Source organism: Nonomuraea sp. NPDC051941, from assembly GCF_044593615.1.
In genome coordinates this window covers 57,421-172,763 of the sequence record NZ_JBIUCF010000002.1, presented here as the reverse complement: position 1 = coordinate 172,763, position 115,343 = coordinate 57,421, and the positions used below count along the sequence as shown (strand labels likewise).

Sequence of the window (115,343 nt, the reverse complement as noted above, 5' to 3'; positions counted from 1 at the left end):
GAGCGTGCCGGTCGGGCTGTGCTGGGCTGGTCAGGACGTCCCAGCGTTCGGGCCACAGCGTGGCCAGCACCAGCACCGGTGCTCGCTGCGGGTCGCGTAACAGTTCTCGCAGTTCGGCCGCGACCTGCTCGCCGCGTGTGTGCTCGTCTCCCGTCTGGTCCTGCAGGTAGAACTGGGCCTCGTTCAGCCACACGACGGTGTGGGGAGCGATGCGGGGAAGGCCGGTCAGGGCGGCCTCGGGGCGAGCAGGGGCGAGTGGATGCCACAGCCGCCACGGCTGGTCCTGCTCGCGCAGCAAGTTCAGGGCCTCCCAGCAGGCGCGGGTCTTACCGGTGGAGGACCCGCCGACCAGCACCGCGATCTGGCTGATCCCGGCGACGGCCTGCTCGGTCACGGCTCGCAGTGCCTGGTCGTGCGCGCGGGGGACGTAGGGGGGAAGATGCGGCAGCACGGCGTTGGGGACGTCGATGGCGCGGTGGACCTCCAGGGAGAAGGGGTCGATCACGTTCTGCAGGGGCCATCCCACTGCTACCCCCGCTCTAGCCCTCGCCAGCGAGGGCTTGGAAGCGCGTAGGTCGGCTTGCAGACGTTTGTCCCAATCCCGCTGCGTGGGGGAAGTCTCGCCCGCCCAGTGGGCAAGCACATCACCGACCCGCGCCAGCTGGTCCACATCACGAGGCAGAGACTTTCCAGTCACCCAGGAGTTGATGGTCTGCTTGGGCACATCGGATTTCTCGGCCAGGCGTTTTTGGGTTCTAGGGGCGAGGTGGGCTGCCTGATCCCACAGCCGGGCCAGCTCGGCCAGGACCTGTGAGGACGTATGGGGGCCGGTCACGGGACGAAACGGCGATCCCAACACACACTCCTCGCGCTCATTGTGGATCCGGCTCGGACGAGGCCGGATCTCGGCCTGTAGCAGGAGCCTAACCACCGGGAGCACCGCCGGATCCGCAATCGGTCGTATCCTGCCGATCCAGCGTCCTTAATCGACATCAGGCCGTCGTGATCGACCACGCGGCCGCTGTCCCTGTCGATGCCAGAAAGGAACCGCTGCTATGCGGGTCTCTCGCTCCACGCTCCGCCGTCTTCGTAAGGCCGTCGTCTTCGCTGCTGCCCGCGGCGCGGCCGCAGCTGCCGGCTCGGCCCTTGTCGGTGTCGTCATCTGGTGGATCACTCACCACAGCTGATCACTGGCCTCTCCCCGCGAAAGGCGGCGCCAGACCTGACCTCCGCCCACCGGTCCAGGTTGGATGGTCGCCGGCCGCACTGCGGTAAGGCTGCTGGCGGCACTGCTGCTGGCCTTTCACGGGTCGGCTCGTGAGACGCTGTCCTCCAGCTCATATAGCTGGTAGGAGCCGGGCACGTTGATCGCGTGCCCGGCCCCGGTGACGTTGCACGGGACCTCACCGACTTGCGCGGTCGGCTCCCATGCGTTGGCGCGAAGATCCAGTGTGCGTTGCCCACGTCAGAGTGACCGGCTCGATGTACAGGCCGTATGGTCCGTCCAGGTAGAGGCTCATCGCGTTGCCGGCCTGCACCCCTGGTCTACAGGCGCCGCCCCGTCCAGGCGGGTCCAGGCCGTCGTCTTCGCCGCCGCTACCGGCATGCTCCAACTCGCCTGGACCGAGTGCGCCCTGGCCGCCCTGCACGCCACCGGGCTCACCGAAGCCGACAAGGCCGAGATCGTGCTGCTCATCGCCACCTACATGCACGCCACCGCGCGGCTGGCCGCCGAGCTGGGCCAGAGCGCCCGCAGAGAGTCGATCGCCGCCTACAGCACACTGCTCGGTGAGCTAGTGGACGGCACGTCGCGGCGCCGGCCCCAAACGCGCCCGTTTCAGGACTCGGCGGATCGTCGCACCGCTGACTCGGTGACCCAGGTGCCGCAGTGCGCCTCGGATACGTTCGTAACCCCAGCGCGGATTCTCCCGCGCCATCTGCTGGATCAACGCCACGACCGCCGGATCGGTTGCAGGCCGTCCCATCCCTCGGTTCGGGTAGGTCCAGTGACGCGCGACCAGACGCCGGTGCCAGCGCAGCAGCGTCCCGGGCGTCACCAGTCGGTGTGCCCGCAGCATCTCCGGCAGTCCGCGGGCCAGCGCGGACAGCACCGCTCGATCCGCCCACGACAGTCTCGGACGGCCAACTTGACGGCGCAGCACGGCGACCTCGTGCCGCAGCACGAGGATCTCCATGTTCTTGGTCGCGTCGCTACCAGTCAGCACCGTCAGCCAGCCCACGATGCGGCAGAAGATCAGATAGAAGAGACGGAGCGCCACGAACTCGAGCATGCCCGACCCAGGCCACCGCTCCGATCTGGAAGCCAAGACAAACCCGCAGTTCACGGCCGTGAACGGAGTATTGACACCCTTCACGTTCGCCGAAGACCCGTCGTCGCAGGTGTGATGAACGAATACGACCACGCCGCTTAACTGCAGCTCAGCTGACGTAACCCAATATTCGACCGGTACACCCTCGCTATACCGAGGTCTCACTCCTTGATCAATAAGGTGCTTAATATGTGCACTCGCAGTTGAGATTCTTATGTTCTTTCTGGCAATGGGTTGCCCAGCGATCTATGCCTATGGTACGGAATATTGCTTCCGACATTGCGTATGCGTGGCAGGCCTCGTCTCTGTGCTTCTGCTCCTTGGCAAGTTGGGCCATAGAAAAAAACACGCTGGCGACCCCGAGTGGGTTGCCGATCTCCTCATACAGGGCGCGGGCTCGCTTAAAGGCACTTCCGGCCTGTTCATACTCTCCGAGTGCTTCGGCGATATTGCCCAAACCGTGCGCTGTATTGGCATGACCGAGGCGGTCGCCGATCTCCTTGTATAAAGTCTGGGCCTGCCGAAAGGCGTTTCCGGCCTTATCGTACTTCTCCTGCATCCGCGCCACCTCCGCCAACCCGTGCCTCGCGTGGGCTTGGCCGAGCCTGTCGTTAGTTTTGTTGTACAGCGTGTGCGCCTGCAGGTAGATGTCTTCAGCTTGGTCGAGCTTTCCTCGCATGCGCGCGAGTTCGCCAAGACCGAGCATCGTGTGGGCTTGGCCGATTTGGTCTCCAATGTCGCTGTATACCGTGTAGGTCTGCAGGTAGATGTCTTCAGCTTGGTCAAACTTTCCTCGCATGCGCGCGAGCCCGCCTATGCTGAGCATCGTGTGGGCTTGGCCGAGTCGATGGCCGGCCTTCTTGAACAAGGTGTCGGCTTGTCGCAGTGAGTTCTCTGCATCTCCATACTCCCCTCGTATCAGTGCCACCTCGCCCGAGCCTTTTAGCGCGTATGCCTGGCCAAGCTGGCTGCCGATGTCTTCGTAGAGAGTGTATGCCTGCCAATAGAAATCCTGGGCCTGGTTCAATTCCCCCTGCATGCGCTTGGCCTCACCTAAGCTGGAAAGTGCATTGGCTTGGCCAAGTCGGCTCTCAATCTGCCGATATGCGGTGTGAATTTGTTGAAAAACGCCCTCGGCCAGTTCGTACTGGCGACGCATAAGCGCGATCTCGCCCATGGCGAGAATCACATCTGACTTATGCGGCTCGTTGCCGAAGAAACTGTAGAAAAAGTGGGCTTCCAAATAGAGTTTTTCGGCCTGCTCGTGCTTGCCCAGCAGTCGCGAGACGTCGCCTAGCCCCTTCAGTATATCGATGTGGCCTAATGGGCTGTCTACCATCGCCTCAAAAAGTGTCTGGGCTTGCAGGTAGCGGCCATTCAGGCATAGCCACGACGTGACCTTCTCTCCGAGGGGCAAAGCGGCTGGCCTGTTGTGGGCCACTGCGATTGCAGTGGCGGTACAGAGTTCGCTCGTGGCTGCCGTCAGCCAAGAATGAGCATATGTAGGCGAGTCGAAGACCGGATTGTCGTGGCCGGGCCGTATGAGTGTGCTGGTTGCAGCGTCTACTAGATGTCGTAGACCCTCATAAAGACGGTCTCGTCCTGCGGCTTGAATCTCTGTCTGATCCTCAGCATCAGCCTGCTGACGCGCGTATTCGAGGAAGACATCATGGAAGCTGTAGCGGCCCTCCGGCAGGCGTATGAGTAAAGCCTGATCGGCCAAGTCGTTCAGGCGCAGCGCGGCCACCGGCCTGGACATCTCGGCCATAACTGCGATGGACCGGGCGTCAAAGTCAGGGCCGGGGTGCCAAGCACAGCAGCGCAGCACCCGCCGCTGCTCGTGGTCTACCGCGCCATAGGAGATAGCGAACGCGGCCTGCACTGCCCGATTGATTTTAGTCGTGTGACGGAACCTTCCTTCTCCCTCCCGCATTGCCCCCATCAGCGCCTCCAGAACCAAAGCAGGGTCCTGGTGGACCAGCAGTCGTCCCAGGGGAACGAGTGTCAGCGGCAACCCGCCGCACAGCCGCGCTAGTTGCTTCAAAGTGCTGTCGACGGTCAGCGGACGGTCAGCGCGCAGCCGCAGCAAATCAACGGCTTTCGACTCCTCCAGGACATCTAGCAAAAGGCGGTCGGCCTGGTCCAGGTCGTCCAGACTAGAGCGGCTCGTGATCAAGGTGAGGCAGTGCGGCGCATCGTGCGGTAGCAGCGGCAATACCTGCTCGACGTCGCGAACATTGTCGAGCAGAAGCAGCACACGTTGCCCGGCCAACCAGCCCCGCCACATCCTGGCTCTCCCATCGAGGCTGTCGGGGACACTCGTCACTTCGAAGCCGGCCCAGACAAGTAACTCGGCCAGCACATCTCGTGGGTCAGCAGGGTTGTTTCCGGGGGTAAACCCATACAGGTCCACCTCCACAAAAGCATGTGGGAACCGGTCTTTCACCCGGGAAGCTACCGCGCGCGCCAGTGCGGTCTTGCCCACGCCAGCCATGCCGTGTATCACTGAGGTCAGCAATGGCCTGGCGGCCTGCAACGCGTCCTCAGCCCTATCCGCCATATCCTGGATGTGCGTCTCGCGGCCCACCATCTCTGGCGGCGGGACCATCTGCAGCAATGTCACTTGCGGCCGCGCCACCCCGTGGTAGTGCACTTCTTGGTTCCCCGACCCCAGCACGGCCTGTTGTGCGTGATGGTGAGCGGAAGCCCTCACTGTGCTGCCATCTGGTGTCGTTTCGTGTGCGGGTAGAGGCTCGTGCATCTCTGGCTCGTTTAGATGCGAGGCTGGCCGAAAGTGACGTTCTGCACGCCCTGTCCTTGCACAGCTTGCTGAGCGTGACCGTACGCTTGGGCGTTGATTTGTGGTGGGCACACCGCTGAGGAGAGCGGCGTCCATTCGGCGATGAACACCATCAACTCGCGCACTTGTTCCTCGCTATCCGGTTGGTCCTCCAGCAACTCTCGTAGGAGCGTCGTCCATACCGCCTGCTGCTCCCGTTGTGTCTGCTCGTGATCCTGGGCGGCGAGAAGTTCCCGACGTGCCAGCTCTAGCCTGGCCACCTGCCGCTTTTCGCCATCGGCATCCCCACGCCCTAGCAGACGGGCACAACGCGTCTTGATCTCTTCCCACGCATCCGTGGTCATGGCGGTGACCACCCCCGTCCCCGCAGCGGCTGCCAACGCAGCTAACGCCTCGGTGAGCATGATTCCTCCTAGGCTGGTTCTGCGGACGACTCCTCAATCCGAGATACCTCATTTTTCCGCGGTTTGCAGGGGCTTCCGCACCACACATCGGCACCTTCTATAACGGATGACCGGCTTAGCCTGTCCCCACTTCGGTTCACTAACTGAGCGTTGGCGCATTCGGTGACTGTCAAACCGTTTGAGACGTTCCAGGTGACTTGTTCTGTATCGGGGCTGGTTTCCTCCTTGACGGGCTCGTTGATCCAGATGGCTGTGGGAAGGCTGGGCGGGGCGGGCCTGCGTCGGAACCGGCCGGGGTTGGCGGCGTAGGCGGCCTGGAGGGTCCGGGCGCGCTCGGCCCGGATCTGGCCCGCGGTGCCCAAATGGACCGAGGCCGAGGTGTGCAGGCCGATGCCGGAATGCCGGTGCTCGTGGTTGTAGTAAGCGAAGAACTCGGCGCAGAAGGCGCGGGCGTGAGCAAGGAAGCCGAAGCGTTCGGGAAAGGCCGGGCAGTACTTCAGCGTCCGGAACTGCGCCTCAGAGTAGGGGTTGTCGTTGGACACCCGCGGCCGGCTGTGGCTTTGCGCGATGTTCAGCTCGGCCAGCAGCGCGGTGACCGGCTTGGAGGGGCATCGAGGTGCCCCGGTCGGCGTGCACATGCGCGGGCGTCTGGCCGCCGTTGGCCTGACAGCCGCGGCGATGAACTGCTCGGCCAGCTCCGCGTTCTCGCGGGTATGGACCTCCCAGTGCACGACATAGCGCGAGTAGATATCGAGCATGACGTAGAGGTCGTAGTAGGCACTCTCGCTGACGTGGGCGTTTGTCGGCAGCTGAGACCGGTTTGGAGCAATTTCATGAATTCGGGCATTATGGACCCCTGTAGATCCCGAACGGCCGGGTGTGACGACATCAAGGTGTCTTCTTAATAAACGATCAGGAAGACGCCCATGAACGGCGGCTCTGGTGAGACAAGGCGCCACACCACGCCAGTGAAATCACGGAACCATCTCTCTTCGAAGTTCTCTATGTTGCCGTACCGTGACTCCACGGGAATCTCTTCGAAGTCCCCGTTCTTGATCGCGGTGCTGAGCCATTTCTGGAAGCGGGCGAACTCTCCAGGGCTACGGAATCCATGGATCTCGTCGTAGTGTTCAGTCATGTTGCCTCTTGGGGAACTCGCCACGGTCGACGATCCAGTTCGGATCTACCTTTTGTGTGATGAGTACTTGACTGCCGCCGCCGGCTAGGCCGCCCTGTTCGGCAGCGATGCCCTCGTAGTAGGTGATGCCAGGAGGTACTCGGATCTCCACCCATTTCGTCGCTGTGTTCCCCCACTTTGTGAACAGGGCGCTGTCGAGGATGGATTGGACGGGGCCGGAGGGCTTGACCGTGGTCCAGTATGCTCCCAGTTCCTTGGAGGTGCCACCGTAGACTCGGTAGAGGGTGACCGGTTTGGTGGTCGTGACCGTCCAATAGCTGCTGCTTCTGAATGTAGTCATGAGATCCGGTTTGTCGGCGAGCGGGCCAGGGTTCAGCGGTCCGTAGCGGGTTCCGGGGTGAGGTGCCGAGCCGGTCCCGCCTGCACCTGCGGATGGCGGTTCCGCGCCGATGCCGTCGGAGCGCTTGGGTCCCTTTCCGACGTCGTCGGCAAGCCTGCCGGGCATCAGGGAGGTAGAGGTAGAGGTGGACGGTTTGCGGCGGAACGTGCTCTTAGCGGCTCTGCCTAGTGTTCCTACAACTCGGGCGCCGGCTGAGGCGGTGCTGCTGGAGCCTGCGGAGGCGACGGCGGCGAGGATGTCGGGGATGAGGCGGCCGAAGGCTCGGTCGGGGTTGGAGGCCCAGGTGTCCCAGTCCAGTAGTGCCTTGCCGAATTCGGCTGGGTTCTGGATGGCGGTCATCAGGGACTGAGTCAGGTCGTTGACGCTGCGTTGCCAGCCCATGAAGTCGATGGCTGCGCGGGTGGGGGAGTAGTCGATGACCAGTTGGCCGAGTCCGGCGACGCTTTCCACGGCTCCTTTGGCCTGCTCGGCCATCGGGTTGGCAGATACCAGGTTCGGGTCGAAGATGTCCTGGAGTTCCTGGCCGATGCGGTCCCATACGTTGCCTGTCGTGGGCAGGGGCGCACCGGGAGCGAGTATGGCCTCGTCGACGGAGATCGGTGGCTTGCCCGCGCCGAACAGTTCCGGCCTGGCCAGTTCCATGCGCTCCAGGAGCACCAGTCGCCTGTTGATCTCGGGGCCCTGGCCGCCGGCCCACGCGGCTGTCTGGCGGATGGTGTCGGCTGAGGCAGTTGGCAGCCAGGCCCCGCGCAGGATGTTCCACAACTCTTCGCCGATGACGTCCAGCGAGACTTCGGCCTGGTGTAAGGCGTCTTTCAACGCGCGGACGCCATCGGGGACCATGCCCTCCAGCTGGCTCATGGCTAGCCCGGGCGGTCGGCTGGCGTGCGGGCTAATAACGCCCGCAGTTCGTCCACGACGCCAGTGCAGCCCCTGCTGATGGCCTGGCGCTGGGCGGCCAGTTCGTCGGCGAAACGCTGTGCGGCTGGGCCTGTCCAGATGTTCTGGCCCATGAGCGCGGCCACGCGGTCGAGTGCGGGCCTGACCTGATCGGTGAGTTGCTCTGCCCGGCGCAGGGCCTGTTCCAGTTGCTCCCGGGTCATAGGTACTCCTTCGGGCGCGTCGACCTAACTCGGGGGTTCAAGATGGGAGTCATTGGACTGTGCAGTATCCGCGGCAGCAACCGAATCGCCCGGATTGGTCTGGAGTGTCAGATGGGACGACGCTGGGCGTAGGCGAGCGCCGCCATGTGGATGGCGCAAGACGTCACGGCTGCATTTAGCTGGGAAAACGCCGGCAAGATCATCCCGTATATCCCGTGATCAAGGGCTTACGGCTGCATGCGGGTGCCCTCGGCGACCTATTCAGGGTCTGGAAAGCAAAAGACTTGCGGCAGGGAAACCGCGGGTCAGAGGGCAAATTGCCTGGTTGAGAAGCGTGCCTTCGGCAGGCTTCGAACCTGCGGCACCCGCTGTCCCACCGATCTGCCCGTGGTGCCGTAGCCGAGAGCGGTGACCACTCCGGCCAGCTCGTGCTCGGGGATCGACGGTGTTCGGTCACGGTCGAGGCGATCGGTCCAGGTCGAGGGCCATGCCATCTCGGTCGGGACGAATCCCGACGCAGGAACCTGAACGACGACGTCGTTCAGCGCTGCCTGCGGCTCGGGCCGTTCCACCAGCGTCATCCCGGCCGTTCCCGCGGCCTCGTCCGTCACCACAATCGCCTTCATCCGGAATCTCCCTATGGCCAGTTCTCGCCTACACGTGTCCGGGTACGACGTCATCTCCCGAGCGAGGTCGTACCCGGACACAAGTGGACCTCCACCGACAGGCGGCGCCCGGGACGGCCCGGCGCCCGCCCGCCGGTCAAGGCACTCAGTTGTGCGGATGGCTCGGGAGAACCCGACCTGGGGGGCATAGGCGGATTCAGGGCGAGTTGGCCCGGCATCCACGCTGCTGGGCGGCGCACCAGACCATCGCCGCCGCCGAGCACGCCCACGCCGCCCGCCGACTGCGCCGCATGCGCAACACCAGGACACGCCCGGGCCCTGCGGCCTTGATGGAAGAGCACGATCTGGGCTACTAGCGGCCGTGCACTCGCTCCGCGGCCGGCCCGCAACTCGGACAGGTAGCCCGGGGTGGCGGTGTGTCCAGATAGTTGTTCTTCTAGTCCTGTACAGATCTTGGGCAGCTAAAAGCGTGATCGAAAAGGGGTGTCGGTGATTGCTGGAATGTTTGCGACTCGCGCGCCCAATGTGAAAAGCACCTCATGTCTGGCTGATGGCGCCTATGGGTAGAAGTTCTATAGAGAGGTCGCGCTCTCACGATCTTCCCGGGTGGTGGCCATGCGGCGGTGGTTTGCTCGCGTCAAGGAACAAGCCGACACCATACTCGCACTCTTGCTCGCGATAGTGGTCAGTGTCCTGGGAGTGGCCGATGTCGTCTCTGCTGAAGTGGTGAACAATGCGATTCTGGTGACTCTGGCTGTCCTTGCCTTCTCGCTGCTGCGAGATCGTTGGCGCAAACAGGAGAGCACGGAGTCGATCACCGCCAAGTTCTCGGAGTTAGTCCATGAGTTGGATGAGACATTGGGCAAGTTGCGGGAACTGCGTGACGTGGGCAGCGAGTTGTCTCCCGTGCGGGAGCTGCTACGGGGCATGACCGAGGTGGAGGTCCTGGTTGGTGCGGCCATCGGACGAGCCTTCGCTGAGGCCCGGCGGTCCTGCGCGTTCTGGGAGTTCAAGGGTGGCACCGGGACGTATCTGCGCGCGAAAACCTTACCTGAACTGGCCCGGCTATCAAGATTGCGCAGCAGGCCTATTCGCGTGCGCGTCGACATCCTGGATCCGACAAATTTTGAGCTCTGTGACTCCTATGCAAGATATCAGCAGCAGATCGCACATGAATTATGGCCGCAGAACAATGGCGAAGGCTCCGGCAGGAATGTTCAGCTCAGCTGTCTGGCGACAATCCTTGCGGCACTCCGATACAATCGAGGATCGCTACTGGAAATCGAGCTCTCGCTGTCATCTGTATGGTCGAATCAGCGTTTTGATCGATGCGAAGAATGCCTGCTCATAACCGTACGCGACAAAAGCTGGCCAGCCTACCGGATTCGAAGTCGTACGAAACTGCACGCAGACTACCTCACCCACCTGTCAGTCAGCTTTCGCCAAGGCCGTGCGATGAACCTGGCTGCAACGGACGCGCCACTGGCCGACGTGCCCGGGATTGACGAGACCAGGTACCTCTTCGACCGAATCGGTCTGTCTCTGAGGCTGTACACGGACGAGGAAGTCGCCTATATCGTCCAGCAGGCGCTCACTCCGTCGAACCCCTACGGAGGGTAGTGGGCATGTAGCTTAATGTTTTGCTTGATGCCGGTGTACCGGACGCGTCTGTCCTCTAAGGTAAGCCTGCGTATCGCGATCTTCGCCTGTGCTGACGCGCAGCACAGTGTGACATCTTAGGGAGACCCGTGTTCCCAACGGGCGGCCAAGCCGACCTTTCGGAGATAGCAGAACTCCTCCGGGCGCAGAAGCTCGGCCCTCTCGAACATGCCTGTGCCAGACTGCTCGACGAGGTCGTGCAAGGGTGCCACGACCTGGAGCCACTCGTGCATCCGCTCGGATTCCTGTACGTTCCGCTCGCTCGCTGGAGGGACGCCACGCTGCGTCTCCATCTGTGGCCGTCTGTCGCTCAGCGTCGGCGTCTAACAGCCAATGAGGTGTCTCCGATGCACGACCATACCTGGGACCTCTTCAGCTACGTTGCTTGCGGCGCTCTTGAGAACGTCGAAATCAAAGTGGCCGAGGTGGCCGACGCAGCCAGTGCGATGTCGCCCGTTTTCAGGATCTTCAACATTCGCGGGGACGGTGCGATGGACCGGGTCACTCCTACCGAGACCTTGGTCACGGTAGAAAAGGAGCGTAAGGAGCGGTACAGCGCGAGAAGTATCTACAAGATGCCCGCAGACGTCGTGCACAGGACCGAGGCGTCCAGCGAACCGACGGTCACTCTCGTGCTCGCTCGACGCACGGGACGGGAGTTCGAGCGGGCGCTGGGCCCTGTGGACTTGCCCGGATATACAACTCGCCGGGAGGCCTTCTCGTGCGATTTGTTCACCGCAGGGCTGCGCGATGCGCTGACCCAACAGGCCTGACATCCTGCCAGTGTCACTGGGTAGACACGCCCTGGGTTGTTCAAGAAGGACGCGAAGCCCTCGGTGCCCGAGGAGCCTCCCGAAGCCGGGCTTTTGGATGTCCGAGGGCATCGTCATCAAGCTGGTGGCGCCTTCCAGCCAGGGCGGCCGCCAGCGGCACACTACTCCTGCAAGCCGAGTCCGCGTTCGAGCTTGGCGATCCGCCGGTCCGCTGGGCGAGCCGCATCTCGCGGTCGGCCAGGCGCTGACGGATCTTTGCGGTCTATCGTGGGTGGGCGGCCGGTGACCTCCACGGCCACCCATACGAGCGGCCACACCGCGTCGGCCGGGAAGCCGACAAAGCGGACCATGGTGCCGTCTACCAAGTCGCTCTGCTCGATCAGGTCGGTGTTGCGCAGGGCCGTAGCCGTCCTCCGCGCAGTGTAGGCGAGTGCTGCTACGTAGAAGAGGGGGATCAGTCAGCCGGTCACTTCACCGCGGCCGCCTTCCGGCCGGCCTGCCACGTGGTCTTGTCCACGGTGCCGGTGACGAGAACCTTGGCCTTGGTCTGGGACTTCTTGGTCGCTGTGGTGGAGCCGGGATCATACAGGCCATCCACGTCGACGTCGTAGCCCAGCTCGTCGAGGAGGGCCTGCCACGCCTCAACTCGGCACCCTTCATCATGGCCTTGCCCTTGGTTTAGATGAGCGTCCGCGACCAGGCGAAGGCGTTCTCGCTCTTCAGACGCGGGTGTGCTTGTAGAAGCCGGGGCCTCCTTAGGGCGGCTGCGGCATAGAACGTTAACGCGATGCTGTGCGTGGTGCGCTCGGGCTGCTCGTGGCGCTATCTGCCCACCGATCTGTCGTCCCTTTCTGCGGAATCTGACTTGTCGAGTTCTACTCGATTGCGGTGTTTGACGGCTCACTCTCGTCGTTGATGAGGTGTATTCCGGCGTGGGGAAGGTGGTTGGTGTCGAAGTTGAGCGGCCAGGCTGTCGTGGCGTCGACCAGTGCGCCGACCAGTGTGGCGTCGGTGAGATCGGCGCCGCGAAGATCAGCCCCGCGCAGGTCAGCCCTACTGAAGTCGGCTCCCCTCAGATTTGCACCCTCCAGATGAGCACCACGGAGGTTGGACTCTACGAAGCTGGCGTTCTCGAGATTCGTCTGCCGGAGGTCAGTCGACTTGAGGTCGCTATGATCCAGCCGTACGCCGCGTAGCCAGGCCCGCGCAAGATTGGCGTGGCGTAGCTGTGTGCCGATCAGGCGCGCCCCGTCCAGTTGGACACTGCGTAGGTCCACGCGAGATAAGTAGAGTCTTCGCGCTTCTGGCGACGTGGGACGATTTCCCAGCACGTCCATGGCAGTCTGAATGTCAGGGGCCCGAACATGCAGCCAGGGCAGATGTTGATCCACCGTGGTGGTCGGATGCTCGGGGCCATCGGGCATGCCGACCGGCCAGGCTGCATGGGTGCGAATGAACGCTCCGAGGATGAACTGGACTGTGTTGCGATCCGACGGGGAGTTGTCAGCGATGCGTCGCAGTGCGTAGATACCGCCGACGCGGACGTCGGTGTTGTCACTCCCGAGTTGGTCGACAGCCCGGGTGAATCGCTCGGTGATCTGTCCTTCGCGGTTGACTTGGACCTGCCGCCAAGTCGCCACCGCACCCGCGACGACCAGCAAGCCAGCGACAGCCTGGAGGAGAGTAGAGCGTGCATTGTTCTGCAGCTGAGACTGTGCCTGTTGCAGCTGAATGCGGGTATCAGCGCCTTTCACTCCGTTGAGCTGGGTATCGGTCAAAGGCGGGTAGAGCAGGTGCGGCAGCAGCGTGAGAGTGCCGAGCACAACGATCAGGAAGCATGCGACACCAGCTGCTATGCGCCAAAAGGCCGCTCCTATCATGGGGTTCTATTATCACGTTGGTCAGCTTCGCGGCTTGCAGTCGGTTGTTTTGTCCCTTCATCGCTCCTTGTCCTGGTTGACAGCGGTGATCGGCAGCAGAGTCGCAGTTGCTGGAACGAGCCCTTTTCATCCTGAGTAGCGGCCTTCTTCCACCAGTTGCAGCACGAGGATCGCCTGCACCAGCGCGGTCGTGCGATGCAGGCAACAGCGCAGCTTGGTCAGCACCTTCCAGGACTTCAAGGTCGCGACGGACCGCTCGCCGATGGCTCGTATACGGGCGTGGGCGCGGTTGACGTCCCGCTGCCAGCGCGACAACCAGGGCCGATGGGGATGCCGCTTGAAGGGTGTGCGGATCGTGCCGCCCGCACCTTGATAGCCCTTGTTGTCCGCAAAGGTCTTTACGTTGGCGCTGGTCAAGGCGTTGATCAGGCCGACCGTCCGAGCGGCGGTCACGTCGTGGGTGGCGCCCGGCAGCGCATGTGAGGCCCACACCAGTCGGCCGACGGGGTCGGCCAGCAGTTGCACGTTCATTCCATGCTGCTTGTGTTTGCCGCTGTAGTACGGTCGCTCGTCGGCGAGGCGGTCGATCGGGATGAGGGTGCCGTCGAGGATGGTGTAGGCCAGCCGAGATGCGCGCTCCACGGCGGCGTGCACGTCGTCGGCCAGGGCGGCCAGGAGATCGACGGCTTCGCGGATGTAACGCCAGGCCGTGGTGGTGCCGATGGCGAAGCCGTCGGCCAAGCGGGCGTAGGTGTCGCCGTTGCGCAGGTGGGCCAGGACCAGCAGGGCTTGCTGGGCCGAGTCTAACTTCCGCCACCGGGAGCGGCGTTCGACCTGCCGGATGCGGATGAGCTCGGCCAGGCGGATCAGGGTGTGGTTGGACAGTGGAATCGAGGCACGGTAAGACAGCAACGAGGCTCCCGGTTGGGGCATCGGATCTTGGTCGACTGCTGTCTTATCGGGAGCTTCCTCTCAGCCGCCACCGCTCTTCGCAGACCCATCCTGACCAGTGCCGTCACGATGGAAAGAGCTCAGAACAGCATCGATGTCGGCGTTGCCCATCCAGGCTTCGTGCGGCACCGGCTGAGCCGGTGCGCGCAGCCTGACTAGGTCGGCCTTCGGTTGATCTCGATGGCCTGCTTGTAGGGTTGCTTGGGCCAGGGGGCCGATTTGCCGGGGCGTGGACCCGGCGGGGGTGGGGACGTCGGCGAGTTGGTCGAGCAGCCGGTCCAGGGCAGCGTGGCCGTTGTCGACGGCGGCCCGTTCGTCGCCGGTGAGCGGGACGGCGGCGAGCATGCGCTGCAGCGTCGTCATCGGTGTGATCGTCGCCGCGCTCTTGGTCGTGCCCGTCGTGGTGTTGCTCCGTCGGCGGTGAGCGTCGCGGCTGGGCGCCGCGTTGCTGGCCTTGTTCGCCGTCGCCGTCGCCGCTGATCGCCAGGGTCGGTGGGCTGAGCGAGGAGGAGCTCTAGCGTTATCTCGCGATCGAGAACGCCAGCGGCGGACCGGCCGACTTCGGTGCCTGGGCCTACCGCGGGGCTCTGCGATTCCTGCCCTGGGATTCCGACGACCTGCTGCTGCTCGCCGTCGCCTGCCTCGCCGCGGCGGCGCTGCTGCTGGCGCTCGGCCGGCCATCCACAAAGAGGGGCGGCGTGAGCTTCCGCTGCGCTGGCGGTGGCCGCTGGTCATGTGGGGACGTCGCCCTGGTGCTGGTGAGCATTCCCCAGGCGATGCTCCTGGTGAACCTCTCCGACGGGACGACCGAGTACTCGATCACGATCATGGATGGCAGCTGTGTCGGCGGCATGGAGGAGACCCTGTTCGGGCCTGTGACGGTCGTCCTGATCCTGATCCTGCAGCCGATCGTGGTAGCGATGGGCTTCGGGCTGTGGGCGCTGCCGGCCCGCAGCGGCCACCGGCTGCTGGCGATGTGTGACGGCTCACGCATCGCACCATCCCGACGCGGAAGGAGCATGCTTGTCGGCTCTTTGGGGCAATATTCACCCCGCCCAGGTTGATCTGATAGCCGCCAACTGATGCAGTGTTATTAAGGAAGCGTGTGGGTTGGCGCGGAGAGCCCGGCTGAAGGGTTTCCTTCGCCGCCGTGCTCGATCTTTACGGCTTGATCCATTCGGACACTGGACGCTCGTCGATATCGCGGATCATGTGGCGTGGCATCTAATCGTCTCTATGGCGAGGGGTGAAGGACAATGCTTCCTCGATTGATCAGATATACCTGGTTGATGATGAGTGTGGCAACGTTCTTTGTTGTCGGCCTGATCGGATTGCATGTAACAGCACAGGCGAATGGCGGCGCGTCGGCAATGTCTGTAGGGGGCGCGACCCTGCCTTCCGTGCATGATCCGGATGATGAGCAGTTCCTCAATGACATCCATAGTGCGGGCATCGTTGCGCCCGATGATCAGGCAATCAAGGTTGGGCATAAGGTGGTCGATCTCGCTTATGGTGTGGTGGGAGATTTTGGTGTTTATGACGATCACGTTCCAGCGTTCGTTCAGGCGGCAATGAGCGCATATCAGCCAGCCAGAGGTTCATCCGGGCCGGCTTCGAGTGATGAGCAGTTCCTCAATGACATCCATAGTGCGGGCATCGTTGCGCCCGATGATCAGGCAATCAAGGTTGGGCATAAGGTGGTCGATCTCGCTTATGGTGTGGTGGGAGATTTTGGTGTTTATGACGATCACGTTCCAGCGTTCGTTCAGGCGGCAATGAGCGCATATCGACCGAACGTGACTTCTTCAAGCGGTACTTTTCCGGCTCCGAGGACTGCAACAGGGTTGTCTGGAGACTGGAGAGGTACCTGCACGAAGGTCGGGACAGGAGCCATTTGGGATCTTGAGATCGTTATTGACGACGATGGTACGTATAAGTGGACGAGCGAATTTCCGGCGACGAGCGATAGCCCGGGTTGGACCGCCAGCGCTAACGGCAGGGTCGACCGTATGTCTGGTCAACTGATTGAAAGTGGACCAAATATGGGTAGGATTGCCGCCTACTACTCGGTAGGCGGCAGGCATATGCGCATTGATACAGGCAATGGAATGGCGCGGTGTTTGCTCACACGATAGTCAGCAGCCCTTCACGGTCACCGTTCGGCTGCATCTTGGGAGGCCGACGCCGCACCCGCTTGGGGGCCAGAGCGTGGGGCGTCCCGGAAACGCGGAGTCGCCCCAACGCTTGGTTTGGCGTGAACTCCTTCACCGACGCGAAATGGGATTATTGCTAGGGAATTCGCGCCTGCCCAGGATCCTCACTCGGGATTCTCGGACGGCGGGGCACAACAGCTCACTGCCACGTCTCGGGAGGCAACCAGGCAGAGCGGTGGTGTGAAGGTTGAGCTACAAGCCGACGATCCTCAGGCCATACCTCACGCGACTCCAACCGCACAACACCAGGGCCCCCTGGCGGCCAGGTTGGCCGCCGACGCCACTCTGTTTGGGGCGCTCGACCTCGATAGCCCCATCGAGAACTTCGATGGCGACTACGCGCGTCCCTGGCCAACTTCGGCCCTACTCTGGTGGCGCTGTGGTGTGCCCGAGTTTGACGGGATCATCGGATTGCCAGCCTGGCACGGTTCACTCGGACTACAGGTGCTAGGCGCCTGGAGAACGATGGAGATCGACTGGACGGACCGCAGCAGGACGATCTTGGAGTTGGCTGTGCAGCTTCGCGCTGAGTTACCGGGACCTCCCCAGGCCGTCAAGCTAGCCTTTCGCCGTCATGACGAGCCTTGGACGGGAGAGTCCGCACTGATCGCTCAGCTGGACCTTCCCCTCAACTTGGATCAGAACCGCCGTCACGATTTTCATCCGTACTTGAGTGGTCTCCGAGCCTCGGCTCGCGCCCATGCCCGTAACCTTCCGATCAGCTCTTGAAAGCTTGCGGCGCCGGTGTCATGCGCGTGCTCATCGTTGCCTACCGAGCCTTGAGAAGGCGTTGCGTGGGCCGATGTCCCCTTTGCCTTTGGTGGGGCAAGGCGGGCTGGTCGGGGCGTTATCTGCTCGGTTAGTGGCGTGGTTGAGCGAGCAATCCCGGCGCTGTTCGGAGACCGTCTTATCACCACGTCTTCCAACTGCTGCCCTGCCCGACACGTCGGCTGCCTCTACTGGCCGCTTGTGAGTGCTTTGTCGACGCGGTGCAGGTAGGAGAACTGGTTGTCACGCCATCCTTCGTGGGTGCGGTTGGTGGCAACGTTGACGCCGATACCGGCGAGCACACCGAGCAGCCACTCCCAGTCTTGGGATGCGTATGCAGCTGCGGCGCCCCCTACAGCGATCATGACGGAGACGGAGCGGCGCACCCACTCCATGCCGACTGCGCGGCCGGCTTTGTCCATGTCCCGCTGCGCCTGGTCGAGCTCGAGTCGCATGCCGAGTAACAGGTCGGCGAGTGCGTCGACATCGCTGCCGCCTTCTGATCGGGCAGGCTGCCGGTAAATTTCGCGGATGAGGCGGTGCAGAGCGACGATGAGACGGACGCGTTCGTCGTTGTAGCGGTTCCGGAAAGCGATCACGGCGTCGGTGGAGGCGTTCGAGCCGGGGGACGGCAGCAGACGTCCTACTTCGAGCAGGAGGGCGTCAGTACGGTTTGATCTGATTGGATACCGAGCTGACATCCTGTCTTCCCTGTCGGCGTCATGAACGAAGCGCCAGACCTCGGCACGGTCAGTGTGGGGGATGAGGTTTCTGACCCTGCCCTGGTCTCTAACGTCGTCCATGCCTGCGTTCGTTTGAGCTGCTATCAGCCCCGCCTGCATGCCAAGGAGACACGTCTGCAACGCCGGAGAAACCACCAGGCGCCGGTATTTGGGTGCATGCCAGCGGGCAAGTCCGTCATCTACGAGCGCATCGACCAGGGCAGTGCGGAATTTCATCGGCCACAGCAGCGAATTATCCCTGTCGGTCACCGTGCGAGGCGGCAGCAGGTCGTCGAGCGGCACGGACCGGCGCAACTCCCGCAAGACCTCAGCAGTGTGCGCTGGCTCGTCGTATGCGTTGTCGTCGCTTTCCAGGTCGCGGGGACGGTCGCTGAACAGGTCCCGGATCATCATCTGATGGGAGCTGAAGGTGACAGGCCGGTACAGGCCCGCGTCGTCGACTTGCCTCAGCGGGCGATGCAGGTAGCGCTCGTAATCCGTCTCAGGAACGATGGTCGCGATCTCGTCCCAGTACAGAATGGCGTGGTGGAGCACGGCCGGCGGCGGGTTGATGAGCGGGTAGTACAGCATTCCAGCCATTGTGGTCCCCCTCAAAACGACTCGATAGTGAGTTTGTTCCGCTTAGGCAGACACCTCGGCGTGGTGGTCACGCCGCTTGGGTGATCTCGTAGTCAGCAGGGCTACGGTAGTCCAGGCTTCAGTGCAAGCGGTACAGGTTGTACCAGCCCCTTATTGGGTGATGGCCAGCGTAATGTCCCGTCGGCTACACAGGTTGAATTCGTAGGGTCGGTCATGGGTTTGCCGGGGTATCGAGGGTGAGCCCGGTCTGGGCCAGGCAGCCGGTGAGCAGATGGGGCCGGTACTGGATCTTCTTCAGTTTGCGTTTGACGATCCTGACGAGTCCAGGCAGGTCGGCGACGGCGAAGTTGGCCAGGGCCCGGCGGAGCAGGGACCAGACACCCTCGACAGGATTCAGTTCGGGAGCGTAGGCGGGTAACTGCACGATGCGCAGCCAGTCGGCGTGCTCGGCGGCGAACTCGGCGAGCTGGCCGGCCAGATGCACGTTCAGGTTGTCCCAGCACCACACCAGTGGTGCGCCCAGGTGCTGGTGGGTGGCCACGATCAGGTCCCGGTAGTCGATCCAGGAGAACGACTTGGGCTCGCCCTTGCGGCCGCGGTAGATGTGCAGGCGGTAGAACAGGTGCGGGCGTTCGCCGTCCCGGTAGGCCACAACGCCGGCCATGTTGACCCGGCCGGAGCCCTTGCCGCGGACCGTCACCACCGGACGGGCGCCGACCGGCGCCCAGGTGCGTCCCTTCGGTGGCCTCAGTCCCTGCCCGGCTTCGTCTTCGAAGCAGAGGTAGGCGCCCAGGTCCGCCGCGGTGCTTTTACCACCGGCCACACCTGCTCCTTCCAGGCGGCGATGGCCTCCTCGTCCCGCTCCAGAGCCCGCCGCACCGGGACCTGGACCGACCAGCCGTGGCGACGCAGCAGTTTGCCCACGCCCTCGATGGTGTAGCCGATGTGGAACAGCCGACCGATCAGCGTCTTGACCCGGGCCAGCGTCCAGCACTGGTTCTCGTCGTATCCCCAGGCCAGCGGCCCGCGCCGTAACTCGGCCTCCAACCGTTGCCACTGCCGGGCCGACAGCTTCTCCTTCGAAACCGGCCCCTTGGAGCGCAGGGCCTGCGTCCCGCCCTCGCGCCAGGCCTTGCGCCAGCGGGTCACCGACCGCTCGTGCACCCGTAACCGTACGGCGACCGTCTTGGTCGATTCACCGGCCTCGAACCACTCGGCCGCTTGCAGCCGTACACGCTCCCGCCGTTCCTGCTCGGCAGGCGTGTACCCACCCCTTTGCCCGTACCGCATACCACGGTCGTATCGCACCGAGCGCTATCCGTCACGACCTTAAGACTCTACGCATTCAACCTGTGTACCTGGGCCCCGCTTGGTCTCGGCGCGCGGCGTAATCAAACCCGGCGAGCAGTGGTGATGGCGTTGCTCACCGACGGTTCTGTTCGGGACAGTCTGCGGGAGGAGATGGTCTACTCGGGCGAGACGTTCTTTTCCTGGGCCCTGAGCGCGGCGAGGCTCTCCCTGGTGGCCGCGGTGTACGGGTGGCCCTCGCCCAGTACGCGAATGCGGCTGCGCAGGACCGCCTCGTACTCGGCTTCAGCCTCGGTGAACCGCTTTTGATCACATAGCGTGGCGGCCAGGTTGTCCCGGCTGACCAGGGTGTTGGGGTGATCGTGACCGAGGAGGCGGGTACGAATCTGCACCACGCATCGGTGCTCCGCCTCGGCCTCCTGCAAGCGCCCGAGCAGGCGCAGGGTGACAGCCCTGTTGTCCCGGCTGAACAAAGTGAACGAATGCTCGGGGCCGAGAACGTCAGTCAGTTCCGCCAACGCGTGCCTGTGCTCAGCCTCGGCCTCGTCCAGACGGCCGAGATCACGTATGACGTTGGCGAGGTTGTCGCGGCTGATCAGTGCGTCCGCATGTCGTGGCCCGAGGATACGAGTGCGCTCAGCAATCACGGCGCGATGCTCGGCCTCCGCCTCGTGTAGCCGCCCTAGTTTACGTAGCGCGCGGGCCAGGTTGTTGCGCCTGTTGAGGGTATCCGCAGCGGTCTCCTGAGGAAGGACGCCGGCGGCTTGCCAACCGGCCACCGCGACTTCGAAACGGCCTTGGTTGTAGGCAGTGGTGGCGATGGCGTCCGCATCGGAAGGAGAGCAGTTGGGCAGCGCGGTGAGCAGGACCTTCGCGGCAACCTCGTGACCCGGACCGGCAGTGCGCTGAACGATGTCGACTAGGTAGTCGAACACCTCGACCCGCTCACGGTCTACAGGCTGCAGAAGCGCGGTGGTGGCACGCCGCGGCTTGGTTGCCCACTCCCAAGCGGCTGGCAGGGGCTCTGGTCGTAACTTCGATCCGCCGTGGGCTGAGAGATAGTGCTCGTGAAACTGCTCAAGCAGGGCGCGAGGAATGGCGGCGGAATGTCCTGCTCGCCGCAGTTCGACCGCCACGCTGATGAGCGCTGCCGCTCGTGGGTGGGTGGGCGCACCGTGTTCTGTGTTCGGGCTCCAGGCGTTCTGCCAGTCGCGGAGTAGCTCGGGTCCCGCTGCTATGTATTCCGCAATCCCGTAGTCATCAGCATGATCGAGTGCTTGAGCGATACGCGGATCCCAGTCCCTCGCGCGGGCGCGTTCCCGCTCCGAGGCACTGAACATCCTGGGCAGGTAGATGCGGTGAGCCTGCGAGAGAGTCTCCTCCACGTCCTTGGCGGCCTGCCGTCCTTCCTCCGCCGAATGCGCTGTCAGCCGTTCTTCCTCGGCCGCTCGCAGCGTGGCCACGATGACGCGGTGATGGTCTTTTCCGCTGACGAGGCGCTGCACGTCATTGCGGCGCAGTCCGCCCTTGCCCAGGTAGCCCTCTGCGTCGTCGAGCCACAGCACGCAGCGACGCCGCTCGGATGCGACGGAGACGGCGGCGCGAACCGCGTCTCGGTCCACAGGCGCGATGATCGTGTGCTCCGGGAGAGTCGCTCGCACTGCCTCCCAGGAAGCACGGGACTTTCCGGCGGTCGAGTCTCCGACGACCAGAACGAATCCCCCTCGTGCCAGCAGTTCCCGCAGGTCGTCGTCAATGTCTCGTGGAATGTAAACGGGTACTGTTCGTGGCTGCTCGTTAGCGTCGCCGGGGGTAACGTTCGATCTGGCACTGTGTTCACGATGCCCGGCTGGGTGAACTCCCAGGGGTACAGGGTCCTCCATGGCACTCACCCGGGGGAGCGATCCGTCCGCCAGAGCAAGGCAGCCGTCCTGAACTTTCAGAACCTGCTCATCGCTGTGCTGAGCGAGCCTCTTTGTCCGTTCCCACCATAGGGCCGAGCCAGAAACGATCATTGCTGAGCCGATCGCCGCGAGCGCGACCGCCCAGGGTTGGGTGAGCTTCAAGGCCAGCAGTACGGCTGGAGCTGCAGCCAGGCCGCTCAACGCCGTCAACGCGAGGGCCAGCCGCCGCCACCGGGAACCTCTACTGAAGCCCATCGAACCCGCTACCCGCCGTCGAAGTCGTCCTGCGCCGCCGCTTCAGTCTCAACCTTCCTCCACGTGAAACACCACAGCCACGCGCCCGTGAGATGGCCACCACACCGCTCAATCTCACCCCGTGAACCGATCACCGCGTCACGAGCTTGGCCGAAGGGCTCTTTATCGGCAGGGCAAGTCCAAGCGCCGCTGAGGCGACGATAGTACGGTGGGCCGGTAGGGCGCCGCCGTGCTCGGTGCGTGCTCGTACGCCCCGCTTCTAATCCGACGGTCGCAGGTTCGAATCCTGCAGGGCGCGCTACTCCACCTGCGCAAACCCATGCCGCGCCCGTGCGCTGGGGCGGCATGGGGCAAATGTGAGGCAAAGCTGAGTCAGCCGCTGAGCGGCCGCCCCAGCGCGGATGCGGCGTTCAGCACCAGCCGGGCCGTTTCCCGGGCCGCCTCGTGGGCCACCTCCGGCAGCACCGAGACATAGGTGTCGGCGGTCAGCACGATGCTGGCATGCCCCAGCATCGCCTGCACCACCTTCAGGTCGGTGCGCGCGGCCAGCGCCAGCGTGGCGGCGCCATGGCGTAGATCGTGCAGCCGGATGGGCGGCTGTCCGGAGGCGGTCACCAGCCGGCGGAACCGGCCGGTGAGGTAGTCCGGCCGCAGAGCCGCACCCGTTGCGGTGGTGAACACGTATCCCGACTCCCGCCAGCGTGTGCCCGCCCTCGCGCTCAGTTCCTCTTGCCGCTCGCGGTGCCGTCTCAGCACCCGCACGGTTTCCGCGTCCAGAGCCACCACCCGGCAGCTGGCGGCGCTCTTCGGCGGCCCGACCACGACCTGGCCGTCGGCGTGCACCCGCTGCTGCGCCACCGTCAGCTCCGCAGCCTGCACGTCGACGTCCGTCCAGCGCAGCCCGGCCAGCTCACCGCGACGCAGACCGCGCAGCGCGGCCAGCCACCAGGCGGCGTACAGGCGGTCCTGCGCGACGCCGGTCAGGAACGCCGCGAGCTGTTGGTCGGTCCAGACCGCCACCGCCGGACGTTCTCCCGCTTGCTGCCAGCGGGCCGTCCGCCCGGCGGTCCAGACGACCGGGTGCGGTCGGCGGGGACGGGGGAGTTCGGCGCCGTTGGCCGGGTTGACCGGGATCAGCCGGGCGCGCACCGCCGCGTTCAGCGCGGTCCGCAAGGTGGCGTGGATCCGCACCACGGTAGCGGGCGACAGCCGGCGACCGGTCGGCGAGGGACGGGACGCCAGCGCCGCGAGCAGTCCGTTGACGTCGCGGGAGCTGAGTCGGTGGAGCAGGATCCGTCCCAACTGTGGGATGAGGTAGAGGCAGATGTGCGTGGCGTAGCCCTGTCGGGTCGACGGACGCAGGGCGTCCTTGCTGGCCGGCCAGCGTGCCAGCCACTCTCCGAGCGTGCATCCGGCCCCCGCGCCGTCGTGGTCGGCGGTGGCCAAGGCGCGGCCTGCCGCTTGTGCTTCCTCGGGGTCGGCGTAACCACCTTGGCGGACGCGCTGCCGCTGCCCGTCCAGGCCGTGTACCTGTACCGCGAAATACCAGCTGCCATGATCGTCGTCCGCTGGCAGACGCGGACAGGTCACGCCTCGCTGACGTCCCGTTTCCGCATCCACACAGCCGCATCGCCCGCTGACCTGCACACGAGTCTTTGTCATCTGTCCCACCTCCGCTCTCAACGGTGCGTGACGACAGACGCGCCAGCTAGGGCTCGCACTCGATCAGGGGTGTCCCCAGGTCAAGTGTCCGGCGAACGGGGAAGCTCACGCGCTGGCCGGCAGGCACACCAGGGGGCAAGACCAACACCTTGCGACGGTCGCAAGCGCAGTCTCGATCGCGCATGGAAGCCCCAGCTCACAGTGCGAAACCGCGTTTTCGAGAGGGACAGGCTGGAGTTCGCGCCGCCACGCGAAACCCTCACATGGTCGTGACCGGGGCGGATGTGATTATCGGTAGGCATCTTTAATGATCATGAAAAGTGGGCGAACACAGTTGAGCCATATACGAGACACACCCGCATCGCTTGGGATGCAATATCGCCATCAACCTGCTCATCCCATGACCTTTCAAGGACTGCCCTCATGCCCTCCTGGCTAGGCCCCCTCGACGTCGCTGATAAGGTCGCGTCCGTCCTCAGCCTGCTGGTCGCAGTGATCGCACTCATCGTCAGCATCCACTTCGCGCGCAAGGCCACTGGAACGCGCGCCCTCAGTGTGCCCCGGCAGCGAAACCGGCAACGACCGCGAGTCGGCAACACGGGCAAGGGCAGCGCGAGATCTCTCTGGCATGGACTGCGCCAGGTACGACGCCCGGCGAGAGAACCCTCGCCCCTTGAAAATGACGAACGCGACTACAGTAAAATCCGCCCTATCCCGGCAGAACTACTCGTGAGATTCGGAATACAACCGAACCCATCACCGCCTCGACCGGCCGAAAGCATTATCGAGTAGCAAACCGCCGCCATTACGGACATTGGCGCCCTCCGCTTCATGAGCAGCAGTTCGTTCCTCGCCGCCGATCTCCGCGTCTCAGACGCCACTGCGCCTGCTGAAATTCCTTCCGTGCAGGTCATGTGGCATGTGGGTACTTGTGAAGGACGCCGCCGAGTCGGCCTCTTCGGCGTATGGTCAGGTTGGTGATTCGCTTGGATCGGTGTTTGGGCCCTGGGCGGGACGCAGCGGGGCGGTTGGGCTCGGTGCTGGTTGTAGAAGTGTTCGTACTCACGTACGGCGTGCCGAAGGGCCCTTATCAGGAACTTTTCCATGATCTCCAGCGAGGCCTTGGTCTTGGTCAGCTCGCGTTCGGCCTTCTCCGCGGCCGCGTCCAAGATCGTGGTGTATGAGATTAGGCCACTCTGCGATCGGAATCCTATTTTAGCAGCAATAGCACTATTGGTCACATTGGTATCAGTGGTGTCTTCTTTTGCCTTTCGCTCGGCGGCTTTGCGGCAGTCGGCGAGGATTTCCAGGCCGAGGTAGCGCCGCCCTTCGGTCCACTCGTCGTGCTGCTCGGCCAGCACCGCGCCGACCAGTCGGATGATGGCATCACGGTTGGGGAAGATCCCGACCACGTCGGTGCGGCGGCGGATCTCCTTGTTCAGCCGCTCCTGCGGGTTGTTGGACCAGATCTGCCGCCACACGGCCTTGGGATAGGCGGCGAAGGCCAGGATGTCCTCGCGTGCCTCGTCCAGATGCTCGGCGGCCTTGGGGTACTTGTCCTCCAGAGCCTGGACGACCTGGCGGTGCTGCGCGCGCACCGAGGCTGCGTCGGGCTGCTCGAAGACGGTGCGCAGCATGGTCGACATCCAGGGCTGGGCGGCCTTCGGGACGCAGGTCGCGAGATTTCGGGCGTAGTGCGCGCGACACCTCTGCCAGGAGGTGCCAGGCAGGGTGGAGCCGATCGCGTCGCGCAGCCCGGCATGACAGTCGGAGATCACCAGACTGACGCCGGACAGGCCACGGGCGACCAGCCCGCGCAGGAACGCCAGCCAGCCCGCCCCGTCCTCGCTGGAGACCACGTCGATACCGAGGATCTCCCGGTGGCCGTCGGCGTTGACGCCGGTCGCCACCAGGGCGTGCACGTTGACCGTCCGCCCGCCCTCACGCACCTTCTGCGTCAGCCCATCGATCCACACGAAGGTGTACGGCCCGGCATCCAACGGCCGGTTGCGGAACTCGCTCACCATCTGATCCAGCTCCCGGGCCATCACGCTGACCTGCGACTTCGACAGCTTGGTCACCCCGAGCTGCTCGGCCAGCCTCTCCACCCGCCGGGTCGAGACGCCCAGCAGATACGAGGTCGCCACTACCGAGGCCAGCGCCCGCTCGGCCCGCCGCTGCCGCTCCAGCAACCACTCGGGGTAGTACGAGCCGGTCCGCAGCCGGGGGATCGCCAGCTCGACGGTCCCTGCACGGGTGTCCCACTCGCGCCGCCGGTAGCCATTACGCGAGTTCGTCCGCGCCTCCGACACCTCGCCGTAGCCGGCGCCGCAGCGCTGTTCGACCTCGGCGTCCATCATCATCTGCGCCATCCGCACGACCATCTCGCGCAGCACGTCGGGCGAGGCCTGCGCCAGAGTCTCGTCGAACCACTCGCCCTCAGCAGGCAGAATGTCCATAGCGGCCACTTCTCGTTCTCCTTCTTATGCCTTCGACAGCTGTGAAGGATCGCGGAGTGGCCGCCCTCATGTCACATCGATCTTCCCTTACGGGCATCAAGGCGACGGACAGGTTCAAACCCGTACACCACTCCCGTGGACGCTAACTTCTCCGCGCCCGCGCCCGCAGTCGCTCGTTCTCCTCGGCTTCGCTCTTGGCCGTCTTCGGGCCGGACGGCTTGGCTGCCAGCGCGTTCAGTGCGCCTGCGTCGGCAGGCCTTGCGCCATTCGATGATGTGGGAGTGATACAGCCCCTCGCGTCGCAGCAGTGCGTCCTTGGCGCCCCGGCTCGGTCGCCGCGTCGTAGGCCTCGACCATCACCAGCTTGTACTCGGGCGCGGGCTAAGCGAATGGCTCTCACTGGGAACCGGACGGCAAGCTCATACCTGGTGCCGAAAGCGATCCGGTCGTGCCAAAGTGATCCACATGATCCCCGCACACATCCCTGACGAGCCGCCGCTCACCTACGCCGACAGCTTCGACATACCGGTCCTCTTCCGTAACGGACCTGCGAGGAAGCCCACGAGGCAGTGGCGGACGGCCAAGCACGAGATGTGGGCGGTGTCGGGCAGGTTCCCGGCGACCGACGGCTGGTACGTTTCGACGACCACCTGGCGGGAGATCATCAAGGCCGCCATTGAAGTCGGACGCGACGTCACGCCGCACTTGCGCAATCAGCCGCGGTATGCGCACGGGGAGCTCGTCGCCCGGGTTGCGCCGCTGTACGCATATCTCGGCATGCACCCCGTCATGCCTAAGTACCCCGTACGAGGCACCAAGGGCTGGCGTCTGACCCTGAACCCGGTGTACGCGTACGGCACCGAGCGCAGCGCGAAGAATGCAGCCGGCTACCGGCTGGGTATGACGATGGCCGAGTGGGCCTGCCGCTCGCTGCTGGGCCTCGGTCAGACCGAGCACCTCGAACTTGGTGGGCCGATCTCCGCCCTGCGCAACACGTTCAGTGATCCGAAGGAGCAGCTGCCTGACCTGTGGGGGCGGCACCAGGCAGAGGGCCTGTACTGGCTGATCGAGGCCAAGGGGGGCGACGTGGGCCTCGGCACGCTCCGCAAGGGGTGGGCGCAACTGACCGCCGGCAGCAAGATTCTCGGCTCGTACACCCACCGCACCGTCCTGGTCGGAGCGTGCGTGCGGCCTGGAGATGACCTCTTCCTTACTATCGACCACGACCTGCACCGAGGACGGGCGCCGCTCGCCTCAGTGGGATTCGACAGCGACGATGAGTCAGCGGTCGGCCCGGGCAACCTCGAAGAACATCTCGACGAGAGCGACGACGCGCTCATTGGCGCGGCCCGCGCACAGATGCTCACTTACCTGGCGTTGCGCTCCGCTCCCGCCTCGCAATTGCGCACGGTGCTCGTTTCCGCTGACCGCGCGTCCCGTCGTCGGCGTTCCGGGCTGATCACGCCCCTGGAAGACGACGACTTCACCCGTGCCATGCGGGCCGAAGCCCGCGGAGTAGCGCCTTACACCGAGCGGCACACGCTGCGCGCCAGGGTCCGTTCCTGGGGCCTTGACGACTTCCTCACCTGCCGCATCCCCGGAACCGAGGTGCACCTCGGTATGTCCCGGAAGCTGTTCGCCGCTTGTGAGCGCCTTCACGAGGAAGACCTTGCCATCGCCCAGCACACCCTGGAGCTGCGTGCCGAGGACCAATCGGCCGATGTCCAGGAACTCAGCGACGATGCTCAGGAAGAACAGCGACTCATCCAGTGGCGGATCTTCCGCGAGCAGCAGGAAGAAGCCCGCCCTCGGCTGCGCTTCCTGCTCCGCAACGCCTACGAGCAGGGAGTGACACGCGATTGGGGTGATCTGCTACGCCGTCCCCAGGGTCCGGAACTCGACCTGGACGACGACGGGGGACTCCTCGAAGCGGCGACGCCGGAGACGTACCTGGCCGTCAGCAGTTCCAGCTTGCCTCCAGCACGCGCCTAGCTATCAGGGCTCGTGTGAGCGATGTTGTTACGCCGCCGCGCTGCTTCAGCGCGGATTCTCCCGTGCCAACTGCTCGATCAACGCCACGATCGCCGGGCGGTTACGGGTTGTCCCACCTTGCGGTTCGGGTGAGTCCAATGACGCGCGGCCAGGCGCCGGTGCCAGCGCAGCAGCGTCCCTGGCGTCACCAGTCGGTGGGCCCGCAGTATCGCGCAGTCTGCGGGCCAGCGCGGACAGCACTCGCTCGCTCCGGCCACAACAGCCTCGCAGTTTTGAACACGCTGTCACGATGATGGTGTACCGCTTCAAAACTCATCACGTAGGGCCTGAGCTGGTTGTTCTCCGGGGCAGCTACGCGGCTCGGTGGTACTCGTTGATCAGTCCGCCGAGCACTCTCCGGCGTTCGATTCGGCCTTCCAGCGGGACGGCGGTCCGCTCGTCGTGATCGGGTGGTCGCTGCGCGCGGAACTGGTGCGGCCGATGCCCGTTGTAGTGATCGACGTACTTACCGAGCACCGAGTGCAGATGCCGTTCGCCGTAGATCAGCATGCGGTCGGTGCACTCGGCCCGTACGGTGCGTACCCACCGCTCGGCGTAGCAGTTCGCCCGCGGTGTGCGCGGCGGGATCTTCAGCACCGTCACGCCCGCGCCGGCGAAGACCGCGTCGAAGGCACCGATGAACTTGGCGTCTCGGTCACGGATGAGGAAGCGAAAGGATCTGACCCGGTCCCCGAGGTCCATGAGCAGGTTGCGGGCCTGCTGAACCGTCCAGGCTCCGGTCGGGTGGGCGGTCACACCCAGGATGTGCACGCGCCGGGTGGCGACTTCCATCACGAACAGCACGTACAGGCGCTTCAAGGGGACCGTGTCGACATGGAAGAAGTCGACGGCCAGCAAACCGTGCGCCTGAGCCCGCAGGAAGGTCCTCCACGAGGTGTCGGTGCTTCGCGGAGCCGGGCCGACCCGCCGGCTGCGAAGGATCCGGCGTACGGTCGCTTCGCTGACCTGGTAGCCGAGCCGGATGAGTTCACCGTGCACCCGGCGATACCCCCAGGCCGGATTCTCCCGCGTCAGGCGCACCACCAACTCTCGGATCTCCTCGCTCGTCCTTGGGCGGCCGGAGCGGCGCGGATACGTCCATCGGCGTCGGATCAGACGCCGATGCCAGGCCAGCAGCGTGCCCGGCGTCACCAGCCGATGAGCCCGCAGCCCGGGCGGCAGGAGTCGTGTCAGCGCGGATAAGAGCGCTCGATCGGCCCAGTCCGGCTTCGGCCGGGTGACTTGTCTTCGCAGTATCGCCACCTCATGCCGTAGCACCATGATCTCGACGTCCTTGGCCGCCTCGCTCCGGCCCCGCAGCGCCAGCCAGCCGAACACCCGGATCATGATCAGATACAGGAGACGGACAGACATAAGAACCAATCTTGCCCACACCGCTGCATCAGCCCGACCTGCAGGTGAAGCACCCTGCGACGACTTTTGAAGCGGTACAGGGTCTGCTGGGACAACGCCATGGCCGAATCGTTCTTCAGCGCGCTCAAGAACGAATGGCTGTACCGCTTCGTCTTCACCACCCGCGCCAAGGCGCGACGGCAGGTCATCCGCTACATCGAAGGGTTCTACAACCACCGGCGCCTGCACTCGGCGCTCGGCTACCGGCCACCCCTGGAAGTACTCAACGAGTCCCTTACAGCCCAAACAGCCGCATAGGCTCTACGACCATAAGACGGCTGTCCGGAATCTTCGAGGCCCCCCAATCCAGCCAAGCTCCCTTCATGTACGCAGCATAAATCGCGTTGCACGCAAGGAAACCCCATCGCAGCTCGCCGTTGAAGCGGAGTTCAAGCCACGTAGCAGCTTCTTACGACGCCGGCCGCTTCATCTTGATCGCCATCATGACTTTGGCGAGCTTGGACCAGTCGAGTGTCTGGTCTGCCGCGAGCTTGATCGTGACCGTTCCGAGTTCCGCTCCCGCTCCGACTGTGAACGCCAGCTTGGGTGTGACGACCGCGCCGCTGGTGAGTACGGCGATCGTAGACGGCAGGATCGAGTCGACCTCGTAGTCCTTCAGGAATCGCGGCACGAGCGCCGAGACCACCAGCGAGGTCGAGTGCGATGTCGTGGCCGACAGTTCGGCCCACGCGTCAGGGGCCATCGATCGCAGATCGATGAAGGTGATCAGCTCTGGAGGGCCACCGAGGACCGGCTGTGCCGCGACGTCAGCGACATACTGGATGTGGAGGATCACGTCGGTGATCGTCGAGTAGTCCACATCGGTCAGGCGACGTGTTGATCCGGCCGATTCCTGCGGGAACCCGAAGGTCCACGACGATTGCACGTCGAGGCTGATGCCCTCGAACGGTGCGTACTGGTCGGGGGCCACCGCCCCGCCGGTGTCGTTCACGCCTGTGCTCAGCGAGATCGCTGTACGAGTGCGGTGAACCCCCTGGTAGCGCAGCGTCGCGTTCATCCCCACGTACGGTCCGGTGACACTGGGCACCGTGACCGCGACGCTCCGGATTCTGCGGTGGGTCAGGTTGGGGTCGAAGCGCTGGAACCACCATGCCGGGATCGAGAAGGCGCACGCGCCGGTCTGGCGTAGATCGATCAGTTGCTGGGGCGCGACGTGACTCAGCGGGACGTGCTGGACGACGACCCGCTCGTAACCCCGCTCGGTGGCATGCACGCGATCTAGGTCGCGGAGGTCACCGGCGAGGCGCTCGCCCGCGAGGAGGCCGTGCTGCAGGCTGTCCCAGTGGGTGGTCCGGATGGGACTCACCGTCGCGTGCGGCAGCTCGAAGGCCAGGCACTCGCGTGCGAGCTTGGCCATGTCCACCGCGTGCTCGTATGCCGTCCGGTAGAGCTCACCGAGGACGTCGATGAGGTACCCGTAACGCTCCTGGTTGCTGAACTTCGCGCTCAGCAGCTCATCCGTCGCCTTCCACGTCTGCTCTTGCACCTCGTGGCCACGTAACTCGGCGCTCGCGATCGCGATCCGCAGGTTCGCGGCGGCGATCTGCTTGTCCATGTGCGCGAGCTCGAGGCTCGCCTGCGCGGCCTGCTGGTCCCACTCCTCCTGACGGCGTGCGAACGAGCCCTGCGCCGAGACCATGGCCGAGGCGCGATCGAGCAGGCCCGCCGCGCGCGACAGGCCCTGCGACGTGCGGCTGACGCTACCGCCGATGTTCTCACCGCTCATCGCGGCCTTGGCCGTGGGCGTGCCACCGAAGCCGCTGATACCGAGATCGATGTTCGGGATCAGGTAGAGCACGCCGCCGAGCACGTCGAACACCAGGCCGGTGGTGTCGAGCACGCCCGCCGCGACGCCGAGGCCGAGCACGGCTTTCTCGAGGTCGTTCATGTAGTCGCGGGACGAGTAGTACGCGCGGCGCTGGTCGATGGTCTTGCGCGCCTCGGTGAGCGACTCGACGTCCGCCGCCGCCAGGTCGCGAGTCAGCTCGCGCGTTCTCCGGGTCTTGTCGAGGAGCTTGCCTTCCCATGTCGAGCGGATCGCGGAGAGCTGTTCACCGTCGCGCTTCTCGAGCGCGGACAGCAAGGCACCACCGAGGCCCTTGACCTCGTTGCAGGCGTCCCATGCCTTCGCCCACATGACGTTGAAGCGATGCGGAGGGATCGGGCTGCCGGCCATGGTCAGCGCCTCCGCGACCGAGACCCCCGCCGCGGCGGCATCGACCAGTGCCTGCGGATCGATCGGTGCGGCGAGCAGGTCGTAGCGCACGGGTGCGCCGTCGATCGTCAGGCAGTGCCGGATGTTGTACAGCCGGCGACCGACATCCTCCCAGTACTTCAGTAGCGTCTTGTTCGGCGGTACGCAGAAGTACAGACCACGAATCAACGGGAGATCGACCAGCGGTACGTCGCCTTCAGCGGGCGGCTCCTCGCCCGCATCCGCGATGAGGTTCTCGAGGTCGACGAGCGCGTTGGCGCCGCCGGACCAGTCGGTGCCCTCGAACGGCCGATCGACACGCCTACCCAGCGGGCGGAGCTGGTCAGGACGCTCGCCCAGGATCTGCTGCGCGAGGAGATAGTGCTGGATCGCCTCGTACACGTCCTCGCGCTGGCCTTTGCGGTACAGCGAGTCGCCCCACGCCATGAGGTTGTCGAGATACCGCATGACGACGAACTTCTGGTACGCCGAGGGCTGGCTCTGCGCGACCAGTTGGGCGTCGAACGGATGGCTCTCGATCGCTGTGTAGGGATTGATGTGGTTGATCGCTCCGTCGAGGATGATGTCGCGAATGTCCTTGCTGGTCCCTGGATCGTGGCGGAAAGGCTTCAACACCCAGAAGCGTGCCCGCGGATGTGCCGGGTCGGCGGGCTCAGAGGTGAACGGCGTGAAAAGGAAGTGGTAGTAGCGGCGCGCCTGCTCGTGACGGCCGGCCGTGCGAAGCTGCTCGGCGACGAACAGCGGCGCGTGGAAGAACACCTCCCAGTTGTAGAGCGCGTACGCGCAGATCGGATCGAAGTCCATTCCCTCGGCAGGGGTGTCGAAGACAGCGAACGGCGAATGATCGCCGTAGGCCGACACGTACGACAGGGGCGCCCGGCCCAGCGTGCCTGGGCTTTCCTGCGTCTGCTTCGTGTATAGCCGGTCGATGCCGTCGTCATACGAGTGCACCACCTCGCGCAATTCGGCGGCGAACGGGTGATACGCGGGAGTGAGCACCATGTCGGAACCGGGATGCGGCACCTGGCCCGCGAGACTCCCGAGCGCCGCCCGGGAAAGGCCGATGAACGAGCGGTACTGGTCGTTCACCGCGAACGCGTCGGACGCCGGAGTGTAGGAGGTCTGCATGACGAAGTAGCTGGTGTAGTCCTTGAACCCGGACTGCGACGTGCTGACGTCCAGCGCGCGCCGCGTCGAGTCGGCGGCGACGACGAAGAAGCCGCTGTCGAGCACCGGACGGTCGACCGAAGAGTTGCCCGTGAGCGGGACACGGATCTTGAGCTGCTTCGCCGTGAGCGCGGAGCGCATCCGGTTGTCGTTGAACACCAGGCCAGGCCACGGCGTATATGTGGAATCCGCCCAGAACACGCAGGTGCAGTCGGCTCCCACGTTGAATCTCACGGGCGCGAGCGTCGCCGTCGTGTCCATCTGGTACTGGTGATCAGCGCCGAGCCACGGGTCGAGGCCGCGGTTCGACTGGTTGACGACGATCGACACCACGTCGCGCTGGAGCTCCATCGTGCCGAGGTACGGGGCGTCGGGTGAGGCGTCCTGGTCAGCTGCCAGCACGGGCGCCGCCGGGCTGTAGACGTCCAGGTTGACCACGTTCGCCGAGACGACCGGCGCGGTGACGAAGCGACCGCGGCCTCGTTTCTGGTGCAGGAGCGCGCGGGTCGAGGTCTGGACCGACGACCACTTGCGGCGATCGCGCACGACCCACCCGTACGTCAGGTACGAGACACCGCGCGGAAGCGGCGCCTCCGGCGAGCTCGTGTTCTCGGTCGCCGGAGGCAGCTTCTGCCGCGGGTCGGGATAGTCGGCGAACATCGGCCACACCAGCGTGGTCCTGCCGCGGCGGTGGAGGAGCGCGAAGTGGTTCCCGGGGGTGCCGATGTCGATCGGCTCCCACGGCGTCCACACCCCGCCGGCCAGCGTCCGATGGAAATGCGCCGGCGGGGTCGCGCGGCTGCGCGCCACGACGTGGAGCTGCGGCTCATAGCCGGCGCCTTCCTCCAGGTTGCTCGACACGGCCAGGTAGTCGAGATTGGAGATGTCTTCCAGGCCCTTCAGGTAGGTGTCGAGCGCCTCCCGGACACTGTCGTCATCCTTGTCGCTCTGACGCACCTCCTTGGCGTACCCGTCGAAAAGCGCGGACGCGTTGGAGCGTCGCGCGACGCTGAGGAAGTTCTCCGGGTACAGGAATACCAGGCGGTTCGCCTCCCACAGACGATAACGCTGCCGCCAGTCCCACTGCCTCCAGTGGTCGGAGTGGAGCAGGTCGCGCGCGATGTCCTCAAGGCCCAGGAAACAGCGTTGGACGAACAGCTGGATCGCCGCGTTGGCCTGGACGATCCGTGAGGTGTCCATGCAGTCGTCCATCTCGACGTCGAGAAGGTATGCCCCGTACAGCTCCGCCGAGCTCTTGGGATCGTCGGGCCCGGCCGTGGCGAGCAGGTAGCGGACCAGCGCGTCTCGCCGGTGCTCGCGTAGCTCGTCCTGCACTTGTGTCGACGTGATCAGCCACTGCTCGCTCGACAGCCGGGAGCGGATCGCGTTGCGGACGCCGACCGCGTCGGCCGCGGTCGGCCACGCGCGCGCCCACCCGTTGAGCGTGGCCGGAGTCGCGCCGAGTAGCGTCGACAGTTCAGCGCAGCGGCGCAGCGCGAGCAGATGGTCACTGGTGATGATCGTCGCACGATCGATTCCACCGGCCCCGAACTGCGTGTCCCAGAATCCCGTGATGACGGAGACGTCGATCGCGAGCGCCTCCGACAGCCGGGCGGCGAGTTGCTCCCGCGTGCTCCCGGTGTCCGGGGCGGCCGACACGAACTGGATCAGGTCGGAGCCGGTCGCCGCCTGGGCGTACATCGACCGTAACTGGCGCGCGTTACGATACGCGGCCCAGCCTGGCGTCCGGATCGCCTTGACGACATCGGGCAACCGCGCGATGTCGGCCGCGTGCTCCGCGTCCGTCTCGAGGGCGCGCGCGAACGCCGGTATCCGCGCGAGCAAGGAGAGCGTGTCTGCGGGGATCGGCGCGGTGTACAGCCTGGTCACGAGCGCGCCTGAGCCCATCGCGTCGTCGATGGCGAGCAGGAGCCGGCCGAGCCGGCTGTCGACGCCGAGCCACGCCATCACCGGTGTGGTCCAGCTCCGGCTGTCGAGGATGTTCTGACGCACCTCCGCATCGGTCGGTGCGGTGACGCCCGACTCGATCAGCTGATCCCGCGTGTTCGCACGCAGCCCGTCGAGCGCGTCGACGAGTTGCTGGGCGGGCGGCACGGTCGCCGCAGCATCGCCGAGGAGGATCGCCAGCTGCCCGTCGTCCTTGACTGCTGTCGTGAGCTGGACCGCCGCGATCAACGTGAGGAGGTCCGAGGGCGTGCCGAACGGGTCGACCGCGCGGCGTAGCAGCAGTTCGAATCGCTCGACTGAGACGCCGAGAGCCGACGCGAGACGGGCGTGCCGGTAGAGGACGCTCAGGTTCGCGAAGGACACGTCGGCGCCGGTGAGCCCGGTCGCGGTGACGATGAGCTGGAGATCGGGCTCGGACACGCCGAGACAGCCCGCGAGCCGCTCATCCACTGCGGCGAGGGTACTGGTGTTCGCTACCGGGTCGCGGAACACCCCGGGCGGCTCGCCCCCATCGGTACGCGAAAGGAAAGTCCGAGCGTAGAGCGTCTCGCGGCCGTCGAACTCCGCCGTCGTGGCCGCGTCGCCAGCGGCGAACGGCAGGTAGAGGAAGGCGAGTTCTTCGGCGGACAGTGGTGTTGTCCGCTGGGCCTCCAGCAGCGCGGCGAGGCTTGTCAGTGTCGCCTCACCGAGCGTCCCGCCGGTGGCGCGGATCACCAGGTCGAGTTCCGCGATCGACAGCGGGACATGGCGTGCCAGCCGGAGAAAGCGATGCTGTCGATCCTGCGCGGTGAGCTCGAGCCGGACGACGTCGCGGTCGGTCGCGCGGCACAGATCGGCCTCGATGCCGGCCCTGAGCTCGATTCCCGCACGCACTCCCGCACCGTCCGGCGGGTTGGCCCAGGGAGCGGCCAGCAGGGCGAGGAGTTGGTCGTAGGACAAGTGGTCACGGTCGGTCGGGCTGGGGGCCGAGTGCAGGAAGTCTTCAAGCGTCACGGTGGGGCCCACAAATCCCCACTGGGCCTGCTGCGGCGCCCCGGACGCGGCCGCGACCGTGATCAGGGTCCGCTCCGTCGGTACGATCGCGAGCTGCTCGGAGGCGCGCTCGATCGCCGTGCCCTTGGCGAAGACGCGCATGAGGTCGAGGCGCGTGATGTTCTGCGTGCCCAGGTACAGCCGCACCTCCTCGGCCGCGAGATCGAACGGCATCACCATGCGGTCGGAGAACGCGGCGAGCGGCCCGGAATACACCTCGAGGTCGATGTGCTCTGGGTAGGCACGGATCTCCTCCGCGGTCAGCGTCGTCTGGCGTTCCCTGCGCCGCTGATCGAGCATCGCCCGCGTGATCGTCGGTACCGGGTTCGCGCGATCGTCCGCCCGGATCGCGACCGCCTCTTCGAGCAGCTCGCAGACCAGGTCGATGTACGGAACCAAGGTCTCGGTGTTCGCACAGTTGAGATTGATTTTGATCAGATCGGGCCGGCGGCCGATCAGGACGTCGTAGGGTTTCGGGACCGGCCCCGGCGCGCGCTGCAGCCACACCAGCAGGTCGACGAGGTACGCCGCGGGACTCGTCACCGACGAGCACTCGTCGCACTCGCAGTAGTCGGGCGAACCGAACAGGAACTCCCAGCTCGGAGCTCCCTGGATCTCGGACCGGCTCGCGACCGTCGCACCGCTGCCCGGGCCAGGATCGAGAACCGTGACCGATGGTCCGGACGCGTTCTGGTTCATACGCAGGAACAGGCTGACGGTCGCGCGGTAGTGAGTGCGCGCGCGCCGGTGGACCCTGGCGAGCTCGTCGGCGCTCAGCTCTTCGTCGGCACGCGCGACGAACGACGCGCGATCGGTCAGGGCGATCTCCGCCGACGATGTGAAGCCCTTCTGGTACAACCCCGCGGCGACCCTGCCGTGACCGGTGAGGCGGGCGACGCGCTGCAGCGCCAGGCTCTCCGCGCGTACTCTGCTCGCGACTCTGGGGTCGTCACCCAGCAGGCGATGCTTGTACGCACCTTCGATGTTGAGAGTCAGCAGGTCCCGTTCCTCGGCCGTGAGGAACGCGCGGGTCTCGGCCGCGACCCTGGGCAGCCGGCGTAACAGGCCCTCGGCGACGAAGTCCCGATCGAGCCGGTCGACCAGGTCGCGGCCGGCCCCGGCGGGGTCCGGGCGCGAAGCGGTCATCGTCCCGACGAGCGCGTCGAGCCGTTTGGTGTCGAGGCGCGCGAGCTGGCGTCCCGTCGTGATCCGGCGTCCGGCGAGCAGCCGCACGGCGGTGGCGTCGTACTCGACCAGCGCCGCAAGACGCAGCCGCTCCAGCATCGCGGACCGGCCCTCGTCGCCGACGACATGCGACAGGTCGGCCAGCAGCGGCTGGGCGACCGGGCGCTGCAGCAGGATGCCCGCGGCCTGCTCCACCTGGGCGCCGGTCATGCCGACCGCGTCGAGCAGCTCTCTCCAGGTCGAGACGCCGGGGCGCGAGTCGAGGGCGCGGACGCTTCGCGCCGTGGCATGCGCGGCCAGTACCTCGTCGAGCGCGCGCACGTTGCGCGAGGAGATCACGCCGTTGTCGACGGCCTGCACGACCGTGTGGCGCAACGCTTCTGGATCGAGGGAGAGGACGTGCGCCGTCGCCATCTCGGCGATGCGGTCGGTCAGTTTGTCGTCGCGGGCGTCGCTCTCGAGCTGCCGGAAGAACGCCTCCGGGTACCCGCCGCCGGCCTCGACGATCGAGGTGGCGTCGACGACCGGAGGACCCACGGCAGGGTTCAGCGACCTGCCGAGCACCGCGAACAGGACCGCCCGCGGATAGCCGAGCCGTCGGCTGATGCGCGCCGACAGCGCGTGGACCGCCGCGTGGCCACGCGAGATGCCCACCGTCTCCGCGAGTGTCGAGACCTCGAGCACGTTGACCGATTCGTTCAGATCCGCGAGGTCGCGCCCGAGAGGCTCGAGTGTCGCGTTGATCAGCGACTCGCGCAGTTCGAAGGTGCCGGGCCGCGGCACCGGCTGCGCGAGCTCCGACCACTCGATCCAGCTCGCCGCCTGCGCGCGCCGCGGCGGCGACACGTACAGCCGCCTCCGTTCGCGGTTGAAAGCAATGCGGATGATCGGCGCTGACTCGGCGGTGAAGGTGGCCGAGAACTCGCCTTCCGCGTTGGTCCGCGTCTCGGTCAGGATCTGCTTGTCACCGCTCAGGGTGTCAGACCACACGATGACGCGGATGCCGGCGAGCCCGCCCCTGACGTCGATGGCGCCCGCGACCAGGTAAGTGTTGTCGTCACTGGGAGCGTCGAGCCTCACGTCGTGGCCACGCGCACGAAAGAGGGCGTTGATCAACGCCTGCTCGTCGGCCGGCGTCGCGGGCGTCATGCCCGCGAGGTTGCGAGCAGCGAGCTGGATCGGCGCGTCCGCATCGATCTTCCCAATTCCCAAGAGTCGTAGTAGCACCGCGTTCATGCGGTCATTCCTTCTGATCGTCCGGAATGTCGAGTGCGCGCAGGTAGCCCGCCGCCATGCGCAGGTTCGAGAACGCGATGTACTCGCGCGAGTACGACTTCGCGTCGGCCTCCGGCCCCGCGAGCCAGTCGTTGAACTCTCGCCAATAGGTCTCATTGAGTTCACGCAGGTCCTCGCGGGCCTCGGGAGGGGAGCTCTCGACGAGGTTGTCGCGATCGACATCGTCGCCGATCCCCCAGATCTCGGCGTATGGCACGAGCGCGCGCAGGTTGGCGGGTGCGTGATCCTCGTCGAGGGGCACTCGCCGCGCGTAGAACGCGCCATAGCGTCGAGCCAGCTCGGCACGGTCACGTGCCACGAACGTATTCGCCATGGTCACCGCTTTCCCGAAACCTTCTTGAGCTCTTGCAGGTACTTGTCGAATGCCTGCCAGTACTGACGCTGGATGCTCACGGGCGTCTTCGACTCCTTGAACATCTGCTCGGCAAGCGCGCGCATCTGACTCTCCGTGATCTTTCCCCAGTCGAGCGGTGCGCCCGTCTTCGCCTCGATCTGCGCCATCCACCTGTTGAAAACGCCGCGTGTGATGTTGTGTGCCTCCTCGGGCATCAGCACCGTCGGTGCGTCGTTCGCGTTGTAGAACTTCTTGAAGTGGCGCCTCATCCACGAACTCATCACTCCGTGGTGCGACTCGTGATCGATCGGGCGAGGCTTGGGCTGATCTCCGTGCCTGCGAACCTCCCAGCGCTCGGTCGGTGTCTTGCCCCCGCCCCCACCGGCCTTGGACATCAGGACGACGCTGGCGGCCAGCGGTACCGCGCCCTCGACCACTGGCGCGGTGACGCCGACGGTGGCCAGTGCGAGGCGCTCACCGACGACGATCGGTACCGAGACCGAGATCGTCTTCGGGGTGATCTTGATGTTGCCGGCGCTCTCCGCCGCCATGTAGCTGCTGAACAACAGCTCGCCGAACGCCGGCGCATCGCCCTGCATCGCCCGCTCGGCCTGAGCCGCGATGCCCTTCGGGATCGCCGCGATCCCCTCCTGGCGGAACGCGTTCACCATGTCGGCGAACGAGTTGTCCTGCAGCTCGTTCCAGAAGGCGGCCCGGCCGATGTCGTAACCGAGGTAGAACGTGTTCTCGAAGGCGCCCACGATGCCGACAAGCGCGCCGTACCCCGCCGCGGAGTTGAACCAGGTGTCGCCGCGGCGCATGTCGGCGGTCACCCACTCAAGGTTCTCCTTCGTCTCCTGCCACTTGTTCCCGCCGGTGAGGAGCCAGGTGGTGAGCCGGATCCTCGGTTCCGGTTCACTGCCGTCGGGGTCGTCGAAGGTGATCGGGTTGCCGTGCGCGTAGACGTAGAGCGACATTCCGCCCTCGATCCCGGTCCTGTCGGCCGAGCACCAGCGGGCGAGCCAAGGGGCGTAGTAGCGAGCGCCGTAGTAGTAAAGACCGGACTCGACGTCACGCTCCCTGCCCGCATGGCGATACCGCCGGGGCTCCTCGAGCTGCGGGTCGCGGGCTTGATAGGTCGTCGCGCCGTACGGCGAGTACTCCTCGTAGCCGGCGACCTCCGCCGCCGCGCTCAGCGTGAGCGCCGTCGACCCGGTGTGCTCGCTGTGCTGGTACGTGATCCGGGTGGCCGGGACCCCAGGCTCGTTGCCCGCGGTGCGCGTCTCCACCAGCGCGACGCGCTCGTGGCCGTCCGTGATGTGGAGCGTCTCGCGCGTCAACACCACGCTGCCGTAGCGGCGGTACAGCTCGGCGGAGCCCAGGTAGACGCGCTCCTCGCGCACCGCGCCCGCCGGGGACTGTGTGACCTTGCGCACGCGCCGGCCGCTCGCGTCATAGACGTAGAACGTACGCTCGCCGTTGTGCAGGGTCCCGTCGGTGTCATCCGGGGCGACCGCCTGGCGCTGGATCATCTGTAGCTGGTCGCGGAAATCCCATCGCATGACCGCGAGGTGCTGCATGCGGAGCATGTTGCCGTGCGCGTCGTAACCGGCGCCGCCGGCGCTGAACACCTCGGTCGTGCCGCCGACCGCCGACGAGGTCAGCCGATTGCTCTGCTCGGCCGGCTCGAGCCGGCTCGCCTCGGCGTAGGTGAACGTGCGCGTCCAGCCCGGCTGCGCGGGGTCGAGGCCGGCGTGCCGGATCGAGGTGATGTTGCCGACGTCATCGTGCTCGAAGCTCTCGACGTAGCGTCCGAGCGCGTTGCCGTCGTTCGGATGCGCCAGACCGATGCGTGGCACGTCGTTGTACGAGTGGCTGACCGGGACGCCGACGTTCTGGCCCAGGTGCTCGCGGCCGGTGGCCTCGACCAGCCGATACAGCGGGTCGTAGGTGTAGTCGCGGCTGGCGTCGACGCGCCGGTTGCGGAAGAAGATCGTGTGCTGGGCGAGATCCGTGACGCGGACGACGTTGCCCATCGGATCGTAGGTGTACTGCAGGTTCTGCAGCCCGCACGGCGCGTTGGGCGGTGGATCGCCCGGCGCCGCGGTCGCGTCGGGCGGCGGTTGCGGGTTCTGGCAGTCGTCGGCGAAGGCGGTGCCCCGGCGCGTGTAGATCCGCCGTGGGAGAAACGTCAGAGGGTCGTACGAGCAGGTCTTCGTCACGCCGTTGCGATAGGCGACCAGGGTGCGCTGGCCCTTGGCGTCGTACTCGATGTCGTCGATCCCGACGTTCGCGGGTGGCAGGGCGACCGGATCGAGCAGCGCCGCCGGCACGGCGGCGACGCCGACCCAGACGTCGATGCGTTCCAGCAGGTTCGCGGCGTTGTAGGCCGGCTGAACAACGTCGATCAGCGCGTCCGGCCGGTCGCCATGTGGCGGGACAAGCTGAACCACGCGGTCGAGAGCGTTGAACGCGGCGCGACTGGAATACCTCTCTGGCTCGAGCAACGGAGCGAGGGCGGCCTCGAGGGCGGCAAGGTCCAGCGCGGTGGTCGCGGTCGCCGGCACCTGATTGTCCACGGCGGTCCAGCTGACCTCGCGGTCGTAGGCTCGCGCCAGACGGCGCGTGTCGCCGAGCTGATTGCCCTTGAAGTCGTGACCGTCGTCGGCGAGTGCTCCGGCCTGATCGAGGTGGAGGTAGATCCGGCCACGCAGGTTCAGCGAGGGGTCCGGATGCTGCTCACCGTAGATCAGGCGCTCGACGAGGAGCTCTTGACCGGCCGACAGCCCGCTCACGAACGAACGAACGGGCCGCCGGAGGGGATCGCGCTCGGTGCGGAACGCGTGCCCTCTGTCGTCCCACGAACGGCTCGGCTTGCCGAGCGCGTCGCACAGCTGCCAGCGGGACCCTGACTCCATGCTCTGCTGCCGGATCGGCAGGCTGCGAAGGTCGTAGGTGTACGTCGCGACGAGCCGCCCGGCGGGGTAGCCGGTGGCGGGCACCGCGTCGCGCACGGCCACCCTGTTGCCCTGGATGTCATAGCTGACACGAGCGGTGATGAGGCGTGGTGTCCCGCTCGCGTCCCACCCGTTGTGGGCGATCGTCAGAATCTGGCGTCCGAACACGTCGAAGTACGCCCGTGTCGGCGTGCGCGCATGCTCCCGCGTGCGCTGCGCGGCAGCCTGCTCGGACGTCTCGCGCCCGCCGCTGACGCGTTCGTCGAACCAGGTCTGCCAGCCGGAATCCAGCGTCGCCGTGTAGGCAGCTGCGTAAGGGGTGATATGAGGATCCGTACGCGGGTCGTCGAGCACCGTGTCGTTGGCGTCCCACGTCTCCTGGCTCCACGGACCGAACAGCACCTTGTGGTACGTGTGGTTCGGCATCAACGTGGCCACCGCGCGGTCGGCGGGGTCGTAGAAGACGACCGCGCTCACACCGGCGGCCGAGGCGAACTCGAAAGCCTGGGTCGCGCTGAAGAACGGCTCGTAGCTGCGGACCGCCTTACCCTTGTTGTTGTAGACGGTCCGGCCGCTGCCGACCCACCGGCCGCCTTCGGCCTGTGTTTTCATCTGGATGTCCCTGCCGAGCCCGTCGTAGTAGACGAACGCGTGCTGGGTCGCGGTCGCCGCTCCGCCTGTGGCGCTGTGGTGAAGCCGGCGTGCCAGCGTGTAGACGGCGATGGGCGAGGGCGAGGCGGTCGTGCGGGTGCGCGTGTACGCGAACAGGTCGTAGACCACGCGCGTGGTCGCGCGGCCGAGAATCGCGAGCGGATCCACGAGTGGGTCGGCGATGTGTGCGAGAGCGACCGCTTCCTCGAGATCGGCCTGGAAGCCCGTGAGCGAGTCGCCGACGACGGGGCCGCCGGATTTGCCCATCACGGCGGTACCGGTCACCATCCCGCGCATGTCGAACGCGACCTCGCGGACGTTCCCGTTGATGTCGCGCACCCGGTGCGGAGCCAGGACGCGATAGTCGTTCGTGGCAAGCTGCTCGTTGCCGACCGGGTCGCGCGTGGCGACGGGAAGTAGGTCGTACGCGTCGTACGTCAGGATGCGCTCTGTCGGGGCGGTCGCCGTGTGAAAGGGATCGCGTAATCGCACCGGCAGGAAGAAATGCTCGCGCGCGTAGGCTAGCTCCTCCACAGCCGTGTGGCTCGGTTCCCTCGACAGGAACGTGAGCCCGGATGGCGCCCACCACTCGTCGTCCGCGTCGGTCGCGGGAAACAAGCCTGCGGCCTTGAGATCCTGGCTCACCCGGAAGCCGTCCGCCGCGAGAGCCTCTGCCGGGGCGGTGAGCAGATCCTCCGCGGGGTGTCCGTCGCGTGTCCGGCTCAGCACGGCCGACAGCATCGGTGAGGTGAACGACAGCTGGAACCTCTCGCCGGCGTGCGCACGGCTGTGCGAGGTCCCGAGCGGCAGTAGCGCGGTCAGATCGTCCCTGCGGTAGAGCACGCGTTGATGATCGAACAGCCGCCTGCGTGCTGGAGCCACGGGGTCGCCGGCCGGGAAGTCACCCAGGACGAAGCGGCTTGCTGGGCCCGTCGCCGCGTATCCGGTGAGCTCGTAGACGCGGGTGCTGGCGGGGAGCGGGAGTCGGTAGTTGAGATCGGTGTCGATGGGCGTCGTCAGATCGTGCTCGGTACAGGTGACGTAAGTGCGCGCCTGCGCGGTTCGGTCGATTTCGAGCGGGAGTGATGCGTCCGGCGCCCGACGCCCGTAGCCGACGGATACGGAGCGCCGCGCGTTGCCGAACGCGTCGACCTCGATGGTGAGGACGTGTGTCGTGCGCGGGTCGGCGGGATCGCGTTCGTAGTTGTACGTGATCGACTCGCGTGGGTGCACCATGAACACGCCGTGCCGGTTGCTCCCCCGGCGCTGGAGGCACTGGATCGTGAAGTTCTGCTCGACGACCGTGTAAGGAAGCGCGGCGCGCGCCGAGTGGTCATCCGCGTAGACCTCGCTGCGTAATCGCGAGCCACGCAGCGCGCGGCACGCTTCCCGTTCCTCGACGAATGAGAGCGAGAACGGGATGACGGTATCGTCGAGGAGCATGGCGTCCGCTTCAGCGGCGGAAAGGCCGGGCTCGTGGAAATAATCGGCCGCGTAGTGGGTGGAGATGCCCTGGTGCCCGAAGTACAGCCCGGTGTGGAACCAGGTCTTGGTGTGGATCGGTGGAACACTCGCGCTTACGGCGGCGTCGTCGTTCGCCGGGTCGTAGCCGGTTAACGTGCCGAACTCCTCCGCATCCCACTGCTCGACCATCCCGAAGCCTCGGAACTCGCGTTCATCCGGGTCGAAGTAGCCATCATGGTAGGCGTAGCGACACACGAAACGACTGCGACTGACGTGATCGATCGTGTCGACTCGCGTGATCACGTGGACCGGGAAAGGAAGCCGGGTGAGCCACGGCCTGCCGGCCGCCTTGTCCGCCAGGTAGAAACGTGTCGAGGGACGGTACTCGATCCGCGTCTCCGTACCGAGGTTGTTGTCGAACCCGATCAGAAGGTGCGGCTTGGTTCCACCCATCAAGTCCACGTACGCGACGGGCTGGGGCGACGCGGGCGACGCCGACGACAACACCAGGCATGCCGTACCGGCTCCTAGCAGGTCGATCACGCTGAGTCGAGCGGCTGAGTCGACAACGGGCATCGACATGATCGACGTCGTGTCGGACAGGCGGTTGCCGGCCTGGTTGAAGTAGAGCCTGACACCGTCTCGGCCGAGGTACGCGAGGTCGCTGGTGCCCGATCCGTCGATGTCGGCGAAGCGAGCACGCAGGGGATCGAACTGGTCCGGTGAGTCGAACACGGGGCAGTTGTCGAGCGTCACCTTCGACCCGAACCGGCCATGCCCGAGATTGGGCCAGTAGCAGACCTCGCTGTAGCGGACTCGCACGAGATCGGCGAGCCCGTCACCGCTCATGTCGGCGAGCTGGATCGATTCCGTTCCGTCAGCGAAAACGATTGCAGGTCCGCGCTGCTCGTCAGTGGCCTTGCCCAGAATGGAGGCCGGCTCGAACCCTTCCCTGCCACTCGAGCGGTACCACACGAACGCGTCGTGCTGAGTGATCAGCAGGTCCGGGTAGCCGTCACTGTCGAGATCGATGAGCCGGAGGTTCGGGTCCTCCCAGTCCACGCGTGGCACCTTCGTGAAGGGAACGAAAGGCGCCCAGCCGGACTGCGGCACACGTGCGAAGAACCCGGCGATCGGGGGCGCGTTCGCGACGAGATCGACGACGCCGTCGCCGTCGATGTCGACGAGATGCCGGCCAGGACCGAGCACCGCCGGGACAGGCAGCCGTCCCTGGACCACAGGCGGTGCGAAGGTCGCATCGCCGAGGTTCGCCTTGTAGTACCAGGCCCCGGCAGTGAGGATCAGCACGCCCGGCAGTCCCTCGCCATCGAGATCGATCCACTGCGCGCCAGTGGTCTCGACCCCGCCGTCCAGACCGGCGCGACTGCCGGCGTCAAGGACATGAAGCCGGTCATGGACGACCGCCCGCGAGTAGGTCAGCTCGAGAGACGGCCACGACGCGCGGGCATAGGTGGTCCCACAGGTTACAGGATCGGCCACTCGCCGGTGCCCGACCTGCGTCGCGGCGCTCAGGTAGGTGACACTCGGCGTCTCGTCGTAGGTGAGATCGAGCGAGCGGATCAGACAGTCCGCTCCGAGCTCGGCGAACCGGTGGAACATGAGGACGCGATGACACAGCCGGTAGCTTCGGACTTCGAAGCCCGAACGGTAGGTCGAGAACGGGTCCGCACGCACGCTCCAGGGCGTGGCGCCGACGCGCTCGTCGTCGCGCGGAGTGGGGTTCGCCGGATCGTGCTCGCCGTAGTCGAACACGACCTCGAAATGCCAGGCCGCGTCGGCATCGGGTAGCGGAGCCTCGCGGTCGAGCACCGGAACGGCATTGCCGTACTGGATCCGCTTGAGATAGCGCTGCGCGGTAGCGAGAAACGTGCAGCTACCGTCGGCGTGCCACTCGAAACGGGAGGCTTCACTCGCCAGCGTTTCGTCGATCGCCGCAGGATCCTCGGACCTGTATTCGTAACGTGCGGCATTGCCCCGGTCATCGCGAGTCTCCTCGAGCAACCAGGAGAAGACGCGGCGCCGGTCACCCGGGTCGGCGATCCGCGCCGCGTCGCTGCGGCCGTAGATGTTGAGCACGTTGTCCCCCGACAAGGAACGCCAGTGCACGTCGCCACTCGTTCGGTGGGTCCAGCGTTCGATACGGGCGAAACCGCCTTCGACGCGCGGCCGGAACCGGTGCACGTGAAAGTCTCCACGCCGTTGCACCGGGCCGCCGACGACGAGGTCTTCCGCCCCCGACAGGATGAACGTGTCGGACTCGACGGCGTCCTCGTAGCGTGGCAGGCCCTTGGCAGTCTTACGGGTGATCGCTGGAGTCGACAGCTGCCAGCCGAGACCGAACGGTCCGTTGCCGGCACCCGAGTCATATGACAGGCGCAGATCGAGCGAGAATCCTGCGCGGCCCGGGGAGGCTGGCAGGGTGAGTGCCAGCGTTCCCGTTCCAGCGGCGGCGTTCGTGGAGAATTTCTCCTCGCCTCTTATCGCACCGCCGCCTTTGGGCAGCGCGATGCCCGGAAGCGCTCCATCCGCGATTCCGCTGTCACCGGCGTCCGACGCCGCGGCAGCAGTTGCCGCGGGACTTGCGCGCGTGTGTGCTCTTGTCGACTGTGCCGGCTCACCGTCGTCCATCTCTTCCCCCACACGGCGCAGTAGCAGCCACACCGGCCCATCCCCGTAACGAAGGCGACTCACTATCACCGTCCTCGCGGCTCATACGGCAGTCAAGAGCCACAGACGCATGATCACTCGATTCGGCGATCGATCGGGGGAGTTCGCCCAGTTCGGTGAGGTAGGGCGCCCGGGGCTCGAACCCGGAACCTACGGATTAAAGTCCGCAATTATTGTTGCCGAAAACGCCCAAGAATGCCGCCCGGTGCTATGCCGTATCGGGTGGAGGTTGTCACCTGAAGTGACAACCTCTGTCGCGCCGTTGCAGGAAGTCGCGGAAGCTGGTGTGGTACAGGCTGAACCTCGGCCCGCCGCGCGTCTTCTCCCGGTGCAGGAACTGCAGCCAGTGGTCGAACACGTCCTGGACGGCCAAGACGTCCACTTCAGGCTCCAGCGGACGGAGGACCTGCGAGACCAGTGCGGGCGAGTTCGCACACCACATAGACGACCCACAGCTTGAGGCGGGGCAGCGGATCGGCCATCATGCCCATCAGCTGCCAGTGGGGCTCGTAGTAGCTCTCCAGTCCCTGTGGCAGGTCCTTCAGGTCCAGGTCACGGAAGGGACCGCGGGTCAGGTCGGGCAGGACATGGCGCAGGTACATGAAGTTGGCCTCGCTCTTGACCACCATCAGCTCGACGAACGCGTCAGGAGCCAGCGGTCGTCCGGCGAGCCAGGAGCTGAGCTGCGGGGTGGCTGTGGCGAGGGTGAGATAGGTGCGGATGTCGCGTGTCGTCTCGGCACGGTGCGCATTCAGGTCGTAGAGCCGGGTGGGGGAAAGCATCTCCACAGGGGCGGTGTGGCGGCGTCTGGTGAGCAGGAAGTAGACCCCCTTGGGCGGATCGCGGGGCAGCAGCAGGACGTTCGCGCCGCCCGTGCCGGGCTCGGCCGCCTCGTCGAGCGCGTCCACCGCGATGACCAGCCGCTCGCCGGGGCCGAGCGCTGCACTGGCTTCGAGCAGCAATTGGTTGACGACTGGCCCGTAGCGATCGTGGGTTGGCACGTCCAGCGGCGGGCGATGCCGAACCTGTCGGTGAGCTGGTCGGTGAGGCCCGTGACGAACTGGTCGATGCCGTCGATGCTCTGGCTGCGGACTTTGAAGTGCGCGACACAGCCGTGCGGCGCACATACTCGGCCACGATCGAGGTCTTGCCGGAACCAGGGTCGCCCTCCACGATGAAGCAGCCCCGGTCGGTGGAGGCGAGGAAGTCCTCGATCGCTGCGAAGACGTAGTCACGGTCGACGAAGGCGTCGGTCTTCTCCTTGGCCAGCTCGGCCATGCTCTGCCGCAGAGCAGAGCAGGGCTGGCGGGCACCGTACGGTCCCGGCCGCCGCGCGCAACCTCCTCACGCAGCTGGGCCAGCAGTTCTGCCTGCGCCGCCGCGTCTGTCTGCCGGACCCGTTCCGGCAACCCGCCGCGCTCTGCGGCGATCTCCCGCACGGCCCTGATCAGCGCCTTCTCCGTGATCTCCGCGAGCCCGGAGGTGTCGAGGCCGAGCCGTTGGAGCAGCTCGCGCCCACTGACCGTGCCTTGGTCGTGCCTGAACTCGCTCTCCACGAGGGGGGTGAGCTGCTGCTCCAGCCCGACACACAGGGTGCCCGGCGCCGCGGCCCGCGTACGTCTCAGCCCGCCCGCCGTCCGCCGAGAAGGATGCCAACCTCCCGCACCACGGCTCCCTCCCAGGCGCCTCGGGCAGCCCGGCCTGCGGCTCTGTCAGCGCCCGCCGGAGGACGACCTGGCCGTCCTTCTCCGAGAGCACGATCCGGACCGACTCCAAACCCGCTCGACGGCCCAACCCAGGAAGATCTCCGCAAGCGCCCGTCTCGCCCTCCTGTGCGCCGACCGACACGATGAGTGCCCTATCGGGAACGATCCAACACAATCTCCCCTCGAAACGATCAGTGCAGGTCCGGTTTGCGCGATGGCCGGCGCCGGGCGAGCAGCGGGTGGCGGAAGTGGTAGGAGGGTCCGTTGCGGCTCAGAACGCTGCGAGTGCCGAAATCACGTCCGACGGTTTCACTTGCAAGTCTTTGGGACAGGGCGGCGATCTTTGCGGCGTTCCTGCGCGCGGTCAGCAAGGACGCCCTCAAGAAATGGGCGCCGAGCTGCGATCCTGGCGGATCCACCTGCGCACCACCAGCGATCTGGGAGAACTGGCCCGCTGGATGAATCCGGTCATTCGCGGCTGGATCGCCTACCTACTATGGCAAGTTCTACCGGACCGCGCTGAACGCCTTCCTCAAGCACATCAACCCCTACCTGATGCTGGGCGCGACGGAAGCTCAAACGGCTGCGCTCAATAAAGAAGCCCCAACGGTGGTGGACAGGGCTTCTGCACCGGCAGCAGACCCTGTTCGCGCACTGGATCTTCATGACCGAGTTCTGACGGACTGGATGAGACGAGCGGAGTGGCGAGAGAACGTCACGCTCCGTTCTGTGGGAGCCCGGAGGTGAGACTCCTCCGGGCCACCCGGCGGAATGCCCCCGTACTGCTCATCCGCGATCGGGTGGTCACGGCTGGCCGACGGCGGAAGGCGGCGTCGGAGCCGGCGCGGGATTGATGATGCCGATCACGAAGGGTTGCAGGCCAGCGAGCAGGATGGTGGCCACTCCGGTCGCCACGGCAACGGTGATCGAGGATGCCCAAGCGGACAGCGACCACAAGTTGTGGATGTCGACCAACCTGGCTGTGCGGTGGCCGCTTGCCGTGAGCACGCTGCGGTCAGCGAGGATCCCGAGGGTCATGGCGAAGGCAAATGATTGGGCGGCGAACAGCAGTTGGGCACGCCAGTCAACGCTTCCGCTGTCCGGGATCGCATGGACAAGCCCGGGAAGGATCACTGCGGCAAACAGCCAGTAGCTCTTGGTCAGGCCGGTGTCCCCCCGGAGGAGAGGAAAGAAGTATCCGAACAGCAGCCCGTAGGCTGGCCAGCCCAGCAGCAGGGGCGTCAGTGACGCCAGGGCGCTCAGATGGGGATAGCCATCGCTCACGTAGGAGCCCCAGTCGACTCCTACCAACCCGAGGGCGATCCAGGGCGACCCGACCACCGTTCCCGTCGCCAGTCCCCATAGACCTCGCCGCCACGGCCGCCGGCTGGTCAGGGAACCGAAGGCACGCTGGTGCGTCCTGACGGTGACGGTCCGCTCGGCGCTGAGCTGGATTCGGGCGGGGGAGTCCACCGTCCGGGATTCCAGATCCTCGATCGCGCGCTGCCCTTCGTCGAAGGTCGACTGCTCACTCGCCGTTCGTTCCCTGACGGACTTGCCGAGTGCGGGCAGAGTGCGACGGGCGGCGCCGGCGTGAAGTGCCCAGGTGATCGCGCTGTTCTGCTCGGACCGCTTCTGCGCCAACACGTGGGTTGCCCTGTAGACCTGGCGGGCCGGCAACAGCGCCCACGCGCCGACCGCCGCGGCGACCAGGACCAGGAGCGCGGGAGATCCGGCCAGAGAGTAGCCGTCGGATAGGGCGAGGAACCACATGAGCAATCCGAGGAGCCGGTGTTCGCGTAGTGCGTCGCGAGCGCTGACATGTGCCGTGCCCAGGCGTTGCAGGACCGCCACGATTACGGCGACCAGAATCAGGCCGAGCACGCGGTCTACGACGACTGCGTAGCCGTACACGTTCCAAAATAGAGGCTCCTGGCGTTCGGGCGGCGTCCAGGGAATCGCCAGCAGCGTGGCGGGGATGGCCAGCAGAAGAAGGGCACGGGATGTGAAGACCCGGCCGGTGATCGCAGAAAATACGAGCCTTATCACGGCCACGCCCATGAGTGCGCCGGCCGAGGCCAGGAGCAGCCAATTGATCGCCATCTCCACGCGCCAGTCCAGCGTCGCCACGACACCGAGAACGATGAGCGCGGTGAGTGAAAAGGTAAGTTGCATGATCCTGTACTTGCGACCGCGCCAGCGGCGGCTCAAGCGGACCGCGGTAGCGAGCGAACAGCCCGACAGCATGAGAACGGCAAAGGGCCGTAATTGTGACGGCAGCTCAAGCGGCGCCTTGCCGAGGTCGCCCACCAGCGTCCAGACGACTTGGACACACCAAGCGCCGAGCACCGCCACGCCGAACAGCCTCGCAATGGCAGCCATGGGGGACCACTGAGACAACGGCCATCGTCTGAGTTCCCTGATGGGAGTGACGATCATCCCCCACCAGGAGGGCAAAGTCAGGAGAAGCATCACGAGGAGCCAACCGCCGGTGAGTTCGACCGGAGCCCTGGTCCCTCCCACCACTCCGTACCAGGTGATCGAGCTGGCGCCCCCTATGAGCGCGACTCCCAGCGTCAGCATACCGAGCAAGACCTGTTCCCATCTGATCAGGTCCGAGCCGGGCGGCGCAGGGCGCAGCGCCGCTCGCAGCCCACCGTGCACCCAGGAGCCGAGAAAGGCGAGAACCGCGAATGCGACAAGCGCAGCCACCATGAACAGAGCCGCCGCAGGAAGCCAGCCGGTGGTGTCGCCAGACAAAGTGTTCGCGGCCTCGGTCCTCGTCAGCAGCAATGCGAACCCACCGACGGCCGTACCGAGGAAAATGGCGATCACCAGCATGGCACGCCAGATCGCCCGGTGTGGCGCGCTCGTCACGGCGGAGTCTCGCATGCTTGACCAGGGAAGGGACCCGCACAGGAGAAGGGCGACAAGGAGTACGAGCACGCTGGGTATCCGGGAGGATCCCTGCGCCCACCACAGTTCCGCCTCGCGCATGAACTCATTCACCGGCAGGTGCGGCATCATGGTGTTCAGCGAAATCCCGGCGGAAACGGCGCTGATGACAAAGTGGGCGAGAAGCACAGCACCTATCGCCCACTCCGCTCGCTGCCAGGCAGCAGTGAAGCCAATGGCGCCCAGAGCACCGAAGCGGCCGGCCAGGAACACCGCGATCCATCCGATCGCCGCCAGCAGGCTGAGGCGGGCAACCAGCAGTACGTCATAGAGACCGGACGAGGATTCGGAGTCGGGCGCGACCGTGCCGGACGGTCGGCCGGACCGCAGCTTCATCCGCAGCTGACCGCGGTCGGCACCTTTCACGTGCAGTGATGTGCCCGTCTGGCTCACAATCGACAGGTCTGATACTTCTACGCCTGCAATGATCAAGGAACGGGTCTTCATCTGGATCGAGCCTGGAGCCTGGAGCGAGGTTTCCACGTCCCTGGCGCGGCTGGCCTTGCCATCCTCGACGCTCGTGACGGAGATGGTGATCGATTCACTCTCCGCAGACGACGTGATGACGGGCGCCACCCACTCCAGTACAGACCCTGACACACCCACATACGCCAGAACGTTGGTGGCGAATCCGGCGGGATCTTCGATTGCCGTACCGGACCGGACCTTCTCTACCAGCCAGTCCGACTTGGGCACCACCGCCGTCACGGACACCTCAAGCAGCCCAGCGGCGTTCTCCGAGAGGCGGACGTCAACCACGCGCCGGTCAGCGGCCTCCGACCCACGTGCGGGCGCCCACAGGCAGTATGACTCGAAAGCCACGGGCACTTGCCGACCTGGAGCGCACACGTCCACCATGCGCCCCGGGCTGGGCAGGATCGACTCGAACACGCTGGCGGCCAGGACGCCGGCGGCCGACAGCAACAACAGGACGACGGTTCCCAGCGCGAAGCCGATCGAGCGCCGCAGCACCTTCGTCACTGACCATGTGGAGCCGGTTTGCTTCCCCACGCAAGAGATAGCGCTGAAAACAGGCTGCCTGTTACTGGCTCCGTCACCAGCCGAGGGGTTCGGCTGCTCAGGTGGCTACTTGGCGCAGTGTCCTGCCTCCGAGTCGCATTGCGGGCAGGGAGAAGCTGGAATGCCACTCGGAGACATGATTGATGCGGCGGCTTCCACCGCCTTGGCGAGGTCAGACAGGTGCCGCCGCCGAGGGTGAGGGGAAAGTTGGCGCGGACGCGCAGGATGCAGGCCTGGCCGTGTTCTTCCAGGAAGGCACGCAGCTGGGTGCAGGCGCCATAGGCCTCGTCCCCGGTCACGAAGTCCAGGCGCACGTCGTCGGTGTAGGTCTCACCGAGTAGGTTGATGGCCAGTTCACCCTTGGTTGCGAAGGCTCCAGCGGCAGGCTGGTGATGATCGCCGTGACGGGATCGCTGATCTGCTCGGCGGGGATCCATTGCCGTGGACCGATCAGCGCGTGTTCGGCTCCGGCGCGAATGTAGGCCAGGTAGACGACGGTGTTGATGCCGTCGACGCAGCCCATGTGCTGACGTTTGACGCTGGCGGTGGCCGTGCCCTTCTTCTCCTGGCCGGACTCGTCCAGCACTCCGATGGTCAGGCTGTCCGGCCGGGCGGCGATGTCGAGGCGGGTGACGGCGAAGTCGCGAATGGTGCTCATCACGCGCCCGTAGTGTTCCACCGGGTGCGGTCCAGCAGGCGCCGGGTGGCGTCCGGACGGCGGTCGCCGATCCACTTGGCGAGCGTCCAGCTGTTGCGTCTGGGCAGTTTGGACATGACGGCCCAACCGTATTTGGCGGCTTGCAGCCGTGGCTCGATCCGGGGGACATCGGGGCCAGCGCCACCGTGCAGCGCGGCCCGATGGGTGATGAAGCTCCTGGCTCCTCCAAACGGGTCAGAAGAGCGTGCGGGCGTTGGAGCACGTGCCGAGCACAGTGACCGTCATCTATACGTGGTGCCGGCGCGCTCTGGGTGCTGGATTCATTGTGCGGCGCCACCTACGATGACTAAATCAGGGTGTCAGCCGTGCTCGGCGCGTGCTCGTACGCCCCGACACGTACCGTCAAGGCCGGGCACCGCCCGACACGCAATGTACGCGGAGTCGGCACGAACCACCGTCAAACGGCACCGCACGGTACTAAAAGACTTCTAATCCGACGGTCGCAGGTTCGAATCCTGCAGGGCGCGCTTCTCCACCTGCGCAAACCCATGCCGCGCCCGTGCGCTGGGGCGGCATGGGGCAAATGTGAGGCAAAGCTGAGTCAGCCGCTGAGCGGCCGCCCCAGCGCGGATGCGGCGTTCAGCACCAGCCGGGCCGTCTCCCGGGCCGCCTCGTGGGCCACCTCCGGCAGCACCGAGACATACGTGTCGGCGGTCAGCACGATGCTGGCATGCCCCAGCATCGCCTGCACCACCTTCAGATCGGTGCGCGCGGCCAGCGCCAGCGTGGCGGCGCCATGTCGTAGATCGTGCAGCCGGACCGGTGGCAAGCCTGAGGCGGCCACCAGCCGGCGGAACCGGCCGGTGAGGTAGTCCGGCCGCAGCGGCGCGCCGTCCGCGGTGGTGAACACATATCCCGACTCCCGCCAGCGTATGCCCGCCCTCGCGCTCAGCTCCTCTTGCCGCTCGCGGTGCCGGATCAGCACCCGCACGGTCTCCGCGTCCAGGGCTACCACCCGGCAGCTGGCGGCGCTTTTCGGCGGCCCGACCACGACCTGGCTGTCGGCGTGCACGCGCTGCTGCGTCACCGTCAGTTCCGCGGCCTGCAGGTCGACGTCGGTCCAGCGTAGCCCGGCCAGCTCGCCCCGGCGCAGACCGCGCAGCGCGGCCAGCCACCAGGCGGCATACAGGCGGTCCTGGGCCACGCCAGCCAGGAACGCCGCGAGCTGCTGTTCGGTCCAGACCGCCACCGCCGGACGCTCTCCCGCCTGCTGCCAGCGGGCCGTCCGCCCGGGGGTCCAGACGACAGGATGCGGTCGGCGGGGATGGGGGAGTTCGGCTCCGTTGGCCGGGTTGACCGGGATCAGCCGGGCACGCACCGCCGCGTTCAGCGCGGTCCGCAAGGTGGCGTGGATCCGCACCACGGTAGCGGGCGACAGTCGGCGACCGGTCGGCGAGGGACGGGACGCGAGCGTCGCCAGCAGTCCGTTGACATCGCGGGAGGTGAGCTGGTGGAGCAGGGTCCGTCCCAGCTGAGGGATGAGGTAGAGGCGGATGTGCGTGGCGTAGCCCTGCCGGGTCGACGGACGCAGGGCGTCCTTGCTGGCCAGCCAGCGCGCCAGCCACTGCCCGAGGGTGCATCCGGCCCCCGCGCCGTCGCGGTCAGCAGCGGCCAGGGCTCGGCCTGCCGCTTGCGCTTCCTCGGGGTCGGCGTAGCCACCCTGGCGGACGCGCTGGCGCTGCCCGTCCAGGCCGCGTATTTGCACCGCGAAGTACCAGCTGCCGTGATCGTCATCTACCGGCAGACGCGGACACGTGACGCCTCGCTGACGTCCCGTTTCCGCATCCACACAGCCGCATCGCCTGCTGACCTGCACACGTGTCTTTGCCATCTGCCCCACCTCCCCCACGGTGTGCGATGACAGACGCGCCGGCTAGGGCTCGCACTCGATCGGGGGTGACCTCATCAAGTGTCCGGAGTATGGGGGAAGCTCAGGTCGGCCCAGTCCGGTCGTGGCCGGGTGACGTGACGACGCAGGACGGCGACCTCATGACGCGGCACCAAGATCTTCACCTCCTTGGAGGCGTCACCCCGCGTGAGGAGCGTCAACCAGCCGAACAACCGGACCATCAGCAGGTGCAGGAGGCGTGAGAACACGAGTGTTGAGGATTAGAAGGTCAGATCAGATGGCGTGATGAGTTATGGCCCCGCACACCGGTGGGCGTTGATCGAACCGACCTTGACGGCCTGTCGTACCCGGCCCGGCGCGGACCGGGTACGGCAGCGCTTGTGCACGACCTGCGAGAAATCGTGAACGCCATCTTGTACAGTTACGCATCCTCCTGCGAGACCGAGTCGGCGGACTCATCCACGAATACCAGCAGGTCACATGGCGTGACAGGGTATTCGGCGCCCACGCCCTACGTCAGGCACTGTCGCATGGTCTTCACTCGCGAGCCCGTAATCGGGCAGACCCGGATTTCGCGGCCCGCCTCGTCGACGACCTTCCGGCGCCCCAAGGGCCGGTCGAGCGTGACGGGCACAAAAACGACCCCGCCGCGACCACCGATGTAAGAACGCGGCCACAATTCGTCCCGCCACTTCTCAAGCAGCGTGCGCTCATGTCGCGGGCAGATGTCGCGAAGCACTACCCGGACCCGCACGCTCGTCTCGAACTCGGCCGCTTCGGCCTCGTCGGCCTTGAGGCATTCCGGGGGGTTCATACTGAACGCGTGCAGGATGAGGGCCCGGCCTTCCACCTCGACCGTGTCGATCGACCCATTGAAGGGTGGTTCAGTCGGCTGAGACTCCCGTATGGAGGCCGCCATGGAAATCGCGACGGCCAACACCAGGAGGCAGCACACGCGCCATAGGAAGGACGGGCCCAGAGGATTCATTTCTTGTAGATGTCCTTGCCGACGGCTTTCATCACGTCATGGATGTCGGTGAAGTAAGTCACGCAGGTGGACTGGACAGGCGCGTCATCGCCGACTCCGCCGCTGAAGACGCCCTTGGCCACCACGTATCCATCGCTCTGACGGAAAGTGTAGACCGGCGCGCCTGAATCACCGCCCACCGGGCACTTGCCGGTTTTCTTGCCGACCTGTACCCACCGCACCGTGCCGATGTATTCCCGGGTTTTCGGGTCTACGTACTCGACCTTCCAGTCGATGTCGGTGACCTTGAAGCGGCAGATCTGGCCGTTGGATTCGGGATTCGTGCTGGCGCCGCCGATGCAGTACTGGTCGCCTTCCCGAGAGCGGACCGAGAACCGCCCGCCCACCCATTCCTTGACGGATGAGTCCCTGCCGCCGATGAAGATGGTGGGGCTCGTGACCCGGCCGAATCCCGTCTGGATCAGGGATACGTCGCCGTAGTAGGTCGGCTGGTTCGGCAGTTTGATGGTTCCTTGACCGTCCCGCCAGTTCGTCCATTTGATGATGCCGGCGCTCGCGAGTAGCCCGTCTCCGTCAGCGCAGTGTCCGGCGCTCACCATGAGGTTGTCGGTTGCGCTCCCCATGGCGAATGCGGTCGTGCACGCCCCGGATGGGGTGTTGTCAGCCTTGAAGGGAACGAACTTGGAGCCGCCGTTGAGCTTTCCCGTGTCATTTTGCCGGCTGTCCGCGGCGGCGGAGGACTTCGTCTGGACGTTCGGGTGCGGACGGTCACCTTCTGAACGCAGCCAGATGGCGACGTTGTACGTGCCGTACCGGTCCGCCAGAGCCTTACGCAGCCCTGTGGAGGCATCGGTGGACTGCACCACGACCAGGTTGCGCTCGGGCCAGATCTGCGTGGCGAACAGGGCGGTTCCCGCCGGGATCGTCGCGTCCAGATCGAGTACCTGGTCAGTGATGGTGTTCAGCGCCTGGTAGCTGTTGGCGACCTCGACGTACCGGGGAGTGATCGAGTACGGGGTTTCCGCGGTGGCTACTGCGGAAGTCCGGGCCGCCGGCGAATCCTCGCTCTCGAAACCGATCGCGAGGGTTTCATCGGCGTCGCCGTTGTCCAGCGCGATCCCGCTCAGCACCTGGCTCGCGGTGTCCTTGCCCGCCGGCGTCGCGGGAGCGACAACCTGCCCGCTGGCCGGGTCGTAGTAGGGCGGGGCCAAGGTGGTGGTGTTGGTCTGTGCGCGGTCGTCAGCGCCGTTCAACGCGTGCACGTTTTCGGAGGAGACCGGTAGCGTGTCCAGCTTCCAGTCCGCGGGCGCGGTGAATACTTCCACCCCGTCGGGCCCGGCCGGGTACAGGACCTGAGGTGACGGGACCGGTTCTGTGACGACCGTCAGCTTCGGCACCTCGGTGCCGGGGTCGCCGTACTCAGTGGAGGCGAGCTCGCGGAAGTTGTCGAAGGTGTTGGCCTCGTTCGGCTCCTGCAGTGTGAGCCCGTAGTTGGGGCTGCCGCTTGCCCAAGCTGCGGCGATCTCCTTGACAGGCCAGTTGAGCGTGCCTCTGCCGCAGTCGCTGGCGTAGGACTGGGTGACGATCGTGGCGCCCTCGGTGGTCGTGGCCGGTTTGTTGGACCAGGTGAGGTTGTACGGATCCCAGCGGCTGGTGATCCGCCGGACCTGGATGCCGTCTCCAGCCTCTCCGCAGCCCGGGCCATCGGTGTTCACCACGGACAACTTCGCGTCGATGATGCGCTGACCTGTGAGAGCCATGGTGTCGAAGCGCAGCAGGGCGCGGTTGCGTATGCCGAAGATGCCGCCGGCCATCAGCAACGGCGAAGACGGGTCGCCCGCGCCGCCCTCGTCGGAGACGTGCACGTCCGCACTCGCGGGCATCGCGACCGAGCCGCTGATCGTCACGGGGAAGGCCGTGGTGTCCAGTTTGGCGCCGTCCAGCGTCACTCGCAGGTTGTCGCCGGACTGCTCGCTCTTGAACGCGCCGAGGGCTGATTTCGTGGTCGTACGCCGTCCTGGCTTGATGTGCAGGCGGGGCGTTGACGCGTGCAGAACGGTTCGTCCCTGAGCGTCTACGAGTTCCTCGCGACGCTCGCCGGATGAGGCGCCCTTCACTTGCACGGGAAGTGTGAGGTCCAGGGGTTTAGCCGGGCGACGCTGGAGGACGATCTCGTAGCGGAATCCTTCTGCCATGGCGCTGACCACAAGCTGGGCATCGTCGCCCAGGTCATATGTCGCTTGGTTCGCCGAGACCTGAGGGCGCGGGAGCGGGGTCGGCCATGACAGGGCGAGCGATTGACCCCCGGTGGTCGACAGCTGGGCGAACGGTTCGGACTTCCCGCCTGCGGTGAAAGCGAGCGGAGCCTTGACGAGCTTCGGCACCTGCTCCGGAGCGGTCATGGACCCAAAGACCGGAAAGATCACCGCCACGCGATACGTGGCTTGGGCAAATAGTGGCTACATCGGCAGGCCCGAGGCCACCAAGCAGAATCCAGAGAACGGGCGAATCGCAGAGGAGCGCCGTAACGCTCTACTAGCATACAAGAACGCCGCGCCTGAGCTCTTCGCATGCGGAAGAGCTAAGCCTGCATGCTGGACCTACATGTAAGATACGATATCGTCCTCAATCGATACCGCGAGCGAGAAGAGATAAAAGGATGAGGGTTACGCGGAGACGAAAGTTGACTGCAATTGCTCTTGTGATTTCTCTTCTTGTTGGAGGATGTGCTCAGCAGTCCGAAGAGGTCGACCCTGGCGTACTGGAAGAAGTTAATAAGATTGGCACAGTTATCTGGGAAGGGCGCAAAGAAGGTTTAATGGGGAGTGAAGCCGTAGTAACCCATGCCTTCTTGGTTGATGTCGGTGGCGATACTGAGGAGGAATCCCTCGGGAAGGCGGTAGCCTATCTCCAGGGCCGAAACTGGACCACCAAATTGGACAGTCGGCCGCAAAATGTGTGGCTGAAATCATCTCGGTGGAAAGGTGCCACCATTGCTGCTTATGCGTGGAGTGTCTCTGAGGAGCACGATCAACCCGAAGCGATGAAGGCCATCGAAAGTCAGGGCATCAAGCCCACGGCGCTCGTGAGCGTTTACGCGTACGTAGGTTGGTGAGGGGTCTGCACGCCGACAGTGCGCTTGCCGAAAAGTCCATCCAGGCAGGTCAAGCAGCATGTGAGTACTCGTGGAGGACTGCGCCTGCCGAAAATTCCATCCACGCAGGTCAAGCGGCATGTGAGTACTCGTGGAGAACGCCGCCGAGCCGGTCTCGTCGGCGTACATCCAGGTCGATGATTTGCGTCGGATCCGAGATCGGATCGGGGGCGGAACGCAGCGGCGCTGCTTGGTCCAGGGCTTGATGGGCCCGGTGCTGGTTGTAGAAGTGTTCGTACTCCCGCAGGGCGTGCCGCAGGTGGCGTTCGTTCCAAATGAGGCAGCGGTCGAGAAGGTCGTTGCGACACGACTGCACCCACCGTTCCATGATGGAGTTCATCCGCGGCATCCGGATGCCGGTGAGCACGGTCTTGATGCCGGCCTCGGCGATAATCTCGTTCATAAGCTCTGGGAACTTCCCATCTCGATCTCGGAGCAGATAGCGCGCCGGGCATCCCGCGTCGTTCAGATCCATCACCAGATTCTTGATCGCTTGGATGACCCAGTTGGCGCTCGGGTGAGCGGTGGTGCCGAGCACGCGGATCCGTCTGGTGGTGTGCTCGATGACGGCCAGGATGTACTGGCGCTGCCCGTTCAAGGTGATGGTTTCGATGAAATCACAGGCCAGCAGGGCGTCGGCTTGCGAGCGCAGGAAGTCGGCCCAGGTGGTGGACGCCCGCTCGGGCGCCGGATCAAGCCCTGCCTGCTTGAGGATCTCCCACACTGTGGACGGCGCGACCTTGATGCCGAGGGTGGTGAGCTCACCGTGGACCCGCCGATAGCCCCAGCTGGGGTTCTCGCGAACCAGACGTAGGACGAGAGCGCGGATGGACCGGACGGTGGGTGGGCGGCCAGGCCGCTTCGGCCGACAGGTACGGGCATGACGCCGTTTCATCAGATCGCGATGCCAGCGCAAGACGGTGTCCGGTTGGATGAGCAGCCGCAGCTGGCGCAGGACCTCGCGGGGCAGCGAGGTCAGGAGAGCGGCGAGAAAGGCCCGGTCCTCGGGAGCGAATCTGAGTTTGGTGTCGGCGCCGAGTTGGCGTTCGAGGACGGTGATCTGGTGGCGCAGGGCGAGGATCTCGATGTCCTTGTCTCGATCGCTCATGGGCAGCAGCCGCAGCGCGGCGAACGTGTTCGTGACGGTGAGATAGGCCAGACGAAGGAGCACGGCCGATCATCATGCCGTATGCGTTCGCCCTCTCCCGGTGGTTGGAGCTCGCGCCGCGACGCGAAGGCTCCAGATGGCCATGACCTGGGCGGATGCGATTATCGGCAGGCGCAGTGCCGAAGATGGCGTTCGTTCCATACGAGGCAGCGGTCGAGAAGCTCGTGCCGGCAGGACTGCACCCATCGCTCCATGATGGAGTTCATGCGAGGCATCCGAATACCAGTGAGCACCGTCTTGATGCCGTCCTCGGTGAGGACCTCGTCCATGAGAGCGGGGAACTTTCCATCCCGATCTCGGAGCAGAAAGCGCGCTCGGCAGCCTGCATCGTCCAGGTCCATCACCAGGTTCTTGATCGCCTGGATGACCCAGTTTGCACTCGGGTGCGCGGTGGTGCCGAGCACGCGGACGCGTCTGGTGGCGTGCTCGATGGCCGCCAGGACGTAGTGGCGTTGCCCGCTGAGAGTGATGGTCTCGATGAAGTCGCAGGCCAGCATGGCGTCGGCTTGCGAGCGCAGGAAGTCGGCCCACGTGGTGGAAGCCCGCTCGTGCGCCGGATCAAGACCGGCCTCCTTGAGGATCTCCCAGACGGTAGACGGTGCGATCTCGATGCCGAGCGTGGTGAGCTCACCGTGGACCCGCCGGTAGCCCCAGCCGGGGTTCTCCCGAACAAGGCGCAGAATAAGGACGCGGATGGAGCGGACCGTGGGTGGGCGCCCGGGCCGCTTGGGCTGGCAGATATGGGCGTGACGTCGTTTCATCAGATCGCGGTGCCAGCGCAGGACCGTGTCTGGCCGGACGAGGAGCCGCAGTCGGCGCAGGACCTCGCGCGGCAGTGAGGTCAGGAGAGCGGCGAGAAGGGCCCGGTCCTCGGGCGCGAATCTCACTCTGGTGTCAGCGCCCAGTTGGCGTTCAAGGATGGCGATCTGGTGACGCAGGACGAGAATCTCCACGTCCTTGTCCCGATCACTCATGGGCAGCAACCGCAGCGCGGCGAAGGCGTTCGTGACGGTCAGATAGGCCAGGCGAAGGAGCACAGCGGATCATCCTGCCGTACCCGCTTCCGTCTCCCGGGTGACCGGAGCTCGCGTACGCCATGCGAAGTCCTCGCAGAGTTATGACCTGGGCGGATGTAATTATCGGCAGGAGCAGGTGCGGGGCAGTACAGCAAGGGCTGTCCGGGCGATATCGGTCAGCGTCTCCTCGCTCGCTCCGGCCTTGCCCAGCGCTTCGATGCCGCGCAGCACGGCGAGCACCAGCGCAGCCAGCTTTCCCGGATCCGCGTCCGCGGCAATGTCGCCATTGCGCTGACAGGCTGCGATGTCGCCCTCCAGTAGCGCCTGCAGCGCCTCGATGGCCGCGCGCGCCCGCTTGGCCACCGTCTCGTCGTGTTCGGCCAGCTCGGCGGCGCCCTTGGCCAACAGGCATCCGCGGCGGGCGGTGTCTGCGGCAGTCGCCGCCGCCACCGCGTACACGTGGGCGGACAGCCGCGCGTACGCGTCCGCGTCGTTGCCGCGCAGCTGCCGGCTCGCAGCGTCGACGACGGAGGTGCAGTAGTCGTCGAACACGCGGTGGAACAGTTCCGGCTTTCCGCCGAACGCGCCGTACAGGCTGCCTTTGCCGAGCCCCGTTGCCTCGGCGATGTCTTCCATGCGCGTGGCGGCGTACCCACCCGACCAGAACCGCTCCCGGGCAGTGTCCAGTACCTGCTGCTCGTCGAACTTCCTGGGTCGCGCCATGGGGACAGCCTACCGGTTCTTGACTGGTTCGTCCATAACGGCTAGCGTTATGGACGAACCAGTCAAGAATTGAGGAGTGGCCGCGCTATGACGGAAGTACTCGCAGGGAAGGTCGCGGTGGTCACCGGAGCCAACAGCGGCATTGGGCTTGCCATCGCCAGGCGGTTCGCCGCGGAGGGGGCACGGGTGTTCCTGGCCGGTCGCCGTCAGGAGCCGCTCGACGCGGCCGTCGCTGAGATCGGGCCGGCGGCCACCGGTGTGAGAGCCGATGTTTCGGTACAGGCGGACCTCGATGACCTCTACTCGGTCGTGCGCGAGGAGGCGGGCCGCATCGACGTGCTTGTCGCCAACGCCGGCAGTGCGGTCCCCCAGCTTCTGGGTGAGATCACAGAGGAAGCCATCGACGCCACCTTCGGTACGAACGTGAAGGGCACGATCTTCACCGTGCAGAAGGCGCTGCCGTTGCTGTCGGACGGCGCCTCGATCATAGTGACAGGGTCGACCAATGCCCTCCGCCCCGGACCGAGCCTGGAAATCTACGGCGCATCGAAGGCAGCGGTGCGCAACCTGGTGCGCAGCTGGGCACTCAGCGCGCAGGAACGGAAGTTCCGGGTGAACGTGCTGAGCCCCGGCCCGACCGAGACCCCGGGCCTGATCGGCGCCGTAGGCCCGGACCACCAGCTCGCCTCGGAGGTGCCGCTCGGCAGGATCGGCCGCCCGGACGAGATCGCCGCCGTGGCGACGTTCCTGGCCTCGGACGCCTCCAGCTTCGTCAACGGCGCCGACTGGTTCGTCGACGGAGGCCAGGTGCAGGTCTGACCGCGCCCTTCAACCAGCGCGAGAGCGCACCACAACACACCACGTACCAGGAGGAAAAGTGAACGCCACCAGCGATATACAGAAGCGTCGCGAAGAGATTGCTATCAACTACTTCCGCATGGTGGACGCCGGCAACCCTGCGGTCATCGACATCTTCACGGAAGATGCTCACATGTTCTACCCGAAGTTCGGCATCGCACGTGGGAAGGCGCAGATCGCAGCGTTCGCTCAGGGTCTCGGCCGGGGAATCGCGTCGCTCAAGCACGAGATCGAGGGCTTCACCGTGTTGTCGTCCGGGAACTACGTGATCGTCGAGGGCGTGGAAAGAGGAACAACGACGTCAGGCGTGGACTTCCCTGACGGTGTTTCCTCCTTCGGGCTGTTCTGCAATGTGTTCGAGTTCGAGGGTGAACTCATCAAGAGGGTCCACATCTACGTGGATCCGGACTTCGCCAACACGCACGCCGAAGGTGTGGCTTGGGGTAAGTCGGTGCAGGACAGCATCGCCAGCCTGTAGTCGACAGCCTGCACCGTGGTGTGCCGCTCGAATATTGAGTTACGTGGCCTGAGCTGCGGTTAAGCGGCTTGGTGGTATTCGTTGATCACGCCTGCAACTACGGGTCTTCGGCGGATGGATCGCAGGTCGTCGAGTTCGGTCACGTCGCGGGAGGGCTGCGTTGCGATGTCTGGAGGCCGTTGGCACCGGGACTGGTGCGGCCGGTGCGCCTTGTAATGGATCAGATACTCCTGCAGGACGCGGGTCAGATGGCGTTCATCGAGGATCAGGGTCCGGTCCAGGAGTTCGCGGCGCAGGGTGCCGATGGCGCGCTCGCAGATGGCGTTCATCCCCGGCGTCCGCGGCAGCGTGGTGATGGCCCGCAACCCTTCGGCTTGGAAGACCTCGCGAAAGGCAGAGGTGAAGAGTGGGTCCCGATCGTGGATCAGGAACCGTAGCCCGGAGATGCGGTCACCCAGATCCATGACCAGGTTGCGGGCCTGCTGCACCGTCCATGCTCCGGTCGGGCGCTCGGTTACTCCGGCCAGGTGCAGTTTCCGGGTGCCGTGCTCGATGAAGACCAGCACATACAGCCGTTTGAGCAGCACGGTCTCGACCACCAGGAAGTCACACGCGGTGATCGCGTGGGCTTGGGCGGTCAGGAACTGCCGCCAGGTCGGCCCGGCCAAGCGGGGTACGGGATTGATGCCGGCGGTGTGCAGGATCTCCCACACCGTGGACGCCGCGATCGGGTACCCCAGGCGCGCCAGCTCGCCTTGGATTCTTCTGTGTCCCCAGGTCGGGTTCTCCCGTGCCATCCGGATGATCAGTGCTTTGACCGGTCGGCGAGTGCAAGGGCGTCCTGGGTGTCGTCTGTCGGTGAAGGTCCACTTACGTCTCACGAGGGTGCGATGCCAGCGTAAGATCGTTGCCGGGGTGACGGGGAAGACTTCCGCCCACCGGCAGCGGCTGATCAGCCGGGACAACGCCGTGAGCCAGAGCCGGTCGGCGTGACTCCACCGCGGTCGGCCATTGAGATGTCGGCGGAGCACCTGGTTCTCCTGACGGAGCACCAGCAGTTCAACATCCTTGGACAGATCAGAGCGGATCAGCACGGTCAGCAGGTCGAACAAGCCCCTAACCAATCGGTAAGCCAGCGAGAACAACACCTCAAGAGGGTCGCAGCAACCGTCCTGATCATGCAGCAAAACACCAGTTCACAGCACGAAACCGTATTTCCGGGCGGGACACCTTGTCGTACCGGGCCACCGACAAGGCGGGGAACATGTCGGTGGGGACGGCCAAGTTCATGATCGTGGAAGCCGGCGGCGAGTAGCGCCCGCAGCCGGGTAGGGGTGACGGTAGCCCCGGGAGGCGAGTTCGTCAGCTGGTGCGCGGCCTCCGTCCAAGGACGGGGCCGCTCACGCGTCAGGCCGCTCAGCAGCCGGCGACGGCGGCGGCCCGGGTCCGGCCGGCCTCGCCGGAGGGGCGGTGGGTGGCGGGGCAGAGCTGATTCTGCCCGAAGCCGGCAGCACCATGATTTCCACGTTCTTCGACGCTTGGCTACGGCCCAGCAACATCAGCCAGCCGAATACCCGCAGCGCGATGAGATAGAGCAGGCGGACAAGCACAAGAAGCGATCTTGTCTGCGGGGACGAGCCCGTCAAGCCGCAGGCCAGAGCCATCGTGGATGCGTTTTGACGCGGTGCACGGCTCGTGAACTCACCCTGCATCGGCCGGGTGCCGACGGCCCGGCTCAATCGTCACGATCGAGCCGGGCCCGGCTTCGCTGAGCGACGAGACCAACCGCCACGTGCCCCGGGCAGGAAATGTCTATACCGCCAACGTACCGACCTTCCTGGATGATCTTCGAATCCAAGGTTTGATCAAGCCTGGCGCGCCAACGCCGGTGAGGTTGTTGGCAAACTGGTGACTGACTGATCGGTGACCACCGTGTGGACCTTCTGGATTGTGGCGTCGGCGCACAGCGGCGAGATCGGGACCTCGGCGCTCGGCGAACGAATCCGTCACGATATACCGGTGTTCGTCAAGGCGGCGTTGAGTGAGAGAGCTTGCTGGGCGAGCGCCCCCCCGAGAGGTGCCATCCGCGGCGGGATTTCGCCCTTGTCACGGACCCGGTGCCGCGTCGTCGCCCGTTACGGTTGTTCGTCGAGTGCGATGTAGTGCAGTTCGGGTTCGGCGCGTGTCGCGTACAGTTCGGTGTAGGCCTGGGCGATGACGTCAGGCGCGGCACCCGGGTGGCCGGCTCCGATCCATGCGCTGATGGCGATGTGCGCGACGTAGATGTTGTAGGGCTTGAGCTCGTTGTGCAGGTTCAGGGTCCAGTTGCGCAGACCGGCGGCGGCGATGTTGATGTTGGCCAGGGCGGGGACCGGGGTGACCGAGCCGCCGCCGGTGGTGAGGAGGATCGTGCCTGTCTTGGCGGCGATCATGTCGGGGACGACCTGCCGGACGGCGTGGATAGCCCCGTGGAGGTAGAAGTCGATCTGCGGCTGGAGGTTTTCGGGGGTGACATCGAGCACGCCGACGGCCTCGAGGGTTTGATCGGCGGGCGAGAACTCCAGGACGTCGATCGCGCCGTAGCGCTCTTTGATGGACGTGAACGCCTCGGTGATGGTGCCGGGCTTGTAGATGTCGCCGGCGAACCCGGCGGCCTCGATGCCTTCGGCCCGCAGGTCGGAAGCCAGCGCGTCCAGCTTGGCGGCGTTGCGGGCGACCAGGGCGACCGTGAAGCCTTTGTTGCCGAAGGCACGTGCGATCTCGATTCCCAGGCCCGGGCCTGCTCCGACGATGGCGATGACGGGCACAGCTCTATCTCCTCAGCTGAAAGAACGGGTGAAAGGGTTCGTCGCGCGGCAGTGGGTTGTCAGCCGCGCTCTGGCCGGAACTCGACCAGGACGGCTTTGTCGGGGTAGTCGGCCAGTGTCGTGGTCTCGGGCTCGCCTGGAGGGCGGAAGCGCCGGGCGTACAGACGCGCAGCCTTGGGGTGCTTGGCCGCGAATGCGGTCAGCGGAGCCGCCCTCTCGGCGGGCGGTAGGAGTCTGACGGTGGCGTCGTAGCGCCCGCGGCCGTGGAAGATGCGCGCCCTGCCGGCATCGCGCACGTTGAGGAACCACGCGCCCTTCTCCCCAAGAGCGGATGCGGCGATCACGCCCCCTTCGGGGGTCTTCTGCACGCATTCGACGACGGTTCGCCGGGTGAGCCCGGTGCGCCGACCGGTGTGCTCGATCATCAGGTACCGCTCGGTCATGATCCACCCCAGCCCGGCCCGGTAGAGCAAAGTCGGGGCAGCGAGGACGCGCTGGGCCAGGCGCGTCAGCTTGCGGGCCACGGGCCTGTGCCGCGCGGGATTCGGGTTGCTGCCCGACATCTGGTTCATTGGTCTGAACCCCCGGGCTCGTCCGGAGGCCGCTTCTCGGAGGTGAGTCCGGCCGCCGTACCTGTCGGCAGCACACATACTCCGGTCACGGGATCGCAGTAGCCGTCCGCGTCGCCCTCGATGAGTTGCAGCGGCACCGCCGATGTGGGCGTGCCGTCAGCCATGGACCTGCTCCCATGCCTGATCGATGGCGCTGGCGTACTGGCCGATGCTGACCGCGCCCGGGATACCGAGTCGTTGGCCGAGGACGGTGAACGGCACCCCTCGCGCGCCCAGGGTCACGGCGGTGTCGTGGTCGGCGCGCACGGTGTCGGCGTAGCGGTCGGTGGCGAGCACGTCCCGGATCTCGTCGGCGGGGATGCCCAGTTCCACGCCGATCCGGACCAGCGTGTCGTGCTCGAACGCGGCGCCGTTGCCGCTGAACACCTCGGCTTGCATCGCCCGCAGGTACTCCCAAGAGACGCCGTGCTCGGCGCCCAGGTGCACCAGGCGCAGCAGGTCGAAGGTGTTGCGGGCGGGGCGATCGACCTCGTACCTCAATCCCTCGGCCGCGGCCTGCTCGGCCATGCCTTCCTCCATCGAGCGGGCCTGCGCCGCCGAGACCCCGTACTTCTTCGACAGGTACTCCAGGGTCGGTGTGACCTGCATGGTCGCGGTGGGGTCGAGCTGGAAGGTATGGACCTTCAGTTCGATGTCGTTCGCGTGAGAGGACTGCTCGATCGCCGCGCTCAGGCGCTGCTCGCCCAGGTAGCACCAGGGGCAAAGAACATCTGCCCACACATCGATCGTCAGTCGCGTGGACGCCGCGACGTCTGCCGTCGATTCCATCGTGGCCCGCCTTCCGGTAAGTTTGAGGATGCCCTCAAAGTCAGACTCTAGCACCGACTTTGAGGGTTACCTCAAACTATGGCGGGATGGAGACATGACCCGATCGAAGAGCGTGCGGCGCGACGCCCGCGAGAACGTGGCGAAACTGCACGCGGCCGCGCTGGACATCTTCATGGCGAAAGGCCTTGACGCCCCACTGGAGGAGATCGCACGGGCCGCGGGCGTGAGCATCGGAACCCTCTACTACCGCTTCGGGTCTCGTGAAGGCCTCATCGATGCGGTCATTCCCGATATCGCGGGCAGCCGGCTGCAAACCCTCGCATCCACCGTGATGGCGAAAGACACCCCCAGGCGGCGTCTCGAAGCCTTCGTGCACGGCATGATCGAACTGCAACACGACGACCCCGCACTCAACGATGCGATCCTGCGCCGTTTCCCGGACGCCGTCGCGCTGCTCGGCATCTGTGACCGATCGACCGCGCTCGGTCAAGAGCTGGTGCGCGAAGCGCACGCGGACGGGTCGCTATCTGCGGACTTCACCGAGCATGATCTGTTCTGCATGCTCTGGCTGGCCGGCACCGCCAGCAGAGACCCGCGCGCACCGATCGGCTGGCGGAAGGTCGTCATGCGCGCCTTCGACGCTGCGTGGATTGCCGGGGAGGCAGAGATTCTGCCGTGAGAGGTCCGCGCCTGAGGCGCGAGACAACCGTTTCGGATACTCCGCCACAACCTCCGACCGCATCTAGTAACACTTGTTAATTTGAGAACAGAAGTGGAGCTGGCGGTCACGCCCGAGGCGGGGGATCGCAGGGTGCGTCGTACGCGGCCGGCATTGCTGGCCGCGACTGTACGGTTGGTGAGCGCGCGGGAGAGCACCGATCTGTCGGTGACCGAACTGACGGCCTCCTCCACCCGCCCCTCGTACAGCGCAAGTGCGCCGCGGTGGCCACATGCATGCGCGCCGGCTGCCGCGTCCCCGAGCCGTTCGGCGAGATCGTCGGCCTCTTCCAGAAATCGGTGTGCCGCCGCAAGGTCAACTTGGGTGTACGCGACCTGGGCGGCGACCAGTAGCGCGCGCCCGGGCCGCAGTGGGCTCCGGCGCCGCGGTCAGCGCCCGTTCCAGATACCTCCGCCCCTCGCTGAGACACCCGCCCGCGATCCAGTGGAAGACCAGCGCGGCGGGCAGCGCCAGCGCGGCCTGCCGATCCTCACCGAGCTCGAGCCGGGGGCTGTCGTCCGGACCGGGCTTTGCTGCCGTCGCCTGCCGGTACTCCAGGGCCGCCATCAGATTGCTGTGGTCGGCATGCAGCCGGGCCAGGATCTCTGCCTGACGGGGGCCGAACCAGTCCTGGTGACAGCGCTCGGCCAGGGCGAGGAAGAAGTCGCGGTGCCGTTGCCACAGCCACTGATCCTCACCGCCAGCCGCCAGGTGCTCCCACCCGTACTGACGGACGGTCTCCAGCAACCGGTAACGGGGCCACTGCTCAGTGCCGGCGTGCTCGACCAGGGACTGGGCGACCAGCCGGTCCAGCACGTCGAGCACCTCATCCGCCGCCAGTCTCTCATCCGCACAGACGCCCTCGGCCGCCTCCAGAGTGAAGCTGCCCGCGAACACCGACAGCCGACTCCACAGCAGCCGCTCCGTGGGGCTGCACAACTCCCAGCTCCAGTCGATCGCCGCACGCAGGGTGCGCTGGTGCGGCCGGGCAGCGCGACTGCCGGCCGCCAACAACGCGAACCGGTCCTTCAACCGCTCGACGACCGGCTCCACCGCCAACGTGCGCAACCTGGAGGCCGCCAGTTCGATCGCCAGCGGCAACCCGTCGAGGTCTGCGCACAACCGGTGGATCGCCGCCTGGTTCACCTCCGTGAGCTGGAAACCGGCCGCACCGCGGCCGGTTTCCAGCTGCACCAGCAGCTCGATCGCCTCCTCCTGCGCCAGCGGCGCGACGACGATGACGTGCTCACCTGTCAGTTGCAACGTCTCCCGGCTCGTGGCCAGGATCCGCATCTCGGCAGCGGCCGGCAGCAGGCGCTGCGCCAGTTGCGCACACGCCTCTACCAGGTGCTCGCAGTTGTCCAGCACCATCAGCAGTCGCCGCTCCGACACGTGCGCCGCCAGCAGCTCCAACACCGGCCGGGTGCCCTGATCCACCACTCCCAGCGCTACCGCTGCCGCCTCCGCCACCAGCGCCGGATCGCGCACCGGGGCCAGATCCACCAGCCACACCCCACCCGGGAACGCCCGGGCCGATGCCGCGGCTGCCGCCAGCGCCAGCCGCGTCTTGCCCACCCCGCCTGTACCGGTCAACGTCACAAGCCGCGCGCTGCCGAGAAGACGGCGCACCTCGGCCATCTCGCGCTGCCGCCCCACGAAGCTGGTGAAGGCAGCAGGTAGACCACCCACCGCGCGAATCACGCTGGTCACGTCCGGCTCATCCCGCATCTCTTGCGCGGTGAGTCCCCTGCACCTGACACTCCGCAGGCCGCTCCGCTGGAACGCATCGGTTACGGATCAGTCTTGGAGCTTACCAGCGGGTACACCAAAACCCTCGCTCCGAGTTGCCCCCACGTCCGACCAGATCAGCGGGTTGGTCAAGATGAGCCCTGGTGCCATGCCGACACGTTCGAGCACCAGGGTGTGCTGATCACAGGGCCGCGGCCACCGCCGAGAGCAGGCGCCACAATCGGGTGTGAGGCGTGGGGTCGGGGATGGCCCGGTTGGTGAGGAAGGCGAACGCGATGCCGGATTCCGGTTGGGCGAATGCCAGATGTCCACCGAGGCCGTCATGGCCGAACGAGCCGTGACCGAGCATGGGCTGACGTGGCGACGACAGCGCGAACACGGTGCCGAATCGGGTGGGCTGCTCGACCAGGACCTCGTCGGGCCCGTAGACCTGCTGGTGGCGAACTCGGTCCACGGTGATGGGCGAAATGGCACGCAAGGGACCGTTCACCACGCTGGAGTAGAGCCGGGCCAGCGACCTGGCGTCGAAGACGCCGTTCGCGGCGGGGATCTCCGGCTGCCACGACGCGGGGTCGTTGAAGAGATCGGCGGTGACGACGGGGTTGCTGAAGGTGGCGTGGGTCAGCGTGCCCGAGGTTTCGGAGGCCCTGGCCAGAAAGGCGCCGACTCCCGGTGTGGGAGAGGCGTCCTGGTACCGGACGACGCGGCGGTTGTGCTGGGCGGGCAGGCCGATCCATGCCTGGAGGTCAGCATCCGGTGCGAAGCGCTCGCGCAGCAGGACGCCGACGCTCTTGCCGCTCGCACGTCGCACGACCTCGCCTACCAGATAGCCGAGGGTCAGGGCGTGATAGCCGTGCTGGGTGCCGGGGGACCACGCTGGCGCCTGGGAGGCCAGGCGGCACACGCGGCCGTCCCAGTCGGCGAGGTCGGCCTTGGTCACCGGCTCGTCGAAGGCCGGCAATCCGGCTTGGTGCGAGGCCAGTTCACGGACCAGGACGCCGTCCTTGCCGGCGACGCCGAACTCCGGCCAGTAGGCCGGCACCGGCGCATCGAGATCCACCTCTCCCGTGTCGATCAGGCTCGCGAGCACCAGGCCCAGGACACCCTTGGTCACGGAGTACCCGACGTGCAGGGCGTCCTCGGGGTACGGAGTCCCGCTGGTGTCCCGGATGCCGCCCCACAGGTCCACGACCAGCTCGCCGTGGCGGTAGACGGCGAGGGAGGCGCCGATGTCGTCGCCGTTGCGCAGGTTGCTTTCGAAGGCGTCCCGGACGCCTGAAAATCGGGGTGCGGTGTAGCCTGACGCCGCCACCGCTGCGTGTTGCATCGTACTCATGCCTGCTTACGCTCCAGTTCCTCCATCGCCGCTCCGCCCGCCATCAGGTCGATGACCTCGGCTGCCTCCTTCTCGCCTCGCGCGAACGAGGCCACGAGTCGGCCGTGCGCCATGACGGCGAAGTGGTCGCCGACCCGCAGGGCATGGTGGGCCTGATGGGTGATCAGGACTACGCCGACGCCCCGGTCCCGTGCCGTCTCGACGGCCTGCAGGACGATCTCGGCCTCATGGACGCCGAGTGCCGAGGTCGGTTCGTCCAGGATCAGCACTCGGGCGCCGAAGTGCAGGGCGCGGGCGATGACGAGAGCCTGGCGTTCACCGCCGGACATGGTGCCCACCAACTGGCCGGCGTCGCGGATCCGGCGGATGCCCAGGTGCTGGATCTCCTGCAGGGCGACCCGGGCCGCCGTCGCGGCGTCGAAGCGGCGGAACAGTCCCCGGCCCTTGGTGGGTTCGGCTCCGAGGAAGAAGTTGCGGGCGACACTCATCAACGGCACGGTGCCCGCGCCCTGGTGGACGGTGGCGATACCGCGGTCCAGGGCGTCGCGTGGGCCGCCGAGCGATGCGGCCTCGCCGTCGATGAGCATCGTGCCTTCCGTGGGCGCGTACACCCCGGAGAGGATCTTGATGATTGTGGACTTGCCGGCGCCGTTGTGCCCGAGTAGGCAGAGCACCTGGCCGGGGCTGATGGCGAGCGAGACGTCGGCGACGGCGGTCACGCCGGTGAACTGCTTGGTGACGCGCTGGAGTTCGATCAGGGGATGGTCGGCCGTGGTGGTTGTCATAAGGGTCACCTGCCGCTCAGTGCGAGCTTGCGGAAGTAGTTGTTCGCCAGTACGGCGACCAGCAGCAGGGCGCCGAGGAACAGTTGGGCGTAGTCGGTGTTCCAGCCGGTGTAGAAGATGCCGAGGCTGACGATGCCGTAGGTCCCCGTGCCCAGGAGGACACCGAGCGCGGAACCATAGCCGCCCTGAAGGAGAACGCCGCCGATCACGGCGGCGATCACGCCGTTGAAGATGAAGCTGCTGCCGCGGGTCACGTCACCTCCGCTGTAGGCGATCGTTTGCAGGACACCGACGAGCGAGGCACCGGCAGAGGTGGCCATGAAGAGCGCGATCTTGACCTGGGCAGTGGGGACACCCGCGTCGCGCGCCACCTCGGGTGCCCCGCCCGTGGCGTAGATCCAGCTTCCGGTACGGGTACGGGTCAGCACCCACCAGGCCAGCACGGTGATCGCCAGCCACCACAGGATGGACACCTGGAACTGCCCCACCTTGGAGCCGAAGACAGCCTGCACACTTGGCTCCGGTGTCAGTGACACTGCCGTACTCCCCGACAAGGCGCGGCTGATGCCCAGGGCGCCGCCGCCGACGACCAGCGAACTTCCCAGGGTGACGATGAAGGAAGGGAGCTTGGTGCGCGTGGCCACGAGGCCGTTGACGAGTCCGACGAGCAGACCGAAGCCGATGGCCAGGGGGATCGATACCCACTGCGGCATGGTGTACGTGCCGCTGGCGATGGCCACGATCGCGGACGTGGCGCCGATCACGGAGCCGATCGACAGGTCGAACTCCCCTGCGATGAGGAGCAGCGCGACCGGTGTCGCAACCACACCCAGTTCGGCGGCGGTGTCCAGCCAACTTGCGGTGCCGTCCACGCTGGTGAAGCCCGAGCCGGACGCTGTCACGAGAAAGAAGACGTACACCACGATGGCGCCGATCAGCGCGCCGAACTCCGGGCGTCGTACTGCCCGCGCGACCAGGGAACGGCTCAGCGTTTGGGTCTTCTCGTCTGGCCTGACGGGGGCCGGAGCTGCTTGCTCGACGGTCATGGGTGCTCTCTCCTGAACTCGGGTTCTGTCGCGGCGGCGTCTCAGGAGGCACCCCGGATGCCCTGGTCCTGCTGATTGACCGCCAACACGTCGGCCGCGTTGTCCTTGTCGATGACCTGCGGACCGGTGAGCACCATGTCGGCGGGCACAAGCCGGTGCTGCACGTACTGCTTGGCGATCAGGACGCCGTAGTACGTCTGGAGGTAGGGCTGCTGGTCGATGGCGTACTGGATCTTGCCGGCCTGGATGTCCTTGAGGACCTGCGTGGACAGGTCGCCGCTGCCGATGGTCAGCTTGCGCCCGGTGTTGTTCGCCGCAGTCAGCGCGTCCTTCGCAATCGCGGCGCCTGTGGTGAACACACCGTCGATGCTCTCGTCGGACTTGAGCGCGCCGGCGATTGCCTGCGTCACCTTCGTGGGGTTGGTGGAGTCCTGGTACGGCAGACGCAGCGAGCTCGCCGTTCCGCCGCCCTTCTTGATCGCGTCGATGTAGCCCTGGCAAGTCTGCTCAAGGGCAGGGTTACCGGGCACGGAATTGACGCACAGCCCCTTCTTCACCCCGCGCTCGACCATCTCCTGTCCCGCCTTGTCACCCGCGAGTGAAGGCTCCAGACCGACGAACGAGAGGGCACCGAGCTGCTTCCAGTTCGACTCGCCGGAGTTGATGACGACCACCGGGATGCCGGCCTTGATCGCTGCCTTGATCTCGGGGTTTTGGGCCTCGGGGAAGAAGTTGCCGACGACGATGGCGTCCGGCTTCTTCGCCACGGCCGCCTGCATCAGCTTGGCCAGCGTCGGGCCGGAGGCGTCGGTCGAGGTCGGGCTGAGGTACTGGGTGGAGACGTCCAGTTCCTTGCCGGCGTTGTCAGCACCGGTCTTCATCGCGCCGAAGAATGGGTCGCTCAGCGGGCCGGACACGATCACCACGGACAGCTTGCGGCCGGAGGAACTGCTGGAGCTGTTCGAGTCGGTGGCGTCGGTGCGCTTGGTACAGGCGGCGGTGACGGCCGTGGCGGCGACGACGGTCGCGATCAAGGCGATCCGCGATCTGCGGAAGCAGGACATGGGAGCTCCACAAGGATGATGGGTGATCAGGGGTTACAAGGAGGGGTGCGGCGATGGCGCTCTTGTGAGGAGGTGTCCGGGGTTCTGCCACGTCCGACTGCGTGGCGGAACCACCGGGCAGCGCCCGCCGTGTCAGGGGAGACGGGCGCTGATCTGGATCACTTGGTGGGGGCGGGGTTGGGCGAATCCGCCCGTCCGGGCGTGTCGAGCTGGTTCCACACGGCGCGGACGAGCTTGTTGTCCTTGCCCCCTCGCAGCAGTGTCATGCTGATCACGGTGGACACGGCCGCTACGGCGATGGGGTAGGCCAGGCCGGCCAGTTGGTGGCCGGTCGATGTGGTGAGTGAGAGCGCGATGAGCGGCATGAACCCGCCGAAGACGCCGGCGCCCAGGTGGTACGACACCGACAGGCCGGTGTAGCGGATCCGGGGCGGGAACAGTTCGGTCAGGTATGCGGCCGTCGGCGCGTACACCATGGCGCTGAACACGATCTGCAGGGTCACCGCCACGACGACCTGCGCCCACGACTGGTCCGCAGCGGCTTCGCGTATCCAGGCGTACAGGGGCAGGAAACTCACGGCCGACAGGGCCAGGCCCGCCACGATGACGCGATGCCTGCCGTACTGATCAGACAGGCGGCCGAACAGGACGTAGGAGGGAGTACCCAGCACCAGCGCGACCGCCATGCAGACGTTGGTGGTGAGAAAGTCCACTTTCAACACGCTCTGCAGGAAGTACAGGGCGTAGAACTGGCTGGTGTACCAGACCGCACCCAGCCCGGCGGTCAGGCCGAACAAGGTGAGCAGAACGAGGCCGAGAGACCGAGGGCTGCCCAGGGTCTCCCGGATGGGCGCCTTGGAAAGGGTGCCCTGTGCCTGCATACGGGTGAACACCGGCGACTCCCGGAGCTTCAGCCGCATCCTCAGGGAGAAGACGATGAGGACGACGGAGAGCAGGAAGGGAAGACGCCAGCCCCATGAAGTGAACGTCTCCTCGCCCAGCAGGAGCCGGCAGGCGACGACGACGACGATGGACAGCAGCAGCCCGAGCGTGGCCGTGATCTGCAGGAAGCTGGTGAAGAAACCCTTACGGTCTGCCGGGGAGTGTTCGGCGACGTAGGTGGCGGCACCACCATACTCACCACCCACCGCGAAGCCCTGGAGCAGCCTCAGCAAAACCAGCAGTACGGGGGACGCCGTGCCGATGGTGTCGTACTTCGGGAGGCAGCCGATGAGGGCGGTGGCCGCACCCATGACGATGAGCGTGACAAGGAAGGTCTTTTTGCGGCCGACCCGATCGCCGAGCCTGCCGAAGAACAACGCCCCGAGGGGACGGACGACGAAACCGGTGCCAAACGCCGCCACGCTCACCAGCAGGGCGAGACTCGATTCGCCGGGAGGAAAGAAGAACCCGGAGAAGACGACGGCGAGGCTGCCGTAGATGAAGAAGTCGTACCACTCGATGAGCGTGCCGGTGGCGGATGCGGCGATGATGCGGCGCAGTTCTCTCGGAGAGGTCTGCGGGGGTAGGGGGCTGGACATGGCGATCCCTCCCGACGCCGGTGGCGGCGTCGCATGAATTCGAGAAGGAGCGGAAGAACTTGGGGGCATGGCGCCGCCTGGAGCGGCCGTGCGATGTTGTGTCCGTGCCGTCGAAAAGGGGGATGAGCCGCTTCGCCAAGGCATCGTCCGCAGCGTCGCCGGCGACCACCACCCGTGCACTTTTCGTCGGTGGATCCGCGTGCTGCGGCAAGTGTTCGTGCGGGGCAGTGGCTCAGCCGCTGAATGCGGCGGTCTGCGGAACCCGCCTGCCAAGGTGGGCGGCGGCGTCCTGCGCCATTCTGCGCACCACTTCCCCGGCGGGCAGGATCTCCTGGATCAGGCCTACGCCCTCTCCGACGATCATGTTCGCGACGTCGAAGTCCTGCTGTGAGACGGCAGCCTTGAACTCCGCTGTGGCCTCGGCGAGTTGTGCTGCGAGTTCCGACTCCCGCCCGTGCCACCGGTCGGTGAATCGGTTGCGCAACAGACGACCGTTGTACTCGGCGGGCCAGTCGTACTTGCGCACGATGTCATAGACGCTTGTTCGGACAGTGTCATCACCGCCGGCCGCCACCGCGCGGGCGTGGGCGCGAGCCGAGACCACCGCTTCCTCCGTTGCCCAGAAGCGGGTTCCCACCAGGACACCGTCCGCACCAAGGACGAGTGCGGCGGCGAGTCCGCGACCGTCCGCCACTCCGCCGGCACCCAGCAGAAGAGCGCGCGGAGAGCGGGCGGCGATCAGGTCCGCGACATCGGGTACGAGGGTGAACGTCGACCGCGTCCCGACTCCGTGCCCGCCGGCCTCGCCGCCCTGCGCGACGATGACGTCCGCTCCGGCGTCGAGGGCTTGGCGAGCCTGATCGAGCGTGTGGACCTGACACAGCAACGGTACGGCCGCGGCGCGGATGCGGTCGGCGAACGGGACAGGGTCGCCGAAGGACAGCATGACCGCGGCGGGTTGGTGCTCCAAGGCGACGTCGAGCAGTTCGGGGCGGCGAGCCAGGCTCCAGGTGATGAAGCCGCACCCCACCCGGGTGCCGGCCGCGGCGGCGAACTCCCGCTTCAACCACTCTTCGTCGCCGTAGCCTCCACCGATCATGCCGAGTCCGCCCGCGGTGGTCACCGCCGTGGCGAGCCGGGCCCCGGAGACGACGTCCATGGGAGCGAGCACGAGGGGGTGTTCGATTCCGAAGGCGTTGGTAAAGCGCGTTGTCAGCAAAGCGAAGTCCTCTTCGTCCAGGCATCCGCCCGGCGGTGCGGTGGGCGGTGCGGCGTTAAGGGGACAGTAGGTTCGCTGCGATTTCATATCCAACGATTGCTTGTGATGGCAGCCATCACCAGCAGAGAACTTTCCGATGGCCGACAAGCGTCAGGCCAGTGAACTAGCCGGTGGCTGCGGAGGAACCTCCGACCATCCGCAGGACGGGCGATGGCTGCTCCATAGCCCCCGCATGCGCGAGAAAGCGCGTCAGGGCGGGCGACGGCGGTGCGTCGGCTCGCTGGACGAAGACGGTCTGTGCGCACGCCTCCTCCTCCGGCAGCTCGTGCACTCGAACCTGCTCGCGGGAGGCGTGCCGCTCGACCACGGCGGCGGGCAGCAGTGTGAGGCCCATGCCGGCTCCGACGCAGCCGAGGATGCCATCCAGCGTTCCGAATTCCATGCAGCGCACCGTGACGGCGCCCCGCGCCTGCAGGATGCTCTCCAAGCGCCTGCGGTAGGAGCAGCCAGTACGGAAGACGAGGATTTTCGGGTCGCGCATGGCGGCGTCCAGGCTGGCGATCCGGCGCGCCGTGACGAGGACCAGGCGTTCCTCGAACACCGGGATCTCCACCAGATCGGGCTGTCGCACCGGGCCGCTGACCAGCGCGCCGTCGAGCCGATGCTCCAGGACGTCCCGGACCAACTGTTCGGTCGGTCCTGTGATCAGCGAAAGGTCAACGCGGGGACAGTCCTCCCCGAACGCCGCCAGCACCGCGGGCAGCCGCAGGCCCGCCGTGGTCTCCATGGATCCGATCCGCAGCGGTCCGCAGGGATCGGTCTCATCGCCGATGACATACTGCGCCTCTTCGACGAGCCTGCTGATGCGCTCGGCATACGGCAGAAGCTGCTCCCCCGCGTTCGTCAGCGCCACGCCCCGGGCATGCCGACGGAACAGCGGGGCGCCGAGCTCCTTTTCCAGCGCGTGGATCCGCGCACTGACATTCGACTGCACGGTGTGCAATTCCTGAGCGGCCTTGGTGATGCCGCCCGTGCGCGCGACGGCCAGGAAAACCCGCAGGTCGGACAGTTCCACGTCGACCTCCACATGTGCCTGTGGGCAGGAGCATACCTGCGGCCGGTGAAAGGGCGGACGTCGTCAGTGGCCGGGGACGGGCAGGACGCCCTCGGTGTACTGAGCGCGTCCGAAGCCGAACGACCAGTCCTGAGGGCCGTTCTCCACGATGCCGATGAAGACGTCCTCGCCGCTGATGCCGAGGGGTTCCAACTGCTCGGCGATGGCGTGGTAGACGCGTTGCTTGACCTCGGTGCTGCGCCCCGACTGGGTGAAGATCTGGATCATCGCCAGCCGGTCGGTTCGCTCGAAGCCCAGGCCGGCGTCGAGGGCAATGACATGATCCGCGTCGTGCTCGGTGATGATCTGGAACCTGTCCCGCTCAGGGATGTCCAGGACGTCCACGAGCGCCTGGTGCGTCGCGTCGGCGATCGCCCTCACCTCCTCGGGACGACGTCCGCGAATGAGATCGATCCGTACGAATGGCATGCTGTCGTTCCTTGCTCGTCTGTTGCTGATGTGTTCGGCGGTAGGGCGTCAGCGGGTCAGCCGCACCCACGTTCCATGGGCCGTGACCCGCAGCAGGGAGGTGAGGCCGGCTTCGTGGAAGGCCAGCTCGATCTCCGACAACCCCTCGGAGAAGTGGGCCCAGCCGTCGTAGTGGGCAGGGACCACGGTGTCCGCGCCGAGAACGGCTGCCGCGGCCGCGGCGCCGCGGCCGTTCAGTGACAGGGGCCGTCCGCCGAACTTCGCCGGTACGCGTGCCGCTCCTGCGTGCAGGACGGCCGTGTCGATGTCCGGCACCCGGCGGGAGATCTCCGCGACCACGCGGATCGAGGCGTTGTCGCCGCTCACGTACACGGTAGGAAGTCCATGCCCGGACAGCACGAACCCGGTGACCTCGCAGTTGATGTTGCCATCTGCGTCTCGTTCGCCGTCCTCGGGGCCGTGGACCGCGGGAACCGCCAGCACGGTCAGGTCGCCGCCTCCGTCCGCGCGAGGCACGGAGTGGACCGTCCACGGGGAGAGCCCGACGGCCGGTGATCCCAGCCGCCGGGCGGCCAGAGGCCCGGTGAGCACCAACGGGGCGGTACTCGCGAACGCGCGGCCACGTTCGTCCAGGTTGTCCGGATGCGCTTCGTGGCTGACCAGAACGAGGTCGACGGGCCCCACCCCGTTCTCGTCCACGGCAGGTCCGGCCGACTTGGTGAGGTAGCCGTGCGGGCCGGCCTCGTCGAAGGTCGGATCGGTGACGATGCGCAGGCCGCCCATATCGATCACGGCCGTCGGGCCGCCCAGGACGGTGATCGCGCATTCCTGCCGGGGCAGCCCTGTCCTCATCGCACCCCCAGCCGAACAGCGCTGATGGTTTTGCTCACGTCATCGACGCTAATGGCTCCCCGCTCGCGGCGGAAATGCCCATGGTGATCTGTCTATGCGTGTCAGGCATAGAGTCTCCTCGCCGGTTGGGGAGGATCATCCCGGGATGGCGGCCTCTAGGAACCGGCGGATGAGCGTCCGCTGGGCGTCGGGAGCGTAGACGAGGCTGACCGGGCTCGATGGTGCGTTGGTCAGAGGCACGAAGCGAAGGGCGGGGTGCTGGGTACGGTCCCGTGCGGCCTCGGGCACGATGCCGATTCCGCGGTTGGCGGCCACCGTCTCCAGCCATTCGTCGTAGTTGGCCGTGTCGATGATCTGGGCCGGACGCTGGTCCACCGGCCACGACCACGGACCAGTGGTACCGCTGACCGTGTTGACGACCAGCGGCCAGTACTGGACGTCCGTCCAGTCCAGATGACCAAGACGGGCCAGGTCACAGCGCTCGGAGCACACGGCGATGCGCGGCTCGTCGTACAGATGCACGATCCGCGCCCCTCTGGGTGCGTCGATGTCGCCCCGGACCAGCGCGATGTCGACGGTGCGCCGGCGCAGTGCCTGGAGAGGATCGTCGGTCCTGGTCAGCTCGACCGACGCGCCGGTGGCCTCCTCGAAGTGGCTGACGGTCCGCTGTGCCCAGGGAGCGGGCAGCAGCCAGCTGAATCCGAGCCGGAGGGTGACGCGGTGGCGTACGGCGGCGAGGGCCTGGTCGAGCGTCGCGAGGACGCGCTCAGCGTGGACGAGGAATTCCGCGCCGGTGTCGGTCAGCGCGACGTGCCGTGAGGACCGGTCGAGCAGGCGGACGCACAGACCGCCCTCCAGTTGCGCGATCGTACGGCTCAGCGCCGGCTGCGTGATCAGCAGCTCCTCGGCGGCACGGGAGAACGAGCGATGGCGGGCCACGCACGTGAAGGCCCTCAGGTGACGCAGTTCGACGTCCATGCCTCCTACGCCCCTTCGCCGCATCCATGCCCGACATGCATAGCGGCAGCTTAACCGGCATTTCACAGGCATACACGCGCTGCCTAGCCTGAGAGCCGGCCATTGAACGCCGCTGCTCGCCGCCCCGCCGCTGAGCTATGGCTACCACCAGGCGCTCCTGCTGGGCAGCGCGATGGTCGCCGCGGTCGCGGCCGCCGTCCTCTGCGTCCGCTCGCCGCACCACCTCGCCGCCGGGACGTCGGCGGCCTGGCATTCGTACGTTGACAAGGAGTCGTCGTGACCACCCTGCTGTCCGGCATCGGAGCGGACCTTCCCATCATCGCGGCCCCGATGGCCGGTGGACCGAGCACGCCCACGTTGGTCATCGCCGCCGCCCGAGCGGGCGGCCTGGGCTTTCTGGCCGGCGGGTACAAGACCGCACAAGCACTCGCCGGGCAGATCCACACCACGCGCGCGGAGGGTGTCGTCTTCGGCGTCAACCTCTTCGTGCCCCATCAGGTCCCCGTCTCCCCGGAGGCGTACCGGCGATACGCGCCGGAGGTGCAGGCGGAGGCCGAACGCTATGGGCTCACCCTGCCTGAGGAGCCGATCGAGGATGATGATTACTGGGCGGACAAGATCGACCTGCTCACCTCGGCTCCCGTGCCCTGGGTCTCCTTCACCTTCGGCATCCCGGACCGTGTGGTCGTCAGTGCTCTGCACAGGGCCGGGAGCACCGTTCTGCAGTGCGTCACCTCGGCCGATGAAGCCCGTCGAGCGGCTGAGGCCGGCGTCGACGCGCTGGTCGTACAGGCGCCGGCCGCCGGCGGGCACTCGGCCACGCTCACGCCGGCGAGGTCGCCCGCGCCGGTCTGGCTGCCCGACCTGACCGCCCGCGTGCGCCGCGCTGTGGCCCTGCCCGTCATCGCCGCCGGTGGGATCGCCACCGCCGCCGGCGTGGCGGCCGCACTACGCGCGGGCGCGGAAGCCACCATGGTCGGCACCGTCCTGCTGCGCACGCACGAGAGCGGGGCGTCCGCACCGCACAAGGCCGCCCTGGCCGACCCCGCCTTCGACGCCACCGTCGTCACCCGCGCCTTCACCGGGCGGCCCGCACGCGCCCTGCGCAACCACTTCACCGACCGGTACGACCCGATCGCCCCGGCGGGCTACCCCGCTCTCCACCACCTCACAAGCCCGCTCCGCAAGGCCGCCACCGCAGCCGGGGACACACGCCTGATCCACCTGTGGGCCGGAACCGGTTACCGCCAAGCAAGGGCCGAGCCCGCCGCGGATACCTTTGCGCGACTCGCTGACCAGCTATGAGAGTGAGGTCAGCGATCAAACCGGTTCACTTGCTTGATGCTCGTCGGCCATCGAAGAGTTCTCTGTCAGAGATGGATGTCATCGCAAAGAATCGTTGGCTCTGAAATCTCGGCAAGCCTACAGTCTCCCCAACGCCGCACCGCCGGCCCGACAGACGCTCAGACCGAGGAAACTCCGCCTCGCCGAGCGCGCCCTCACCCCCCGCCTTCAAAACCGAGCATCCCGCCCCTCAGCCACTTACACGTCTGAGCGAGAGAACGAAGATTGGCACGACATGACGAGTTCCTCCCAGGGCAAACCCACGACGAATCAGCCGGACTCGGGACCCGTAGCGTCCTCTATCTCACCTGGGCCGCCGACTGCGTCCCTCGCTGTGCCATCCGAGAGTGAGCTTCCCCCGGTAGGCAAGTCGTTCATCTTCGCGTTCGCGTTCGCGTACGCAGGGTTCTGGGTCGCCTGCCTGATGCCCGGCACGGTCTCCTTGGCACTTAAGGTGCGGGCTCTGGTCGGACCCGAGGACGCCGCAAACGCGTTGAGTGTCATCATCGGTGTGGGTGTCCTCCTTCCTCTGGTTCTGATGCCAGTGGTGGGGCGGCTGAGTGACCGAACGACAGCACGCATCGGCATGCGCCGTCCGTACCTTCTCATTGGCGCGGTTGGAGTCGTCGCGCTGGGAGCGGTGATGGCGCTCGCGCCGAATGTGCCAGTACTGCTCATCGCATTCGCGATGTACAGCGTCGCGGCTAACCTGATCGGTACCCCGCTGCTTGCGGTCATCGCCGACCGGGTGCCGGTGCATCAGCGTGGCCTGGTATCGGGTCTGGTCGGTCTCACACTCCCGCTGGCGATGATCGGCGGTACGTTCATCATCCAGCTTGTCGCCACCAGCACTTTGCTGACGTTCCTGCTGCCGCCGATCATCGCGGCTCTGAGCGTTCTGGTGTTCATTGGCCTGGTCAACGATCGCCGACTCTCCAAGGATGCCCCCAAACCAAGACTGTCGGTGCGTGAGATCGCGGGGACGTTCTGGGTGAACCCTCTCCGGCACCCGGACTTCGCGTGGGTGTGGTTCGGCCGTCTCCTGTTCGTGATCGGTTACGGTTTCCTCACCACCTACCAGGCGTTCTTTCTGCTCAATCACCTCGGATCCGGCCCGGACGAGGTGCCGCGACAGATCTTCGTCGCGAGTCTGGTGCTGTCGATCACTACGATCCTCACCAGCGTCACTGGTGGCAAGCTGTCGGATTTGCTTCGCCGCCGGAAGGTGTTCGTGCTGACTTCTGCGGCGGTCTACGGTGTCGCGCTGGTCATCGCATCGCTGGTAACGGGGTTCAACGGTTACTTGCTCGCGATGGGGATCGCGGGCATCGGCTATGGAGCATTCCTCGCTGTTGACCTCGCACTGGTCACCGATGTTCTTCCGGACAAAGCGAACGTGGGTAAAGACATGGCGGTCTTCAACATGTCCAGCACGCTCGCCAATGCCCTCGCTCCCGCGGCAGCTCCGTTCATCCTCCTTCTGGGAGGCGGGTCCTACTCCACGTTGTTCGCCGTCGCCGGCGGTGTCGCGATCCTCGGCGGCATCGCAATCCTTCCGGTACGTGGCGTTCGCTGACGACCCCTCGGCGCTGCCCCCCTGCATCCCCAAGGACAAAAATGCCGATCGATCCGCACCTGCGACCGCTTCTGCCCTTCGGCCATCCGCCGAAGGTCATCGAAGATCTGGAGCTCTTCCGAGCGCAGATGAAGCAGGACAACGACGCCGCATTCGACAAGTTCGGCCGACCCGGTCCGCGCGTCGCCGAGCGCCGAGTCCTGAGTATCGGTCCGCCCGGCGAGAATGTGCGGGCGATCCTTTACCGGCCGACCACCGCCGGACCTCATCCAGTGCATATCTTCTTGCACGGAGGAGGGTGGGTGATCAACAGCGCATTTTCGAAGGACTCGGAAGCCATCAGTCGCTACCGGTGCGTACATGCAGATTGCATTGTCATTTCCATCGACTACCGAAAAGCGCCGGAGCACCCCTTTCCAACGCCCGTGTACGACGCAGTATCGGTCATGAACTGGGTGCACGACTACAGTGCCGAGATCGGTGCGCTTCCCGGCGCGATTTCCGTCGGCGGCCAATCATCGGGCGCCAACATCGCCGCGGCGGCAACGCTCATGCTGCGGGACAAAGGGCGGGACGACATCGCCTACCAACTCCTGGAGGTTCCCGCTCTGGACCTGACCTACAGCCGCCCGCGGGAGGAGGGCGACGAGCTGCCTTTGTCGATGTCCGACGTACGCACGTTCTGCGCGCTCTACCTCGGTGACAGCGGTAACGGTAGTGATCCGTTCGCTTCCCCTCTGTTGGCCCGCGACCTCACGGGGCTCCCACCGGCATACATCGCGATCGCTGAATACGACGTTCTCCGTGGGGATGGCGAATGGTACGCGCAGCGATTGCGCGACGCGGGTGTCCCCGTCGAGCTCTACCTGGGAGAAGGACATGTCCACATCTCCCCGTCTATGACCGGGCTGTTGGCCTCAGCGAGGGTATGGCGGGAGGTGGCGACCGCGGCGCTGCGGGCAGCCAACCTGCGGTTGCGCGACTCGACACGGTGACCGTACGCCCGCCGAGTAGCACCTCGTCCCCGTCCTACCGATGATCGCGGTGCCCACGACTGCCGGGAGCAGATCGGAAGCGGCCCAGTTCGCCGTGGTGCCCACCGCCGATGAGATCCAGAACCTCTACTCCCTTTCCAGGAGCCACGATGACCACCAAAGCGACACACATCGACCACTACATCGACGGCCGTCTCGACGATCGCGGTGCCCAGCACCGCGGTGAGGTGTACAACCCGGCCACCGGCCAGGTGACCGGCCTGGTCGCGCTGGGAACGGCCGCGGATGTGGACGCAGCGGCCCGGGCCGCCGCCGCGGCGTTCGAGACCTGGTCCATTACCCCGCCCCACATCCGGGCCCGCATCCTGTTCCGGTTCCGGCACCTGGTGGAACGGGAGGCCAACCGGCTGGCCGCGATCATCACGGCCGAGCACGGCAAGGTGCTCGACGACGCCAAGGGAGAGATCGTCCGCGGTCTCGAGGTCGTCGAGTTCGCCTGCGGCATCCCTCAGCAACTGAAGGGGGAGTTCTCCGAGAACGTCGCCCGCGCGGTGGACGCGGTGTCCCTGCGTCAGCCGCTCGGTGTGGTTGCGGGCATCTCGCCGTTCAACTTCCCCGCCATGGTGCCCATGTGGATGTTCCCCGTGGCGCTCGCCTGCGGGAACACCTTCGTGATGAAGCCGTCGGAGAAGGACCCCACCCTCAGCGTGGAGCTGGCCATGCTGCTCGCCGAGGCCGGCCTGCCCCAGGGCGTGTTCAATGTCGTGCACGGGGACAAGACCGCGGTGGACGCCCTCCTCGCGCATGAAGACATCGAAGCCGTCAGTTTCGTCGGCTCCACGCCCATCGCCGAGTACGTCCACAAGACGGCCACGATCAACGGCAAGCGCGTCCAGGCACTCGGCGGCGCCAAGAACCACATGGTCGTCATGCCCGATGCCGACCTCGACCAGGCCGTCGCCGCACTGATGGGCGCCGCCTACGGCTCTGCGGGTGAGCGGTGCATGGCGATCTCGGTCGTCGTCCCCGTAGGAGAGGACACCGCGAACGCCTTGTGTGAGCGCATCGTCGCGGCCCTCGCCGACCTGAAGATCGGGCCCGGCACGGAGGACGGAGTCATGATGGGCCCCTTGGTGACCAAGGCCCACCGGGACAAGGTGGTCGGCTACCTCGACATAGGCACCGCCGAAGGCGCCGACCTGGTCGTCGACGGCCGCCTCACCTCGCTCCCCGGGCATGAGGGCGGATTCTTCCTCGGCGGCTCACTCTTCGACCACGTCACCCCGGACATGCGGGTCTATCGAGAGGAGATCTTCGGGCCAGTGCTGTCGATGGTGCGCGCCCAGTCGTTCACCGAGGCGGTGGAACTGGTCAACGACCACGAGTTCGGCAACGGTACAGCGATCTTCACCGCCGACGGCAACACCGCCCGCACCTTCCTGGCCAAGGTCAAGGCGGGCATGGTCGGCATCAATGTGCCAATCCCGGTGCCCATGGCCTTCCACTCCTTCGGCGGCTGGAAGCGATCCCTGTTCGGTGACCACCACATCCACGGCCCCGAAGGTGTGCGCTTCTACACCCGTTACAAGACCGCGACCACCCGCTGGCCCAACGACAGCCAGATACGCATGGAGTTCGCGATGCCGACCCATTCCTGAAAGCCGCCGTCAAGCCGATCTCGTCGCCAGGGGCTGGCTAGCAGGCCGGCCGGCCGGACAAGCCTCATTGATGATCACGCTGAAGGAGAGCCATTGTGAGTCTGAGAATCGTCGTCTGCGTGACGCACGTACCCGACGCTGCTGGAGATCAGCGCTTCGCCGATGACCTGACTGTGGCCCGGGGGTCTGTCCAGTGTGACCGTACAGTCCCGGTTGCCGGTCGTGTTCACCAGCAGAACTCATCGCCTGCGCGGTGACATCGGTATCTGTTCACCGGGGCGGCCAGGGGACAAGGTGGACTTCATCGAAGACATCAAGATCCACACCTCCCGCGGTGCAGGCGTGCGAGGTCGCTGGCGGGCGCGACGTCGCCATCGCCAGCGGCGGCGCGACGGTGAACCAACGCCTCGCCGAGGGGCTCATCGACGAGCTGCGCCTACACCTCGCGACGTCCACATGATCATGGCGGATGCTCTGGTGGCATCCAGGTTTGGTTGGCGAGCGATGAGTTCGCCGATCGTCGGCGGTCTTCCCATCGGGAAGGCACACACCGGAACGAGAGGATCCACGAAGACCATGACCGGGAAGGCGCACGACTGCGCCTCTGGTGGGCTTCAGGGCGCCGTCGACTCGGTGAACCAGCGGGACCTGAGCAACATGAAGGAGTTTGATCATGACCGTGAGCGCCAGCTTTTGTATGTCCCTCGACGGGTTCGTGGCCCGTCCGGACAACAGCGTCGGCCCTCTGTTCGACTGGTATAACAACGGCGACGTCGAGGTGCCGATGGTCGGCTACCCGATCACGTTTCGGGTCGCCGCGGCCAGCGCGGACTATCTGCGGGCGCAAATGGACTTCGCCCGGGACAGCGCGTTCGTCTGCGGCCGGCGGGTGTTCGACTACACCGGCGGCTGGGGCGGCAACCCGCCCGGCGGCGGACGCGCGTTCGTGGTGACCCACCGCGAACCTCCCACGGACTGGCCCGCGGAACGGCTGGCACCCTTCACGTTCGTCCACGACGGCGTCGCCAGCGCGATCAGTCAAGCCAAGGCCGCCGGCGACGGCAACGTCGGCGTCTCCGGCCCGAATATCGCACAGCAGTGCCTCAACCTCGGCCTGCTGGATGAGGTCCGGATCGATCTGGTCCCTGTGTTCGTCGGCGAGGGCATCCGCTACTTCGAAAACATCCAGAACGAGAAGGCTGAGCTTGAACGCCTCGAGGTGGTCGAGGGCGAAGGTGTGACACACCTGCGTTTCCGCGTGCACTACCGCTGACCGACCTCTGTCCGCGTCGTGGGCTTGGACCGCCAAGAACCCAAATCCGCTGCGAATGGTGACCCCGAGCAGCTCGGTGACGTCGTGATCTTCTGGATGCATCGCAGCAAGGATAGGCGTCACCTTGGCCGGTCAGCCGATCATCGTGCGGGCAGGCGGTCGGGATCGACATGATCGGAGAGATAGATCATGACGCCTTCCGGGTGCATCCCGAAGGCTGCGGCGACGAGCTTTGCGTCCATCGAGTTGACCAGGTCGATCAGGCGGGTGGAGCGAAGCATCCGTGGTGAGATGCCGGCCGGGTCCAGGACATGACTGACATAGGCGACCGAGGCCGGGTTCCGACCGGCCTTGGTGCCCTTGGTGACCATCAGATGCGGGTTGCCGGTGCGTTGAGTCTCGCGGTGAGCCACGCACCGCTGCACCGTGGTCCAGCTGACCGGATCCAGGGGCACCGGGCGAGGACGTTGCCCCAGGCGGATGGCACGGTCCGCCGGATCGATGTCATCCAGCCGCAGGTGGCGGACCTCGCTACAGGAGGCGCCATGCAACAGGGCGAGAACGCCCAGCAGAGCCTCGTGCGGGTGGACAGCCGGGTCGGAGGTCCACCGCTGGAAGAGGCGTCGCTGATGGTCCAGGGTGAGAGTCTTGCCGGTGAAGCCCTTGGGAGCCTTCGCCGACAGTCCGTCGGTGGGATCGATCAGGATCATCTTGTGGCTCTTGGCAAAGCGGAAGAACTGCCGGGTGATCTGCAGCCGCCGGGGCCGGTTCTTGGGCTGAGCGGCCAGGAACGCCTCGATGTCGTGCACGTCGACCAGAGCCCAATCCTGCTTGCCGCGCGCGCTGACGTGCTGGGCCAGGTCACGCAGGGTGGACAGCTTGATGTCCAGGGTGACGTCGGCGCGGGGCAGCGTCCCGGCCCGGCGGGCGCGCTCGCGGGAGCGCAGCAGGAAGGTGTTGAAGGCCTCCGCCGCGGGCCGCAGCGGCTCAGGGACGGTGTCGATCCGGCGTCGACGGCGTCCGGCGGCCAGCCGTTCGGCGTGATCGGTGGCCAGTGCAAGACCGCGTTCAGTGAAGAAGATCTCCAGCCCTCGGGCCAATGGCCCCATGGAGCGGCCGGGCAAGCGAGCCCGCTCCAGCAGGGCTTGGGGACAGTTGGAATGTTCGTCGTCCAGCAGCCGTCCTAACTGGCCGATCAGGCCGCAGGCCCGGGCCGGAGAGTGACCGGCGGCCAGGTGACCGATGAGCTCGCCGAGCCAGGGTGGCGGCTCAGTCAGCCGGGCGATGAGGTTCTCACCAGCGACGAAGGGCCGTTCGGGGCGGCGCTGCCAGCAGGCCGAGCACAGGCCGTGGCCAGCATGCGGGCGCAGCTGCCCGCAGTCGTCACAGACGCGTGGCGGGTCTTTTGCCTGGCGAGGACGTGAACAGGTCCCGCACCAGCCGGTGGATTGGCGCAGATACCCTGGGCGGCCGCAGCGCGGGCACAGTTGCTGCGCCGCCCGCTGCCGCGCCTTGCGGGTGCAGTCCCGGCACAGCGTCGCCTCCGGCGAGCGGACGGGATGCCCGCACTCGGTGCAGACGCGCGAGCACGCGATGCACCGGCCGGTGTCGGCCTGCAGCACCCGTTGCCTTCCACAGGCTGGGCAGGGCGCCTTGGCGGCCGCTTCGTTGAGCCGGCTCAGGCCTCGGCAGCAGTGCAGGCGGCCGATGATGCCGACCGGGCCACCGCAGTCCACACAGTCGCGTTGCCGTTGGCCCATCGCCGTCCTCCCGCTCAGGTCACAGCGGGGGCATGGACCGGCCGCCGCTGGAAGCGGCCGTGGGCTCGGCTACCTGCTGCTGCGGCCGGACGGGCTGCTCGACGGGAGTGGTGTCCACCTCGAACAGGTCGTTGGGGCTGCACTCCAGCGCGGTGCACAACGCGGCCAGGGTGGACAGCTTGACCTGCGTGGGCTCCTTGGTCAGCAGCGCCGACACTGATGCCGCCGACAGCTCCAGACCGGCCTTATCGGCCAGCAGACGCCGCAGTTGAGCGCCGGTCCACACCTCGCGCTGCGCGGCGGCCATCCGCAGTTTCCACCGGATCTTCATGCGGTCGGCTCTCCCTGTCCGGTCAACTCGCCCAGGGTGGTGGTCACCGCCCGGCGATAGGCATCTTCGATGAACGTGGCCGACGGCCGGACATATCGCATCGTCGAGCTCACCGTCCAGTGCCCTAGCAGTTGCTGGATGGCCACCAGGTCCACGCCGCGTTCGTAGTTGTGGGTGGCGCACGCCCGGCGCAGCGCATGCGGGCTGAACCACTCGGTCTGCGGCCGGCCCTCTAGCTGCATGAGATAGCGCAGCCGGTTACGGATGGTGCCGCGATGCAGTGCCCCGCCGGACTCATCGGCGAACAGCACCGGCGAGTCGGGGAAGCGGCCACGCACGTCATTGAGGAACCAGCGCAGCACCAGGTCCAGCCCGTCCAGCATCGGCACCCACCGCGGCCGCGGGCCGGAGGTGTGAGCGCCCTTGCCGAAGCGGACATGCAGCTTGCCGAACGGGCCCCGGGTGAAGTGCACGTCCGGCTGGTCCAGCAGCGCGGCCTCCTCCGACCGCAGCCCGGCGTGATACAGGGTGCGAAACAACGCGTAATCCCGCGCCGCCGGCCCGTACTTGCGGGCGGTGGCGATGCGCTCCTTGAGGAAGTCGAAGAAGCCGCTCACCCGCTCCGGCGTCGGCGGCGGCAGCGTGGCGGGAGAGTCATCGCCGACATGCCGGGAGGCGTTGAACTCATCCACCGGGCAGACCAGCCGCATCCCGAACGCGGCCTCGATCTCGACGGCCTTACGCACCTGCAGAAATCGGTGAAACCCCTTGAAGATCTGCACATACTCGCGCCGCGTCGAAGCGGCGCGACCGGCCACCGCCAGGTCACCGACCACCCGATCGATGTCCTCGGGGGTGACCTCCCACGCCGGACGACCCAGCGCGGCCAAGGTCTGCTCCAGCAGCCCGGTGTCGTTCTCGATGGTCACCGGGCTGAACCCCCGAGCGGCCCACGAGGCCACGAACGCCTCGACGCACCGCGCCTGATACCCCATCGGGTCGCTAGCCAGAGGCTCGAGCGGGAGCGCCCCGCCCTCCAGCACCCGCAGTCGAGACCGCGCCACCGGCACACCTTCCTCACACCGGAAGAATGAAGGCAGCGCCTAACATACGCCTCTCACACCTCAGGAATCAGGGAAACCAGAAAGAACCCAGAAGGCCCAGCTAGCAGCCGAGATCCTCCGACAGGAACATGTGCCACCCCCAGATGAATGGGGCCAGGTCTTCACCGACGAAGTCCTGGCCACCGCGATCCTCGACCGGTTCCTGCATCACTGCGACGTGATCTCCATCAACGGTCCCAGCTGGCGGTTGAAAGACCGACTCGCCACGTCCGATCCATCACCTACACCACCATCTGTGACAGAATGATCACGCTGGAGCACGCCTACATGTGAGGTCGTACGCCCAACTACATGTGAGGTAGTACGCCGACAGGCGGTGAGTTCACCATGCACCCGCCGATATCCCCAGCCGGGGTTCTCCCGAATCAGGCGCAGGACGAGAGTGCGGATGGAGCGGACCGTGGGTGGGTGCCCAGGCTGCTTCGGCCGGCAGGTGCGGGCATGACGCCGTAGCATCAGATCGCGGTGCCGGCGCTGGACGGTGTCCGGCCGGACGGGGAGTCGCAGTCGGCGCAGGACCTCGCGGGGCAACGAGGTCAGCAGGGCGGTAAGAAAGGCTCGGTCCTCAGGTGCGAATCCTTGTCCCGATCGCCCATGGGCAGCAATCGCAGCGCGGCGAACGTGTTCGTGATGGTGAGGTAGGCCAGGCGAAGGAGCACGGCTGATCATCATGCCGCACTTGGTTCCGTCTCCTGGATGGCCGGAGCTCGCGCACACCACGCGAAGCTCTCGCAGGGTCATGACCTGGGCGGATGTAATTATGGGCAGATGCACTGCGCAGCGGCCTGATGTCTCCTTGACCTATCACTTCAGTATTCGGCGAATATTCCCTCGGGGATGACCATGAATGACTTTGATCGCGACGAGTTTGTGAGCCTGGAAGAACAGATCCGGCGAACTCGTGAGATCCTTTGGAAGATGCCCTCTGCGCGACGATTCATTCAGGCGCTCGACGCGGAGGCCGAGCAAGACGGCGAAACCTACATCAGCATGTTCGAATATCTGCTCGAGGTCGTTGCCGAAGTGTTTATGCCAGCCGTGGAGGAGGGTGACGACAAGGACGTGATCAGGTCCTTCCTCGACATCTGCGAAGAGCTTCTCGGCATGAACAGCAGCCTTCTTAGGGAAAATGTCGACGATCTCGTGGCAAAGCTGCTCATTCGAGATTATCCTCATCTTATTTCGCAGAGCGGCCCGCAGCTACAGAAACTCATCGCCACTCACTGAGACGATTCAGAGCTCCAACAATCGTCACCGCCCGCGGTGCGGAACCCCCGCAGGCGACCGATCCGAAGCTGGATCGGCAAGGTCAGCCCATCACCGAGAAATTCCCCGGCAATTACGACGTGATACCCAGGGTCCCCTTGACCAGGCGGGCGAACAGCGAGCTCGCCCCCGACGGTGTGCTGCTGAACGGGGAGAACCGCACCCAGATGACCTGGTACTGTCCGAACCTCACCGGGGCCGGCCCAGGCAAGGAGTGCGATGAATATCCGTTCCGCTCCACCTTCCAAGCGCTCGGCGTCGAGGGCAAAATGGTCAACAATGTCTGGACGCCTACGTTCAACGCCTCACTTCGCATGGTGAACGCGGCGCACAACGGAGCCGCCGGTCGCGATCTGGGGGCTTTCTACTCTTGCTATCGCGTCTTCACTTCGAGATCCCGTGAAGTCGGCGCAGGCAACTGGCCGTCCAACGCCTTCTGGGTCAGAATCCGCACGGGCACGCCACCGTCATAACTCCACAGTCAGGAGGGGGCGTCTCCGGGATGCCCCTCCTGGCGCACCGACAATCGGGAGGTGATCATGCGGTCGCCGACGTACCTGCACGACCTTCTGGTCTCGACTCTCTTCACCGAAGAACTCGATCACGACATGGACCTGTGGTCGCTGGGATTCAGCGCCCTTTGGATCAAGGGAGCGGATCTCGACACCCTCGCCCAAGCCTTCTCCTTGGACCCTTCCACCCGCACCCCGAGCCACCTGAGCGAAATCCTCGACCACAACGGCGACGACGGTTCTCTCTGGGTAGCCGAGGCCGGAGGTTGGATGGGCATCCTGCCGGCACGTTCAGACGACGCTTTCCTGCTGTCGCTGACCGAAGGAGGCCGTCACGCCCTCAGCTTCAGCATGGACATCAACGGCCATGACAGCTTCAAGTACATCCGGGACGGGGACACCATCGTCTCTTTCTGGCCCACCTGGCCCGACTCCAAGCACGGCAGCGACCCGCACGCGCTCGATCACCTGATGGATGGGCTGCGCTTTCAGGTCAGTGGCGATGACAACCCCGTGGAAGAGGACGAGAGCATCAGCTCGACCCTGGCGTTGATCGGCCGCATAACGGAAACGGACATGGCCGCTGGCTGGCTTGAGGCGGTGCACTCTCGCATTGGACTGACCCGAAGGTGATGGGGCTAGTCTCCGACCGCCCTGCGGGCGGCCCGTTCCGGGCTGAAAGTCGGGGTGGCCGTCCGACCTGCCGCCGCAGCACCGCCACCTCATGACGCACCACCATGATCTCTGCGTCCTTCGACGTCGGCCGCGGCCCAGCGACATCAGCCAGCCGAACACCCGAAGCGTGATCAGATAGAGCAGGCGAATAGGCACAAGACGCGATCTTTCCTGCGGGTGCGAACCCCATCGAACCACAGGTCAGAGCCGTCGTGGTTGTGCTTTTGACGCGGTCCAGGCCGGCTTCAAAAGGCATGGACGGCGTTCGCCTTGTCGCGCTACTGGTCGAGCCGGTGTTCGCCGTCGATGCTCCCGCTCCGGGCCAGGAGGGGGAGCAGTCCCGCGACACCGGCCATCCGGACCTTCGCCCGCAGCTGAAACCTCGCGGTAACCGGTTCGCCTGCCGGGGCGGCGACCAGGAGACGCAGGTCGCGGTCCGCGTGCAGGTATCCCTTGTCCAGAGCGAGAAAGTCCCAGTAGCCGCGGGTGAAGCCGGTGCCGGAGGAGACGATCTGCGGGTAGTACACGGTGCGTTTGTGTGAATACTGCGGCGTCAGGTCGGCGCTGAGGACGTTCGGGACAACGTGGAACTTCAGGCCGACCCCGATGGTCGTGGTCAACTCCACGGGACGGTCGTCAACCACTTCTCGGGGGACCATGTCGGAGATGCGGGCCTGTGGCGTCGGGGTGAGGTCGACCATGAGCCTGGACCACTGGAAGCGGCAGCGGGGGTCGGAGTGCACCGCGCAGGTAAGGGGCACGTCGTAGCCCGCGAGGCCCTCATCGCCGTGGACCACGGTCGATGGGCCTTTGGCCAGCGCGATGCGGTTGCGCCGAAGGGCGAGACGGATGTCCTCGTCGCCGAGGATGTCCATGACCTGACCCGTTCCGCGCTCGTCGCCGAGCGCGTCGCTGTCCAGGTCGAACTCGGCCTCGATGATCGTGTCCAAATTCTCTCCTAGTCCCAGTCTCCGAGCAGCGTGAAGGGCGCCCAGTGATGCAATAACTTCCAACGGTGATCGTGGTCACGCGTTTCCACGATGGCCCGGCGCAGCGCCTCAGCCTTGGTCGGCACAGCCGCGCTGTGGAGGTTCTCGTAGAAACGCGTCATCAGGTATCCGGCCGAGTCGTCGGGCACGCGCCACAGGCTGGCCAGAACGGTGCTGGTACCGGCGGAGAGGAAGCCGCGTACGAGGCCCTGGACGTCGTCGCCCGGATGGTGCCCGCTGACCCCTGTCTCGCAGCCGCTGAGCGTGGCCAGCCGCGGGCCGCGCACCATCGTCGCCACCTCGCGGGCGGTGAGGACGGTGCCGTCGCCCAGACACAGCCCCGACGCCAGCGGATCGGCGGCGTCGAACCGGGCATGCCCGGCGTAATGTGCGATGTCGGCTCCCTGGAAGGCATCCATGATCGCCGCACAGGTCACCCGCGCACCGAGCACGGGAGTGGTGTCCAAGAGCGCGGCCACCGCCTCGGCCTCGGACCTGGCATGGGGAAGATCGCCGGTCGGGTCGCCGAACACAGCATATGGCGATCCGCCGGGCACGGTCTGCCTCGCGGCGGCCGCGCGAGAGGCGCGCAGCACCGAGGCGCTGGCGGTATAGCTGACAGGGTTGCGCTCGATCAGGTACCGATCGTCGAGGCGCAAGGCATGCAGCGGGAGGTAGTGCAGCAGCCCGTGCGGCGCCAGCACGACCGGTTCGTCCGGGCTCGACCATTGTGCGATCGGCGAGACCAGGGGATCGTGGCCGTGCCACAACTCCTCCAGCCCACCGAGCACCATCTCGCGGACGCGGCCGGCGCTGCCGAAGTTGGTCAGGGTGAAGCGCCGCAGTCCGGCGCGGTCCAGCGGGACGCGTACCGCTCGGGGCCGGTCCCAATCGGCTCGTGCCCCGATGACCAGGACGCCATCGACGGTGGTGAAGTATTCGACGAACAGCAGCGGCGTACCCGCCGTGGCCAGCACGGCCTGGAACGCGGGCCAAGCGAGCGGCTCCTCGTCCTCGCCGCCGAGGCGTTCGGCCAGCGCACGGGCCTTGCCGCGCTCGGCGAAGTCGAAGGCGTCCACCGGCTTGCCGAGTGTCACGCAGGTGGCCACCATCCGTTCGTACACCTCGACCCGGGCTTCGCCGCCCAGAAAGCGCAGCCGTTCCTCCTCGCTGTCGAAGCTGGCCCTGCCCCGCTCCAGGCGTTCGATCGCGGAGCGGTAGTAGCCGCAGGCCCGTTGCAGGTCTTCGCGGCTGCCGTCCTGTTCGTACGCCTTCCCCGCGGCCAGGTAGGACGCCCGCAGGAAGGCGTCGGAGTTCAGCTGCTCGGCTCGGGCTACCAGCGTGCCGAGTTCGCGGCGGGCGGCCTCGACCTCGCCCCTGCTCAGCCGGATCAGCGCCAGCCCGAGCCCGGCGTTGATCCCCATGGACGCGTGGGACTGCGCCGCCAGGTCCAGCGCCTTTCTGTACCACGGCTCGGCCTCGTCCAGCCTGTCCTGCAGGCGATACAGGTTCGCCATGCCCCCGAGCGCCATGAGGCGGGCGCCCACGTCGGCGCCCTCGGCCGGCTCCAGCGCGCTCCGCAGCGTGGTCTCGGCCTCTCCGTAGCGGCGCAGCCGGACCAGGGAGGTCGCGTAGTTGTAGGTGGCCATGAACTCCCGGCCCCGGTCCTTCGCCGCCGCGGCCACCTGCCGGGCCCGGTCGAGCAGGCCGAGGGCGGATTCGTCGTCGTGGAGCAGCGTCCCGGCCAGGTTCGCCTTGAACATCAGGAAATCAGTCAATTCACCGATCACGACGCCCCGCAAGACGGCGGCTAGCCCCTTGTCCTGGGCGGACACGACCGCGGACCGGGCCAGTACACCCGTGGTCCAGGACTCGCAGTGGCTCCTCAACCCGTTGTCGCCGTCCAGCTTTGCCAGGCCCGAGTCCGCGACCGCGCACGCGCCGCTGATGTCGCCGATGTCCCGCCTGATCCGTCCCTCGATCAAGAGCAGGTGGACGGCGTCGTACTCGGCGCGGGCCGCCAGCACCTGTTCACCGAGGGGGCCCACGCCCGGATTCTCGCGCTTGAGGAAGGCTGGCAGACGCTCACTCACCACCTGCTGGGCGTGTTCGACAGTGGCGAGGCCCTCGTCGTGGCGGCCCGCGCTGTGCAGGTTGGTCGCCAGATCGCTGAGCGCACCCAGTTCGCGGGCCACCATCCCGCGCCTGCGGTACAGGCGCATGGCCCACCGATCCCACCGGAGGGCGGCGTGGGGCTTGTGGGTCAACGCGAACGTGGCGCCGACGAAGTGAACGACAGGCGCCCGCTCGGCACCGCGCTGTAACAACGCGATGGGCAGGGGCAGAACCGCCAGCAGCCGGGCGCGCCGAGCCGACCCGCCGCGTGTCGCTGTCCGGGCCCCTTCCCGTAAAAGTTCGCTCACCAGCCTCAGCACGAGCCCTTCGGCGAGGGCGCCCGCCAGGGCGGGGACGGCATACCAAGTGAAGATTGTCGCGTCGGGAGCGAAGAAGGCACCGACCACGGCGACCGCGATCACGATCTCGGCCAGCCCGCGCACAGTCGCGGCCACCGCCAGGGCGACGATCCATGGCGTCGCGGCCCACGCCATCAGCGACTCCTGCCCAGCCCAGCACGCGAACGCCAGCGGCACCGCGGTCAACATCGGGGGCAGCCGCCAGACACCGCCTTGACGGAGCCGCTCACGAGTCGCCAGCAGCCCGAGGAACACCGCCCAGGCGACCCCGACCAGCGCCAACCAGCGCGGCAGGCCGGCGACGACCAGGTCGCCGAGCATCCCCACCGCAACGGAGGCGCACACGAAAACCACGCCGAACCACCTGGCCGCATGCCTCACATCCGGCTCCCGTTCGAAGGGCCGACTCCTTGCTGCGGAGCGGGGTCCTCCACGAACGTCGAACGCGATGCCTCACCTGGAAGGTCGGACACGGCCCCGATGCGTCCGGTCGGGCGCTCTCGCAGTCATCAAACAACCGCACCGCGTACACGGCAAGGCCCTTGCGCGTCCGAGATCGGCCTTCGACACCGAACAGGGGAACCAGCGCGCTCATGTGCCCGAAGAGACCTTTCTGACCTGTGTGAACAGGCCACGCCAGCCTGCCGGAGGCGTCCCGCGGTTCCTCGTCGCCAACGCGTCCGCTGGGCCCGAGGACGGCTGCTGTCGGCGAACGGGAAGGTCACACCCTGGTCGTCCCCCGCGAGCACTGTCGCGACCCGACCGACATCGACCCGGACCGCGCGGGCCTGCTGATGCGGGGTGCTGTGCACACCGCCGCCCTCCTGCGGCGCGCGCTGGAACCGGGCGGGATGAATATCTGGCACGCCACGGCCCTATGGCCTGGCAGATCTTGATCGTTACCGTCTGAGCGGTTGCTCAAAACCGGTTGAGCGACTGCTCAAGCCGGGGGTTAGCTGGAGATCCAGCGTGTCTACGAACCCGCAGGTCGGACGCTGTGGCTGAATATTCGAGCCGCACACGAGGATCTCCGGTCTCTTCGGCATATGTTCAGGTCGGTGATCCGCTCGGGGTCTGTGATCGGGGCCGGGACGGGAAGCAGCGGGGCCGCTTGGGCCCGGGCTTGGTGGGCGCCGTGCTGGTTGTGGATTCGTTCATACTCGCGCAGAGCATGGCGCAGATGACGTTCGTTCCACAGCAGGCGACGGTCGAGGAGTTCGCGGCGACAGGACTGCGCCCATCGCTCCATGATCGAGTCATGGTCAGCCGTTTAGATCGCGGTGAATCTGCCGTCCGCCGCGACCACGGTGCACGTGATGAGACCTGGAGCGCGGCCAGGCGAGGAAGCAGAGCACGCCGGCGATCTCCTCGGGTTGGGCCGCCCGGCCGGGTGGCTGGGCACGGGCGGGGTCATGTCCGCATGACGGACGCGAGGAGCGCCAGCTTGTCGGCGCTGTCGGTGCCGGGGTCGGGGTGGAGGACGACGAGCGTCTGGCCTGTCGCGCCGCTGACGCTCAGTCCGCGCGGGCTACCGATGCGGTGGCGGGCGAGGGTAGTTCCGCGGATCGCTTATCACGGCGAGGATGCGGCGCGCACCGGTGAGCCGGCTCTGTGGCCGGTACCGACAGAGCGGAACGGCGTCACCTTTGGGAAGGGTTCGGGACGGGAGTGTGTTGAGGCGAGGGTGCCGGGTGGGCTGAAGAATGTTCATCGCCGGTCGTGGAATCCGGCTGACGTGAGTGGTTCGGGACACGATGACGACGGGGTGGGTCACGCTTCGCCCCAGGAGGGATGGGAGCTGATGAGCCTTCGCCAGTTCGAGTACGCCCTGGCGGTCGCGGCGGAGGGCTCGGTGACGGCGGCGGCGGAGTTGTTGCAAGTTGCCCAGCCGTCGATGTCCCAGCAGATCCGCAACCTGGAGCGTGACCTCGGCGTGACGCTGTTCGCCCGGACGTCGGCCGGACTGGTGCCCACCGCGGTCGGCCGGGCGTTCCTGAAGGAGGCGGAGGTCGCGGTGAACGCGGCTCGGCGGGCGCGGGCAACGGCGCGGGCCGGCGCGGATGACCTGGTGGGGGAGCTGGTCGTCGCGGCGCAGCTGGGCTTCGGCACGCGGCAGCTGCCGGGCGCGCTGAGCGTGCTGCGGCGCCGCTTCCCGCGGCTGGAGGTCACCGTCTTCGAGGAGTCGAGCTCCGCTGAGCTGGATCGGCTGTGCCGCAGGGGTGCGCTGGGCCTCGCCCTGATGGCCGCGTGCGAGCGGAGCCCCGCGGACGCCCACCGCCTCGGCGAGGAGGAGTTCGTCGTGGTGCTGGGCGCCGGGCACCGGCAGCTCGCCGCGGACCGGGTCGAGCTGCGCGAGCTGGAAGGGGAGCCGTGGGTCAGGTTCGACCGCGACAGCGCACTGGACGGCGTGCTGCTGGAGGTGTCGCGGAACGACGGGCTGACCCCGGCCACGGTCGCCCGCGTGTCCCAGACGGCGACAGCCGTTCGGTGGGCCGCCCACGGCCTGGGGGTGACGCTCGTCCCGGCCTCCGCGGTGCCCCGCGGTTATGAGCACCTCGCGCGTCCGATGTTCCCGGCTGTGTCCCAGCCTGTCATCGCCGTGGTCCGGTCCGACGCGGGCCCGGCGGCGACCGCTCTGCTGGAGCTCCTGCGTCAGGAGACCTGGGACAGCTCCGCCTCCTTTCGCCGGTCAGGCACTGAGGCCGGTGAGCCGCACGATGAGATTGCCGCGGTGAACGCCGCCGAACAGCTCGTGCTGTGATCGCTCGTTCCAATGAGCGTTCGAGGATGGTGTGAGGGAAAGGTGATCCGGCCCGCGGTGTGCCATGAGGCGTAGTGGCCGGGCGTGGGGCCGGTCAGAGTTGGGTGACTCCGCCGTCCACGGCGAGCTCGACGCCCGCGGTGTATGTCGCGTCGAAGGCGAGGAACGCGGCCGCGGTGGCGATCTCGTCGAGGGTGCCGAAACGCCGCATGGGATTGTCCGCGACGCGCTCCGCCTTGAACTGCTTGGCGTCCTCCTTGGTCATGGAGCGTTCCAGAATGCCCGTGTCGATGGGACCGGGGCTGATCGCGTTGACGCGAATTCTGCGCGGAAGCAGCTCGCGGGAGAAGCTGCGGGCCAGGGAGCGCACCGCCGCCTTGCCGGCTGCGTAGACGCTGGTGTCCAGCATGCCGACGGCGCCGGCGACCGAGGTGGTGAGGACGACGCCGGCACCCGTGTTCAGCAGCGGGGCGAGCTTCTGCACGGTGAAGAAGGCGCCCTTGACGTTGATCGCGAACAGCTCGTCGTACACCTCCTCGGTCGTCGACTCGAAAGGCGTCAGGAGCGTGATGCCCGCGTTGACGAACAGGGCGTCGATCGTGCCGAGCTCGGCCTTCACCTGGTCTGCCAGGGCGTCCAGGTCGGACAGTGAGGACACGTCGCCGCGGAAGGCCACCACGTTCTCGCCCAACCGCTCCCGTGCGGCGTCGAGCGTGGCCTGAGAACGGCCGGTGATCACCACGCGGGCTCCGCCGTCCGCCAGGAACTTCGCGATCGCGAGCCCGATGCCGCTGCTGCCACCGGTGACCACTACATTCTTGTCGCTGTATTTTTCCATGCCATTATTCCTTCGTTGTTCGATGTGAAAGTACGACGCCGAATTTCTTTTCGGCGTCAGTTCCTGGGGTATTCGCCGCCGTCCACGGAGAAATAGGTCCCGGTGAGCCAGCTCGCCCGGTCGGACACGAGGAACAGCACCGCGTTGGCGATGTCGTCAGGCCGGCCGTCGCGCCCGAGCGGGGGTGTGGCGGTCGCGCCCGATTCCGCGTTGCCGCTCGCCCACCGCCTCCGCGTCTCCTCGCCGCCGGGCGTGGCGGTCCTGCCGGGGCCCAGGGCGTTGACCCGGACTCCGAACGGGGCCAGCTCCGCGGCCAGGGCCCGGCTGTAGCTCTCCAGCCCCGCCTTCGCCGCCTGGTAGTGCGCGAACGCCGGCACCGGCGGGAGGAGCGCGGCCGTGGAGATGTGCACGATCGCCCCCGATCCTCGTTCCCGCATCCCCGGTGCCAGCAGCGAGTTCAGTCGCACCGCCGCCAGGAGGTTCAGCTCCAGCGTGTCCTGCCAGTCCTCGGCGGGGATCGTCATGGCGCTGCCGCCCGCGTTGGCCCGCGCACCACCCGCGTTGTGGACCAGGATGTCCACCCCGCCGAGCGTCTCCTGCACGGCCGTGGCCAGCGCCTCCGTCCCGGTCTGTGTCCGGATGTCGGCCGTCACGAAGGCGGCTCCCTCCGGCGCCGTGTACGTGGTCGACCTGGCGGTGGCCAAGACCTCGACGCCCGCGTCCAGGAGCTGGCGTACGACGGCCGCTCCGATTCCGCGGGAACCACCTGTGACCAGGGCTCGCTTTCCTTTAAGCTCTCGCGGCTCAGCTCCGTTTTCGACCGTGGTCATGCTGCCATTCCTTTCGATTGTTTGCTCATTCGCTCGGCGCGGGCACAGCGCGAATCTTTCGAGCAATCGCGGTGTGCGCCTCGTCGACCCGATTCACGGTACGTCCGGAAAAGAACGAGAGGCAAAGATGAAATATCAGCAGCTGCCATAGGGAATTCCTATGGGCGTCGCGGCTGCCGATGCCGCGAGGCCTGCTGTCGCCACGGTGTTCGCCCTGCCTGGGCCGGGGCTGCCCGGGTGGTGACGTCGGCGGCCTGGCCGTATGCTGCACGCTCTGACGCGACGCGTGGTATTCGGGCCAGAGACCGTCGTGACGGCGGCTCGTTTGAGCACCATCTGACCGAACAAGCCGGCAATTGTGGGCGGAAGTGTTGTCATGGCAGACCCTCTACGCGACGGAGACCCAGCCCAGGTCGGCCTGTACCGCTTCGAAATCCATCGCGTCGGGCTTGAGCTGGGAGTTTTCCGGAGTGGCTACCCGGCTCGGTGATACTCGTTGATCAATCCGCAGAGCACCTTCCGACGTTCGATCCGCCCCTCCAGCGGCAGGACGGTCCGATCGTCACGATCGGGTGGTCGGGCCTTCCCCCACGGAAGTGGACACGCGTTGGGGTGTGTCATGCGGCCAGTGTCAGGCTGATCGATCTTTGCTGGTGTAGGTGCTCGTAGGCGATGGGGCTGAGGTGCCCGTTGGCCGAATGCCTCCTTCGGGTGTTGTAGCGGGTCAGCCATCGAAAGACTGCGCGTCGGCAGGTCGCGGCGTCGCCGTTGTGGCGTGCGCCCTGGAGAGTCTCGCGTTTGAGGGAGGCGTGGAAGCTCTCACAGGCGGCGTTGTCGGCGCTGGTCCTGATGGCTCCCATGGACTGGGTGACGCCCGGCTCTCGGCACACGGCGGCGTAGTCCTTGGAGGTGTATTGCGCCCCGTGATCGCTGTGGAAGGCCGAGCCGGACAGGCCGCCCCGGGTTGCCGCGGCCATCGTCAGCGCGTCGGCGACCAGGTCGGTGCGCATGTGGTCGGCGATCGACCAGCCCACCACCCGGCGACTGAAACAGGCCAGCACGGTCGCCAGGTAGAGGATGTCCCCGTCGGCGAGCGGGAGGTGGGTGATGTCGCCCATGTACTTGGTGAAGTCCCGCTTGAACAGGTCCGGAACCGATGCGGCCGCCGGTTCGGGAATGGTGGTGCGGACTTGTCGCCGTAGCCGGGTCCCGGCGATGGCGAACGTCCGCATCACCCGCGCGACGCGTTTCTCGTTGATCGTCATGCCCTTGTCGCGGAGTTCGGCGGTGATGCGCGGGAGCCGTAGGTGCCGTCGAAGTCGGTGCTGCGCCGTCCCCAGGAGCCAGAACTCGACCTCGAAGGCGACGAGGGGCTCCTCGAAGCGGCGACGCCGGAGACGTACCTGGCCGTCAGCCCGTACGGCCTGCCCCCAGCACGCGCCTAGCTATCAGGGCTCGCATTCGATCGGGTGACCTCAGGTCAGGCGTCCGGAGTACGGGGAAGCTCCGGGGTGAGGCGGTCGGCGCTGCCGCGATGAGTCCCGACCGGGCACGCCAGGGGCTCGGAGGGGGCTCGGAGGGGGCTCGGAGGGGGATCGGGTGGACGGCGCCGTGTCCGGTGGTGGTGATGGCCGCGGCCGCGTACCGGGCGGCTTCGACGGCGGTGGCGCCCTGCAGCAGGCGCGCGGCGAAGGCCCCGTCGAACGTGTCGCCCGCGCCGGATGCGTCGACCGGGATGACCGGATGGGCCTTGACGTGGGTGACCTCGCCGCCGTCGGCCACCAGAGCCCCTGGCATCGGCGGCCGCGGACCTCTGGATCTCACGGTAGTGACGCGAGCATTCGCTCTCCCGCCGATCGCAGATGAGCGGTCATCGCGGCCGCCGCAGCCGGGCTGTCGCCCGCCACGACTGCTCGTACGATGGCTTCGTGCTCGTCCCGGGTGAGCTCGGCGGCGCCTTCCCGGGCGTAGAAGATCCGGAAAGCGCGCGAACGGACGAACAGCCGCTCCAGCGTCTCGGCCACGACCAGGTTCCCGGACATCTCGGCGAGTTTGCCGTGCAGTAGCTCGTCGGCCTTGGCCAGCATGGTGAGGTCGCCGCCGGGAACGTCGACCTGTCGGCGCAGGAACGCCCGGTCCTCCGCGCGGAACTCCCGGGCGGCACGGGCGGCCGTGGGAGGTTCGAGCAGCAGCCTGCACTCGTACAGGTCGGAGATCGTCTTGTGGTCGGGCAGGTCGGCGGCGACGAAGCCGCGGTAGGGGTGCTTGCTGACCAGGCCGTCGGCCTCCAGGCGGCCCAGGGCCTGGCGGATCGGCGTGTTGGAGATCTTCAGCTGGGCCGCCAGGGTGTCGATCTTGACCCGGCTGCCATGTGGGATGTGGCCACTGAGCAGCATTTCTCGCAACACGTCATACACGTCGTCGGCCAGCACTTGCCGGCGGGGGAGCGCCGGTGCCGGCGCGGGTGAGTCGGTCATCCAAGCCTCCTGACGTTCACAACATAGCGACAAATGGGGGTTGACGTCGCCGTAACATGCATGCAACATCTGACTTCAGACATCGTACATGATTTTGTCGAGGCAGCTGTGATCAGATTTCGCATCCCCCTAACGGCGTGCCTCGCAGGCGCCCTGCTCGCCGCCTGTTCGTCCAACACGCCCGCAGCCGTCAGCGGTGCCATCACCGAGGATCGTGACGCGACATTGCTGGTGTGGAGTGACCCCACCCGGCTGGCCGGATTCGAACAGTTCAAGAAGACGCACCCGAACCTGAAGATGAAGGTCGAGACCTACGACGGGCAGAGCCTGCTGACGAAGATCCAGCTGTTCAACCGCACCGGCAAGGGCTGGCCGGACGTCATCTTCGCCGGGCAGCCCAACATGGTCTCCCAGTTCGCCGGGAAGCTCGACTATGCCCAGCCCCTCGACTCACTGGTGCAGGAGCAGATCCGGAAGGACTTCGGCACGGCCAACGCGCCCTGCGAGGTGGGGGGCAAGCTGTACTGCCTGCGCAACGACCTGGCCCAGACCGTGCTGTGGTACAACAAGCCGCTCATGGAGCGCTTCGGCTACCAGCTCCCCAAGACCTGGAACGACTACCGGGCGCTGGGCGAGCGGGTGGCCAAGGAGCACCCCGGCTACGTCATCGGCAGCGCGGGCAGCTTCTTCACCTATTACGACTACTTCTGGTCCAGCGGCTGCCCGATCCAGCAGGTGACCGGGCCGGACAAGGTGCACATCGACCTGAAGGACCCCAAGTGCACCCGGGTCGCGGACGTGCTCGACCCGCTGGTCAAGAACGGCTCGGTCACCAAGGCGGGGCTCTTCGACCCGGAGATGGCCAAGCTGGGCAAGGACGGCAAAGTCCTCATGCTGCCCGGGGCCTCCTGGCTCGGCGACTACCTGTTCAAGCCCAAGGACCTGTTCGCCACCCCCAACGGGCAGATCGCCGCGGCGCCGTACCCGTCCTGGGACGGCGAGACGACCAACTGGTCCGGCAGCGCGGGTGGCGGCGTCTACCTGGTCTCGCGCCACTCCAAGAACATGAAGGGGGCCGCCGAGATCATCCAGTGGATGACCACCGACGCCGACTACCAGAAGGGCGCGCCGACCTACCCTGCCTACGGCCCCTCGGCCGACGCATGGGCCAAGCGGCTGGCCGGTGACCCGTTCTACGCGTCCGACCCGTTCCCGGTGATGCGGGAGCAGGCGGCCAAGGTCAACCCGGTGCAGCAGCCCACCCGCTACGACGTCGAGGGCGCGTTCACCCAGACCGTGGTCCCCGCGATCCGCTCCGGCGGCAGTGTCCGGGCCGGCCTGGACGCGTTGCAGGCCGAGCTGGTGAATTTGGCGAAGGCACAGGGCTATGACGTCGGGTAAGGCGTTCGGCTGGCTGTGCGTGACCCCGTACCTGGTGCTGCTCGCGGTCTTCGGGATCGGCCCCGTGATGTACGCCCTCTACGAGTCCCTGAGCGACCCGCGGGCCTACGGCAACGCGATCGCCGACTTCCGCTTCCTGCCCGCGCTGGGCAACGTGTCGCTGTTCATGGCGCTGTACCTGCCGGCCATGGTGATCGGCGTGCTGCTGCTGGCGCTGTTCGTCCAGGACCAGCGTCCCCTGTACGGCACGGCGCTGCGCCTGGTCTACATGCTGCCGGGTGCGGTCACCGGCTCGGCCAGCGTGCTCCTCTGGTACGTCATGCTCCAGCCCGCGCTCAGCCCCTTCGCCCCGCTGCTGCACGGCCTGGGCATGCGGACCGGCAACGACGTGCTGAAACCGTCGTACCTGGTGATGATCTTCGCGTTGATGGCCTTCGCCACCGGCTTCGGTCAGTGGGTGGTCATCATGTACGGCGCCCTGCAGGGAGTGCCGCGCGAGGTGCTGGAGGCCGCCAAGGTGGACGGCTGCACCTGGTGGCAGACGGCCCTGCGGATCAAGCTGCCGCTCATCTCCAAGTACGTGGTCTACATGGTCATCCTGGCCTTCACCGCCGGACTGCAGATCTTCATCGAGCCGCAACTGCTGTACGGCGTGGCCTTCACCGGCTCCAAGTCGTGGTCGCTGAACCAGCTCGGCCTGCTGTTCGCCTTCGACAACGGCGACTTCGCCGCGGCCGCCGCGCTGTGCCTGATGCTCCTGGCCGTCTGCACCGTGGCCGCCTGCTTCCTGGTCTTCAAGGCCAAGTTCTTCGAGACGGAGGTCGACCGATGACCGAGCGGCTCGGCGGGCCGTGGGTGTGGCGGACGTCCGTGTCCGTCGTGCTCGGGCTGGTGGCCCTGGCCTGCGCACTGCCGCTGGTGTGGCTGGTGCTGGCGCCGACCAAGTCCGACGCCCAGATCACCGGCGGGCATCCGCTGTCCTTCGGCTCGCTCGACGGCTACCTGACCGCCTGGCGGAACCTGACCACCTTCAACGACGGCGTCATCTATCAGTGGATCGTCAACTCGGCGGTCTACACCGGCGGCGCGGTGCTGCTGTCGGTGACCACGTCCCTGCTGGCCGGGTACGCGCTGGCGGCGACGAGGATCGCCGGCCGGCGGGTCATCCTCATCGCCACGCTGCTGGCGATGATCGTGCCACCCGCCGCGCTCGTGCTCCCGCTCTTCCTCGAGGTGAACGCGGTCCAGCTCACCGGCACCGCCTGGTCGGTGATCCTGCCCGCCAGCCTCTACCCGTTCGGGGTCTACCTCGCCTTCATCTACTTCTCCACCCTGCTGCCGCGCGAGGTGCTGGAGGCCGCCAGGATCGACGGCTGCTCGGAGGCCGCCCTGTTCGCCAGGGTCGCCCTGCCGCTGGGCAAGCCGCTGATCGCGCTGCTGACCTTCTTCGCCTTCATCGGCAACTGGAACAACTACTTCCTCCCGTTCGTGATGCTCGGCGACGACGAGACCTTCAACCTCCCGGTCGGGCTCGGCGTGCTGATCTCCGGCTCACCGGCGCTCAACCCGGCACTGGGAGGCAGCGATCTCCCCATCCATCGGCCAGAAGCCGCGATAACGGGCGTGCTCACCGTGGTGCCTGTGGCGCTCGTCTTCCTGTTCGCCCAGCGCCACCTCGTGCGCGGACTGCTCGACGGCGCCGTCAAGAACTGAACCGCAACGGAGTGAATGTGAAGATCACCGCTGTCGACGTCGTCCTGTGCGCGCAGCCCGCCGTCACACCCGCCTTCCGCTGGCGCGACGGCCTGCCGGGGTCCGAGCCCGCGCACACCGGCGGCTGGCTCGTGCTGTCCACCGACGACGGGCACACCGGCTACGCCTACAGCCAACGCGGCGCCATCCTGGCCGACATCGCCGACCGGCGGCTGCGCGCCGAACTGCTCGGCGCCGACCCGCTGCAGCGTGAGTGGTTGTGGCACCGCGTCTGGGAGCTGGACCGCATCGAGGAGATGCCGCTCTACATCCACGGCCTGGTCGACGTGGCGCTGTGGGACATCGCGGGGAAGGCCGCCGGGCTGCCGGTGCACCAACTGCTCGGCGGGTACCGCACCGCCATCCCCGCGTACGCCTCCACCTCGACCTTCGCCACCGTCAGCGAGTACCTCGACGTCGCCGACCAGTGCCTGGAACTGGGCTACCCGGCCATCAAGCTGCACGCCTGGGGGAACGTCGACCGCGACATCGCCCTGTGCGCAGCACTGCGCGAGCACGTCGGCGACTCGGTGCCGCTGATGTACGACGGATCCGCCGCGTTCGACCTGCTCGACGCGATCAAGCTGGGCAGAGTCCTGTCCGAGGCCGGATACCTCTGGTACGAGGAGCCGATGCGCGAGTTCAGCGCGACCGCCTACCAGCGCCTGGCCGAGAAAGTGAACGTACCTCTGATCGTCGCCGAGACCAGCGACGGCGCCCACATGAACACCGCCGACTTCATCGCCAACGGCTCCGCCACCGCGGTGCGCACCAGCGCGGGCCTGCGCGGCGGCGTCACCGGGGCGATGCGGATCGCCCACCTGGCCGACGCCTACCGGATGCGCGCCGAGGTCCACGGCGGCGGCATCGTGCACACCCACCTGTGCATGGCCATCCCCAACACCACCTACTACGAGTCGTTCGTCCCCGCCAACCCCGTGACCAGGGAAGAGGCGGTCGACGCCAACGGGCTCGTCCACGCGGGAACCGCGCCCGGCATCGGATACGAGGCCGAATGGGAGCGCACTGCCGTACCGGCCGGGCTGGAGCCCTACACCTCCTGAATTCCCCCCAACAAAGGAGAACACCAACATGAGCGACAAACGGAGCACCGGCCTGAGCAGGCGTGCCGTTCTGGCGACCGCCGCGACGCTACCCCTGATCGCGGCGACGCCCGCCGCGGCGGCGGCCAAGGGCTGGACGTGGAAGCTGCTCACCGAGGGCACGGACGTGTGGCAGCGCAACTCCTGGAAAGGCAGGGAGCAGTTCGACTTCCGGCTCGGCGGTGGCGGCTGCATCCCGCAGATGCGGCACTGCCCGACCGGCTACCGGCCACTGCTCTCGCCCACCTACGAGGGCGAGGAGACCGACCGGGTCATGCAGGCCGTCCTGTGGGGCCTGAACGTCGAAGCCGCGACCAACGTCCTCGACCGGCGCTGGAACGTCAACCAGGCGGGCACCCGCCCCGGCGCCTACCAGCGCACGGTCCGCGTCGAGCGGACCACCCCGACCGCGACCGACGTGTGGACCATCGCCGACCGGCAGTGGTACGCCGAACTCGTCGCCGACTTCGCGGGATCGGACGCCGTCCCGCAGCTCACCCGCTACACCAGACTGTCCAACGGCACGCTGGAGATCCGCCGCGTCATCCGGCTGCCCAAGGTCGTCAACGCCGGAACGACAGTCGCGAACGTCGAGTTCTACCTGGAGAACTGGCTGCCGTTCCTGCGCTCCGCCGACGCCTTCACCGCCCTGGCGCTGCGACTCGACGCCAACGGCGACCCGAGCGAGTGGTACCGGGCGGGCCAGAACATCCCCTACTACCCGTGGACGCCGACCAGCACCACCAGCGGCTACGCCATGGTCTACCAGGAAGGCACGCACCGGACCACCCCCAACGTGGCCGTGGTCTTCTCCAAGAACCCGGGCACGAAGCACGCCACCTCGGCCGTGTTCGAGAATGTGCGCAACTCGATGGACTGGGACACCGGCATCGGCATCCTGCCCGGCGCCCACATCATCGGCGGGGAAGCCGACAGCATCCTGGACTACACGATCCGCATCGTGCCCAACGGCGGCACCAGCGCCGGCCTGGTCACCGACCTCAACGCACAGGTCGCCGCGATCCGGCCACCCGCTCTGTACGGCCCGTCGTACGCGCTGTCCGGCGAACTGGGCAGCATCGCGGGGCGGCTGCGCGGTTACCTGACCTCCGCCGAGGGAACGCGAACCAACCACCTCGCCCCGCTCCTGGTCTGAGTCCAGCGATCCCGGGCGCCGCGACGCCCGGCACGCCGCAGTGCCGCGCTGATCTGGCTGATGGTCGGCCTCCCGCCCATGATCGTCATGCTGATCATGGGCGGCATTGGCAGCACCTTCGCCGTGACCGCGATGCCCAACCTGCTCGCCGAGGTACTCCCGAACGAGAACATGGGCGAGGGCATGGGGTTCTCCGTCGTGGTCCGGAGCATGTTCCAGGGCGGGCAGTCAGGATGGTGCTGTGCTCGGGTGCTCGCCGTTCAAGTCATACAGGAGGGCGGGGATCAGGCGTTCCTCCATCACCGTCCAGCCTCGGCTCGCCATGAGTTGTGCGAGCTCCACGTCCCATGGGCTCGGCGTGGCCGTCCCGCTCAGCGGGGTGGACTCGCTCTCGGCGAGTCCCGCGGCGTAGTCGGCCGCCGACATGCGCCACGGAGTCGCCCGGTGGCGGGAGATCGCGCGTTCCATGATCCGCAGGCCGGTCCAATCGAAGTCGGCTCGCCACCGCAGCTCGCCCTTGGCCGTCTCCAGGAGGCGGTGGCAGGCCGCCGAAGGTATCCCTTCGGTGCAGATGAGCGGCGCGGATCGGGCGCCGAGTTCGGTGGCCGCCGCGCGGAGCACGGCGGGGTTCTCGCAGATGAAGATCGGGCCGTCGTCGAGGACGACCGGGAAGGTCGTGAGCTGGTGCAACGTCAGCCGGTATGGAACGCCATACCTGGCCGCCTCCGCCAGCCAGCCCGCGACCGGGCCCTGGCCGAGTACGGGGAGGTTGAGCACCAGGACCTGGCTGGCCAGGTCGTCCACGATCACCCCGGCCGACTCCCACAGCGTGCGCTGCCCCACCCGGTCGCCTGGAACAGACGGCAGACCGGAGCGGAGCGCCAGGGCCCGCAGCACGAGCAAGGTCAGCGGTGAGCCGGCGGACAGGGCCTTGGTGTCGCCGGTGGCACGCTCGGCCAGCACGGGGAGTGGCATGGCCTGGGCGGGCAACTGGTCGAGAACCTGGGCCGCCGTGGTGACCAGCCGCCCTTCGCCGCGCCTGATGAGCCTGGTCGCCGTGCCGTCGACGGCGATGGCCTCCCGCCAGGCGGCGTGCCAGGCGTCGCCGGAGTGCCTGCCGCGCGAGGCGCCGGCGAGGAGCCGATCGCGTTCCTCATCGAGCGCCCGGCGCTCCCCGGCCCGGTCCCGTAATGGACCGCCCAGCTCGGTCAGCACATCACGCAGGCCGTGGGTGTACCGGTTGATGAGGAAGAGGTCCAGGTCGGTCAGGGGCACGGTGAGACGCTTGACGTCCTCCGGCCGGTAGCGGCCGGTCAGCCCGATGATCACGCGGCGCTCCTCCTCGGAGGGCGCGCCGATGCTGACCGAGCCCGACAGAGCGCCGTCGCGCTCCAGCTTGCGTCTGGCGGCGGCAAGCAGGCGGGCCCAGCCCTCCGAACGCAGCTCATCCAGGGAGTTCAAGCGGGATGACCTCCTCCGGGGTCAGAGCCACCTTGCGGGTGTCCGGTGAGCCGAGGGCGGCGGTCAGATCGCCGGTGTCATCGGCCAGCAGTTGCCCGCCGTCCCATACCAGCAGCAGAGGGCTGACGGTGTGGTCGACGGGGGAGTGCGCCAGGTCGTAATGGGCCGCGGCGGAGACCGAGGCGTGGGTGGCCCACAGGTCGTAGCCGGTCATGAACAGATCGAGGTCGAACTGCGCCGCCAACGACATCAACTCGCCGCGCCCGGTGTCGTCCACCCCGGCGAACGCCTCGTCCAGCGCCAGCAGCCGGGGCGCGTCCGGCCGGGCCGAGTTGAGCATGGCGTGTGCGGCGGCGAACAGCGGCAGGTGCAGGGAGACCGACTGCTCACCGCCCGACAGGCGGCTGTGCCTGGACCTGGTCAGCCGCTCTTCCGTACCGTCCGATCGTACGAGCTGGAAGGCGAACTGCCGCCACCTGCGGTAATCGAGCACGTCGGCCAGCAACTCGCGGTAGGGCCTGTCGCGGTGGCGCGCCCGCGCGTTCTTGATCTGGGCGGCGAAGTGGCCACGCATCCTCGTCAGGTCGTCCGGGCGCAGCCGGGCCGCGTCACCGTCGAGCAGGCCGCAGATCGCGCGCTGCTCGTCGTCCAGCGCGTCGGCCAGCAGCCACCCCACCCCGACGGTGGTGCCCGAGGACATCCGGCGTGAGCGCATCTCGGTGTTCATCCTGCGGATCAGGTCGCGGGCATCCACGGTGCGGTCGTGGATCTGCTGGGCCAGCCTCGTCAGCAGGGCGTCCTCCAGGATGCGCTGCTCGGAGTCGCTGAGCAGCTGCTGCTGGTCGTTCCTGCTGGCGCTGATCTTCGTGGCGAACGCGCCGACCGGCAGCAGGCCTTCCTCATCGGTGACGCGTACGACGATCACACCGTCGGCGCCGTCCCACTCGGGCCGGTAGTTCTGGTCGGCGGCGGTCAGCTGCGCCTGCAGGTCCTCCAGAGCCTTGGTCAGCCGGGTGGTGGACTGCTTGAGCGAGATCTCGGTCGGGGTCAGGTCACGGGTGACGGCGAGGACGGCCTCGTGCACCTCGCGAACGCCGGCGGGCAGCTCCTCGGCCTGCCAGTCGGCCTCCTGGGCGGGCCAGGCCAGGCCGGGCGGGCACTTGAGCACGTCGAGCAGCTCGCGGCGGGCGTAGGGGGCCAGCTCGCGCGCTGTCTCGCGCTCTTCGCGCCGCGCCACCGCCAGCGCCTCGGCAGACGTCTCCACCCGGGTGCGCGCGCTCACCTCGGCGGTCAGCGCGTCCCGCTCGGCGGACCTGGCGGACTGCGTCTCCCGCTCGGCGTCGGCGATGTTGCGCTCGGTCCGTTCGACCTCCGCCAGCATCTGCCGAGCCTCCGCGCCGACTGTCGCCTGCAACGCCTCCAGCTTGGCGGCCTCCTCGGTATGCCGCCGTCGCGCGGTCTGCTCGGTCTTGGCGGCGTTCGCCTCGTCCTCGGCGGCCTCCGTCAGCCGGTCGGCCGCCGCCTGCACGCTGGAGAGCTGGCGGGCCGCCTCCCGCCGCCGCCCGGCCAGGGTCCCGGCGGCGCGTTCGAATCGTTGTACGGCCCCCGCCACCTCATCGACGGCGTCCGGCGCCAGAGCGCGTTCGGCACCGGTGCGGCGCAGCGTCCGCTCGGCGGCGCCATGCGAGGCGACGGCCTCGTCGAAGCCCCGCTGGGCCTCGTCCGCGCCTTCCCTGGCGCCGCGCAGCCGTCCGGCCGCCTGTTCGCGGGCACGCAGGGCCGTCACGATGGGACCGGTCCTGGGCAACGCGGATCTGGCCTCCGCCACGGCCTCCAGCCTCGCCTCGGCCGCCGCGTCCTGCCGGCCGAGGCTCGCGAGAGCGTCGTCGAGAGCGGCGAGCCGGGTGTCGCACTCGGCCAGCCGGGCAGCGCGGCGCCGGGCCCTGGCCGTGGCGCCGATGTACTCGGCGTGCACCTTGTGATGGGCGCCGACCTGGATGCCCTGGAAGAAGCGGCCACCGGGCGTGATGACAGGGCGGAACAGCGGGTCGTCGACTACCGGTTCGGCGGAGAACACTCCGCCCTGCTCACCGTTGACCACCAAGTGGTCGTCGTCTTGCAGTTCGACGGCGCGCAGGATCGCGGTGACCCGGTCTGCTGAGACAGGGCTGTCTTCCTCCGGCTCCAGTACGCGGAGCAGGTTGGGTCCGGTGAATGGATACGCTTCGAAAAGGTAGGCGTCGGAGTCGCCCACCCGCACCGGCTCAGGCTCCGGCGTGATCCAGGCGTCCAGCAAGCCGGCGGCCTCCATTGCCGCCTCGATCCCGGCCGCGTCCCGCTCATCGACGCCGTCTCTGAATCTGACGAGCCGCCACAGCGGTGCTCCCGCCCTGCCCTCGCGCGAGGCGGCACGTGCCGGGTGGGGCGCGGGCGCGTCGTCATGTTCGGCGGCGATGCGCTGCCGCTCCTCCCGCGCACTCTGGCGTTCCCGCTCGGTCTGCCGCCGAGTTTCGCGCAACCGGGCCCGCTCGTCCCGCAGGTCCTGCACGGCCGGCGCCGTCAGCTCGCCGAAGACCGCTTCCAGGGTGGGCGCATCGGGCTCACCCACCTGGTCCAGGGCCTCGGTCAGTGCGGTGGCGTCGGCCGCCACGACGCCGTGGCGTTCGGCCCACGCCGACAGCTCCTCGCGCGCCATGCTCCTGGTTCGCTCCACCTCGGCTTCGGCGTTCGAGGCGGCCTCCTCGGCCTGAGCCAGGGCCGTCTGTGCCCGCTCCAGCGTGGCACGGGCCAGGTCGCGGGCCTGTTCGGCCTTGCTCAGGGCGGTCAGTGCGGCCCGGACCGCGCGTACGTCGTCGGCGCGGGCCGCGGCGCCGGCGCCGACCCGATCGGTGAATCCGTCCTCATCGGCGTCGCCGGGGCTCCACGGGATGCCGGCGGCGTGCGCCTCGTCGGCCAGCTCACCTGCCGTCCTGGAGACGGCCGATTCCAGCTCGGCCAGGTTGCGCCGCGCGGTTTCCAGCTCCGCCGCGGCCCTGCTCTTGGCCGCGGTGCGCCGCTCCAGCTCGGCCCGCGCGCCGGCGGCGGCGTCCGCGCAGGTGCGCACCAGCCGTTCGAGGTCGGCGAGCTGTTGCAGCGCCTCGTACGCGGCGCTCGACTTGAGCTGGTCCAGCCTGGCGCGCAACCCCGCCAGAGCGTCCTCGGCGGTGGCCGTCCGGGCCTCCGCCCGCGACCGCTCCTGCTCGGCGACGGTCAGTTTCTCCCTCGCTGTCCGGCGGGACTCGACGGCGGCGGCCACCTCGCCGCGGCGGCGGGTCAGCGCGTCGGCCGCCCAGCGGGCGTGGGTCCGCAGGTAGGTGCTGTAGCTGGAGAGGAACGCGGCCGTGGCCTCGTCCGCGGCGACCAACCCCTCCAGGGTGCGCTGCACCGACTCCATGTCGTCGAAGGAACGGGCCGCTTCGGCGATCAGTTCGTCGTCGATCGGGCGCAGGCCGTCGGTCAGCGTGTCGGACAGCTTGGACGGGTCGAGGTTCTTGGCCAGCTGCGGCCTGCGCAGGGTGAGGATCAGCGTGATGAGCTGCTCGTAGCGCTCCCTGCCCAGCCCGAACAGCCGCCGGTCGATGGCCGCCCGGTAGTCGGAGGCCGAGCCGATCAGCGCCTGCTCGCCCAGCTCCGCCGCGAGCTGCTTGCGGGTCATCGGCCGGTCGTCGGGCGTGAGCAGGGAGAAGTCCTCGCCGACGCGGCCGTCGCAGACGAAATGCCAGCGTACGGGAGTGTCGCGGTGCCGCTGGGCGTGCAGCCCGACGCCGGCCGTGACCGACCGGCCGGTGCCGGGATCGCGGAACTCCATCCAGACATAGCCGAGCGCGGAGTCCTGCCCGCGGAAGAGCAGGTTGGACTTCATCGTCCGGTCTTCGGAGGCGAACGGGTTGAGCCGCTTGGGATCGATCCGCCCGTCGAGCACGAACGGGAACAAGACCTCCAGCGCCTTGGTCTTGCCCGACCCGTTGGGCCCGCGCAGGATCAGCCAGCCGCCCGCGAAGGCGAACTCCTCATCCCGGTAGTCCCACAGGTTGATGATCCCTGCCCGAGAGGGGACGAACCTGGTCACTTCACATCCTCGAAGAGAGTGGATTGTTCGGGGCGCTGTTTCACCTCCGCGGTGACGCCGCGGTATCGGGCCAGCAGCGGCAACGCCAGCACGCCGCCCTCGACGACCGCCACCAGGCGCAGCTTGGCCAGCAGCGCGACTGCCTCGCCGAGCAGCCGGTCGGGATCGGCCCGCCAGACGGCGCCGAAGGCGACGCCGAAGTGACCGACGAGCTCGCGCATGACGCGCCGCAGCCAGGTATCGGGCAGGAAGGGATAGACGGCCTCGCCCGTCGGCGCCGTCCCGGTCCTGTCCTGCTCGGCCAGCACGGTCAGCACGTTGCCGCGCGGCAGTGCCGCGTCGATGCGCGCGGCCGCCTCGGCCAGGCGTTCCGCAGCGGTGGGCGCAGGCAGCGGCGTGGGAGGGTTGCGCCGGTTGCCGGGCCCGCAGTGGGTGGCGATACGCGCGGCCAGGAGCAGCGCCGCCTGGGCGATCGTCCCGCCGCCTGGGAAGCGGACGTCCGACAGGCGTCCCGAGGTGTCGATGACGGCGACGCCCTCCGCCCGGCGTTCCACGGTCAGCCCGGTCAGCCGCTCCAGGTCCTCGGCCAGGTTGGGCGAGCGGAGCTGGCCGTGCAACGACTCGTCGACCTCCGCGTAGTAGACGACCGGCTGCTCGAGAACCAGGCGGCGCGCCTTGCGCGCCGCCGCCCTGCGCGTCGTGGCCTGTCCCTGCGCCAGGCCCTGGCCGGTGTCGAGCAACGCGGTGACCGAGCCGACATGCTGCAGGACCCTGCTGGGGCGGTAGACGGCGCCGGCGATCTCCCTGTCGATGTCGTAGAGCGCCTCGGCCCTGTCGGGGTCGTTGACCCAGGCGGACGCCGAGCCGTCGGCCAGGGCGAGCGCGCCACGCCGCTCCAGCCAGGCCACCGCGTCCACGAACGCGTCGCGGTCGGGCTTGCGCTCGGTGTCCATGCCCAGCCCGTCGATCCTGGCGGCGTCGGCCGCGACCGCGTCGGCCAGCTCGCTCAGCGCGATCTGCGTGCCCGAGCGGCCAAGAGCGGCCAGCGTCAGCATCAGGTACGCGTACCGTCTGCGGTTGAAGGGCCGGTCGGTCCTGGTCAGCGCGGGCGTGGTGGCGTCGAGCCGGTCGTGCACGCGCAGCAGCCTGGCGGTGTCCGCGGTGGTGAGCAGCCGGTAGCCGAGCACCTCGGGCAGATCCGCGCGCAGTTGCGTCGTCCACCGCCTGACCAGGGGGAGCGCGCCCCTGTCCGGGTAGGTGGGAGTGATCAGCGGGTGGCGCAGCAGCAGCCGCACGGCCCGTTGGTAGTCGGCCAGCTCCAGCGGCGACACGTCGGCGGCGACCCTCATATCGAGGACACCTCCAGGCGCAGGCCGTCGAGGTGGAGGCGGCCGCGGACGGTCGCTACCGTGGTCGAGCCCTCGCACGGGC

Annotated in this window: 89 protein-coding genes and 3 pseudogenes (2 of these 92 only partly in view); 27 read left to right on the top strand and 65 right to left on the bottom strand. The window is 66.8% G+C overall.

Going from position 1 to position 115,343, the window contains the following annotated elements:
* The 9 genes from ACIHFD_RS04690 to ACIHFD_RS04650 all read right to left on the bottom strand — a co-directional run.
* Positions 1 to 856: the 5' portion of a hypothetical protein gene (locus tag ACIHFD_RS04690; protein WP_397365610.1), read on the bottom strand. It extends 1,847 nt beyond the left edge of the window; only the first 856 of its 2,703 coding nucleotides appear in the window; it begins with the start codon at positions 854 to 856; its stop codon lies off the left edge, out of view.
* Positions 857 to 1,793: 937 nt separating this feature from the next.
* The gene (locus tag ACIHFD_RS04685) at positions 1,794 to 2,291 is read right to left on the bottom strand and encodes a helix-turn-helix domain-containing protein (RefSeq protein ID WP_397365609.1); all 498 of its coding nucleotides are present in this window, start codon (positions 2,289 to 2,291) and stop codon (positions 1,794 to 1,796) included.
* A gap of 223 nt (positions 2,292 to 2,514) precedes the next feature.
* On the bottom strand, positions 2,515 to 4,953 hold the full coding sequence (locus tag ACIHFD_RS04680; RefSeq protein WP_397365608.1) for a tetratricopeptide repeat protein: 2,439 nt from the start codon (positions 4,951 to 4,953) through the stop codon (positions 2,515 to 2,517).
* A gap of 149 nt (positions 4,954 to 5,102) precedes the next feature.
* Positions 5,103 to 5,534, bottom strand: a complete 432-nt coding sequence (locus ACIHFD_RS04675) for a hypothetical protein (protein WP_397365607.1) — start codon at positions 5,532 to 5,534, stop codon at positions 5,103 to 5,105.
* 8 nt (positions 5,535 to 5,542) lie between these two features.
* Positions 5,543 to 6,493, bottom strand: coding sequence for a transposase (locus ACIHFD_RS04670; RefSeq protein WP_397365606.1), 951 nt, complete (start codon positions 6,491 to 6,493; stop codon positions 5,543 to 5,545).
* Positions 6,436 to 6,672 (bottom strand): hypothetical protein, encoded by a 237-nt coding sequence (locus ACIHFD_RS04665; protein WP_397365605.1) that lies wholly within the window; start codon positions 6,670 to 6,672, stop codon positions 6,436 to 6,438. The genes ACIHFD_RS04670 and ACIHFD_RS04665 overlap by 58 nt, the downstream gene beginning before the upstream one ends.
* Positions 6,665 to 7,933: a hypothetical protein gene (locus tag ACIHFD_RS04660; RefSeq protein WP_397365604.1), complete on the bottom strand. Its 1,269-nt coding sequence runs from the start codon at positions 7,931 to 7,933 to the stop codon at positions 6,665 to 6,667. Before ACIHFD_RS04660 ends, ACIHFD_RS04665 begins: the two co-directional genes overlap by 8 nt.
* Positions 7,934 to 7,935: 2 nt before the next feature.
* The gene (locus ACIHFD_RS04655) at positions 7,936 to 8,175 is read right to left on the bottom strand and encodes a hypothetical protein (protein ID WP_397365603.1); all 240 of its coding nucleotides are present in this window, start codon (positions 8,173 to 8,175) and stop codon (positions 7,936 to 7,938) included.
* Between the two features lie 305 nt (positions 8,176 to 8,480).
* On the bottom strand, positions 8,481 to 8,801 hold the full coding sequence (locus tag ACIHFD_RS04650; protein WP_397365602.1) for an alcohol dehydrogenase catalytic domain-containing protein: 321 nt from the start codon (positions 8,799 to 8,801) through the stop codon (positions 8,481 to 8,483).
* Positions 8,802 to 9,407: 606 nt separating this feature from the next.
* Here ACIHFD_RS04650 and ACIHFD_RS04645 point away from each other — a divergent pair.
* The gene (locus ACIHFD_RS04645; RefSeq protein WP_397365601.1) at positions 9,408 to 10,421 is read left to right on the top strand and encodes a hypothetical protein; all 1,014 of its coding nucleotides are present in this window, start codon (positions 9,408 to 9,410) and stop codon (positions 10,419 to 10,421) included.
* Positions 10,422 to 10,807: 386 nt separating this feature from the next.
* Entirely contained in the window at positions 10,808 to 11,233 is a 426-nt protein-coding gene (locus ACIHFD_RS04640; RefSeq protein ID WP_397365600.1) for a hypothetical protein, read from the top strand.
* A 466-nt stretch (positions 11,234 to 11,699) separates the two neighbouring features.
* Here ACIHFD_RS04640 and ACIHFD_RS04635 read toward each other — a convergent pair whose 3' ends face one another.
* The 4 genes from ACIHFD_RS04635 to ACIHFD_RS04620 form a co-directional block, all read right to left on the bottom strand.
* Positions 11,700 to 12,137, bottom strand: coding sequence for a peptidoglycan-binding protein (locus ACIHFD_RS04635; protein WP_397365599.1), 438 nt, complete (start codon positions 12,135 to 12,137; stop codon positions 11,700 to 11,702).
* Positions 12,109 to 13,056, bottom strand: a complete 948-nt coding sequence (locus tag ACIHFD_RS04630) for a pentapeptide repeat-containing protein (protein WP_397365598.1) — start codon at positions 13,054 to 13,056, stop codon at positions 12,109 to 12,111. Before ACIHFD_RS04630 ends, ACIHFD_RS04635 begins: the two co-directional genes overlap by 29 nt.
* A 183-nt stretch (positions 13,057 to 13,239) precedes the next feature.
* Positions 13,240 to 14,025 (bottom strand): transposase family protein, encoded by a 786-nt coding sequence (locus ACIHFD_RS04625; protein ID WP_397365597.1) that lies wholly within the window; start codon positions 14,023 to 14,025, stop codon positions 13,240 to 13,242.
* A gap of 60 nt (positions 14,026 to 14,085) precedes the next feature.
* Positions 14,086 to 14,427 (bottom strand): hypothetical protein, encoded by a 342-nt coding sequence (locus tag ACIHFD_RS04620; protein WP_397365596.1) that lies wholly within the window; start codon positions 14,425 to 14,427, stop codon positions 14,086 to 14,088.
* Between the two features lie 395 nt (positions 14,428 to 14,822).
* Between ACIHFD_RS04620 and ACIHFD_RS04615 the strand changes: the two genes are divergently transcribed.
* Together ACIHFD_RS04615 and ACIHFD_RS04610 are read left to right on the top strand one after the other, a co-directional pair.
* Entirely contained in the window at positions 14,823 to 15,128 is a 306-nt protein-coding gene (locus ACIHFD_RS04615) for a hypothetical protein (RefSeq protein ID WP_397365595.1), read from the top strand.
* A gap of 204 nt (positions 15,129 to 15,332) precedes the next feature.
* Positions 15,333 to 16,199: a DUF732 domain-containing protein gene (locus tag ACIHFD_RS04610; RefSeq protein WP_397365594.1), complete on the top strand. Its 867-nt coding sequence runs from the start codon at positions 15,333 to 15,335 to the stop codon at positions 16,197 to 16,199.
* 1,034 nt (positions 16,200 to 17,233) lie between these two features.
* Here ACIHFD_RS04610 and ACIHFD_RS04605 read toward each other — a convergent pair.
* The 6 genes and pseudogenes from ACIHFD_RS04605 to ACIHFD_RS04580 all read right to left on the bottom strand — a co-directional run.
* Positions 17,234 to 18,358, bottom strand: a complete 1,125-nt coding sequence (locus ACIHFD_RS04605) for a hypothetical protein (protein WP_397365593.1) — start codon at positions 18,356 to 18,358, stop codon at positions 17,234 to 17,236.
* 220 nt (positions 18,359 to 18,578) lie between these two features.
* Positions 18,579 to 19,190: a transposase gene (locus ACIHFD_RS04600; protein ID WP_397237150.1), complete on the bottom strand. Its 612-nt coding sequence runs from the start codon at positions 19,188 to 19,190 to the stop codon at positions 18,579 to 18,581.
* The gene (locus tag ACIHFD_RS04595; RefSeq protein WP_397365592.1) at positions 19,115 to 19,657 is read right to left on the bottom strand and encodes a winged helix-turn-helix domain-containing protein; all 543 of its coding nucleotides are present in this window, start codon (positions 19,655 to 19,657) and stop codon (positions 19,115 to 19,117) included. The genes ACIHFD_RS04600 and ACIHFD_RS04595 overlap by 76 nt, the downstream gene beginning before the upstream one ends.
* Before the next feature lie 176 nt (positions 19,658 to 19,833).
* Positions 19,834 to 21,741 carry a tetratricopeptide repeat protein gene (locus tag ACIHFD_RS04590; protein WP_397365591.1) on the bottom strand — a complete coding sequence of 636 codons (1,908 nt, stop codon included), beginning with the start codon at positions 21,739 to 21,741 and terminating at the stop codon, positions 19,834 to 19,836.
* A gap of 465 nt (positions 21,742 to 22,206) precedes the next feature.
* On the bottom strand, positions 22,207 to 23,424 hold the full coding sequence (locus ACIHFD_RS04585; protein ID WP_397365590.1) for a tyrosine-type recombinase/integrase: 1,218 nt from the start codon (positions 23,422 to 23,424) through the stop codon (positions 22,207 to 22,209).
* A 1,289-nt stretch (positions 23,425 to 24,713) separates the two neighbouring features.
* Positions 24,714 to 25,955 (bottom strand): annotated as a pseudogene (locus ACIHFD_RS04580) (IS256 family transposase); the annotation flags it as partial.
* Positions 25,956 to 26,420: 465 nt separating this feature from the next.
* On the opposite strand from ACIHFD_RS04580, the gene ACIHFD_RS04575 reads away from it, so the two are divergent.
* Positions 26,421 to 27,947 (top strand): hypothetical protein, encoded by a 1,527-nt coding sequence (locus ACIHFD_RS04575; RefSeq protein ID WP_397365589.1) that lies wholly within the window; start codon positions 26,421 to 26,423, stop codon positions 27,945 to 27,947.
* 351 nt (positions 27,948 to 28,298) lie between these two features.
* Here the strand turns inward: ACIHFD_RS04575 and ACIHFD_RS04570 are convergent, their stop codons facing one another.
* On the bottom strand, positions 28,299 to 29,360 hold the full coding sequence (locus tag ACIHFD_RS04570) for an integrase core domain-containing protein (protein WP_397365588.1): 1,062 nt from the start codon (positions 29,358 to 29,360) through the stop codon (positions 28,299 to 28,301).
* Between the two features lie 72 nt (positions 29,361 to 29,432).
* Here ACIHFD_RS04570 and ACIHFD_RS04565 point away from each other — a divergent pair.
* Positions 29,433 to 29,657 (top strand): annotated as a pseudogene (locus tag ACIHFD_RS04565) (integrase core domain-containing protein); the annotation flags it as partial.
* A 151-nt stretch (positions 29,658 to 29,808) separates the two neighbouring features.
* Here ACIHFD_RS04565 and ACIHFD_RS04560 read toward each other — a convergent pair.
* The 5 genes from ACIHFD_RS04560 to ACIHFD_RS04540 form a co-directional block, all read right to left on the bottom strand.
* Positions 29,809 to 34,503: a neuraminidase-like domain-containing protein gene (locus ACIHFD_RS04560; RefSeq protein WP_397365881.1), complete on the bottom strand. Its 4,695-nt coding sequence runs from the start codon at positions 34,501 to 34,503 to the stop codon at positions 29,809 to 29,811.
* 3,724 nt (positions 34,504 to 38,227) lie between these two features.
* Entirely contained in the window at positions 38,228 to 38,602 is a 375-nt protein-coding gene (locus ACIHFD_RS04555; RefSeq protein ID WP_397365587.1) for a hypothetical protein, read from the bottom strand.
* Positions 38,599 to 46,371, bottom strand: a complete 7,773-nt coding sequence (locus ACIHFD_RS04550; RefSeq protein ID WP_397365586.1) for a SpvB/TcaC N-terminal domain-containing protein — start codon at positions 46,369 to 46,371, stop codon at positions 38,599 to 38,601. The genes ACIHFD_RS04555 and ACIHFD_RS04550 overlap by 4 nt, the downstream gene beginning before the upstream one ends.
* 238 nt (positions 46,372 to 46,609) lie before the next feature.
* Positions 46,610 to 46,759, bottom strand: a complete 150-nt coding sequence (locus ACIHFD_RS04545; RefSeq protein WP_397365585.1) for a hypothetical protein — start codon at positions 46,757 to 46,759, stop codon at positions 46,610 to 46,612.
* A gap of 1 nt (position 46,760) precedes the next feature.
* Positions 46,761 to 47,378, bottom strand: coding sequence for a hypothetical protein (locus ACIHFD_RS04540; protein WP_397365584.1), 618 nt, complete (start codon positions 47,376 to 47,378; stop codon positions 46,761 to 46,763).
* Between the two features lie 848 nt (positions 47,379 to 48,226).
* On the opposite strand from ACIHFD_RS04540, the gene ACIHFD_RS04535 reads away from it, so the two are divergent.
* Positions 48,227 to 48,679, top strand: coding sequence for a group II intron maturase-specific domain-containing protein (locus ACIHFD_RS04535; protein ID WP_397365583.1), 453 nt, complete (start codon positions 48,227 to 48,229; stop codon positions 48,677 to 48,679).
* Between the two features lie 208 nt (positions 48,680 to 48,887).
* Here ACIHFD_RS04535 and ACIHFD_RS04530 read toward each other — a convergent pair whose 3' ends face one another.
* From ACIHFD_RS04530 to ACIHFD_RS04505, 6 genes are all read right to left on the bottom strand, one after another.
* Positions 48,888 to 52,019 carry a hypothetical protein gene (locus tag ACIHFD_RS04530; protein WP_397365582.1) on the bottom strand — a complete coding sequence of 1,044 codons (3,132 nt, stop codon included), beginning with the start codon at positions 52,017 to 52,019 and terminating at the stop codon, positions 48,888 to 48,890.
* A gap of 334 nt (positions 52,020 to 52,353) precedes the next feature.
* Positions 52,354 to 52,737, bottom strand: a complete 384-nt coding sequence (locus tag ACIHFD_RS04525; protein WP_397365581.1) for a hypothetical protein — start codon at positions 52,735 to 52,737, stop codon at positions 52,354 to 52,356.
* A 580-nt stretch (positions 52,738 to 53,317) separates the two neighbouring features.
* Complete coding sequence (locus tag ACIHFD_RS04520) at positions 53,318 to 54,481, bottom strand: tyrosine-type recombinase/integrase (RefSeq protein ID WP_397365580.1); 1,164 nt, start codon at positions 54,479 to 54,481, stop codon at positions 53,318 to 53,320.
* Between the two features lie 200 nt (positions 54,482 to 54,681).
* Complete coding sequence (locus ACIHFD_RS04515; RefSeq protein ID WP_397365579.1) at positions 54,682 to 54,873, bottom strand: hypothetical protein; 192 nt, start codon at positions 54,871 to 54,873, stop codon at positions 54,682 to 54,684.
* Between the two features lie 263 nt (positions 54,874 to 55,136).
* The gene (locus ACIHFD_RS04510) at positions 55,137 to 55,565 is read right to left on the bottom strand and encodes a hypothetical protein (protein ID WP_397365578.1); all 429 of its coding nucleotides are present in this window, start codon (positions 55,563 to 55,565) and stop codon (positions 55,137 to 55,139) included.
* Positions 55,566 to 55,609: 44 nt separating this feature from the next.
* Positions 55,610 to 58,039, bottom strand: coding sequence for a DNRLRE domain-containing protein (locus ACIHFD_RS04505; protein WP_397365577.1), 2,430 nt, complete (start codon positions 58,037 to 58,039; stop codon positions 55,610 to 55,612).
* Positions 58,040 to 58,296: 257 nt separating this feature from the next.
* On the opposite strand from ACIHFD_RS04505, the gene ACIHFD_RS04500 reads away from it, so the two are divergent.
* A complete protein-coding gene (locus ACIHFD_RS04500; protein WP_397365576.1) occupies positions 58,297 to 58,728 on the top strand; it encodes a hypothetical protein in 432 nt (143 codons plus the stop codon).
* Between the two features lie 109 nt (positions 58,729 to 58,837).
* Here the strand turns inward: ACIHFD_RS04500 and ACIHFD_RS04495 are convergent, their stop codons facing one another.
* The 3 genes from ACIHFD_RS04495 to ACIHFD_RS04485 form a co-directional block, all read right to left on the bottom strand.
* The gene (locus ACIHFD_RS04495; protein ID WP_397365575.1) at positions 58,838 to 59,938 is read right to left on the bottom strand and encodes an integrase core domain-containing protein; all 1,101 of its coding nucleotides are present in this window, start codon (positions 59,936 to 59,938) and stop codon (positions 58,838 to 58,840) included.
* 98 nt (positions 59,939 to 60,036) lie between these two features.
* Positions 60,037 to 60,972: a hypothetical protein gene (locus ACIHFD_RS04490; protein WP_397365574.1), complete on the bottom strand. Its 936-nt coding sequence runs from the start codon at positions 60,970 to 60,972 to the stop codon at positions 60,037 to 60,039.
* 99 nt (positions 60,973 to 61,071) lie between these two features.
* Positions 61,072 to 61,674: a TetR/AcrR family transcriptional regulator gene (locus ACIHFD_RS04485; protein WP_397365573.1), complete on the bottom strand. Its 603-nt coding sequence runs from the start codon at positions 61,672 to 61,674 to the stop codon at positions 61,072 to 61,074.
* Positions 61,675 to 61,761: 87 nt separating this feature from the next.
* Between ACIHFD_RS04485 and ACIHFD_RS04480 the strand changes: the two genes are divergently transcribed.
* The gene (locus ACIHFD_RS04480) at positions 61,762 to 62,493 is read left to right on the top strand and encodes an SDR family NAD(P)-dependent oxidoreductase (protein ID WP_397365572.1); all 732 of its coding nucleotides are present in this window, start codon (positions 61,762 to 61,764) and stop codon (positions 62,491 to 62,493) included.
* Positions 62,494 to 62,551: 58 nt separating this feature from the next.
* On the top strand, positions 62,552 to 63,010 hold the full coding sequence (locus tag ACIHFD_RS04475) for a nuclear transport factor 2 family protein (RefSeq protein WP_397365571.1): 459 nt from the start codon (positions 62,552 to 62,554) through the stop codon (positions 63,008 to 63,010).
* 59 nt (positions 63,011 to 63,069) lie between these two features.
* On the opposite strand, the gene ACIHFD_RS04470 is transcribed toward ACIHFD_RS04475, so the two are convergent.
* The 5 genes from ACIHFD_RS04470 to ACIHFD_RS04450 all read right to left on the bottom strand — a co-directional run bounded on the left by ACIHFD_RS04470 (position 63,070) and on the right by ACIHFD_RS04450 (position 67,217).
* Complete coding sequence (locus ACIHFD_RS04470; protein WP_397365570.1) at positions 63,070 to 64,122, bottom strand: integrase core domain-containing protein; 1,053 nt, start codon at positions 64,120 to 64,122, stop codon at positions 63,070 to 63,072.
* 1,023 nt (positions 64,123 to 65,145) lie between these two features.
* The gene (locus ACIHFD_RS04465; protein ID WP_397365569.1) at positions 65,146 to 65,817 is read right to left on the bottom strand and encodes an SDR family NAD(P)-dependent oxidoreductase; all 672 of its coding nucleotides are present in this window, start codon (positions 65,815 to 65,817) and stop codon (positions 65,146 to 65,148) included.
* Positions 65,818 to 65,876: 59 nt separating this feature from the next.
* Positions 65,877 to 66,389, bottom strand: coding sequence for a nitroreductase family deazaflavin-dependent oxidoreductase (locus ACIHFD_RS04460; protein ID WP_397365568.1), 513 nt, complete (start codon positions 66,387 to 66,389; stop codon positions 65,877 to 65,879).
* Positions 66,386 to 66,553, bottom strand: a complete 168-nt coding sequence (locus ACIHFD_RS04455) for a hypothetical protein (protein ID WP_397365567.1) — start codon at positions 66,551 to 66,553, stop codon at positions 66,386 to 66,388. Before ACIHFD_RS04455 ends, ACIHFD_RS04460 begins: the two co-directional genes overlap by 4 nt.
* Positions 66,546 to 67,217 (bottom strand): DsbA family protein, encoded by a 672-nt coding sequence (locus ACIHFD_RS04450; RefSeq protein WP_397365566.1) that lies wholly within the window; start codon positions 67,215 to 67,217, stop codon positions 66,546 to 66,548. Before ACIHFD_RS04450 ends, ACIHFD_RS04455 begins: the two co-directional genes overlap by 8 nt.
* 94 nt (positions 67,218 to 67,311) lie before the next feature.
* Here ACIHFD_RS04450 and ACIHFD_RS04445 point away from each other — a divergent pair, with 94 nt between their 5' ends.
* Positions 67,312 to 67,896, top strand: a complete 585-nt coding sequence (locus ACIHFD_RS04445; protein ID WP_397365565.1) for a TetR/AcrR family transcriptional regulator — start codon at positions 67,312 to 67,314, stop codon at positions 67,894 to 67,896.
* 354 nt (positions 67,897 to 68,250) lie between these two features.
* Here the strand turns inward: ACIHFD_RS04445 and ACIHFD_RS04440 are convergent, their stop codons facing one another.
* The 12 genes from ACIHFD_RS04440 to ACIHFD_RS04385 all read right to left on the bottom strand — a co-directional run bounded on the left by ACIHFD_RS04440 (position 68,251) and on the right by ACIHFD_RS04385 (position 80,315).
* On the bottom strand, positions 68,251 to 69,645 hold the full coding sequence (locus ACIHFD_RS04440; protein WP_397365564.1) for an ATP-binding protein: 1,395 nt from the start codon (positions 69,643 to 69,645) through the stop codon (positions 68,251 to 68,253).
* A gap of 220 nt (positions 69,646 to 69,865) precedes the next feature.
* The gene (locus tag ACIHFD_RS04435; RefSeq protein ID WP_397365563.1) at positions 69,866 to 71,020 is read right to left on the bottom strand and encodes a serine hydrolase domain-containing protein; all 1,155 of its coding nucleotides are present in this window, start codon (positions 71,018 to 71,020) and stop codon (positions 69,866 to 69,868) included.
* Positions 71,017 to 71,805, bottom strand: coding sequence for an ATP-binding cassette domain-containing protein (locus ACIHFD_RS04430; RefSeq protein WP_397365562.1), 789 nt, complete (start codon positions 71,803 to 71,805; stop codon positions 71,017 to 71,019). Before ACIHFD_RS04430 ends, ACIHFD_RS04435 begins: the two co-directional genes overlap by 4 nt.
* 5 nt (positions 71,806 to 71,810) lie before the next feature.
* Positions 71,811 to 72,851, bottom strand: coding sequence for an ABC transporter permease (locus ACIHFD_RS04425; protein ID WP_397365561.1), 1,041 nt, complete (start codon positions 72,849 to 72,851; stop codon positions 71,811 to 71,813).
* Positions 72,852 to 72,892: 41 nt separating this feature from the next.
* Positions 72,893 to 73,885, bottom strand: a complete 993-nt coding sequence (locus ACIHFD_RS04420; RefSeq protein WP_397365560.1) for a sugar ABC transporter substrate-binding protein — start codon at positions 73,883 to 73,885, stop codon at positions 72,893 to 72,895.
* A gap of 188 nt (positions 73,886 to 74,073) precedes the next feature.
* Positions 74,074 to 75,456: an MFS transporter gene (locus ACIHFD_RS04415; RefSeq protein WP_397365559.1), complete on the bottom strand. Its 1,383-nt coding sequence runs from the start codon at positions 75,454 to 75,456 to the stop codon at positions 74,074 to 74,076.
* A 232-nt stretch (positions 75,457 to 75,688) separates the two neighbouring features.
* Positions 75,689 to 76,822, bottom strand: coding sequence for an NAD(P)H-dependent flavin oxidoreductase (locus ACIHFD_RS04410; RefSeq protein ID WP_397365558.1), 1,134 nt, complete (start codon positions 76,820 to 76,822; stop codon positions 75,689 to 75,691).
* Between the two features lie 16 nt (positions 76,823 to 76,838).
* Positions 76,839 to 77,750, bottom strand: a complete 912-nt coding sequence (locus ACIHFD_RS04405; RefSeq protein ID WP_397365557.1) for a LysR substrate-binding domain-containing protein — start codon at positions 77,748 to 77,750, stop codon at positions 76,839 to 76,841.
* A 63-nt stretch (positions 77,751 to 77,813) separates the two neighbouring features.
* Positions 77,814 to 78,218: a tautomerase family protein gene (locus tag ACIHFD_RS04400; protein WP_397365556.1), complete on the bottom strand. Its 405-nt coding sequence runs from the start codon at positions 78,216 to 78,218 to the stop codon at positions 77,814 to 77,816.
* Positions 78,219 to 78,266: 48 nt separating this feature from the next.
* Positions 78,267 to 79,070, bottom strand: coding sequence for an MBL fold metallo-hydrolase (locus tag ACIHFD_RS04395; protein WP_397365555.1), 804 nt, complete (start codon positions 79,068 to 79,070; stop codon positions 78,267 to 78,269).
* A 135-nt stretch (positions 79,071 to 79,205) separates the two neighbouring features.
* A complete protein-coding gene (locus tag ACIHFD_RS04390; RefSeq protein WP_397365554.1) occupies positions 79,206 to 80,048 on the bottom strand; it encodes a LysR family transcriptional regulator in 843 nt (280 codons plus the stop codon).
* A 141-nt stretch (positions 80,049 to 80,189) separates the two neighbouring features.
* Positions 80,190 to 80,315: a hypothetical protein gene (locus tag ACIHFD_RS04385; protein WP_397365553.1), complete on the bottom strand. Its 126-nt coding sequence runs from the start codon at positions 80,313 to 80,315 to the stop codon at positions 80,190 to 80,192.
* Positions 80,316 to 80,324: 9 nt separating this feature from the next.
* On the opposite strand from ACIHFD_RS04385, the gene ACIHFD_RS04380 reads away from it, so the two are divergent.
* From ACIHFD_RS04380 to ACIHFD_RS04360, 5 genes are all read left to right on the top strand, one after another.
* The gene (locus ACIHFD_RS04380) at positions 80,325 to 81,353 is read left to right on the top strand and encodes a nitronate monooxygenase (RefSeq protein ID WP_397365552.1); all 1,029 of its coding nucleotides are present in this window, start codon (positions 80,325 to 80,327) and stop codon (positions 81,351 to 81,353) included.
* 373 nt (positions 81,354 to 81,726) lie between these two features.
* Positions 81,727 to 82,968, top strand: coding sequence for an MFS transporter (locus ACIHFD_RS04375; protein WP_397365551.1), 1,242 nt, complete (start codon positions 81,727 to 81,729; stop codon positions 82,966 to 82,968).
* A gap of 41 nt (positions 82,969 to 83,009) precedes the next feature.
* A complete protein-coding gene (locus ACIHFD_RS04370; RefSeq protein ID WP_397365550.1) occupies positions 83,010 to 83,963 on the top strand; it encodes an alpha/beta hydrolase in 954 nt (317 codons plus the stop codon).
* Positions 83,964 to 84,112: 149 nt separating this feature from the next.
* Positions 84,113 to 85,621, top strand: a complete 1,509-nt coding sequence (locus ACIHFD_RS04365) for a CoA-acylating methylmalonate-semialdehyde dehydrogenase (RefSeq protein WP_397365549.1) — start codon at positions 84,113 to 84,115, stop codon at positions 85,619 to 85,621.
* 673 nt (positions 85,622 to 86,294) lie between these two features.
* Positions 86,295 to 86,894 carry a dihydrofolate reductase family protein gene (locus tag ACIHFD_RS04360; RefSeq protein WP_397365548.1) on the top strand — a complete coding sequence of 200 codons (600 nt, stop codon included), beginning with the start codon at positions 86,295 to 86,297 and terminating at the stop codon, positions 86,892 to 86,894.
* A gap of 140 nt (positions 86,895 to 87,034) precedes the next feature.
* Here ACIHFD_RS04360 and ACIHFD_RS04355 read toward each other — a convergent pair whose 3' ends face one another.
* The 3 genes from ACIHFD_RS04355 to ACIHFD_RS04345 are packed head-to-tail and all read right to left on the bottom strand — an operon-like array spanning position 87,035 to position 89,914.
* Positions 87,035 to 88,654, bottom strand: coding sequence for an integrase (locus ACIHFD_RS04355; protein ID WP_397365547.1), 1,620 nt, complete (start codon positions 88,652 to 88,654; stop codon positions 87,035 to 87,037).
* 19 nt (positions 88,655 to 88,673) lie between these two features.
* Complete coding sequence (locus ACIHFD_RS04350) at positions 88,674 to 88,985, bottom strand: helix-turn-helix domain-containing protein (protein ID WP_397365546.1); 312 nt, start codon at positions 88,983 to 88,985, stop codon at positions 88,674 to 88,676.
* The gene (locus ACIHFD_RS04345) at positions 88,982 to 89,914 is read right to left on the bottom strand and encodes a tyrosine-type recombinase/integrase (RefSeq protein WP_397365545.1); all 933 of its coding nucleotides are present in this window, start codon (positions 89,912 to 89,914) and stop codon (positions 88,982 to 88,984) included. Before ACIHFD_RS04345 ends, ACIHFD_RS04350 begins: the two co-directional genes overlap by 4 nt.
* Positions 89,915 to 90,179: 265 nt before the next feature.
* Between ACIHFD_RS04345 and ACIHFD_RS04340 the strand changes: the two genes are divergently transcribed.
* The 4 genes from ACIHFD_RS04340 to ACIHFD_RS04325 all read left to right on the top strand — a co-directional run bounded on the left by ACIHFD_RS04340 (position 90,180) and on the right by ACIHFD_RS04325 (position 92,520).
* The gene (locus ACIHFD_RS04340; protein WP_397365544.1) at positions 90,180 to 90,356 is read left to right on the top strand and encodes an ATP-binding protein; all 177 of its coding nucleotides are present in this window, start codon (positions 90,180 to 90,182) and stop codon (positions 90,354 to 90,356) included.
* Between the two features lie 590 nt (positions 90,357 to 90,946).
* Positions 90,947 to 91,336: a hypothetical protein gene (locus tag ACIHFD_RS04335; RefSeq protein ID WP_397365543.1), complete on the top strand. Its 390-nt coding sequence runs from the start codon at positions 90,947 to 90,949 to the stop codon at positions 91,334 to 91,336.
* A 137-nt stretch (positions 91,337 to 91,473) separates the two neighbouring features.
* A complete protein-coding gene (locus tag ACIHFD_RS04330) occupies positions 91,474 to 91,848 on the top strand; it encodes a hypothetical protein (RefSeq protein WP_397365542.1) in 375 nt (124 codons plus the stop codon).
* Positions 91,849 to 91,914: 66 nt separating this feature from the next.
* Positions 91,915 to 92,520: a DUF6461 domain-containing protein gene (locus tag ACIHFD_RS04325; protein WP_397365880.1), complete on the top strand. Its 606-nt coding sequence runs from the start codon at positions 91,915 to 91,917 to the stop codon at positions 92,518 to 92,520.
* A gap of 320 nt (positions 92,521 to 92,840) precedes the next feature.
* On the opposite strand, the gene ACIHFD_RS04320 is transcribed toward ACIHFD_RS04325, so the two are convergent.
* Together ACIHFD_RS04320 and ACIHFD_RS04315 are read right to left on the bottom strand one after the other, a co-directional pair.
* Positions 92,841 to 93,512 (bottom strand): hypothetical protein, encoded by a 672-nt coding sequence (locus ACIHFD_RS04320; protein ID WP_397365541.1) that lies wholly within the window; start codon positions 93,510 to 93,512, stop codon positions 92,841 to 92,843.
* An 8-nt stretch (positions 93,513 to 93,520) separates the two neighbouring features.
* Entirely contained in the window at positions 93,521 to 96,379 is a 2,859-nt protein-coding gene (locus ACIHFD_RS04315) for a CHAT domain-containing protein (protein ID WP_397365540.1), read from the bottom strand.
* 1,447 nt (positions 96,380 to 97,826) lie between these two features.
* On the opposite strand from ACIHFD_RS04315, the gene ACIHFD_RS04310 reads away from it, so the two are divergent.
* The gene (locus ACIHFD_RS04310; protein ID WP_397365539.1) at positions 97,827 to 98,786 is read left to right on the top strand and encodes a LysR family transcriptional regulator; all 960 of its coding nucleotides are present in this window, start codon (positions 97,827 to 97,829) and stop codon (positions 98,784 to 98,786) included.
* A 94-nt stretch (positions 98,787 to 98,880) separates the two neighbouring features.
* Here ACIHFD_RS04310 and ACIHFD_RS04305 read toward each other — a convergent pair whose 3' ends face one another.
* The 3 genes and pseudogenes from ACIHFD_RS04305 to ACIHFD_RS04295 all read right to left on the bottom strand — a co-directional run.
* On the bottom strand, positions 98,881 to 99,624 hold the full coding sequence (locus ACIHFD_RS04305; RefSeq protein WP_397365538.1) for an SDR family oxidoreductase: 744 nt from the start codon (positions 99,622 to 99,624) through the stop codon (positions 98,881 to 98,883).
* A 56-nt stretch (positions 99,625 to 99,680) separates the two neighbouring features.
* Positions 99,681 to 100,454, bottom strand: a complete 774-nt coding sequence (locus ACIHFD_RS04300; protein WP_397365537.1) for an oxidoreductase — start codon at positions 100,452 to 100,454, stop codon at positions 99,681 to 99,683.
* 617 nt (positions 100,455 to 101,071) lie between these two features.
* Positions 101,072 to 101,775: pseudogene (locus ACIHFD_RS04295) on the bottom strand (IS3 family transposase); the annotation flags it as partial.
* On the opposite strand from ACIHFD_RS04295, the gene ACIHFD_RS04290 reads away from it, so the two are divergent.
* Positions 101,762 to 101,899, top strand: a complete 138-nt coding sequence (locus ACIHFD_RS04290) for a hypothetical protein (RefSeq protein ID WP_397365536.1) — start codon at positions 101,762 to 101,764, stop codon at positions 101,897 to 101,899. The pseudogene ACIHFD_RS04295 and the gene ACIHFD_RS04290 overlap by 14 nt on opposite strands.
* Here ACIHFD_RS04290 and ACIHFD_RS04285 read toward each other — a convergent pair.
* Both ACIHFD_RS04285 and ACIHFD_RS04280 read right to left on the bottom strand, forming a co-directional pair.
* Positions 101,865 to 102,251, bottom strand: coding sequence for a PfkB family carbohydrate kinase (locus ACIHFD_RS04285; RefSeq protein ID WP_397365535.1), 387 nt, complete (start codon positions 102,249 to 102,251; stop codon positions 101,865 to 101,867). The two genes, ACIHFD_RS04290 and ACIHFD_RS04285, sit on opposite strands and share 35 nt — an antisense overlap.
* A 23-nt stretch (positions 102,252 to 102,274) precedes the next feature.
* A complete protein-coding gene (locus ACIHFD_RS04280; protein WP_397365534.1) occupies positions 102,275 to 102,931 on the bottom strand; it encodes a GntR family transcriptional regulator in 657 nt (218 codons plus the stop codon).
* 108 nt (positions 102,932 to 103,039) lie between these two features.
* Here ACIHFD_RS04280 and ACIHFD_RS04275 point away from each other — a divergent pair, with 108 nt between their 5' ends.
* Genes ACIHFD_RS04275 through ACIHFD_RS04255 form a run of 5 tightly spaced genes read left to right on the top strand, consistent with a single transcriptional unit; the run spans position 103,040 to position 108,343 of the window.
* Positions 103,040 to 104,332: an ABC transporter substrate-binding protein gene (locus ACIHFD_RS04275; RefSeq protein ID WP_397365533.1), complete on the top strand. Its 1,293-nt coding sequence runs from the start codon at positions 103,040 to 103,042 to the stop codon at positions 104,330 to 104,332.
* Positions 104,319 to 105,164, top strand: a complete 846-nt coding sequence (locus ACIHFD_RS04270) for a carbohydrate ABC transporter permease (protein WP_397365532.1) — start codon at positions 104,319 to 104,321, stop codon at positions 105,162 to 105,164. Before ACIHFD_RS04275 ends, ACIHFD_RS04270 begins: the two co-directional genes overlap by 14 nt.
* The gene (locus ACIHFD_RS04265) at positions 105,161 to 106,045 is read left to right on the top strand and encodes a carbohydrate ABC transporter permease (protein ID WP_350727272.1); all 885 of its coding nucleotides are present in this window, start codon (positions 105,161 to 105,163) and stop codon (positions 106,043 to 106,045) included. Before ACIHFD_RS04270 ends, ACIHFD_RS04265 begins: the two co-directional genes overlap by 4 nt.
* Before the next feature lie 17 nt (positions 106,046 to 106,062).
* A complete protein-coding gene (locus ACIHFD_RS04260) occupies positions 106,063 to 107,148 on the top strand; it encodes an enolase C-terminal domain-like protein (protein ID WP_397365531.1) in 1,086 nt (361 codons plus the stop codon).
* Between the two features lie 28 nt (positions 107,149 to 107,176).
* Positions 107,177 to 108,343: a hypothetical protein gene (locus ACIHFD_RS04255; protein ID WP_366317353.1), complete on the top strand. Its 1,167-nt coding sequence runs from the start codon at positions 107,177 to 107,179 to the stop codon at positions 108,341 to 108,343.
* A 228-nt stretch (positions 108,344 to 108,571) separates the two neighbouring features.
* Here the strand turns inward: ACIHFD_RS04255 and ACIHFD_RS04250 are convergent, their stop codons facing one another.
* The 4 genes in view from ACIHFD_RS04250 to ACIHFD_RS04235 are tightly spaced (each overlapping or abutting the next) and all read right to left on the bottom strand, a layout consistent with a single transcriptional unit that may run on beyond the window.
* Positions 108,572 to 109,804, bottom strand: coding sequence for a TIGR02679 family protein (locus ACIHFD_RS04250; RefSeq protein ID WP_397365530.1), 1,233 nt, complete (start codon positions 109,802 to 109,804; stop codon positions 108,572 to 108,574).
* A complete protein-coding gene (locus tag ACIHFD_RS04245; RefSeq protein ID WP_397365529.1) occupies positions 109,788 to 113,912 on the bottom strand; it encodes a TIGR02680 family protein in 4,125 nt (1,374 codons plus the stop codon). The genes ACIHFD_RS04250 and ACIHFD_RS04245 overlap by 17 nt, the downstream gene beginning before the upstream one ends.
* Positions 113,909 to 115,261, bottom strand: a complete 1,353-nt coding sequence (locus tag ACIHFD_RS04240; protein ID WP_397365528.1) for a TIGR02678 family protein — start codon at positions 115,259 to 115,261, stop codon at positions 113,909 to 113,911. The genes ACIHFD_RS04245 and ACIHFD_RS04240 overlap by 4 nt, the downstream gene beginning before the upstream one ends.
* On the bottom strand, positions 115,258 to 115,343 hold the 3' end of the coding sequence (locus tag ACIHFD_RS04235) for a TIGR02677 family protein (RefSeq protein ID WP_397365527.1). It continues 1,423 nt past the right edge of the window; the window shows 86 of its 1,509 coding nt (coding positions 1,424-1,509); the start codon falls outside the window, past its right edge; it ends in the stop codon at positions 115,258 to 115,260. The genes ACIHFD_RS04240 and ACIHFD_RS04235 overlap by 4 nt, the downstream gene beginning before the upstream one ends.

Excerpts from the sequence above, each read along its gene's own strand:
- ACIHFD_RS04685 (WP_397365609.1), bottom strand. The coding sequence starts at position 2,291 with ATGCTCGAGTTCGTGGCGCTCCGTCTCTTCTATCTGATCTTCTGCCGC.
- ACIHFD_RS04675 (WP_397365607.1), bottom strand. The coding sequence starts at position 5,534 with ATGCTCACCGAGGCGTTAGCTGCGTTGGCAGCCGCTGCGGGGACGGGG.
- ACIHFD_RS04665 (WP_397365605.1), bottom strand. The coding sequence starts at position 6,672 with ATGACTGAACACTACGACGAGATCCATGGATTCCGTAGCCCTGGAGAG.
- ACIHFD_RS04660 (WP_397365604.1), bottom strand. The coding sequence starts at position 7,933 with ATGAGCCAGCTGGAGGGCATGGTCCCCGATGGCGTCCGCGCGTTGAAA.
- ACIHFD_RS04655 (WP_397365603.1), bottom strand. The coding sequence starts at position 8,175 with ATGACCCGGGAGCAACTGGAACAGGCCCTGCGCCGGGCAGAGCAACTC.
- ACIHFD_RS04650 (WP_397365602.1), bottom strand. The coding sequence starts at position 8,801 with ATGAAGGCGATTGTGGTGACGGACGAGGCCGCGGGAACGGCCGGGATG.
- ACIHFD_RS04640 (WP_397365600.1), top strand. The coding sequence starts at position 10,808 with ATGCACGACCATACCTGGGACCTCTTCAGCTACGTTGCTTGCGGCGCT.
- ACIHFD_RS04620 (WP_397365596.1), bottom strand. The coding sequence starts at position 14,427 with ATGACGACGCTGCAGCGCATGCTCGCCGCCGTCCCGCTCACCGGCGAC.
- ACIHFD_RS04605 (WP_397365593.1), bottom strand. The coding sequence starts at position 18,358 with ATGCTGTACTACCCGCTCATCAACCCGCCGCCGGCCGTGCTCCACCAC.
- ACIHFD_RS04595 (WP_397365592.1), bottom strand. The coding sequence starts at position 19,657 with ATGCGGTACGGGCAAAGGGGTGGGTACACGCCTGCCGAGCAGGAACGG.
- ACIHFD_RS04575 (WP_397365589.1), top strand. The coding sequence starts at position 26,421 with ATGATCCCCGCACACATCCCTGACGAGCCGCCGCTCACCTACGCCGAC.
- ACIHFD_RS04570 (WP_397365588.1), bottom strand. The coding sequence starts at position 29,360 with ATGTCTGTCCGTCTCCTGTATCTGATCATGATCCGGGTGTTCGGCTGG.
- ACIHFD_RS04560 (WP_397365881.1), bottom strand. The coding sequence starts at position 34,503 with ATGTACGCCCAGGCGGCGACCGGCTCCGACCTGATCCAGTTCGTGTCG.
- ACIHFD_RS04535 (WP_397365583.1), top strand. The coding sequence starts at position 48,227 with ATGAGTGCCCTATCGGGAACGATCCAACACAATCTCCCCTCGAAACGA.
- ACIHFD_RS04485 (WP_397365573.1), bottom strand. The coding sequence starts at position 61,674 with ATGGCGCGACCCAGGAAGTTCGACGAGCAGCAGGTACTGGACACTGCC.
- ACIHFD_RS04480 (WP_397365572.1), top strand. The coding sequence starts at position 61,762 with ATGACGGAAGTACTCGCAGGGAAGGTCGCGGTGGTCACCGGAGCCAAC.
- ACIHFD_RS04460 (WP_397365568.1), bottom strand. The coding sequence starts at position 66,389 with ATGAACCAGATGTCGGGCAGCAACCCGAATCCCGCGCGGCACAGGCCC.
- ACIHFD_RS04455 (WP_397365567.1), bottom strand. The coding sequence starts at position 66,553 with ATGGCTGACGGCACGCCCACATCGGCGGTGCCGCTGCAACTCATCGAG.
- ACIHFD_RS04450 (WP_397365566.1), bottom strand. The coding sequence starts at position 67,217 with ATGGAATCGACGGCAGACGTCGCGGCGTCCACGCGACTGACGATCGAT.
- ACIHFD_RS04445 (WP_397365565.1), top strand. The coding sequence starts at position 67,312 with ATGACCCGATCGAAGAGCGTGCGGCGCGACGCCCGCGAGAACGTGGCG.
- ACIHFD_RS04435 (WP_397365563.1), bottom strand. The coding sequence starts at position 71,020 with ATGAGTACGATGCAACACGCAGCGGTGGCGGCGTCAGGCTACACCGCA.
- ACIHFD_RS04430 (WP_397365562.1), bottom strand. The coding sequence starts at position 71,805 with ATGACAACCACCACGGCCGACCATCCCCTGATCGAACTCCAGCGCGTC.
- ACIHFD_RS04425 (WP_397365561.1), bottom strand. The coding sequence starts at position 72,851 with ATGACCGTCGAGCAAGCAGCTCCGGCCCCCGTCAGGCCAGACGAGAAG.
- ACIHFD_RS04415 (WP_397365559.1), bottom strand. The coding sequence starts at position 75,456 with ATGTCCAGCCCCCTACCCCCGCAGACCTCTCCGAGAGAACTGCGCCGC.
- ACIHFD_RS04400 (WP_397365556.1), bottom strand. The coding sequence starts at position 78,218 with ATGCCATTCGTACGGATCGATCTCATTCGCGGACGTCGTCCCGAGGAG.
- ACIHFD_RS04395 (WP_397365555.1), bottom strand. The coding sequence starts at position 79,070 with ATGAGGACAGGGCTGCCCCGGCAGGAATGCGCGATCACCGTCCTGGGC.
- ACIHFD_RS04390 (WP_397365554.1), bottom strand. The coding sequence starts at position 80,048 with ATGGACGTCGAACTGCGTCACCTGAGGGCCTTCACGTGCGTGGCCCGC.
- ACIHFD_RS04370 (WP_397365550.1), top strand. The coding sequence starts at position 83,010 with ATGCCGATCGATCCGCACCTGCGACCGCTTCTGCCCTTCGGCCATCCG.
- ACIHFD_RS04365 (WP_397365549.1), top strand. The coding sequence starts at position 84,113 with ATGACCACCAAAGCGACACACATCGACCACTACATCGACGGCCGTCTC.
- ACIHFD_RS04360 (WP_397365548.1), top strand. The coding sequence starts at position 86,295 with ATGACCGTGAGCGCCAGCTTTTGTATGTCCCTCGACGGGTTCGTGGCC.
- ACIHFD_RS04355 (WP_397365547.1), bottom strand. The coding sequence starts at position 88,654 with ATGGGCCAACGGCAACGCGACTGTGTGGACTGCGGTGGCCCGGTCGGC.
- ACIHFD_RS04350 (WP_397365546.1), bottom strand. The coding sequence starts at position 88,985 with ATGAAGATCCGGTGGAAACTGCGGATGGCCGCCGCGCAGCGCGAGGTG.
- ACIHFD_RS04335 (WP_397365543.1), top strand. The coding sequence starts at position 90,947 with ATGACCATGAATGACTTTGATCGCGACGAGTTTGTGAGCCTGGAAGAA.
- ACIHFD_RS04325 (WP_397365880.1), top strand. The coding sequence starts at position 91,915 with ATGCGGTCGCCGACGTACCTGCACGACCTTCTGGTCTCGACTCTCTTC.
- ACIHFD_RS04310 (WP_397365539.1), top strand. The coding sequence starts at position 97,827 with ATGAGCCTTCGCCAGTTCGAGTACGCCCTGGCGGTCGCGGCGGAGGGC.
- ACIHFD_RS04305 (WP_397365538.1), bottom strand. The coding sequence starts at position 99,624 with ATGGAAAAATACAGCGACAAGAATGTAGTGGTCACCGGTGGCAGCAGC.
- ACIHFD_RS04300 (WP_397365537.1), bottom strand. The coding sequence starts at position 100,454 with ATGACCACGGTCGAAAACGGAGCTGAGCCGCGAGAGCTTAAAGGAAAG.
- ACIHFD_RS04285 (WP_397365535.1), bottom strand. The coding sequence starts at position 102,251 with ATGCCAGGGGCTCTGGTGGCCGACGGCGGCGAGGTCACCCACGTCAAG.
- ACIHFD_RS04280 (WP_397365534.1), bottom strand. The coding sequence starts at position 102,931 with ATGACCGACTCACCCGCGCCGGCACCGGCGCTCCCCCGCCGGCAAGTG.
- ACIHFD_RS04270 (WP_397365532.1), top strand. The coding sequence starts at position 104,319 with ATGACGTCGGGTAAGGCGTTCGGCTGGCTGTGCGTGACCCCGTACCTG.
- ACIHFD_RS04265 (WP_350727272.1), top strand. The coding sequence starts at position 105,161 with ATGACCGAGCGGCTCGGCGGGCCGTGGGTGTGGCGGACGTCCGTGTCC.
- ACIHFD_RS04255 (WP_366317353.1), top strand. The coding sequence starts at position 107,177 with ATGAGCGACAAACGGAGCACCGGCCTGAGCAGGCGTGCCGTTCTGGCG.
- ACIHFD_RS04240 (WP_397365528.1), bottom strand. The coding sequence starts at position 115,261 with ATGAGGGTCGCCGCCGACGTGTCGCCGCTGGAGCTGGCCGACTACCAA.